At 37.7% G+C, this 88,104-nt stretch carries 96 protein-coding genes, 2 rRNA genes and 2 other annotated features; of the genes, 91 read left to right on the top strand and 7 right to left on the bottom strand.

Annotated elements, in window-relative coordinates:
- Positions 1–224 precede the first annotated feature (224 nt).
- From rrf to rpsI, 69 genes are all read left to right on the top strand, one after another.
- Positions 225–341, top strand: a 5S ribosomal RNA gene (gene rrf, locus BN3107_RS00875).
- Positions 342–468: 127 nt separating this feature from the next.
- Entirely contained in the window at positions 469–1,650 is a 1,182-nt protein-coding gene (locus tag BN3107_RS00870; RefSeq protein ID WP_058305761.1) for a GNAT family N-acetyltransferase, read from the top strand.
- Positions 1,651–2,511: 861 nt separating this feature from the next.
- The gene (locus BN3107_RS00865) at positions 2,512–3,156 is read left to right on the top strand and encodes an MgtC/SapB family protein (protein WP_058305766.1); all 645 of its coding nucleotides are present in this window, start codon (positions 2,512–2,514) and stop codon (positions 3,154–3,156) included.
- 122 nt (positions 3,157–3,278) lie between these two features.
- Positions 3,279–3,743, top strand: coding sequence for a CtsR family transcriptional regulator (locus tag BN3107_RS00860; RefSeq protein ID WP_058305760.1), 465 nt, complete (start codon positions 3,279–3,281; stop codon positions 3,741–3,743).
- Positions 3,744–3,755: 12 nt separating this feature from the next.
- The gene (locus BN3107_RS00855; protein ID WP_058305759.1) at positions 3,756–4,298 is read left to right on the top strand and encodes a UvrB/UvrC motif-containing protein; all 543 of its coding nucleotides are present in this window, start codon (positions 3,756–3,758) and stop codon (positions 4,296–4,298) included.
- The gene (locus BN3107_RS00850; RefSeq protein ID WP_058305758.1) at positions 4,299–5,375 is read left to right on the top strand and encodes a protein arginine kinase; all 1,077 of its coding nucleotides are present in this window, start codon (positions 4,299–4,301) and stop codon (positions 5,373–5,375) included.
- Positions 5,376–7,802, top strand: coding sequence for an ATP-dependent protease ATP-binding subunit ClpC (gene clpC, locus BN3107_RS00845; RefSeq protein ID WP_058305757.1), 2,427 nt, complete (start codon positions 5,376–5,378; stop codon positions 7,800–7,802).
- 649 nt (positions 7,803–8,451) lie between these two features.
- Positions 8,452–9,822 carry a DNA repair protein RadA gene (radA, locus tag BN3107_RS00840; RefSeq protein ID WP_058305756.1) on the top strand — a complete coding sequence of 457 codons (1,371 nt, stop codon included), beginning with the start codon at positions 8,452–8,454 and terminating at the stop codon, positions 9,820–9,822.
- Positions 9,823–9,895: 73 nt separating this feature from the next.
- Entirely contained in the window at positions 9,896–10,999 is a 1,104-nt protein-coding gene (locus BN3107_RS00835) for a PIN/TRAM domain-containing protein (protein WP_058305755.1), read from the top strand.
- 712 nt (positions 11,000–11,711) lie between these two features.
- The gene (gene ispD, locus BN3107_RS00830; RefSeq protein ID WP_058305754.1) at positions 11,712–12,407 is read left to right on the top strand and encodes a 2-C-methyl-D-erythritol 4-phosphate cytidylyltransferase; all 696 of its coding nucleotides are present in this window, start codon (positions 11,712–11,714) and stop codon (positions 12,405–12,407) included.
- On the top strand, positions 12,407–12,883 hold the full coding sequence (ispF, locus tag BN3107_RS00825; protein WP_058305753.1) for a 2-C-methyl-D-erythritol 2,4-cyclodiphosphate synthase: 477 nt from the start codon (positions 12,407–12,409) through the stop codon (positions 12,881–12,883). The genes ispD and ispF overlap by 1 nt, the downstream gene beginning before the upstream one ends.
- Before the next feature lie 87 nt (positions 12,884–12,970).
- Entirely contained in the window at positions 12,971–14,437 is a 1,467-nt protein-coding gene (gltX, locus tag BN3107_RS00820; protein WP_058305752.1) for a glutamate--tRNA ligase, read from the top strand.
- A gap of 38 nt (positions 14,438–14,475) precedes the next feature.
- Positions 14,476–14,691, top strand: a binding site (T-box leader).
- A 611-nt stretch (positions 14,692–15,302) separates the two neighbouring features.
- A complete protein-coding gene (gene epsC / locus BN3107_RS00815; RefSeq protein ID WP_058305751.1) occupies positions 15,303–15,962 on the top strand; it encodes a serine O-acetyltransferase EpsC in 660 nt (219 codons plus the stop codon).
- Entirely contained in the window at positions 15,952–17,352 is a 1,401-nt protein-coding gene (gene cysS, locus BN3107_RS00810) for a cysteine--tRNA ligase (protein ID WP_058305750.1), read from the top strand. Before epsC ends, cysS begins: the two co-directional genes overlap by 11 nt.
- The gene (locus BN3107_RS00805; protein WP_058305749.1) at positions 17,352–17,762 is read left to right on the top strand and encodes a Mini-ribonuclease 3; all 411 of its coding nucleotides are present in this window, start codon (positions 17,352–17,354) and stop codon (positions 17,760–17,762) included. Before cysS ends, BN3107_RS00805 begins: the two co-directional genes overlap by 1 nt.
- Entirely contained in the window at positions 17,759–18,505 is a 747-nt protein-coding gene (rlmB, locus tag BN3107_RS00800; protein ID WP_058305748.1) for a 23S rRNA (guanosine(2251)-2'-O)-methyltransferase RlmB, read from the top strand. Before BN3107_RS00805 ends, rlmB begins: the two co-directional genes overlap by 4 nt.
- Positions 18,505–19,014, top strand: a complete 510-nt coding sequence (locus BN3107_RS00795; protein ID WP_058305747.1) for an NYN domain-containing protein — start codon at positions 18,505–18,507, stop codon at positions 19,012–19,014. Before rlmB ends, BN3107_RS00795 begins: the two co-directional genes overlap by 1 nt.
- 106 nt (positions 19,015–19,120) lie before the next feature.
- Positions 19,121–19,765 (top strand): RNA polymerase sporulation sigma factor SigH, encoded by a 645-nt coding sequence (gene sigH / locus BN3107_RS00790; RefSeq protein WP_058305765.1) that lies wholly within the window; start codon positions 19,121–19,123, stop codon positions 19,763–19,765.
- 84 nt (positions 19,766–19,849) lie between these two features.
- On the top strand, positions 19,850–19,996 hold the full coding sequence (gene rpmG / locus BN3107_RS19240; RefSeq protein WP_077065017.1) for a 50S ribosomal protein L33: 147 nt from the start codon (positions 19,850–19,852) through the stop codon (positions 19,994–19,996).
- A 38-nt stretch (positions 19,997–20,034) separates the two neighbouring features.
- Positions 20,035–20,214 (top strand): preprotein translocase subunit SecE, encoded by a 180-nt coding sequence (gene secE, locus BN3107_RS00785; protein ID WP_058305746.1) that lies wholly within the window; start codon positions 20,035–20,037, stop codon positions 20,212–20,214.
- Positions 20,215–20,351: 137 nt separating this feature from the next.
- A complete protein-coding gene (gene nusG / locus BN3107_RS00780; RefSeq protein WP_058305745.1) occupies positions 20,352–20,888 on the top strand; it encodes a transcription termination/antitermination protein NusG in 537 nt (178 codons plus the stop codon).
- Positions 20,889–21,056: 168 nt separating this feature from the next.
- Positions 21,057–21,482 carry a 50S ribosomal protein L11 gene (gene rplK / locus BN3107_RS00775; RefSeq protein WP_058305744.1) on the top strand — a complete coding sequence of 142 codons (426 nt, stop codon included), beginning with the start codon at positions 21,057–21,059 and terminating at the stop codon, positions 21,480–21,482.
- 162 nt (positions 21,483–21,644) lie between these two features.
- A complete protein-coding gene (rplA, locus tag BN3107_RS00770; RefSeq protein ID WP_058305743.1) occupies positions 21,645–22,340 on the top strand; it encodes a 50S ribosomal protein L1 in 696 nt (231 codons plus the stop codon).
- A 65-nt stretch (positions 22,341–22,405) separates the two neighbouring features.
- Positions 22,406–22,569 (top strand) — a sequence feature (ribosomal protein L10 leader region).
- Between the two features lie 35 nt (positions 22,570–22,604).
- Positions 22,605–23,105, top strand: a complete 501-nt coding sequence (gene rplJ / locus BN3107_RS00765) for a 50S ribosomal protein L10 (RefSeq protein ID WP_058305742.1) — start codon at positions 22,605–22,607, stop codon at positions 23,103–23,105.
- A 62-nt stretch (positions 23,106–23,167) separates the two neighbouring features.
- Positions 23,168–23,530, top strand: coding sequence for a 50S ribosomal protein L7/L12 (gene rplL, locus BN3107_RS00760; protein ID WP_058305741.1), 363 nt, complete (start codon positions 23,168–23,170; stop codon positions 23,528–23,530).
- Positions 23,531–23,629: 99 nt separating this feature from the next.
- Positions 23,630–24,226, top strand: coding sequence for a class I SAM-dependent methyltransferase (locus BN3107_RS00755; protein WP_058305764.1), 597 nt, complete (start codon positions 23,630–23,632; stop codon positions 24,224–24,226).
- A gap of 468 nt (positions 24,227–24,694) precedes the next feature.
- On the top strand, positions 24,695–28,237 hold the full coding sequence (rpoB, locus tag BN3107_RS00750) for a DNA-directed RNA polymerase subunit beta (protein WP_058305740.1): 3,543 nt from the start codon (positions 24,695–24,697) through the stop codon (positions 28,235–28,237).
- A gap of 130 nt (positions 28,238–28,367) precedes the next feature.
- On the top strand, positions 28,368–31,982 hold the full coding sequence (gene rpoC, locus BN3107_RS00745; protein ID WP_058305739.1) for a DNA-directed RNA polymerase subunit beta': 3,615 nt from the start codon (positions 28,368–28,370) through the stop codon (positions 31,980–31,982).
- A 341-nt stretch (positions 31,983–32,323) separates the two neighbouring features.
- Positions 32,324–32,575 (top strand): 50S ribosomal protein L7ae-like protein, encoded by a 252-nt coding sequence (locus tag BN3107_RS00740; protein ID WP_058305738.1) that lies wholly within the window; start codon positions 32,324–32,326, stop codon positions 32,573–32,575.
- A gap of 99 nt (positions 32,576–32,674) precedes the next feature.
- Positions 32,675–33,088 carry a 30S ribosomal protein S12 gene (rpsL, locus tag BN3107_RS00735; protein ID WP_058305737.1) on the top strand — a complete coding sequence of 138 codons (414 nt, stop codon included), beginning with the start codon at positions 32,675–32,677 and terminating at the stop codon, positions 33,086–33,088.
- A gap of 38 nt (positions 33,089–33,126) precedes the next feature.
- The gene (gene rpsG, locus BN3107_RS00730) at positions 33,127–33,597 is read left to right on the top strand and encodes a 30S ribosomal protein S7 (protein ID WP_058305736.1); all 471 of its coding nucleotides are present in this window, start codon (positions 33,127–33,129) and stop codon (positions 33,595–33,597) included.
- 39 nt (positions 33,598–33,636) lie between these two features.
- Positions 33,637–35,715 (top strand): elongation factor G, encoded by a 2,079-nt coding sequence (gene fusA / locus BN3107_RS00725; RefSeq protein ID WP_058305735.1) that lies wholly within the window; start codon positions 33,637–33,639, stop codon positions 35,713–35,715.
- Between the two features lie 117 nt (positions 35,716–35,832).
- Complete coding sequence (gene tuf / locus BN3107_RS00720; protein ID WP_058305734.1) at positions 35,833–37,023, top strand: elongation factor Tu; 1,191 nt, start codon at positions 35,833–35,835, stop codon at positions 37,021–37,023.
- A gap of 880 nt (positions 37,024–37,903) precedes the next feature.
- Entirely contained in the window at positions 37,904–38,212 is a 309-nt protein-coding gene (rpsJ, locus tag BN3107_RS00715) for a 30S ribosomal protein S10 (RefSeq protein ID WP_058305733.1), read from the top strand.
- Positions 38,213–38,242: 30 nt separating this feature from the next.
- A complete protein-coding gene (gene rplC / locus BN3107_RS00710; RefSeq protein ID WP_058305732.1) occupies positions 38,243–38,875 on the top strand; it encodes a 50S ribosomal protein L3 in 633 nt (210 codons plus the stop codon).
- 25 nt (positions 38,876–38,900) lie between these two features.
- Positions 38,901–39,524, top strand: a complete 624-nt coding sequence (gene rplD, locus BN3107_RS00705; RefSeq protein ID WP_058305731.1) for a 50S ribosomal protein L4 — start codon at positions 38,901–38,903, stop codon at positions 39,522–39,524.
- Positions 39,524–39,814, top strand: a complete 291-nt coding sequence (rplW, locus tag BN3107_RS00700) for a 50S ribosomal protein L23 (RefSeq protein WP_058305730.1) — start codon at positions 39,524–39,526, stop codon at positions 39,812–39,814. Before rplD ends, rplW begins: the two co-directional genes overlap by 1 nt.
- A gap of 26 nt (positions 39,815–39,840) precedes the next feature.
- Complete coding sequence (gene rplB, locus BN3107_RS00695) at positions 39,841–40,671, top strand: 50S ribosomal protein L2 (protein ID WP_058305729.1); 831 nt, start codon at positions 39,841–39,843, stop codon at positions 40,669–40,671.
- A gap of 56 nt (positions 40,672–40,727) precedes the next feature.
- Entirely contained in the window at positions 40,728–41,006 is a 279-nt protein-coding gene (gene rpsS, locus BN3107_RS00690) for a 30S ribosomal protein S19 (protein WP_058305728.1), read from the top strand.
- 19 nt (positions 41,007–41,025) lie between these two features.
- The gene (gene rplV / locus BN3107_RS00685; RefSeq protein WP_058305727.1) at positions 41,026–41,367 is read left to right on the top strand and encodes a 50S ribosomal protein L22; all 342 of its coding nucleotides are present in this window, start codon (positions 41,026–41,028) and stop codon (positions 41,365–41,367) included.
- A gap of 3 nt (positions 41,368–41,370) precedes the next feature.
- On the top strand, positions 41,371–42,012 hold the full coding sequence (rpsC, locus tag BN3107_RS00680; protein WP_058305726.1) for a 30S ribosomal protein S3: 642 nt from the start codon (positions 41,371–41,373) through the stop codon (positions 42,010–42,012).
- A 17-nt stretch (positions 42,013–42,029) separates the two neighbouring features.
- Entirely contained in the window at positions 42,030–42,464 is a 435-nt protein-coding gene (rplP, locus tag BN3107_RS00675) for a 50S ribosomal protein L16 (RefSeq protein ID WP_058305725.1), read from the top strand.
- The gene (gene rpmC / locus BN3107_RS00670; protein WP_035724125.1) at positions 42,454–42,657 is read left to right on the top strand and encodes a 50S ribosomal protein L29; all 204 of its coding nucleotides are present in this window, start codon (positions 42,454–42,456) and stop codon (positions 42,655–42,657) included. The genes rplP and rpmC overlap by 11 nt, the downstream gene beginning before the upstream one ends.
- A 19-nt stretch (positions 42,658–42,676) precedes the next feature.
- Positions 42,677–42,940 (top strand): 30S ribosomal protein S17, encoded by a 264-nt coding sequence (gene rpsQ, locus BN3107_RS00665; protein WP_058305724.1) that lies wholly within the window; start codon positions 42,677–42,679, stop codon positions 42,938–42,940.
- A 43-nt stretch (positions 42,941–42,983) separates the two neighbouring features.
- The gene (gene rplN / locus BN3107_RS00660; protein ID WP_058305723.1) at positions 42,984–43,352 is read left to right on the top strand and encodes a 50S ribosomal protein L14; all 369 of its coding nucleotides are present in this window, start codon (positions 42,984–42,986) and stop codon (positions 43,350–43,352) included.
- Positions 43,353–43,391: 39 nt separating this feature from the next.
- On the top strand, positions 43,392–43,703 hold the full coding sequence (gene rplX, locus BN3107_RS00655; protein WP_058305722.1) for a 50S ribosomal protein L24: 312 nt from the start codon (positions 43,392–43,394) through the stop codon (positions 43,701–43,703).
- A gap of 27 nt (positions 43,704–43,730) precedes the next feature.
- Positions 43,731–44,270: a 50S ribosomal protein L5 gene (rplE, locus tag BN3107_RS00650; protein ID WP_058305721.1), complete on the top strand. Its 540-nt coding sequence runs from the start codon at positions 43,731–43,733 to the stop codon at positions 44,268–44,270.
- Between the two features lie 29 nt (positions 44,271–44,299).
- Positions 44,300–44,485, top strand: coding sequence for a 30S ribosomal protein S14 (gene rpsN / locus BN3107_RS00645; protein ID WP_058305720.1), 186 nt, complete (start codon positions 44,300–44,302; stop codon positions 44,483–44,485).
- Between the two features lie 29 nt (positions 44,486–44,514).
- Positions 44,515–44,913, top strand: coding sequence for a 30S ribosomal protein S8 (gene rpsH / locus BN3107_RS00640; protein WP_058305719.1), 399 nt, complete (start codon positions 44,515–44,517; stop codon positions 44,911–44,913).
- Positions 44,914–44,944: 31 nt separating this feature from the next.
- On the top strand, positions 44,945–45,481 hold the full coding sequence (gene rplF, locus BN3107_RS00635; protein ID WP_058305718.1) for a 50S ribosomal protein L6: 537 nt from the start codon (positions 44,945–44,947) through the stop codon (positions 45,479–45,481).
- A gap of 32 nt (positions 45,482–45,513) precedes the next feature.
- Complete coding sequence (gene rplR, locus BN3107_RS00630; RefSeq protein ID WP_058305717.1) at positions 45,514–45,876, top strand: 50S ribosomal protein L18; 363 nt, start codon at positions 45,514–45,516, stop codon at positions 45,874–45,876.
- Positions 45,877–45,894: 18 nt separating this feature from the next.
- Positions 45,895–46,401, top strand: coding sequence for a 30S ribosomal protein S5 (gene rpsE / locus BN3107_RS00625; RefSeq protein WP_058305716.1), 507 nt, complete (start codon positions 45,895–45,897; stop codon positions 46,399–46,401).
- 13 nt (positions 46,402–46,414) lie between these two features.
- A complete protein-coding gene (gene rpmD, locus BN3107_RS00620) occupies positions 46,415–46,597 on the top strand; it encodes a 50S ribosomal protein L30 (RefSeq protein WP_058305715.1) in 183 nt (60 codons plus the stop codon).
- A 29-nt stretch (positions 46,598–46,626) separates the two neighbouring features.
- A complete protein-coding gene (rplO, locus tag BN3107_RS00615) occupies positions 46,627–47,064 on the top strand; it encodes a 50S ribosomal protein L15 (protein WP_058305714.1) in 438 nt (145 codons plus the stop codon).
- Positions 47,064–48,359, top strand: a complete 1,296-nt coding sequence (gene secY / locus BN3107_RS00610; RefSeq protein ID WP_058305713.1) for a preprotein translocase subunit SecY — start codon at positions 47,064–47,066, stop codon at positions 48,357–48,359. Before rplO ends, secY begins: the two co-directional genes overlap by 1 nt.
- Before the next feature lie 45 nt (positions 48,360–48,404).
- Complete coding sequence (locus BN3107_RS00605; RefSeq protein WP_058305712.1) at positions 48,405–49,055, top strand: adenylate kinase; 651 nt, start codon at positions 48,405–48,407, stop codon at positions 49,053–49,055.
- Between the two features lie 76 nt (positions 49,056–49,131).
- The gene (locus BN3107_RS00600) at positions 49,132–49,467 is read left to right on the top strand and encodes a KOW domain-containing RNA-binding protein (protein WP_058305711.1); all 336 of its coding nucleotides are present in this window, start codon (positions 49,132–49,134) and stop codon (positions 49,465–49,467) included.
- Positions 49,445–49,663 (top strand): translation initiation factor IF-1, encoded by a 219-nt coding sequence (gene infA, locus BN3107_RS00595; protein ID WP_058305710.1) that lies wholly within the window; start codon positions 49,445–49,447, stop codon positions 49,661–49,663. The genes BN3107_RS00600 and infA overlap by 23 nt, the downstream gene beginning before the upstream one ends.
- A 30-nt stretch (positions 49,664–49,693) precedes the next feature.
- Entirely contained in the window at positions 49,694–49,807 is a 114-nt protein-coding gene (gene rpmJ, locus BN3107_RS00590; protein ID WP_003156543.1) for a 50S ribosomal protein L36, read from the top strand.
- Between the two features lie 17 nt (positions 49,808–49,824).
- A complete protein-coding gene (rpsM, locus tag BN3107_RS00585) occupies positions 49,825–50,190 on the top strand; it encodes a 30S ribosomal protein S13 (protein ID WP_058305709.1) in 366 nt (121 codons plus the stop codon).
- A gap of 23 nt (positions 50,191–50,213) precedes the next feature.
- Positions 50,214–50,603, top strand: a complete 390-nt coding sequence (rpsK, locus tag BN3107_RS00580) for a 30S ribosomal protein S11 (RefSeq protein ID WP_058305708.1) — start codon at positions 50,214–50,216, stop codon at positions 50,601–50,603.
- 198 nt (positions 50,604–50,801) lie between these two features.
- Complete coding sequence (locus BN3107_RS00575; RefSeq protein WP_058305707.1) at positions 50,802–51,746, top strand: DNA-directed RNA polymerase subunit alpha; 945 nt, start codon at positions 50,802–50,804, stop codon at positions 51,744–51,746.
- Between the two features lie 43 nt (positions 51,747–51,789).
- A complete protein-coding gene (gene rplQ / locus BN3107_RS00570) occupies positions 51,790–52,143 on the top strand; it encodes a 50S ribosomal protein L17 (RefSeq protein WP_058305706.1) in 354 nt (117 codons plus the stop codon).
- A gap of 479 nt (positions 52,144–52,622) precedes the next feature.
- Entirely contained in the window at positions 52,623–53,456 is an 834-nt protein-coding gene (locus BN3107_RS00565) for an energy-coupling factor transporter ATPase (RefSeq protein ID WP_058305705.1), read from the top strand.
- Complete coding sequence (locus BN3107_RS00560; RefSeq protein ID WP_058305704.1) at positions 53,432–54,301, top strand: energy-coupling factor ABC transporter ATP-binding protein; 870 nt, start codon at positions 53,432–53,434, stop codon at positions 54,299–54,301. The genes BN3107_RS00565 and BN3107_RS00560 overlap by 25 nt, the downstream gene beginning before the upstream one ends.
- Entirely contained in the window at positions 54,298–55,095 is a 798-nt protein-coding gene (locus tag BN3107_RS00555; protein WP_058305703.1) for an energy-coupling factor transporter transmembrane component T family protein, read from the top strand. Before BN3107_RS00560 ends, BN3107_RS00555 begins: the two co-directional genes overlap by 4 nt.
- A 12-nt stretch (positions 55,096–55,107) precedes the next feature.
- Complete coding sequence (gene truA, locus BN3107_RS00550; RefSeq protein WP_058305702.1) at positions 55,108–55,857, top strand: tRNA pseudouridine(38-40) synthase TruA; 750 nt, start codon at positions 55,108–55,110, stop codon at positions 55,855–55,857.
- 174 nt (positions 55,858–56,031) lie between these two features.
- On the top strand, positions 56,032–56,472 hold the full coding sequence (gene rplM / locus BN3107_RS00545; protein WP_058305701.1) for a 50S ribosomal protein L13: 441 nt from the start codon (positions 56,032–56,034) through the stop codon (positions 56,470–56,472).
- Positions 56,473–56,491: 19 nt separating this feature from the next.
- Positions 56,492–56,884, top strand: a complete 393-nt coding sequence (gene rpsI, locus BN3107_RS00540) for a 30S ribosomal protein S9 (protein ID WP_058305700.1) — start codon at positions 56,492–56,494, stop codon at positions 56,882–56,884.
- A 401-nt stretch (positions 56,885–57,285) separates the two neighbouring features.
- Here the strand turns inward: rpsI and BN3107_RS20310 are convergent, their stop codons facing one another.
- Positions 57,286–57,375, bottom strand: a complete 90-nt coding sequence (locus BN3107_RS20310; RefSeq protein WP_148434604.1) for a nucleotide-binding protein — start codon at positions 57,373–57,375, stop codon at positions 57,286–57,288.
- Positions 57,376–57,629: 254 nt separating this feature from the next.
- On the opposite strand from BN3107_RS20310, the gene BN3107_RS00535 reads away from it, so the two are divergent.
- A complete protein-coding gene (locus tag BN3107_RS00535) occupies positions 57,630–58,793 on the top strand; it encodes a response regulator (protein ID WP_058305699.1) in 1,164 nt (387 codons plus the stop codon).
- Positions 58,794–58,873: 80 nt separating this feature from the next.
- On the opposite strand, the gene BN3107_RS20305 is transcribed toward BN3107_RS00535, so the two are convergent.
- The gene (locus tag BN3107_RS20305) at positions 58,874–59,083 is read right to left on the bottom strand and encodes a polysaccharide deacetylase family protein (protein ID WP_148434602.1); all 210 of its coding nucleotides are present in this window, start codon (positions 59,081–59,083) and stop codon (positions 58,874–58,876) included.
- 1,464 nt (positions 59,084–60,547) lie between these two features.
- On the opposite strand from BN3107_RS20305, the gene BN3107_RS00530 reads away from it, so the two are divergent.
- The 9 genes from BN3107_RS00530 to copZ all read left to right on the top strand — a co-directional run bounded on the left by BN3107_RS00530 (position 60,548) and on the right by copZ (position 74,313).
- Positions 60,548–65,521, top strand: a complete 4,974-nt coding sequence (locus tag BN3107_RS00530; RefSeq protein ID WP_058305698.1) for an Ig-like domain-containing protein — start codon at positions 60,548–60,550, stop codon at positions 65,519–65,521.
- Between the two features lie 428 nt (positions 65,522–65,949).
- Entirely contained in the window at positions 65,950–68,997 is a 3,048-nt protein-coding gene (locus BN3107_RS00525) for a hybrid sensor histidine kinase/response regulator (protein WP_058305697.1), read from the top strand.
- A 571-nt stretch (positions 68,998–69,568) separates the two neighbouring features.
- Positions 69,569–69,727, top strand: coding sequence for a hypothetical protein (locus BN3107_RS19665; protein WP_156416101.1), 159 nt, complete (start codon positions 69,569–69,571; stop codon positions 69,725–69,727).
- 102 nt (positions 69,728–69,829) lie between these two features.
- Entirely contained in the window at positions 69,830–69,976 is a 147-nt protein-coding gene (locus BN3107_RS19660; protein WP_156416100.1) for a hypothetical protein, read from the top strand.
- 76 nt (positions 69,977–70,052) lie between these two features.
- Positions 70,053–70,334, top strand: a complete 282-nt coding sequence (locus tag BN3107_RS19550) for a hypothetical protein (protein ID WP_058305696.1) — start codon at positions 70,053–70,055, stop codon at positions 70,332–70,334.
- Positions 70,335–70,444: 110 nt separating this feature from the next.
- Positions 70,445–71,182, top strand: coding sequence for a Fic family protein (locus tag BN3107_RS00515; RefSeq protein ID WP_058305695.1), 738 nt, complete (start codon positions 70,445–70,447; stop codon positions 71,180–71,182).
- A 195-nt stretch (positions 71,183–71,377) separates the two neighbouring features.
- A complete protein-coding gene (locus BN3107_RS00510; protein ID WP_058305694.1) occupies positions 71,378–71,680 on the top strand; it encodes a metal-sensing transcriptional repressor in 303 nt (100 codons plus the stop codon).
- Between the two features lie 12 nt (positions 71,681–71,692).
- Positions 71,693–74,077, top strand: a complete 2,385-nt coding sequence (locus BN3107_RS00505) for a heavy metal translocating P-type ATPase (protein ID WP_058305693.1) — start codon at positions 71,693–71,695, stop codon at positions 74,075–74,077.
- A 29-nt stretch (positions 74,078–74,106) separates the two neighbouring features.
- Positions 74,107–74,313 (top strand): copper chaperone CopZ, encoded by a 207-nt coding sequence (gene copZ, locus BN3107_RS00500; protein ID WP_058305692.1) that lies wholly within the window; start codon positions 74,107–74,109, stop codon positions 74,311–74,313.
- Between the two features lie 66 nt (positions 74,314–74,379).
- Here the strand turns inward: copZ and BN3107_RS00495 are convergent, their stop codons facing one another.
- Both BN3107_RS00495 and BN3107_RS00490 read right to left on the bottom strand, forming a co-directional pair.
- On the bottom strand, positions 74,380–75,096 hold the full coding sequence (locus BN3107_RS00495; protein WP_058305691.1) for a hypothetical protein: 717 nt from the start codon (positions 75,094–75,096) through the stop codon (positions 74,380–74,382).
- A gap of 187 nt (positions 75,097–75,283) precedes the next feature.
- On the bottom strand, positions 75,284–76,177 hold the full coding sequence (locus BN3107_RS00490) for a DMT family transporter (RefSeq protein ID WP_082631191.1): 894 nt from the start codon (positions 76,175–76,177) through the stop codon (positions 75,284–75,286).
- Positions 76,178–76,341: 164 nt separating this feature from the next.
- Here BN3107_RS00490 and BN3107_RS00485 point away from each other — a divergent pair, with 164 nt between their 5' ends.
- The 3 genes from BN3107_RS00485 (at position 76,342) to BN3107_RS00475 (ending at position 78,157) form a co-directional block, all read left to right on the top strand.
- Complete coding sequence (locus tag BN3107_RS00485; protein WP_058305690.1) at positions 76,342–76,854, top strand: type 1 glutamine amidotransferase domain-containing protein; 513 nt, start codon at positions 76,342–76,344, stop codon at positions 76,852–76,854.
- 273 nt (positions 76,855–77,127) lie between these two features.
- On the top strand, positions 77,128–77,568 hold the full coding sequence (locus tag BN3107_RS00480; protein ID WP_058305689.1) for a hypothetical protein: 441 nt from the start codon (positions 77,128–77,130) through the stop codon (positions 77,566–77,568).
- Position 77,569: 1 nt separating this feature from the next.
- On the top strand, positions 77,570–78,157 hold the full coding sequence (locus BN3107_RS00475; RefSeq protein ID WP_058305688.1) for a hypothetical protein: 588 nt from the start codon (positions 77,570–77,572) through the stop codon (positions 78,155–78,157).
- 215 nt (positions 78,158–78,372) lie between these two features.
- Here BN3107_RS00475 and BN3107_RS00470 read toward each other — a convergent pair whose 3' ends face one another.
- Entirely contained in the window at positions 78,373–78,720 is a 348-nt protein-coding gene (locus BN3107_RS00470) for a winged helix-turn-helix transcriptional regulator (protein WP_058305687.1), read from the bottom strand.
- A 138-nt stretch (positions 78,721–78,858) separates the two neighbouring features.
- On the opposite strand from BN3107_RS00470, the gene BN3107_RS00465 reads away from it, so the two are divergent.
- The 6 genes from BN3107_RS00465 (at position 78,859) to BN3107_RS00440 (ending at position 84,884) form a co-directional block, all read left to right on the top strand.
- A complete protein-coding gene (locus BN3107_RS00465; RefSeq protein ID WP_058305686.1) occupies positions 78,859–79,914 on the top strand; it encodes an LLM class flavin-dependent oxidoreductase in 1,056 nt (351 codons plus the stop codon).
- A gap of 10 nt (positions 79,915–79,924) precedes the next feature.
- The gene (locus BN3107_RS00460; protein ID WP_058305685.1) at positions 79,925–80,491 is read left to right on the top strand and encodes an NADPH-dependent FMN reductase; all 567 of its coding nucleotides are present in this window, start codon (positions 79,925–79,927) and stop codon (positions 80,489–80,491) included.
- A 183-nt stretch (positions 80,492–80,674) separates the two neighbouring features.
- Complete coding sequence (locus BN3107_RS00455) at positions 80,675–82,153, top strand: RNA-guided endonuclease InsQ/TnpB family protein (RefSeq protein ID WP_058305762.1); 1,479 nt, start codon at positions 80,675–80,677, stop codon at positions 82,151–82,153.
- Positions 82,154–82,273: 120 nt separating this feature from the next.
- A complete protein-coding gene (locus tag BN3107_RS00450; protein WP_058305684.1) occupies positions 82,274–82,603 on the top strand; it encodes a DUF3394 domain-containing protein in 330 nt (109 codons plus the stop codon).
- A 101-nt stretch (positions 82,604–82,704) separates the two neighbouring features.
- Complete coding sequence (gene cwlD / locus BN3107_RS00445) at positions 82,705–83,421, top strand: N-acetylmuramoyl-L-alanine amidase CwlD (protein ID WP_058305683.1); 717 nt, start codon at positions 82,705–82,707, stop codon at positions 83,419–83,421.
- A 416-nt stretch (positions 83,422–83,837) separates the two neighbouring features.
- Positions 83,838–84,884 (top strand): Mrp/NBP35 family ATP-binding protein, encoded by a 1,047-nt coding sequence (locus tag BN3107_RS00440; RefSeq protein ID WP_058305682.1) that lies wholly within the window; start codon positions 83,838–83,840, stop codon positions 84,882–84,884.
- 44 nt (positions 84,885–84,928) lie between these two features.
- Here the strand turns inward: BN3107_RS00440 and gerD are convergent, their stop codons facing one another.
- Positions 84,929–85,591: a spore germination lipoprotein GerD gene (gene gerD / locus BN3107_RS00435; RefSeq protein ID WP_058305681.1), complete on the bottom strand. Its 663-nt coding sequence runs from the start codon at positions 85,589–85,591 to the stop codon at positions 84,929–84,931.
- Positions 85,592–85,753: 162 nt separating this feature from the next.
- Here gerD and BN3107_RS00430 point away from each other — a divergent pair, with 162 nt between their 5' ends.
- Entirely contained in the window at positions 85,754–86,341 is a 588-nt protein-coding gene (locus BN3107_RS00430; protein ID WP_058305680.1) for a KinB-signaling pathway activation protein, read from the top strand.
- A gap of 16 nt (positions 86,342–86,357) precedes the next feature.
- Here BN3107_RS00430 and BN3107_RS00425 read toward each other — a convergent pair whose 3' ends face one another.
- Positions 86,358–87,134: a polysaccharide deacetylase family protein gene (locus tag BN3107_RS00425; RefSeq protein WP_058305679.1), complete on the bottom strand. Its 777-nt coding sequence runs from the start codon at positions 87,132–87,134 to the stop codon at positions 86,358–86,360.
- 239 nt (positions 87,135–87,373) lie between these two features.
- Here BN3107_RS00425 and BN3107_RS00420 point away from each other — a divergent pair, with 239 nt between their 5' ends.
- Positions 87,374–87,595, top strand: coding sequence for a hypothetical protein (locus BN3107_RS00420; RefSeq protein ID WP_058305678.1), 222 nt, complete (start codon positions 87,374–87,376; stop codon positions 87,593–87,595).
- A gap of 313 nt (positions 87,596–87,908) precedes the next feature.
- Positions 87,909–88,104, top strand: a 16S ribosomal RNA gene (locus BN3107_RS00415); the annotation flags it as partial.

Below are 88,104 nucleotides of genomic sequence, written 5' to 3'. Positions count from 1 at the left end.
GGTTCGAGGTGGAAGCATGGTGACATGTGCAGCTGACGAATACTAATCGATCGAGGACTTATCTATACTAATAAAGTACGGTTTGTTTGAACCTTGTTTTACTTCTTATCTAGTTTTTAGGGTATATTTTTATATATACAGGGAAGCACTTCCTTTACATAAAGGAAGATCAACGAAAACCGTCACATCCATGTGACAACGTTGATCGACTTGCATCCTGCAAGCCTGGTGACGATAGCGGAGAGGTCACACCTGTTCCCATGCCGAACACAGTAGTTAAGCTCTCCAGCGCCCATGGTAGTTGGGGCTCGCGCCCCTGCAAGAGTAGGACGTTGCCAGGCATATCAAAGACTCCTTAGTCTTCAATAGACTAAGGAGTCTTTTTGTTGTTCATAGTAAAAATGTATTGACAATTATATTAGAAAGCTGAAAGAATATAGTTATATTTGAAGAAAAGGAGTATATACTATGTCTAAGATAAGAAAGTGCGATCACAATGATTACCAGGATATATTTTCACTATCAGAATTTGCTTTTCAGTATAGATTAACTGAAGAGGAACGGCAGAATAAGCAAGAAGAAATAGAAGCACATACTATATGGGGATGGTTTGAAAATAATAAGATGGCAGCAAAGGTGCACGTAATTCCTTTAGAAGTTCATTTGAATGGTAAGCGGTTAAATATGGGTGGTGTTGCTGCTGTTGCTTCGTGGCCAGAGCATCGAAGAGGTGGAAAGATAAAACAACTACTCAAGGTTGCGTTAAAAGAAATGAAAAATAAAGGTCAAACAATTTCCTACTTACATCCTTTTTCTGTCCCTTTTTATCGAAAGTATGGATGGGAAATTACTTTTGCAAAACAAAATTCACAAATTCCGATAGCTCATTTCTCAAAAGAATGGGATGGCAACGGGGATGTCAGAAGGACTGATCAAACAGATCAATCAATTGAACAATTGAAACAGATCTATACATCCTATATTAACGACTATTCCGGAGCATTATATCGAGAAAAACAATGGTGGCAACATCGAATTTTTGATAAAAAACAAACGATTGCAATTGCATATAATGAGAGCAATGAATTAGATGGATACATAATCTATAATGTTCAAGATAGGAAATTAACGATAAAGGATATGGCGTTTAGTTCTTTAAATGGACGGAGACTTATTTATCAATTTTTGAGTAATCATGATTCTATGGTAGATGGAGTATTTGTAAGTTTACCAGAGGGTGATCCAATTACTCTATTAGTGGACGAACCACGTTTTAAACAATCTACTTCACCCTACTTTATGAGTCGGATCGTAGATGTTGAAAAATTTCTAGCTCAATATCCGTATCGTGAAGAACAAAAAATTCAACCTTTTATGATAAAAGTGGAAGATGAATTTCTAGAAGAAAACAACGGTTATTATGAGTTTAATCCGGGCCATATGAGTATGAACGTTACAAAACTAGAAGAACCAAATCGATCTATACCTCTAGTTTCTGTTAGTATTCAACAACTTAATACTATCATGTTAAATTATCGACGTCCTTCCGAATTAAAAGATCTCGAATTGATTAAAGGTGAAGAAGAGGCTATTCAAGAATTAGAAAAGATACTTCCAACTCAAACACCATATTTTCCAGACTTCTTTTAAAAATAGTGAAGAGGTTGAAACAAAAGAATTTTAAAATTAGAAAAATCCAAACGATTGTGAAATTGTTTGGATTTTTATGCGTATTTGGAAGATACTGCGCAGTAACTGATGAGTAACTACTAGCCAAAGTAGTAATTTTGAAATGACTGATTTACTAGATACCCGCTCCGGCTGTCCACTTCCCTTTTACCACGGGCACAAGTGCAACATCTACTCAAGCAAGCTTTCGTAGTGTTTTCTATGCAGTGGTTTTTTCCCTTCAGCTAACTTTTTCAAGCAAAGGTCGTTCGAAAAAGTGGATCTTCAGATAAAAAGTTACCACAGGAGTGAAAGTGGACGGCCTGCGCTATAAAAATACTCTACAATTGTTGCAACAGCTAGCATTTTAGGCTCTTACTCTAATCAACGAATTTTTACATGAGAGAAATACCATAATGCTAATTCATACTAGCGTTGTAGAATTCTAATAAGCGCAGGCGTTCGCTTCTACTCCTACGGGATGTTTTTATCCGAAGATCCACTTTGGTATGCGGTTTTTGCTTACCAAAGTTAGCTGAGGAGAAAAACCCGTGGAAAGAGAAGCGGACAAGCCGCAGCGATTGCTAAGCAGGCACATCATGTCAAAATTACTACATCATTTATTGCGTAGTATCCTTATATTGCACAATAATAAATATTGCATCGGTCGTGTTTGAAGTTAAAAACATTTATTTCTCAGTCTCTTTTAGTACTAAATTGTAATTAAAACGGGTATAAGAAATAGAGATATAAACAAATATAAATAAGCTTGAGATAAAGGGGGAATATCTTTTGTGGCAGCAGATCTTTGATGCAGAATTTATAGAATCAATTTGGAAGCTAATGATTGCATTAGTATTAGCAGGATTAATTGGATTTGAACGAGAAGTAAATAAACATTCAGCAGGGTTTCGAACTCATATTTTGGTAGGAGTAAGCTCATGTCTAATGATGTTATTATCAGTAAATGGATTTGACTATTTTATCGAAAATTTTGATAATGTGCGTTTTGATCCTGCACGGATACCTTCCTATGTTATTAGTGGTATAGGTTTTTTAGGTGCTGGAACCATTATTGTCCATGGTGGTACAATTAAAGGTTTAACTACCGCAGCCTCCATTTGGGCAGTAGCAGGGTTAGGGTTAATCGTAGGAATTGGGATGTATAAAGAAGCAATCATTACAACATTGATTATATTAGTTAGCTTAGTTGTGTTAAATAAATTTGAAAAAAAATTACACAGTAAAAACCACCATATTATTTTTGAGGTGAAAATATCTAATAAACAGGAAACCTCCAAATTTTTAGAAAGGGTTCAGTCGTTCCCAGTTGAGATAAGAGAATTTGATATTTCAAAAGAAAATGAGAACACAACTAGAATAAAAATGTTTATTGATGCGATCCATAAAAAGAAGCAAGAAAATTTATATGAATGGTTACTTGAACAAGAAGAGGTGAAAAAAATCAAAATCCGTTTTCGTCCATAACCCGTTTGATCATTCAAAATATAGGCTATAATAGGAAAGACCAAATAGTTTTCATCTTAAGCTACTTAGAGTATAATGAGTGTATAGTCAAATATAGTCAAAGTCAGATTGGAGGAGGGAAAATGCGGAATATATCAGATATTATCGAGGAATATTTGAAAAAAATCATGCACAGTAATCAGCACAAAATCATTGAAATTAAGCGTAGTGAAATTGCCGATCGCTTTGAGTGTGTACCTTCTCAGATAAATTATGTAATTAATACAAGATTTACATTAGAAAAAGGATATCTAGTTGAAAGTAAGCGTGGTGGTGGAGGTTATATCCGCATTAGTCGCATTACAAATGAAGATAAAGCGCAACTAATCGATGAGATTATTGAAATGATCCAGCCTAAGATTTCTCAATTAAAAGCAGTAAATATATTAGAGCGATTATTAGAAGAAGAACTAATTACCAAAAGAGAAGCAAAATTAATGGTGAATGCGATAGATCGTAATACATTACCTTTTCAATTACCACTCCGTGATGAAATCCGAGCAAGGATCATGTCCGCAATGCTAAATGCCTTAAAATATGAGATTTAGGAGGTGTCCAGTATGGAATGTCAAGATTGCAAACAAAATCCTGCAACAGTTCATTTTGCGCAAGTGATTAATGGTGATAAAACCGAAATTCATGTCTGTCAGCAGTGTGCCAAGGAAAAAGGATACGTATCTCCCGATGAGGATGCATATTCGCTGCATCATCTCTTATCCGGCTTATTTAATCCAAATCCGAGTGCTTTGCATCAGCCATCTGAGCAAGAAAAAGAGGAAAAGAAAATACAATGTGACAAATGTGGTATGACCTATCATCAATTTGCAAAAATAGGTAAGTTTGGTTGTGCGATGTGTTATCAGACATTTGCTGAACATTTAAATCCTTTGTTTCGTAAGGTACACAGTGGCAATACGGTTCATGAAGGTAAAGTTCCAAAGCGTATTGGAACAGACATCTACCAGCGAAAAATGGTGAGAGATTTAAAACTTCAGTTACAACAAGCGATTGCAGATGAAGCTTTTGAGGATGCGGCGAAAATTCGTGATCAAATCAAATCTTTAGAAAACAACCTAAACCAAAATGGGGAAGGTGAGGCGTAAATGGGTTTAGAACAATTTATGAATGAAGCTATCAGTCCGTGGTTAAAAGAGGATGGTCCAGATAGTGATATCGTGATGAGTAGTCGCGTTCGATTAGCGCGCAACTTTGATCAATCACCCTTTCCGCTTATTTCAGAGGAAGAAAATTTGGAGAGTATACTTGCTTTTATGGAAAAGGAATTCAATCACCGTACATTTCAACAATATAAAGAATTAGAATTTGTCCAAATGTCTGAATTGAAATCTGTTGAAAAACAAGTGTTGGTAGAAAAGCATTTAATTAGCCCACACTTAGCAGATAAATCAAAACGTGGGGCAGCACTGATATCTAAAAATGAACAAGTTTCTATTATGGTGAATGAAGAAGATCATATTCGTGCGCAATTATATTTTCCAGGATTTCAATTGGAAAAAGCATTAGAAGAAGCATTTCAACTAGACGATTGGCTAGAGGAAAAGATAGACTATGCATTTGATGAAAATAGAGGATATTTAACAAGCTGTCCTACCAATGTCGGGACGGGTTTAAGAGCTTCTGTCATGATGCACTTACCAGCCCTATCGATCACCCGAAAAATCAATCGGATGATTCCTGCCATCAATCAACTAGGATTAGTTGTAAGAGGAATTTATGGGGAAGGTAGCGAGGCGTTAGGTAATATTTTTCAAATTTCAAATCAGATTACTCTCGGTAGATCAGAGACAGATATTATCGAAGACTTAAAGGGTGTTGTCGAGAAATTAATAGAGCACGAAAGACATGCGCGGACTCTGTTAATGGAACAATCAGAATTGGAACTGGAAGACCGGGTTTTCCGTTCCTATGGTGTCCTGCAACATAGCCGTATTATTGAGTCAAAGGAAACAGCTAAATGTTTATCTGATGTAAGATTGGGTATTGATTTAGGGTTTATAGAATATATATCAAAATCAATATTAAATGAACTGGTTGTATTAACACAGCCAGCATTTTTGCAACAATATGCTAAAAAAATGCTGACACCGAATGAACGAGATGTTTTTCGGGCATCCTTGATTCGGGAACGGTTCACGTTGGAGCAAAGGGAGGAATATTAAATGATGTTTGGACGTTTTACAGAAAGAGCACAAAAAGTTTTAGCATTATCTCAAGAAGAAGCAGTGCGATTAGGTCATAATAACATTGGAACAGAACATATTTTACTAGGCCTTGTAAGTGAAGGCGATGGTATTGCAGCAAAAGCACTTCAAGCAATCGGACTTGGAGCAGATAAGATCCGAGAAGAAGTAGAGTCCTTAATTGGCAAAGGGAATCAAGTATCTCAGACGATTCATTATACGCCAAGAGCAAAAAAGGTTATTGAGCTTTCCATGGATGAAGCAAGAAAACTAGGACATTCCTATGTAGGGACAGAACATATTTTATTAGGTCTAATTCGTGAAGGTGAAGGTGTAGCAGCTCGTGTATTGAATAATCTCGGTGTCAGCTTAAATAAAGCTCGTCAGCAGGTGTTACAGCTTTTGGGTAGCAATGAGTCTAGTGGTTCTCAGAATAGCCGCAATACGCAAAATAATAATGCCAGCACGCCAACCTTAGATTCACTTGCGCGTGATCTTACTGCGATAGCAAAAGAAGGCAACATAGATCCTGTTATCGGTCGCGGAAAAGAAATTGAGCGAGTTATTCAAGTGTTGAGTCGTCGTACCAAAAACAACCCGGTTTTAATTGGTGAGCCAGGTGTAGGTAAAACAGCGGTTGCTGAAGGATTAGCACAACAAATTGTGCAGAATGAAGTGCCAGAAATCCTTCGTGACAAACGGGTAATGACCCTCGATATGGGTACTGTTGTAGCAGGGACAAAATATCGTGGTGAATTCGAAGATCGACTAAAAAAAGTAATGGAAGAAATTCGCCAAGCAAATAATGTCATTCTATTTATCGACGAATTACACACATTAATTGGCGCTGGTGGTGCAGAGGGTGCCATCGATGCATCTAATATTCTAAAACCATCGCTAGCACGTGGTGAGTTGCAATGTATTGGAGCAACAACCTTGGACGAATACCGCAAATATATTGAAAAAGACGCAGCATTAGAGCGTCGTTTCCAACCGATTCAAGTTGATGAACCATCGGTAGAAGAGTCCATCCAAATTTTGCAAGGGTTAAGGGATCGTTATGAAGCACATCACCGCGTGACGATTACTGACGACGCAATTGAAGCAGCAGCGAAATTATCGGATCGTTATATTACCGATCGTTTCTTACCAGATAAAGCAATTGACTTAATTGACGAGGCTGGTTCTAAAGTTCGTCTTCGTTCTTATACTACTCCACCTAATTTAAAAGAATTAGAACAACAATTAGAAGAAGTTCGAAAAGAAAAAGATGCAGCAGTACAAAGTCAAGAGTTCGAAAAAGCAGCAGCCTTAAGAGATGATGAACAACAACTTCGAAAACAATTAGAAGAAACAGAAACTAAGTGGAAAGAAAAACAAGGTCAGGAAAATTCTGAAGTAGTAGTAGAAGATATCGCTAGTGTCGTATCCACATGGACAGGAGTGCCAGTTTCTGCACTTACCAAAGATGAAAGTGAACGATTACTAAACATGGAGGATATTTTGCATGACCGTTTAATTGGCCAGGAAGAAGCAGTCAAATCAGTCTCCAAAGCGATTCGTCGTGCAAGAGCAGGGTTAAAAGATCCTAAACGACCAATCGGTTCCTTTATTTTCTTAGGTCCAACAGGGGTTGGTAAAACCGAGTTAGCACGAGCATTAGCAGAGTCGATGTTTGGCGATGAAGAATCGATGATTCGGATTGACATGTCTGAGTATATGGAACGCCATGCAACATCCCGTCTTGTTGGTTCACCACCAGGCTATGTTGGATATGAAGAAGGTGGACAATTAACAGAAAAAGTGAGAAGAAAACCCTACTCTGTTGTTTTATTAGATGAGGTAGAAAAAGCCCACCCTGAAGTATTTAATATCCTTTTACAAGTATTGGAGGACGGCCGACTGACCGATTCCAAAGGGCGTACAGTTGATTTTCGCAATACCGTCTTAATCATGACTTCAAATGTGGGTGCCAGCGAATTAAAACGTAATAAATACGTTGGTTTCAGTTTTGGTGATGAAGAACAGGATTATCAGGATATGCGTTCAAAAGTAACAAAAGAATTGAAAAAGGCATTCCGTCCAGAATTTTTAAACCGGATTGATGAAACAATCGTATTCCATTCACTAGAGAAAAAACATATGAAATATATTGTGGAATTAATGGTGAAAGAATTACAAAAACGTTTAACGGAACAGGAAATTGACTTTGAATTGTCTGAAAAGGCAATTGAAAAGATTGCCAAAGAAGGATTTGATCCTGAGTATGGTGCAAGACCATTACGTCGATCTATTCAAAAAAATGTAGAAGACTTATTGTCTGAGGAATTATTAAAAGAAAAGATCCAAAAAGGCCAAAAAGTGGTCATTGACCTAGACGAATCAGACGAATTTAAAGTCATGTAAAGCCAGAAAATCGGAGGGGATCACCTTCCGATTTTTTGTACCTAAAGTTCAATATGTGTAGCTATTAATTAATAGTTAACCTAAACTCCAAGTTGCAGACATTGGATAATTGGTGAAAGCATTAAGATGAGTGCTAATCCAGCGCTACGGAAAAACATTCCCTTTCCGGGGGCACGGCTTCAGCTAACTTTGGAAAGAAGACCACTTCCCAAAGTGGATCTTCAGCTCGTGCTGTTCCCCCAGGAGTGTCGCATTTTTCCTCCGCTTTGTACAGCTTTCTGTTCAAGTAAGAAGTAATAAGCAGTCATGTCAATATTCTAGCAGTTACTTTATTTGTAGAACTTTACTAAAGCGTAGTCTATTTACGAAGACTCCAGCGGGAACAGCGCGAGCTGAAGATCCCGCAGGAAAAGCGTTCTTTGCTTTTCTGAGGAAGCTGAAGCCGTGCCCGCGGAAAGCGAAGTAAATAGATGGAGCTTTTGCTAGCACTCATCAATAAGTCAAAATTGTCACAACTTCGAGGTTTGTGTCTACTTTGAAAGAGTTTTTACCTTTTTTTACACTTTTTACATACTTCTTTAACTAAATTGATAGATCTTTGTAACTTACGAGCGGGTATTTTCGTATATAATGAAAAGGAGAGATATATTTGGCTAAGCGCAAATCAAAATTTATTTGTCAATCTTGTGGTTATGAATCTCCCAAGTGGATGGGGAAATGTCCAGGATGCAACCAATGGAACACATTAGTAGAGGAACTAGAAGCAACTAAGTCTACTAGAGGAAATTGGGCAACCGGCTCTAAGACATCTCAAAAGCCAGAAAAGATCACAAGTATTCAGTCGCAAGAGGAACCAAGAATTAAAACAAGTATGCAAGAATTAAATCGCGTGTTGGGTGGAGGCATTGTGCCCGGTTCGCTCGTGTTAATTGGTGGGGACCCCGGTATTGGGAAATCAACGTTACTTTTGCAAGTATCAAGTCAGTTAGCCCGACATGACCTAGATGTTCTCTATATTTCTGGTGAGGAGTCAGCAAGACAAACAAAATTAAGAGCAGATCGTCTCGCAATTAAAACAGATCGATTATATGTCTTATCTGAAACAAATCTAGTAGACATAGCCAATCAAATTGATCAGCTAAAACCAGGGTTCGTTGTAATTGACTCAATTCAGACTATTTTTAAAGAAGAAGTTACAAGTGCACCAGGAAGTGTTTCGCAAGTTCGAGAATGTACAAGCGAGTTAATGCGTATTGCTAAGCAAAATCACATCCCTATTTTTATCGTGGGACATGTAACGAAAGAAGGATCAATTGCAGGTCCTAGGTTACTCGAGCACATGGTAGATGCTGTATTATATTTTGAAGGAGAGAGGCATCATACCTTCCGAATTTTACGTGGTGTTAAAAATCGGTTTGGAAGTACAAATGAAATGGGTATATTTGAAATGAAAGAGGAAGGGCTAACAGAAGTGTTAAACCCATCTGAGATTTTCTTGGAAGAACGATCACAAGGGGTGGCTGGATCAACAATTGTAGCTTCCATGGAGGGAACCAGGCCTGTACTTGTCGAGATTCAATCCTTAATATCACCGACCAGCTTCGGTAACCCACGTAGAATGGCAACCGGAATTGATCATAACCGAGTACCTCTCTTGATGGCAGTCTTAGAAAAAAGAGTAGGATTAATGTTACAAAATCAAGATGCATATGTGAAAGTAGCTGGAGGAGTTAAGTTAGATGAACCAGCAATTGACTTAGCGGTAGCAATTAGTATTGCTTCTAGTTTTAGAGACAAAGCACCACACGCGGAAGATGTTCTGATTGGAGAAGTTGGTCTGACTGGAGAAATACGTCGGGTCTCACGAATTGACCAACGTGTCCAGGAAGCTGCGAAACTAGGCTTCAAGCGAGCGATCATCCCATCAAGAAATATCGATGGCTGGAAAGCCCCTTCTACCATTGACGTAGTAGGAGTTCAATCTGTTCAAGAGGCAATAAAAATCGCATTAGGAGATTAAGAAACATTTAATTGATTTTGTATGTTTAGAATCTCTGATAGTAGGAGACAATATTTTATAGGAGGTGACTGTGGTGCTAAGACGATTCGTGCAACTATTTTTTATTATTGCAGGTGGTACCGCTGGATATTTATATATTCCAAGATTATTGGAATTAGTAGGGTTTGCTGAAGGTACATGGTTAATGGATGATTATGTAGCGCCTTATTTGGGGTTAGTATTGGGAGCAATTATATTATTTATTCTTTCTTTATGGATTTCTGATTATATTGTGAGCTTTTTTACTTGGATTGAAGAAATGTTACTGAAAGCCCCAGTTGCAGATTTATTATTTGGTAGTTTAGGTATTATTATTGGTTTAATTATTGCTTATTTCTTAATTATTCCAATTCAGTCAATAGAAATTCGTATTGTATCACAAGTGGTTCCAATTTTTCTTAGTGTGTTATTTGCTTATTTCGGGTTCCAGGTTGGTTTTAAACGACGAGATGAATTTTTGAATTTGTTTACCTTGCCGAAAAAGGAAAAAAAGAAATCGATAACTGCAGACGAAGCCACACAAGAATTACCTAAGCCAAAAATTCTAGATACAAGTGTTATTATTGATGGTCGAATAGCGGATATTTGCCAAACAAGCTTTTTAGAAGGCACCATCATTATTCCGCAATTTGTATTGGAAGAGTTACAACATATAGCGGATTCATCAGATGCGTTAAAACGTAACCGTGGTCGAAGAGGCTTAGATATTCTTAATCGAATTCAAAAGGATTTGCCAATTAATGTCGAGATTTATGAAGGCGACTTTGAAGAAATACAAGAAGTTGATAGTAAGCTAGTCAAGCTTGCAAAAGTTATGAACGGTATTGTTGTAACCAATGACTTTAACCTTAATAAAGTATGTGAGTTTCAAAAGGTGGCAGTGTTAAACATCAATGATTTAGCAAATGCAGTTAAACCAATCGTTTTACCTGGGGAAGAACTAGGTGTTCAGGTAATAAAAGATGGTAAAGAGCAAAATCAAGGTGTTGCCTATTTAGATGATGGTACAATGATTGTCGTAGAAGAAGGAAAGAACTATATTGGTAAAAACATTGAAGTCGTTATTACCAGTGTTCTACAAACATCAGCAGGTCGAATGATCTTCGCAAAGCCAAAATTGCTTGAAAAAGCACTCTAAAAAAGGTATAACATTATAGAGAAGCTAAAAAGTGATAACTTCTAAGTTATCACTTTTTATTCATTAGGTAATAAAACAAAAAACTAAATTGTGATGTAACTGAAGTGGTAATTTTGAATGAAGATATCTGTGTAACAACCGCTCCGGCTTGCCCACTTCGCTTTTACCCATAGGGTATAAGTCAACATCTGCTCAAGCGAGCTTTCGCAGTGTATCCTATACCGGGGGGCATGCTCTTCAGCTAACTTTGAAAAGAAAAACACTTTTCAAAGTGGATCTTCAGATCATGCTAATCCCCCAGGAGTCGAAGTGAACGCCTGCGCTAGGTGAAGTTCTACAATGAGTAGTGTGAGAATTGAAATAACGACTTCTAACTCATTATTTTAATTAAATTCATATAGATAGCTCAGACTGATAACTGTCACAAACGTTGTAGAATAAATTTATAGCGTAGGCCGCCCGCTTTCACTCCTGTGGGAATGTTTTACCTGAAGATCCACTTTTTCGAGCGATCTGTGCTTGAAAAAGTTAGCTGAAGGAAAAACCCCACGGAAAGGAAAGTGGGCAGCCGGAGCGGATAACTAGTAAATAAATCATTTCAAAATTACTACTCAGTATATTGCGAAGTTCGTGTCTTATAAGCTATAGAAATCTTTGTTTTTGGAGTCAATAAATATATATAATCGTTTATTATAGAGATTGGGGTGGCCGCATGGTAGAGTATAATGTTATTGTGTTAGCGGCAGGGCAGGGTAAACGCATGAATGCAGGGAAAAACAAACAGTTCATCGAGTTACTGGACGAACCATTAATCATACATACGTTAAAGAAATTTATTCAAGACAGTTGGTGTCAGCATATTTATCTAGTTATCAATCCAACAGAACAACAACAAATGCAACAATTATTAGCTAAGTATACCTGGAATAACCACGTTACATTTGTCGATGGTGGTCAAGAACGACAAGAGAGTGGATACAAAGGATTGCTTGCAGTGAAACCGGAAGAACAAGAGCGCATCATCATGATTCATGACGGTGCAAGACCTTTTGTTAATGAGGAACACTTACATAAATTAGCACGAGCTGCCACTCAGAAAAAAGCCGCACTATTAGCAGTGCCAGTAACAGATACAATAAAAAGAAAAAACGGGGATAATGTCGAAACTGTAGACCGTTCGACACTATGGGCAGCCCAAACGCCACAAGCTTTTCAGTACGATTTAATTAAAAGGGCACACGAAAAAGCGATTTCCGCTAACTTTTTGGGCACAGATGATGTATCTTTAGTCGAAGCTTTAGAGGAGCCAGTTGAAATTGTTGAGGGTACCTATCAAAACGTTAAATTGACTACCCCGGAAGATATAATGCGAGCAGAGATGATTTTAAACCGACAGGAGGAAAACTAATGTTTCGAATTGGACAAGGATTTGATGTTCATCAATTAGTAGAAAACAGACCATGTATTATTGGTGGAGTGGATATCCCTCATGATTTGGGCCTTTTAGGACATTCAGATGCAGATGTCCTGCTTCATACAATTGCCGATGCTTGCTTAGGGGCGATTGGTGAAGGAGATATCGGCAAACACTTCCCAGATACGGATCCTGCATTTAAAGATGCAGATTCACAAAAATTATTACAGGAAGTGTGGAAACTAGTAGACCAAAAGGGTTACACGCTTGGTAATGTCGATTGTACGGTAATCGCTCAGGCTCCAAAGCTTGCACCATTCATAGAACCAATCAGAGAAAATATAGCTCGTTTATTAGAATGTAGTAACGATCAAGTAAATGTAAAAGCGACGACGACGGAAAAGTTAGGGTTTGCAGGTAGAAAAGAGGGTATCGCTGCTCAAGCAATTGTACTATTAATCAAAAAATAAAACATAACATTTTGTCCAAGATAATGATAAAATGGGTACAGTTGAAATCGATCGATATATAAATAAAAATTTGGAGGGACAATAATAATGACAAACGAAGTACGTGTGCGTTATGCACCAAGTCCAACCGGACATCTTCATATTGGAAATGCCAGAACAGCACTTTTTAATTATTTATACGCTAAACATTTAGGTGGAAAGTTTATTATTCGTACAGAGGATACAGATGACAAACGTAATGTCGAAGGTGGAGAGGAAAGTCAATTACGTTATTTGAAATGGCTTGGCTTAGAATGGGACGAAGGGGCAGATATCGGTGGTGATTATGGTCCATACCGTCAAACAGAACGTCTGGATATTTATCAGAAATATGTGGATGAATTATTAGATCGTGGTCTAGCTTATAAATGTTATATGACGGAAGAAGAACTAGATAAAGAGCGTGAAGAGCAACGCGCTAACGGACAAGTTCCTAAGTATTCAGGTGCTCATCGTGATCTAACAGAGGAACAAATCAAACAATTTGAAGCAGAAGGACGTCTACCAAGTATTCGATTCCGTGTCCCGGAAAGTAAAACATATGTGTTCCAGGATATTGTGCGTGATAAGATCACATTTGAATCAAGTGATTTTGGTGATTGGGTAATGGTGAAAAAGAATGGCATTCCAACTTACAACTTTGCGGTTGCGATTGATGATCACCAAATGAAAATAAGTCATGTATTACGTGGAGAAGAGCATATTTCAAATACACCAAAACAAATGATGATATTCGAAGCGTTTGGATGGCATGCACCACAATATGGTCATATGACATTGATTCTAAATGAAAATCGCAAAAAACTAAGCAAACGGGATGAGCATATCCTTCAATTTATTGAGCAATATAAAAATCTAGGATATATACCAGAAGCTTTATTTAACTTTATTACCTTATTAGGTTGGTCACCAGTTGGAGAAGAGGAATTATTTACTCAAGAAGAATTTATTAATATATTTGATCCAGAACGTTTATCTACCTCTCCAGCGATTTTTGATCCTGCGAAACTAAAATGGATGAACAACCAATATATTAAACAAGCGTCATTAGATGAAGTAGTAGAATTAAGCTTGCCGCACTTAATCGAGGCGGGTAAATTGCCACAAAATATGACGGCCGAGCAAAAAGAATGGGCAGTAAATCTAATCAGCCTATATCATGATCAATTATCGTATGGTGCAGAAATTGTTGAATTAACAGATTTATTCTTTAAGAAGGAAATTCAATATAATGAAGAGGCAATGGCAGTATTGAAAGAAGAGCAAGTGCCTGAAGTTTTAGAAGGATTTCTAGAACAATTCAGTGCGATTGAAGAGTTATCACCTGAAGAAATTAAGGCGAGAATTAAGGCTACCCAAAAGGCAACCAAACAAAAAGGTAAAAAATTGTTTATGCCGATCCGAGTGGCAACAACTGGTCAGGTTCATGGTCCGGAATTACCGAATGCTATCTATCTTTTAGGGGAAGAAATTGTGAAAGCAAGACTGCAAGATGTATTGTCACAAATCAAATAAGTAGCAAATATTATAAAAGTCACTATAATAATAAGTAATAAGGTACGTGGATGAGGAGAAGTAAATGACACTTTGCTTGCACAGAGAAGACCATCTAAGGCTGAGAATGGTTGAAGCGCGTGTCATTGAAATGCACCTCTGAGTTTTTTCCCGAACAAACAAGTACGGAAAAACGGTTAACCGCCGTTATCGGTTCAAGTGGAGGGCTTTTCATCGTCCTAAACAGAGTGGAACCGCGCAAAAGCGTCTCTGAGTTACAAAACTCAGAGACGCTTTTTATATATCTCTAATAAATTCGCACCAAATCTAAAATGTGAAACAAGAGACGTGATAATTTTGAAATAATTTATCTATTAGTTATCCGCTCCGGCTGCCCACTTCCCTTTCCGTGGGGTTTTCCCTTCACCTAACTTTTTCAAGCATAGACCGCTTGAAAAAGTGGATCTTCAGGTAAAACATTCCCACAGGAGTGAAAGTGGGCGGCCTACGCTATAAATAGGTTCTACAATGGTTTTAACAGTTATAAACTTGGCCTTTCTAGAAATGACGAGATAGTAGTCATTATTTTAACGCTTGCATCCATTGTAGAACTTAATCTAGCGCAGGCGTCCACTTCGACTCCTGGGGGATTAGCATGATCTGAAGATCCACTTTGAAAAGTGTTTTTCTTTTCAAAGTTAGCTGAAGAGCATGCCCCCCGAAAAGCGAAGTGGGCAAGCCGTAGCGACTGTTACGCACATACTTTCATTCAAAATTACCACTCTTTTTATTGCGCAGTTTGTGTCTAATGAGTGTGTTGTCTGTTAAGCGGGAGATTTAATTGTCTTTATTTATATATATTAGCTCAATACAGGGGGGTAAGTTTTTGGGTTTTTTTAAGTTACTCAAACAGGACATTGATGTTGTTTTTGATCAAGACCCGGCAGCACGAACATATATCGAAGTATGCTTAACCTATTCAGGATTGCATGCGATATGGTCCCATCGTATCGCACATGCCTTTTACCAAAAAAAATTCTTTTTTCTAGCTAGAGTTATTTCACAAATCAGCCGCTTCTTTACCGGCATTGAGATCCATCCAGGGGCTAAAATTGGCAAACGATTTTTTATCGATCATGGCATGGGAGTCGTGATTGGTGAGACATGTGAAATTGGCGATAATGTTACCATTTATCAAGGGGTAACATTAGGTGGTACCGGAAAAGAAAAAGGAAAAAGGCACCCAACCATTGAAGATAATGCTTTGATTGCAACGGGTGCAAAAGTATTAGGTTCAATCACGATCGGTGAAAGTTCGAAAATTGGAGCGGGCTCCGTTGTATTAGAAGATGTACCAGACCACTCCACTGTGGTTGGTATACCAGGAAGAGTAGTTATACAGAACGGTGAAAAAATACGAAAAGATTTAGATCATCATAAACTTCCAGACCCAATAAGTGAAGTTTTAAAGGAAATGGAAGATGAAATTAAGAAATTACAAAATGAGTTAAAGAACATAAAAGGAGCGAATAAACGTGACAATTAGTATATACAATACATTGACAAGAAAAAAAGAACCTTTCAAACCACTGGAGAAGGACCTTGTCAAAATGTATGTTTGTGGTCCAACGGTATATAATTACATTCATATCGGTAATGCCCGTCCTGCTATTGTTTTCGATACAGTGAGAAGATATTTTGAATATAAAGGCTATCAAGTAGACTATGTATTAAATTTCACGGATGTCGATGACAAATTAATTAAAGCAGCTAAAGAACTAGGAGAAGAAGTTCCGACGATTTCCGACAGATTTATAAAAGCATACAAAGAGGACGTAGGAGCACTCGGGGTAAAAGAAGCGGTTCACCATCCGAGAGTAACCGAAACAATGGATGACATTATCTCTTTTATTGCTACATTAATTGACAAAGGTCATGCCTATGAAGCGGATGGAGATGTCTATTTCAAAACAAGGTCGTTTGATCAATATGGGAAGCTGTCTCATCAGTCCATCGATGAATTAAGATCTGGAGCGCGTATCCAGGTAGGAGAGAAAAAGCAAGATCCTCTAGACTTCGCGTTATGGAAGCAGACAAAGGAAGGGGAAATTGCATGGGCCTCTCCTTGGGGAGAAGGTCGTCCAGGTTGGCATATTGAATGCTCCGCTATGGCAAAAAAATATTTAGGAGAGACCATCGATATACATGCGGGTGGGCAAGACTTAGCATTTCCTCATCATGAGAACGAAATAGCGCAATCAGAAGCAGGGAATGGCAAATCTTTTGCTAATTATTGGATGCATAACGGCTATATTAATATTGATAATGAGAAAATGTCGAAATCACTTGGCAATTTTGTATTAGCACATGATTTGATCAAAAAACACGACCCGAAAGTAGTACGGTTTTTCATGCTAAGTGTTCATTATCGTCACCCTATTAACTTTAGTGACACACTTTTAGAAAGTGCCAAAAATAGTTACGATCGAGTAGAAAATGCTTTAATCAACTTAGAGCACCGCAGAGAAGCGAGTGTTAACTTGGCGAATGATAATGAGAATTGGCTTGCTAAAATTGACGAATTAAAGCAACAATTTGAAAAAGAAATGGACGATGATTTTAATACAGCAAATGCGATTGCGGTCATTTTTGATCTTGTTAAGGAAGCAAACGTATATTTAAACGGCGATCAAACCCATACAGAAGTCATCGATGCCTTTATCCAAACGTTAACAAACTGGTTAGAGATATTAGGGATTCCAATGTCAGCAGAAAAAGAATTATTAGATGATGAGGTCGATGCACTAATCCAACAACGAATTGAAGCAAGAAAAAATAAGGATTTTGCTTTAGCAGACCAAATTCGCGATGACTTAAAGGCGCAAAATATTATATTAGAAGACACCCCACAAGGTACAAGATGGAAGCGAGGCTAATGATGACCATTGAAAATCCGAAAGAATTGAAAAGTTTAGCGCTTGCCTATATGGGGGACGTCATCCATGAAAAGTATGTAAGAGAATATCTGATCAATAAAGGCACGGTCAAAGTGCAGCAACTACATCAACATGCGGTGAGTTTTGTAAAAGCAACCGCCCAGGCGAATGTAATGCATCAGTGGATCGAGTGTGAGGTATTAACGGATGAGGAATTATCAGTGGTGAGAAGGGGACGGAATGCCAAATCAGGCTCTGTCCCTAAAAACACCAGTGTACAAGCTTATCGGTATAGCACAGCATTTGAGGCATTGATCGGTTATTTGTATTTAGATCATCAAGTAGAACGATTGGAAACACTAATAAATAGTGCAATTGAAATAACAGAGAAAGGAGAGAAACAATCATGAGTGGAGAGTGGATCATTGGAAAGAACACTGTAATTGAAGCACTTGAATCAGGAAGATCTGTTCAAAAATTGTATATCACCGAAAATTTAAATGCGCCATTAGCAAACAAATTACAAGGACTAGCAAAATCCAATAATGCTCCTGTTCAACGTGTACCCAAAAAGAAACTAGATCAATTAGTAGACGGCAATCATCAGGGAATCGCAGCTCTAGTAGCTGCTTATGACTATGCAAGTCTTGAGCAATTATTTCAAAAGGCAGAAGAAAAAGAAGAGGAAGCCTTCTTTTTAATCTTAGACGAAATAGAAGATCCGCATAATTTAGGATCGATCTTAAGAACGGCAGATGCAACAGGAGCACATGGTGTTATTATTCCAAAAAGAAGAGCGGTAGGTTTAACAGCCACAGTTGCAAAAACCTCGGTAGGTGCGATTGAACACATTCCTGTAGTACGGGTAACAAATATTGTTCAAACGATTGAAGAGTTAAAATCCCGAAATGTATGGGTGGTAGGTACGGAGGCGGAAGCGACAGAAGATTATCGGAAATTGGATGGTTCCTTACCTATTGCTTTAGTTATTGGCAATGAAGGAAAAGGAATCAGCCGCTTGGTGAGAAAAAATTGTGATTGGACGGTTTCATTACCAATGAAGGGGTCTGTCTCCTCATTGAATGCCTCAGTTGCTGCAAGTCTCTTAATGTATGAAGTCCTGCGAAAAAGAGATCGAATTGGTGATGCATAATGGACGTATTGTTAGTAGATGGTTACAACATGATAGGGGCATGGGAGGAATTACAAGCGTTAAAGGAAACGGATTTGGAGCAGGCGAGACTACTGCTTATTGATAAGATGGCAGAATATCAAGCATATAGAAAGAGAAAAGTTCTTGTTGTCTTTGATGCTTATGAAGTGAGAGGTTTAGAAAATAAACAACAGCAATACAAAGTAGAGGTCATTTTCACCAAAGAAAACGAAACGGCTGATCAATGTATTGAACGGTTAGTAAAAGAATTCAAAAATGTTCGAACGAAGGTTTTTGTAGCCACTTCCGATTATACGGAACAACGTACCATCTTTGCACAAGGGGCATTTCGGATTTCGGCAAGAGAATTAGATATTGAACTAAAAAATATTGAAAGAGAGATCGAAGTCGATATTAAAGAACATCAACAAAATAAAATAAAAAGCAAGATTCCGCTAGATGATACTGTCTTACAGGTATTTGAAAAATGGCGACGTGGTAATAAATAGCAAATGAACAGTTGACGTATTTAAAGCGCTTCCTGTATAATGTTGCTATTATAGTCTGCAATACCTAATTTTTGGCATTAAGCCGGGAGGAGTCCCAATGACCACCATGCGATTAGAAAATAGAGATATTGACTTTCAGCATTTTGATGATAATGAATTAGTATTGCTAGTACAGGACGGTAACACACAAGCGCTTGAATTTTTAATCTACAAATATAAATCATTTGTACGAGCGAAAGCCAAAACCTATTTCCTTGTAGGAGCCGATCACGAGGATATTGCTCAAGAAGGAATGATTGGGTTGTATAAGGCAATTCGGGATTTTCAAGCGGACAAGCTATCATCTTTTCGAGGTTTTGCGGAATTATGTATTACCAGACAAATTATTACTGCGATTAAAACAGCTACAAGACAGAAGCATATGCCATTGAATTCTTATATATCATTGGATAAACCTATTTATGATGAAGATTCAGAGCGAACTTTGTTAGATGTATTAGAAGCAACAATAGCTATGGATCCCCAAGAGCTTCTGGTAAACAGAGAACGGTACGGTGAGATGGAAAGTAAATTGGCAGAGTTATTAAGCAGTTTAGAGAGAAAGGTGCTACTCTTATATTTAGAGGGTAAAACCTATCAAGAAATTTCTTCTGATTTAAATCGACACGCTAAATCGATTGATAATGCCTTGCAACGCGTGAAAAGAAAATTAGAAAAATACTTAGAAGCAAGTGGTATTCATATCTCGTAATCAAATCATCAGATAGCGTTGACAGTCATCCTTAACCGTGCTACATTAGTATAGGTGTAAACCCCTAGTTACGAGGTGGGAAAATTGGGTAAAAAGATAGCGTTGGCATGCGAAATATGTCATAGTCGAAATTATAGCACGGAAAAGAATTCTTCGATTTCAGATCGAATTGAAATAAAGAAATTTTGCAAAAGATGCAATCGACATACCATACATCGCGAAACGAAATAGATGATCCGATAGTAGAAGAAAGTTTGGAGGTACCTTCTGTGAAACCAGTAGCTTTTTTGAAAAATGTTAATCGGGAAATGAAGAAAGTCTCATGGCCAAGAGGACGTGAACTAACGCGTTATACAATTACAGTTATTTTGACAGTAGTTTTCGTTACAGTGTTTTTCGCACTCATTGACACAGGCATCACACAACTTCTTAATTTGTTATTTGAATAATTTGAACTTATATATGTTATACTGTAACTAAATACGTGATCAAAGAACCCGTTTGGCGGGTTTTTTAAATGCAAAGAAATCGTGAATTTTGAAGATGTTCAATTAAGGGAGGGAAGGGCGACAAAGCCCTCAATATTATGGAAAAAAGATGGTATGTCGTGCATACATACTCAGGTTACGAAAATAAAGTAAAAGCCAACCTGGAAAAACGTTTAGAGTCGATGGGGATGGAAGATAAAATTTTCAGAGTTTTGGTTCCTGAGGATGAAGAAACAGAGATTAAAAACGGAAAAAAGAAAGTAGCAAAAAAGAAGGTATTTCCTGGTTATGTTTTAGCAGAAATGGTGATGACAGATGATTCCTGGTATGTGGTTCGTAATACACCGGGAGTTACTGGGTTTGTTGGATCTGCTGGATCTGGTTCTAAACCTACTCCTCTACTTGAAGAAGAAGTGGAGACGATCTTGAAAAGAATGGGTTATGATAAACCTGTTACAGAAGTGGATTTTGAACTGAAAGAGACTGTTGAAGTAATCGATGGACCTTTTGATGGATTCTCCGGTATGATCGAAAAAATAGATTTAGATAAACAAAAAGTCAAAGTACATGTCAACATGTTTGGTCGGGAAACACCGGTTGAACTGGACTTTTCACAAGTTAAAAAACTATCATAACGTATGTCCAGACAAAAAATAATAGAAACCCACTTGCATTTTTGTTCATAAAATGCTAAAATTCTTATGTTCTTTATGCCTCGAGTATAAGGTTATTTTATTCATATGTAATCGAGTGGGAGGGCAAAGTCCCTATTACCACATCACGGACTTAAGGAGGTGTGTCTCGTGGCTAAAAAAGTAGATTCAATTGTAAAACTTCAAATTCCAGCAGGAAAAGCGAATCCAGCACCACCAGTTGGGCCGGCATTAGGTCAAGCAGGTGTAAACATTATGGGATTCTGTAAAGAGTTTAATGCTCGTACGCAAGATCAAGCTGGCATGATTATTCCAGTAGAAATCACGGTTTTTGAAGACCGTTCATTTACATTTATTACAAAAACTCCACCAGCAGCAGTGTTGCTTAAAAAAGCAGCTGGTATTGAAACTGCGTCAGGTGAACCAAATCGTAACAAAGTGGCAACACTTAAACGCGATCAGGTAAAAGAAATCGCAGAAACAAAAATGCCAGACTTAAATGCTGCTGATGTTGAAGCTGCAATGCGTATGGTCGAAGGTACTGCGCGTAGCATGGGTATCGTTATCGAAGACTAATCTCACAGCGTTGTCGGGAAGCGGAAGGTTGCGGTAGTGGAGAATGCTTCATCACCCGCAACCTTTATCTTTGAAAAGTTATTTATTTAATAACAGGTAATGATTTTCCGCTTTTGGAAGTGGGAGGTATAACCGTTAAAACCACAGAAGGAGGAAATTGAAATGGCTAAGAAAACAAAAAAACAACAAGAAGCACTAAAACTTGTTGATCGTACAAAAGCATACGAAGCTAAAAATGCATTAGAATTAGTGCAAAAAGCTTCTACAGCTAACTTTGATGAAACAGTGGAAGCTGCTTTCCGTTTAGGGGTAGACCCTAAAAAAGCGGACCAACAAATTCGTGGAGCACTTGTTTTACCGCACGGAACTGGTAAAACACAAACTGTGCTAGTATTTGCAAAAGGGGACAAAGCGAAAGAAGCAGAAGCTGCTGGCGCTGACTATGTTGGGGATCAAGAATTAATCAATAAAATCAACCAAGGTTGGTTTGAATTTGATGTAGTGGTTGCTACTCCTGACATGATGGCTGAAGTAGGTAAGCTTGGACGTGTATTAGGACCAAAAGGTCTTATGCCAAACCCTAAAACAGGTACAGTAACATTTGAGGTAGAAAAGGCGATTCAAGAAATCAAAGCAGGTAAAGTAGAATACCGCGTTGATAAACAATCGAATATTCATGTACCAATTGGTAAAGTGTCATTCGATCTTGATAAGCTTGTAGACAACTTTAATGCATTAGCAGATACTGTTGTAAAGGCAAAACCACAAGCTGCAAAAGGTATTTATTTACGTAATGTAGCGGTTTCTTCAACAATGGGTCCTGGTGTGAAAGTTGACTCATCTACATTCGCAAAATAATTCCTCTTGACTTTTTCGTGAATTTTTAATATAATTCACAAGGGTCAAGGTAACTACCTTGAAAGATAAATTTATACATTATACCGTAGACAGTAGGTGCTTTAACGAGCTTAATTTCCTGCCGAGGTGTGTCTGGATATATAACAGAGTCTCTTTTTGAAAAAAGAAACCTGTGTGCAGTCATAAACCTCCATGTCTATTAAGATGTTGGAGGTTTTTGTTTTTATTCGGCGGTATAATGATCGCGTAATAGGAGGTGGAATCATGTCAAAGGTTATCGAACAAAAGAAACAGGTCGTATCAGATATTGCTGAAAAACTTCGCGAAAGCCAATCAACCATCCTTGTTGATTACAGAGGACTTGATGTTGCTGAAGTGACGGAATTGCGTTCTCAGTTACGTGAAGCAGGTGTTGAATTCAAAGTGTATAAAAACACTATGACTCGTCGTGCGGTTGAAGAAGCTGAACTTACAGACTTAAACGATATTTTAGTTGGACCTACAGCTATCGCTTTCAGTAAAGACGATATTGTGGCTCCTGCAAAAGTATTAAATAACTTTGCGAAAGATCACGAAGCATTAGAAATTAAAGGTGGCGTGGTTGAAGGGTCTGTTGCAACGTTGGATCAGATCAAAGAACTTGCAAACCTTCCAAACTACGAAGGAATGGTTTCTATGCTACTCAGCGTACTACAAGCGCCAGTACGAAACTTTGCTTACGCAACAAAAGCTGTTGCAGAGCAAAAAGAAGAACAAGGTGCGTAAGAACTTTTTACCTGAAAACACATTATGTTCGTAAAATAATATACTATTAGGAGGAAATGAACATGTCTAAAGAACAAATTATTGAAGCAATCAAAGAAATGTCCGTTCTTGATTTAAACGACTTAGTAAAAGCAATCGAAGAAGAATTTGGAGTAACTGCAGCAGCTCCTGTAGCAGCAGCTGGTGCCGCTGGTGGAGAAGCAGCAGAAGAACAAACTGAATTTGATGTAGTACTTGAAAGTGCTGGATCTTCTAAAATCAAAGTGGTTAAAGCTGTACGTGAAATCACTGGTCTTGGACTTAAAGACGCGAAAGATCTTGTAGATAACGCTCCTGGCGCTATCAAAGAAGGCGTTGAAAAAGAAGAAGCTGAAGAAATGAAATCTAAGCTAGAAGAAGCAGGCGCATCTGTAGAATTAAAATAAGTTCCATTTATAACGAAAAAGCTCGCTATGGCAAATGGCGAGCTTTTTTTAAACGTTAGGAAACTCTGTTGATGTGAGTTTCTAAGAAAGTGAGTGGTGATAATGGATCAGTATTTCTCTAATAATCCTAATGTGGTGAGTGATCCAAGGACGTTGGTTTCAACATTAAGAGGTCATCGCTTTACATTTACAACAGATAATGGCGTGTTCTCTAAAAATGATATTGACTTTGGATCACGTGTTCTAATTGAAACATTTCGTGAGCCGGAATTGGATGGGTTATTATTGGATGTAGGATGTGGCTATGGTCCGATTAGTTTGGCGTTGGCAGCTTCCTATACAAATCGCGAAATCTATGGTGTCGATATTAATCAGCGGGCTTTATCCTTGGCCGAAAAAAACGCAGAGCAAAATAAAATTGAAAATGTCATTTTTAGAGAGAGTGATATATTGTCGAGTGTTTCAGACGAAAAATTTGCAGCGATTGTTACCAATCCACCAATTAGAGCAGGTAAACAAGTAGTACATCAAATTTTCGAAGAATCGAAGCAAGCTTTACTGCCTCAAGGTGAGTTGTGGGTTGTAATTCAGAAGAAGCAAGGTGCCCCATCTGCCAAGAAAAAATTAGAGGGATTATTTAAAACAGTGGAGGTTGTCCTTAAAGAAAAAGGATACTTTATTCTTCACGCAAAATAATTTGACTCTGTTAGGCAATTGTGGTAGTATTGAAAAATGCCAATAGGACGGAAGGTTTGTCAAGTGAAAATGTTGAATTATGTATATTTTTTTAATAAATAGGCAAAACTATTCAACATGATGACTTTTAAGATGCTTGACATCTTTGGTGTCGCTATTAAACGGCTATTAGCTAATAGATATTTTCTACTTAACCTTTTAGAAATCCTTTTATTATTTTCCACAGTACTATTAGTAATTGAATAACATTTGCTTAATTGCAAATGTCTATATAAAAACTTGTGTCATGAGTATCACAGGTTTGTTCGGTATGTTAACCGAACGAGTGGTTAACACTTACTAAATTTATACGATCTATAGCAGAATGTCAATGCCCTATAGTAAGTAAAGTATAAATAGGTAAGTGTGGTTTCATTTGTGCTATTTTCATAGCAACTATCTTTTAATATTGATCGAGGGGTGAATCAGTTGACAGGTCAACTAGTTCAATACGGACGACACCGCCAACGCAGAAGCTATGCGCGTATCAGCGAGGTATTAGAATTACCAAATTTAATTGAGATTCAAACAGCATCCTATCAATGGTTCCTAGATGAGGGATTACGAGAAATGTTTCAAGATATTTCTCCAATCGAGGATTTTGCAGGAAATTTATCCTTAGAATTTGTCGATTATAGCCTGGGTGAACCAAAATATCCAGTCGATGAATCAAAGGAAAGAGATGTGACATACAACGCTCCTCTTCGAGTAAAGGTTCGTTTGTTGAATAACGAAACAGGTGAAGTGAAAGAGCAAGAAGTCTTCATGGGAGACTTCCCATTAATGACCGAAACAGGTACATTCATTATTAATGGTGCGGAACGTGTTATTGTATCTCAGCTTGTTCGTTCACCAAGCGTTTACTTCAATCAAAAAATTGATAAAAACGGAAAACGCGGGTTTGGTGCAACAGTTATCCCGAATAGAGGGGCATGGTTAGAATTCGAAACTGACGCAAAAGATGTCGTTCATGTTCGGATAGACCGTACTAGAAAGTTACCGATCACGGTTTTATTAAGAGCGCTAGGTTTTGGAGATGACCAAGAGATATTAGATCTTTTTGGTGAGAATGAGTATTTAAAAAATACGCTGGAAAAGGACAACACAGAAACAAGTGAAAAGGCGCTGTTAGAAATCTATGAACGCCTTCGTCCTGGAGAACCACCAACAGTAGAAAACGCTAAAAGTCTATTGGTGTCAAGATTTTTTGATCCGAAAAGATATGATCTGGCACATGTTGGTCGTTACAAGATTAATAAAAAATTACACATAAAGAACCGTTTGTTTAACCAAATCCTTGCAGAACCACTAGTAGATACTGAAACTGGTGAAGTGATCGCAAATAAAGGAGATAAGTTAGATAGACGTTTGTTAGATAAAATATTACCTATATTAGACTCTGATGAAGATCGTTTTGGCGAAAGAGTACTAGAACCGAATGAAGGTGTATTAGAGGAACCGATTCGTGTTCAATCGATAAAAATCATGGATCCAACTGACCCTGAAGGGGAAAGAACGTTAAACGTATTAGGTAATTGTAATGTCGATGATAGTATCAAAAACATTACACCTGGTGATATTCTGTCAGCTATTAGCTACTTCTTTAATATTTTGCATGAAGTAGGAGATACAGATGATATTGACCATCTAGGTAATCGTCGTCTTCGTTCTGTAGGGGAGTTACTGCAAAATCAATTTAGAATTGGTTTGTCTCGGATGGAACGTGTTGTGCGTGAAAGAATGTCGATTCAAGATACATCTTCCATTACGCCACAACAATTAATTAATATTCGACCTGTGATTGCCTCTATTAAAGAATTCTTTGGTAGCTCTCAGTTATCTCAGTTTATGGATCAGACAAACCCATTAGCAGAATTAACGCATAAGAGACGTTTATCTGCATTAGGACCAGGTGGTTTAACCCGTGAGCGTGCTGGTTTTGAAGTGCGTGACGTTCACTACTCACACTATGGTCGTATGTGTCCGATTGAAACTCCTGAGGGTCCGAATATTGGTTTGATTAACTCATTATCATCTTATGCGAAAGTAAATAAATTTGGTTTTATTGAAACGCCTTATCGTCGTGTCGATCCAGAAACAGGGCGAGTAACATCCCAAATGGATTACCTAACAGCAGATGAAGAAGATAATTACGTAGTAGCTCAGGCAAATGCAAAACTTAATGAAGATGGAACATTTACCGATGACGAAGTTATTGCAAGGTTCCGTGGTGAAAACACAATTGTAAAACGTGAAAAATTAGATTATATGGACGTTTCACCTAAGCAGGTTGTGTCAGCTGCGACAGCATGTATTCCTTTCTTAGAAAATGACGACTCTAACCGTGCGCTTATGGGTGCGAACATGCAACGTCAAGCTGTTCCATTAATGCAACCAAAATCACCAATCGTTGGTACAGGTATGGAGTACGTATCTGGTAAAGACTCAGGTGCAGCTGTTATCTGTAAGCATGAAGGTGTTGTAGAGCGAGTAGAAGCAAAAGAAGTGCTTGTGCGACGTATCTCAGAAGTGAACGGAAAAGAAGTAGAAGGTGACCTTGATCGTTATCGTTTGCAGAAATTCATCCGTTCGAATCAAGGTACTTGCTACAACCAACGTCCGATCGTATCAAAAGGCGATCGGGTAACAGTAGGTGAAATTTTAGCTGATGGTCCTTCTATGGAAAAAGGTGAACTTGCTCTTGGTCAAAACGTCTTGGTAGGGTTTATGACCTGGGAAGGTTATAACTATGAGGATGCTATCATCATGAGTGAGCGTCTAGTCAAAGATGATGTCTACACTTCCATTCATATTGAAGAGTATGAGTCAGAAGCACGCGATACCAAGTTAGGACCAGAGGAAATCACACGTGATATCCCGAACGTCGGAGAAGATGCGTTGCGTGACCTTGATGAACGTGGCATTATCCGTGTTGGTGCTGAAGTGGAAGATGGCGATCTTCTTGTAGGAAAAGTTACGCCAAAAGGTGTGACCGAATTATCAGCTGAAGAACGATTATTACATGCTATTTTCGGTGAAAAAGCTCGTGAAGTTCGTGATACATCGCTTCGTGTACCACATGGTGCAGGTGGTATTGTGTTGGATGTTAAGATTTTCAACCGTGCTGATGGCGATGAATTACCACCGGGTGTAAACCAATTGGTTCGTGCTTATATCGTACAGAAGCGTAAAATTCATGAAGGCGATAAGATGGCTGGTCGTCACGGTAATAAAGGGGTTATCTCTAAAATATTACCAGAAGAGGATATGCCATTCTTACCTGATGGAACACCAATTGATATTATGTTAAACCCATTAGGGGTGCCGTCTCGTATGAACATCGGCCAGGTGCTTGAGCTACACTTAGGTATGGCTGCAAGACAACTTGGAATTCATGTCGCTTCACCAGTCTTTGATGGTGCGCGTGAAGAAGATGTGTGGGATACCTTAGCGGAAGCAGGACTTCCAAGAGATGCGAAATCAATTCTTTACGACGGTCGTACAGGTGAACCATTTGATAACCGTGTGTCTGTTGGGGTTATGTATATGATTAAACTTGCTCACATGGTCGATGATAAATTGCATGCTCGTTCAACAGGTCCATATTCACTTGTTACGCAACAGCCGCTAGGTGGTAAAGCACAGTTCGGTGGTCAGCGTTTTGGTGAGATGGAGGTATGGGCATTAGAGGCGTACGGTGCTGCCTATACGTTACAAGAAATCTTAACCGTCAAATCGGATGATACAGTAGGTCGTGTGAAGACTTATGAAGCAATCGTTAAAGGTGATAACGTACCTGAACCTGGAATTCCTGAATCATTCAAAGTATTGATTAAAGAGTTACAAAGTTTAGGTATGGACGTTAAGATGTTATCTGGAGATGAGCAAGAAATCGAACTTCGAGATGACGAAGATGATGATACACAATCAGCCGATAATTTCAATCTAGAAATAGAAGAGACCACTAGCTGATTTGTGAAATGATGAGACTGTAAGCAATCTAACCCGATCAAACTTACCTAAGGGTGATCGGGTGTGAATTATCCCTAAGAATAAATAGCAAAACGAATGAAAACCCAAAGACAAAAGGGAGGTTGACCCCTTGTTAGATGTAAATAATTTTGAATTTATGAAGATAGGATTGGCGTCACCAAATAAGATTCGTTCGTGGTCATTTGGTGAAGTAAAAAAACCAGAAACAATTAATTATCGTACATTAAAGCCAGAGAAAGATGGCTTGTTTTGCGAGCGTATTTTTGGCCCGCAAAAAGATTGGGAATGTCATTGTGGAAAGTATAAGCGTGTCAGATATAAAGGCGTTGTCTGTGATCGATGCGGCGTTGAAGTGACAAAAGCTAAAGTTCGTCGTGAGCGTATGGGGCATATTGAATTAGCTGCACCTGTATCACATATTTGGTACTTTAAAGGAATTCCAAGTCGAATGGGATTAGTTTTGGATATGTCTCCTCGTGCATTAGAGGAAGTAATCTACTTTGCTGCATACATTGTAACGGACGCTGGTGACACAGCATTAGAAAAGAAACAATTACTTTCAGAAAAAGAATTCCGTGCCTATCGTGATAAGTATGGTAATTCTTTTAAAGCACAAATGGGTGCTGAAGCGATTAAAAAAATCTTACAAGATATCGATCTTGATAAAGAAGTAGACTTACTTCGTGAAGAATTAAAGTCTGCGCAAGGTCAACGTAGAACAAGAGCAATTAAGCGTTTGGAAGTTTTAGAGGCGTTCCGTAATTCAGGTAACGACCCTAGTTGGATGATATTGGATGTTTTACCGATTATTCCACCTGAATTAAGACCAATGGTTCAACTTGATGGTGGACGTTTTGCTACTTCTGATTTAAATGACTTATATCGTCGTGTAATTAACCGTAATAATCGTCTGAAAAGACTATTGGATCTTGGCGCACCAAGCATTATTGTGCAAAATGAAAAAAGAATGCTCCAAGAAGCAGTTGATGCGTTGATTGATAATGGTCGTCGTGGCCGTCCTGTTACAGGACCAGGTAACCGTCCATTAAAATCTTTATCACACATGTTAAAAGGGAAGCAAGGTCGTTTCCGTCAAAACTTGTTAGGTAAACGTGTGGACTATTCCGGACGTTCTGTTATTGTCGTAGGACCACATTTAAAGATGTATCAGTGTGGATTGCCGAAAGAAATGGCAGTAGAACTTTTCAAGCCATTTATTATGAAGGAGCTAGTCGATCGAGGTTTAGCTCATAATATCAAATCGGCAAAACGTAAAATTGAAAGATTACATGAAGAAGTATGGGATGTACTAGAAGATGTTATTAGAGAACATCCAGTACTATTAAACCGTGCTCCGACACTTCACCGTTTGGGTATCCAGGCATTTGAACCAACGTTGGTGGAAGGTCGTGCGATCCGTCTGCATCCACTTGTTTGTACAGCTTATAATGCTGACTTTGATGGAGACCAAATGGCGGTACACGTGCCATTATCTGCAGAAGCACAAGCGGAAGCGCGTATTTTAATGCTTGCAGCGCAAAACATCTTAAACCCTAAAGATGGAAAGCCAGTTGTTACACCTTCACAGGATATGGTGTTAGGGAACTATTATTTAACGCTGGAACGTGAGAATGCGATTGGTGAAGGTATGGTATTTAAAGACCTTAATGAGGCATTAATTGCTTATCATAACGGGTATGTACACTTACACACAAGAGTGGCTATTCACCCACGTTCTTTAAATAAAGAATCCTTCACAAAAGAACAAACAGAGAAATTGATGATTACAACTGTCGGAAAATTAATATTTAATGATATGTTGCCTGAATCATTCCCATATATGAATGAGCCGACACAGACGAACTTAGAAGTTGCAACACCAGATAAATATTTTGTTGAACCTGGTGTCAATATCAAAGAAGAAATTGCTAGCCGTGATATCCTGTTACCATTCAAAAAAGGTATTTTAGGAGATATCATTGCAGAAGTATTTAAGAAATTCAAAATTAGCGAAACTTCTAAAATGCTTGACCGAATGAAGGATTTAGGTTTTGCCTATTCAACAAAAGCTGGTATTACAGTTGGTGTGTCTGACATTGTGGTACTTTCTGAAAAAGAAGAAATCTTAGCGGAAGCTCAGGAAAAAGTCGATAAAGTACTTAAACAATTCCGTAGAGGTTTAATTACCGATGAAGAACGCTATGATCGTGTTATTTCGATTTGGTCCGGAGCGAAAGATACGATTCAAGATAAGTTAATGAAATCCTTGAATCCTCGTAACCCAATCTTTATGATGAGTGATTCAGGTGCTCGTGGTAATGCATCTAACTTTACACAGTTAGCAGGTATGCGTGGTCTAATGGCCAACCCGGCAGGTCGAATCATTGAGTTACCGATCAAATCAAGCTTCCGTGAAGGTCTAACGGTATTAGAATACTTTATTTCTACTCACGGTGCACGTAAAGGTCTTGCCGATACAGCACTTAAGACCGCAGACTCTGGTTATTTAACGAGACGTCTTGTAGATGTTGCGCAAGATGTGATTATCCGTGAAGAAGACTGTGGAACTGACCGTGGCTTAACGGTTTCGTCTATTAAAGAAGGTACAGAATTAATTGAACCATTAATAGATCGACTAATTGGAAGAACAGCATTCCAAAATGTTAGCCATCCAGAAACACAAGATCTAATTGTAGCCAAAAATGAAGTAATAACAGAAGATGCTGCTAAAGAAATTGTGGAATCGGGTATTGAAGAAGTGATCATCCGTACTGTCTTCACATGTAACACCAAACATGGTGCATGTAAAAAATGTTACGGTCGCAACTTAGCAACTGGTGAAGAAGTTGAAGTTGGTGAAGCAGTAGGTATTATTGCCGCACAATCAATCGGTGAACCTGGTACACAGTTAACAATGCGTACATTCCACACAGGTGGGGTTGCCGGTAGCGATATTACCCAAGGTTTACCGCGTATCCAGGAAATTTTCGAAGCGCGTAATCCGAAAGGGCAAGCTGTTATATCAGAAATCTTTGGTACTGTACAAGACGTTACTGAAGTGAAAGATAAACAAGAAATTGTGGTGCAAGGTGCCGTTGAAACGAAGACATATACTGCGCCATATGGGGCAAGACTAAAAGTTTCTATCGGGGAAGAAGTAGAAGCTGGTCAAGCTCTAACAGAAGGTTCGATCGATCCGAAAGAGTTGTTGAAAATTCAAGGTATTGACGGTGTACAATCGTATCTTCTTAAAGAAGTACAAAAAGTATATCGTATGCAAGGGGTAGAAATCGGCGATAAACACGTTGAAGTAATGGTAAGACAAATGCTTCGTAAAGTGCGCGTTGCTGACTCTGGTGATACAGAAGTACTACCTGGTTCTTTACTTGAAATTCACCAATTCAAGGATGCTAACAAACAATCACTATTAACAGGTGGTCAACCTGCAGTAGGTCGTCCGGTTCTATTAGGTATTACCAAAGCATCTCTTGAAACAGACTCATTCCTATCTGCTGCTTCCTTCCAAGAGACAACAAGAGTCTTAACAGATGCAGCCATTAAAGGAAAACGTGATGAATTATTAGGTCTAAAAGAGAATGTTATTATCGGTAAACTTGTTCCTGCTGGTACTGGAATGCAACGCTACCGTCGCATTCAAGAGAAATTAGCAGTAGATCCAACAAAGATTCCTGAAGTAGAATCGGAAGAAGAAATCACACAATAAAGTAAGGCTTCATAATAGGGAGTGTAAAACTCCCCATTATGATCAGCGAAATATATCAGAAAGTTAGCGTTCGTTTAGCCCCTACTTAGCTTCTTTGCTAACACTTGAAGCTTTTTGTTGAGGGTTTGACGATTCCACCGTGATAGACAAGGTGACAAGGGTTATCTACAAAACATGTTGTAGGTAATCCACCTATATCATTTACTTGATAGAAAACAAGGGATGAATGAGACACTTTAAATTATTATTGTTTTTTCAAAATATAAGTTGACATTAATTTTTTGTGATGATAGTATATTTAAGGTGCTTCCGTTATCCTTGTTACTTTGGAGGATATACACATGTCTTATGAAAAAGTGGCACAGATAAACACTGACAAGATAATCGGAACAAAACAAGTGTTAAAAGCCATCAAAAATGGTCAAGCAAAAGAAGTGATCATTGCTAATGATGCAGATTTGCACATAACTAGCAAAGTGTCACGGCTTGCATCCGATCATAATATTCCATTTTTCTATGTGGATTCTATGAAAAAACTAGGGAAAGCATGTGGGATAGATGTAGGTGCAGCAACTGTAGCGATCAAACAATAAAGTTTTGGCAATTTTTTGCGAAGACTTTGTTTTTTGCTCTATTATGAACCACCTGGATGTGTGGTATTACATCTTTAGAAAAGAGAGGAGGAAATAGAGATGCCAACTATTAATCAATTAGTACGTAAAGGTCGTGTGACAAAGACAAGAAAATCTGACTCACCAGCCTTGAATAAAGGATACAATAGTCGTAAAAAAGTAGCAACTGACCAGTCTGCACCGCAAAAGCGTGGTGTATGTACTCGTGTAGGTACGCTTACTCCGAAGAAACCAAACTCTGCACTTCGTAAATATGCGCGTGTACGTTTGTCAAACCAAATCGAGGTAACAGCATACATTCCTGGAATTGGTCACAATCTACAAGAACACAGTGTTGTGTTAATTCGTGGAGGTCGTGTAAAAGACTTACCAGGGGTTCGTTACCACATCGTTCGTGGTGCACTTGATACTTCAGGTGTTGAAGGACGTATGCAAGGCCGTTCTAAATACGGTGCGAAAAAACCGAAAAAATAAATTGATTAAAATAATAGATACAGGAAGGAGGGGAAGATATGCCACGTAAAGGACCAGTACCAAAGCGTGATGTCTTACCAGATCCGTTATACAACTCAAAACTTGTTACACGTTTAATCAATCAAATTATGGTTGATGGAAAAAGAGGTAAAGCGCAAAAGATTTTATATCGTGCGTTTGAATTAGTACAAGAACGTAGCGGACAAAATGCTATGGATGCTTTCGAACAAGCTATGAAAAATGTAATGCCAGTACTTGAAGTACGTGCTCGTCGTGTTGGTGGTTCAAACTACCAAGTACCAGTTGAGGTTAGACCTGAACGTCGTCAAGCACTTGGTTTACGTTATATTGTTAACTATTCACGCTTGCGCGGGGAAAAAACAATGGAAGAGCGTTTAGCTAATGAAATTCTAGATGCTTCTAACAACACTGGTGCATCAGTGAAAAAACGCGAAGATATGCACAAAATGGCAGAAGCAAACAAAGCATTTGCTCACTATCGCTGGTAAGAAAACAAACTATATTCGTTATAGGAAGGAGAAAGATTCATGCCAAGAGAGTTCTCCTTGGAGAAAACACGTAATATCGGTATCATGGCTCACATCGATGCTGGTAAAACTACTGCAACAGAGCGTATTTTATTCTATACGGGACGTATCCATAAAATTGGGGAAACACATGAAGGTGCTTCTCAAATGGACTGGATGGAGCAAGAGCAAGAACGTGGTATTACCATAACTTCTGCAGCAACAACTGCACAATGGAAAGGTCACCGCATCAACATTATTGATACACCTGGACACGTAGACTTCACAGTAGAAGTTGAACGTTCACTCCGTGTACTTGATGGTGCGGTAGCTGTACTAGATGCTCAATCTGGTGTGGAGCCTCAAACGGAAACAGTTTGGCGTCAAGCGACAACATACGGTGTACCTCGTGTTGTTTTTGTAAACAAAATGGATAAAATCGGTGCAGATTTCCTTTATTCAGTAGGAACTTTAGGAGATCGTCTGGGAGCAAATGCTCACCCAGTACAACTTCCTATTGGTGCTGAAGATGAATTCGACGGTATCATCGATTTAATTACAATGGAAGCTTACTTCTATGAAGATGATTTAGGAACTCGTACTGAAGCGAGAGAAATTCCTGAAGAATATAAAGAACAAGCTGAAGAATACCGTACGAGCTTAATAGAAGCTGTGGCTGAAGTTGATGAAGACCTTATGGAACGTTATTTAGAAGGTGAAGAATTTTCTAATGACGAAATAAGAGCTGCTGTACGTAAAGCAACTCTAAGTGTTGAATTCTACCCGGTATTCTGTGGTTCAGCATTCAAAAACAAAGGGGTACAATTACTAATTGATGGTGTTGTAGATTACTTACCATCACCATTAGATATCCCTCCAATTGAAGGACATGTACCACAAACAGAAGAAGAAGTTACTCGTAAGGCTGATGACAAAGAACCATTCTCTGCATTAGCGTTTAAAGTAGCAACAGATCCTTTTGTTGGTAAGCTTACATTCTTCCGCGTATACTCTGGTACATTAAAGTCAGGTTCCTACGTAAAAAACTCAACGAAAGATAAACGTGAACGTGTAGGACGTATCCTACAAATGCACGCAAACTCTCGTGAGGAAATTCCAGAAGTTTATGCAGGGGATATAGCAGGTGCAGTTGGTTTGAAAGATACTAGTACTGGTGATACTCTATGTGATGAGAAAAGCCTCGTAATTCTAGAATCTATGGACTTCCCTGATCCAGTTATCTCAGTTGCAATTGAACCAAAATCAAAAGCTGATCAGGATAAAATGTCAATTGCCTTAGGTAAACTTGCAGAAGAAGATCCAACATTTAAAACAGAAACAAACACAGAGACTGGTCAAACGATCATTTCTGGTATGGGTGAGCTTCACCTTGATATTATAGTGGATCGTATGAAGCGTGAGTTTAAAGTAGAAGCTAACGTGGGTGCACCACAAGTATCTTATCGTGAAACATTCCGTAGTTCAGCGGAAGTAGAAGGTAAGTTCGTTCGCCAATCTGGTGGTCGTGGTCAATTCGGTCACGTTTGGGTTAAATTTGAACCTAACGAAGAAGGCGCAGGATACGAATTCGTAAACAAAATTACTGGTGGTGTTGTGCCACGTGAGTACATTCCTTCTGTTGAACAAGGTATCAAAGAGTCACTGGAAAATGGTGTAGTTGCTGGTTACCCACTAATCGATGTAAAAGCTACATTATATGATGGTAGCTACCATGATGTTGACTCTAACGAAACAGCATTTAAAGTAGCAGCATCTATGGCACTTAAGGCAGCTAAAAACAAATGTAACCCTGTGCTACTTGAGCCAATGATGAAAGTAGAAGTCGTAATCCCAGAAGAATATATGGGTGATATTATGGGTGACGTGACCTCTCGTCGTGGACGAGTAGAAGGTATGGAAGCTCGTGGACCAGCACAAGTAGTTAAAGCATTTGTTCCACTTGCAGAAATGTTTGGTTACGCGACTGCTCTTCGTTCTAATACACAGGGTCGTGGTACTTATACAATGCACTTCGATCACTATGAAGAAGTACCAAAGAGTATTTCAGAAGAAATTGTTAAGAAAAATGCTGGTGAATAATTGATTTTTTTCACAATCTAACGTATAACTTGTATTGTAGGCTTAGAATTCTATTTTCTAAGCTGAGATACATGAAAATAAAAAATAATTTTTACTTATCTAAAGGAGGAAATATACATGGCTAAAGAAAAATTTGACCGTTCCAAGGACCACGTTAATATTGGTACAATTGGACACGTTGACCATGGTAAAACAACTTTAACAGCAGCAATCACTAACGTACTTTTCAACAAATATGGTAGCGGGGAAGCACGTGCATACGATCAAATCGATGGTGCTCCTGAAGAAAAAGAACGTGGAATCACTATCTCAACTGCACACGTTGAGTATGAAACTGATAACCGTCACTATGCACACGTTGACTGCCCAGGTCACGCTGACTATGTTAAAAACATGATCACTGGTGCTGCACAAATGGACGGAGCTATCCTTGTAGTATCTGCAGCGGATGGTCCAATGCCACAAACTCGTGAGCACATCTTACTTTCTCGTCAAGTAGGTGTACCTGCGATTGTAGTATTCTTAAACAAAGTTGATATGGTAGATGACGAAGAACTTCTAGAACTAGTTGAAATGGAAGTACGTGATCTATTAAGCGAATATGATTTCCCTGGTGATGATGTGCCAGTACTTAAAGGTTCTGCACTTAAAGCACTTGAAGGTGAAGAGCAATACGTTAATGCAATCCTTGAACTTATGGATGCAGTTGATGATTATATTCCTCGTCCAGACCGTGATACTGAAAAACCATTCATGATGCCAGTTGAGGATGTATTCTCAATCACTGGTCGTGGTACTGTTGCAACAGGACGTGTTGAGCGTGGTGTTGTAAAAGTTGGTGACGAAATCGAAATCATCGGTCTTGCTGAAGAAGCATCTAAGTCTACAATTACTGGTGTAGAAATGTTCCGTAAGCTTCTTGATTATGCAGAAGCTGGTGACAACATTGGTGCATTACTTCGTGGTGTTGCACGTGAAGACATTAACCGTGGGCAAGTACTTGCTAAGCCAGGTACTATTACTCCACATACTAAATTTCGCTCAGAAGTTTATGTACTATCAAAAGACGAAGGTGGACGTCACACTCCATTCTTCTCAAACTATCGCCCACAATTCTATTTCCGTACAACTGACGTAACTGGTGTAATCGAGTTACCTGAAGGTGTGGAAATGGTAATGCCTGGTGATAACATCGAAATGACAGTAAACCTTATTTCTCCTATCGCGATCGAGGATGGAACTAAATTCTCAATCCGTGAAGGTGGACGTACAGTAGGTGCAGGTGTCGTAGCACAAATCATTGAGTAATCAATGACATACAAAAAAGCAGGTAGCCAAACGCTACCTGCTTTTTTTGCTAATGTAATGACCATATTTTCAAAAAAATAAAAGAAGAAAAATGCGATACAACTCTGGTGGCAATTTTGAAATAGGATATGTACATGGTATCCGCTTCGGCTTGCCCACTTCCCTTTCCGTGGGGTTTTCCCTTCAGCTAACTTTTTCAAGCAAAAACCGCTTAAAAAAGTGGATCTTCAGGTAAAACGATCCCACAGGAGTGGAAGTGGCCGCCTACGCTGAATGATGCTCTACAAAAAGTGCAAATGCTAACATTTTGGATTGTTACATAAATGAGCTAATATTGCTAATAAAGATACGTTTTCTAAGAACAAACTCATAGTCTTCATTGAAATAAAGCCAACCTTTTTATTCTTACTTTAGTTGTAAAACGTAATAAAGCGCAGGCATCCGCTTCCACTCCTGCGGGAAGTTTTTATCTGAAGACCCACTTTTTAAGCGTACTTTGCTTAAAAAGTTAGCTGAGGAGAAAAACCCGCGGAAAGGAAGCGGATAAGCCGAAGTGGTGGTTATGCAGTTGTAATATCTCATAATTACCACTCCATATATGTCGCTTTAGTGTAAAATTTAAGGAGATGTTTTTGTTGGCTATTTGAATGTAGGATAATGGTATTTTGCTGATGGTTGTTTGTTGAGAAAAAATCTTAAAAAATATGCATAAAATGTTGCAATCGCCTTTAGAAACCTATATAATGAATAATGTTGGTCATAAAACAGGCGATGATGCGGAAGGTTGTTGGCACACCTGGCCCCTTTGCCATGGCAAGTGTACCAAGGAATTTTCGCGGAGAAAGTCTATTATCTAAATGGGCGAAAAGGAGGGAAAATAATGGCAAAAGAAAAAATTAGAATTCGTTTAAAAGCGTACGATCACCGTATTTTAGATCAGTCAGCAGATAAGATTGTGGATACTGCAAAAAGATCTGGTGCAGGAGTGTCTGGTCCGATTCCGTTACCAACGGAAAAATCGATCTACACAGTTTTGCGTGCGGTACACAAATATAAAGACTCTCGTGAGCAATTTGAAATGCGTACACACAAACGTCTAATTGACATCGTAAGTCCAACACCAAAAACGGTTGATGCTCTAATGCGTCTTGACTTACCGTCCGGTGTAGATATTGAAATTAAATTATAATATAAATGAACATTTTAGGAGGTGTAACGGATGACGAAAGGAATCTTAGGTCGCAAAATCGGCATGACTCAGCTATTCTCTGAAGAAGGCGAATTAATCCCTGTAACAGTAGTAGAAGCTGAACCAAATGTTGTGCTGCAAAAGCGTACACAAGAAAACGATGGTTACGAAGCAATCCAAATAGGTTTTGCTGATCAAAAGAAAAACCGTACAAACAAACCAGGACAGGGACATGCTGAAAAAGCAAATACCAATCCTAAGCGCTTCATTCGTGAATTCCGTAACGTGAATCTTGATGAATTTGAATTAGGTCAAGAGATAAACGTAGAGGTTTTTGAAGCAGGAGATGTAATTGATGTAACAGGTACTTCAAAAGGTAAAGGATTCCAGGGTTCGATCAAGCGTCACAATCAACAACGTGGACCGGAGTCACATGGTTCTCATTATCATAGATCTCCAGGTTCAATGGGTGCAGCTGCAGACCCTGCAAAAGTATTCAAAGGTAAAAAACTACCTGGCCAAATGGGTGGAGAACAAATTACAATCCAGAACTTAGAAGTCGTTAAAGTAGATGCAGAACGCAATCTTCTTTTAATAAAAGGAAATGTTCCAGGTGCAAAAAAATCATTCGTGAAAATTACGGGTGCATTAAAGGCTAACTAATTATTAACCGAAGGGAGGATATGTCATGCCTAAAGTAGCACTATTTAATCAAAGTGGATCACAAGTTGGTGATGTAGAAATCAACGATGCGGTATTCGGAATCGAACCAAATGAGCATGTACTACATGACGCAATCTTGATGCAACGCGCATCTTTACGTCAAGGTACTCACGCTGTTAAGAACCGTTCTGATGTACGTGGTGGTGGACGTAAACCATGGCGTCAAAAAGGTACAGGTCGTGCACGTCAAGGTTCAATCCGTTCACCACAATGGGTAGGCGGTGGAACAGTTTTCGGCCCTACTCCAAGAAGCTACAGCTACAAATTACCGAAAAAAGTACGTAGATTAGCGCTTAAATCTGCTCTTTCTTCAAAAGTAAAAGAAGATAGCTTAGTGGTATTAGAAGGAATCGCAATCGAAACACCAAAAACCAAAGAAGTAATTTCTATGCTTTCTTCATTGAATGTAGATGCAAAAGCATTAATCGTTACAGCAGACACAAATGAAGCATTAGCGAAATCTGCTAACAACTTAAAAAACGTAAAAGTTTTAACAGTAAGCGAAGTAAATGTATTAGACTTGCTTACGCATGACAAGCTGATCTTAACAAAAGAGGCAGCTGAAAAAGCAGGGGAGGTGCTTGCATAATGACAGATGCACGTGATATTATTAAGCGCCCTATCATTACAGAAAACACTGCAGATCTAATGGCAGAAAAGAAGTATACGTTCGAAGTAAGTAAAGAAGCTAACAAGTCACAAATCAAAGTTGCAGTTGAAGAAATCTTTGGAGTGAACGTTGTTAACGTAAATACTTTAAACAAAAAAGGCAAGTTCAAGCGTATGGGACGATACGGAGGATTCCGCCCAAATCGTAAAAGAGCTATTGTTCAGTTATCAGAAGATAGCAAAGAACTTGATTTCTTTGAAACACTATAATTTGAATTAAAAAGGAGGGAAAAGAGATGGCGATTAAGAAGTATAAACCAACCACTAATGGTCGTAGATTTATGACAACATCTGATTTTGCTGAAATCACAACCGATCAACCAGAAAAATCACTACTTGCACCTTTGAGCAAACGTGGTGGTCGTAACAACCAAGGTAAGTTAACAGTTCGTCATCAAGGCGGTGGACACAAGCGTAAGTATCGTATCATCGATTTCAAACGTGACAAAGATGGAATACCAGGCAAAGTTGCTACAATCGAATACGATCCAAACCGTTCTGCAAACATCGCTCTTATCCATTATGCGGATGGAGAGAAACGTTATATTATTGCACCAAAAGGAATCCAAGTAGGTCAACAGATTGAATCTGGTTCAGATGCAGACATCAAACTAGGTAATGCTTTACCACTTGGAGATATCCCTGTCGGTACAATCATTCATAACATTGAATTAAAACCAGGTCGTGGTGCGCAACTCGCAAGATCTGCAGGTGCACAAGCACAAATCTTAGGTCGTGAAGATAAATACGTTTTAGTACGTTTATCCTCAGGCGAAGTACGTTTGGTACTTGCGACTTGCCGTGCTACTATTGGTCAAGTAGGTAATATCGAACATGAATTAATTAATGTAGGTAAAGCCGGACGTTCTCGTTGGCAAGGTAAGCGTCCAACGGTTCGTGGTTCTGTTATGAACCCTAACGATCACCCACACGGTGGTGGTGAAGGACGTGCGCCTATCGGACGTAAATCACCAATGTCACCTTGGGGCAAACCAACACTTGGTTACAAAACACGTCAGCGTAATAAACAATCAGATAAATTTATTGTACGTAAACGTAAAAAATAACGGGGTTGAACGACGGGATTAATACCCGTCTGTCAATCGCGAAGGGAGGCTTATCCATGGGTCGTAGCTTAAAAAAAGGACCTTTCGCAGATGATCATTTATTGAAAAAGATTGACAAACTTAACGATGAGGACAAAAAGACAGTAGTAAAGACGTGGTCTCGTCGCTCTACTATCTTCCCAAGCTTTGTTGGTCATACGATTGCGGTATATGATGGACGTAAACACGTACCTGTATACGTAACGGAAGATATGGTTGGACATAAACTAGGCGAATTCGCTCCATCTCGCACATATAGAGGGCATGCTGGAGACGACAAGAAAACAAAACGTTAATTGAGAGGAGGTACTCCTAATGCAAGCAAAAGCTGTTGCAAAAACAATTCGCATTGCTCCTCGTAAAGTCCGCTTGGTGGTCGATCTTATCCGCGGCAAAGATGTAGGAGAAGCAATTGCAATTTTAAAACACACGCAACGAGGTGCTTCACCAGTTGTTGAAAAATTAATCAACTCTGCGATCGCAAATGCAGAGCATAACTATGAAATGAATCCTGATAATTTAGTAGTGTCTGAAGCGTATGTAAACGAAGGTGTTACATTGAAACGTTTCCGCCCACGTGCACAAGGTCGTGCAACACAAATCAATAAACGAACTAGCCACATTACAGTGGTTCTATCTGAGAAAAAGGAGGGATAATCTGTGGGTCAAAAAGTAAATCCAACTGGTCTTCGTGTCGGAGTTATCCGTGATTGGGAATCTAAGTGGTATGCAGGTAAAGATTATGCGGACCTTTTACATGAGGATATTAAGATTCGTGAATATATTGAACAACGTTTAAAAGATGGTGCTGTATCTAAAGTTGAAATCGAAAGAGCAGCAAATCGTGTGAATATTTCTATCTCTACAGCTAAGCCAGGTATGGTAATCGGTAAAGGTGGTTCTGAAGTTGAAGCACTGCGTAAATCACTGAACCAATTAACTGGTAAAAGAGTACACATTAACATCGTAGAAGTGAAAAAAGCAGACTTAGATGCTAAGTTAGTAGCAGAAAATATCGCTCGTCAATTAGAAAACCGAGTATCATTCCGTCGTGCACAGAAACAAACACTTCAACGTGCAATGCGCGCAGGGGCAAAAGGTATTCGTACTCAAGTATCTGGTCGTCTTGGCGGTGCAGATATGGCGAGATCAGAGAGCTACAGCGAAGGAACTGTTCCACTTCATACTTTACGTGCAGATATCGATTATGGAACTGCAGAAGCAGACACAACTTACGGTAAACTAGGTGTTAAAGTATGGATTTATCGTGGAGAAGTCCTTCCAACTAAAAACACTAAATAAGGAAGGGGGCAAGCATTATGTTAATGCCAAAACGTGTAAAACATCGTAAGCAACATCGTGGAAATATGAAAGGTAAAGCAAAAGGCGGTACAACCGTAGCTTTTGGTGAATATGGTTTACAAGCAGTTGATTCTTCTTGGATCACTAGCCGTCAGATTGAAGCAGCTCGTATAGCGATGACTCGTTATATGAAGCGTGGTGGTAAAGTTTGGATTAAAATTTTCCCTGATAAACCTTATACAGCTAAGCCTCTAGAGGTTCGTATGGGTTCAGGTAAAGGTGCTCCCGAAGGTTGGGTAGCAGTTGTAAAACCAGGAAAAATAATGTTTGAAATTGCAGGTGTATCAGAAGAGGTAGCTCGTGAAGCACTTCGTCTTGCATCACATAAATTACCGATCAAAACGAAATTCGTAAAACGAGAAGAAATTGGTGGTGAAATCAATGAAGGCTAATGAAATTAGAGAACTAACCACTGCCGAAATTGAACAAAAAATCAAGTCATTAAAAGAAGAGCTTTTCAATTTGCGTTTCCAACTAGCTACAGGTCAATTGGAAAACACAGCACGTCTACGTGAAGTGCGTAAGTCAATTGCACGTATGAAAACTGTTGTTCGCGAAAGAGAGCTAAGCGTAAATAACGGATAATAAAGGAGGTTAGCCTCAGATGAGTGAGCGTAATGATCGTAAAGTCTATACTGGACGTGTCGTATCTGACAAGATGGATAAGACTATCACTGTTGTCGTTGAAACATACAAATTCCATAATTTATATGGCAAACGTGTTAAATACTCAAAAAATTTCAAAACGCATGATGAAAACAATCAAGCTAAAATCGGCGATATTGTTCGTATCATGGAAACTAAACCACTATCTAAAACAAAACGTTTTCGTCTATTAGAAGTAGTGGAAGAAGCAGTAATTATTTAATTAAAGATCGCTCGGATAAGTTCCGAAGGGAGGGTACACGCATATGATCCAACAAGAATCTCGTTTGAAAGTAGCAGATAACTCTGGTGCTCGTGAGGTACTAGCGATTAAAGTCTTAGGCGGTTCCGGCCGTAAAACAGCGAACGTTGGTGATGTAATTGTTTGTTCTGTGAAACAAGCAACACCAGGAGGCGTTGTTAAAAAAGGTGAAGTAGTTAAAGCAGTAATCGTACGTTCTAAGAGCGGAGTGAGACGTAAAGACGGTTCATATATTCGATTTGATGAGAATGCAGCAGTTATCATTCGTGATGACCAAAGTCCAAGAGGTACTCGTATTTTTGGACCAGTTGCACGTGAATTGCGTGATGCGAAATTCATGAAAATCGTATCTCTAGCTCCAGAAGTATTATAAGCACGTTACGGAAAAACCGTGTAAGGAGGTGCGGATAGCATGCATGTCAAAAAAGGTGATAAAGTACAAATCATTTCAGGTAAAGATAAAGGAAAGCAGGGAGAAGTATTAGCTTCATTCCCGAAAAAAGATCGTGTGCTTGTGGAAGGTGTCAACATCGTGAAAAAACACGCAAAACCTTCACAAGAAAATCCACAAGGTGGTATCTTGAATCAAGAAGCAACAATTCATGTTTCAAATGTATTGCCAGTTGATCCTAAATCTGGCGAACCAACTCGTGTTGGATATGAAGTACGCGATGGAAAGAAAGTTCGTATCGCTAAAAAATCTGGTGAATCTTTAGATAAATAGTGCTGGCGATGAAAGGAGGTTTACGTAATGAACGCTTTAAAAGAAAAGTACAATAAAGAAATTGTAACTTCATTAGTAGATAAATTTAATTATGATTCTGTAATGGAAGTACCAAAAGTTGAAAAAATCGTTGTTAATATGGGTGTAGGTGACGCAGTTCAAAACTCTAAAGCGCTAGATGCTGCTGTTGAGGAACTATCACAAATCACTGGTCAAAAACCTGTAGTAACGAAAGCGAAAAAATCAATCGCAGGTTTCCGCTTACGTGAAGGAATGCCAATCGGTGCGAAAGTAACATTACGTGGTGAGCGTATGTATGATTTCCTTCAAAAGCTTATCGATGTATCACTACCACGTGTGCGTGACTTCCGTGGTATTTCTAAAAAAGCATTTGATGGCCGTGGTAACTACACTTTAGGTGTAAAAGAGCAATTAATTTTCCCGGAAATTAATTATGATCAAGTAAACAAGGTTAGAGGGATGGACGTTGTTATCGTGACAACAGCTAATTCTGACGAAGAAGCTTCTGAACTCTTAACACAACTTGGCATGCCTTTCCAAAAATAAGCGAAAAGCTCGTATAAGGAGGGAAAAGAGTGGCTAAAAAATCAATGATCGCTAAGCAACAACGCAAAGCGAAATTCCAAGTACAAGAGTACACAAGATGTGAACGTTGCGGAAGACCACATTCAGTAATCCGTAAATTCAAGCTTTGCCGAATTTGTTTCCGTGAACTTGCGTATAAAGGTCAAATTCCTGGTGTTAAAAAAGCAAGCTGGTAAATCCCCGAATAGGGAAGGAGGTAAAAAGAATGGTTATGACAGATCCAATTGCAGATATGCTTACTCGTATTCGTAACGCTAACGTGGTACGCCATGAAAAATTGGAGTTCCCAGCGTCGAATCTTAAGAAAGAAATTGCAGATATTCTAAAACGTGAAGGGTTTATCCGTGACTATGAGTACGTAGAAGATAGTAAACAAGGAATCCTTCGTATCTTTTTGAAGTATGGTACTAACGATGAGCGTGTTATCACAGGTTTAAAGAAAATTAGTAAACCGGGTCTACGCGTTTATGCAAAAGCAGATGAATTACCTAAAGTTTTAAATGGTTTAGGTATCGCGATCGTTTCTACTTCAAAAGGTGTATTATCTGATAAAGAAGCACGCTCGCAAGCTATCGGTGGCGAAGTGTTAGCATACATTTGGTAAGATATTTTCAAGAAGGCAGGAGGTGCAAGAGATGTCTCGTATAGGTTTAAAGTTATTAGATATTCCACAAGGTGTGGAAATTAAAATTGACGGTAATAATGTAACTGTAAAAGGACCTAAAGGCGAATTAAGCCGTTCTTTTAGCAGTGATATGAAAATTAATATCGATGATAATGTTTTGACTGTAGCCCGTCCTAGTGACAGCAAACAACACAAAGCATTACACGGAACAACAAGAAGCCTTATTGGAAACATGGTAGAAGGTGTCCATAAAGGATTCGAAAAAGCACTAGAAATTCAAGGTGTTGGGTACCGTGCTCAAAAACAAGGTAACAAACTTGTTGTAAATGCAGGTTATTCTCACCCTGTAGAAATAGATGCGATTGATGGAATTGAAATTGATGTTCCAGCCAATACAAGAGTTGTTGTAAAAGGTATCGACAAAGAATTAGTTGGTGCAGTTGCAGCAAACATTAGAGCGATTCGCCCACCTGAGCCATACAAAGGTAAAGGTATCCGTTATGAAGGTGAATATGTACGTCGTAAAGAAGGTAAAACTGCTAAGTAAGTTTAGGTAGCAAGCGGAAAGGAGTGACCTAGATGATCACAAAGCCTAATAAAAACAGTGTGCGTCAAAAAAGACATCAGCGTATCCGTAAGAATTTATTCGGTACGGAACAACGCCCACGTCTAAACGTATTTCGTTCAAATAATCATATCTACGCACAACTAATCGATGACGTGAACAACGTGACATTAGCAAGTGCGTCTACTGTAGATAAAGAGTTAAACTTAGAAGCAACAGGAAATGTTGAAGCAGCGAAACAAGTTGGTGAGTTAATCGCTAAACGTGCGCTTGACAAAGACTTAAAAAATGTTGTTTTTGATCGTGGTGGATATTTATATCATGGTCGAGTTAAATCTCTAGCAGATGCTGCTCGCGAAGCAGGTCTTGAATTTTAATTAAAAAAGGAGGGACATATGTTGCGTACTAACATCGACCCAAACAAATTGGATTTAGAAGAACGCGTTGTAACAATCAACCGTGTAGCAAAAGTAGTTAAAGGTGGACGTCGTTTTCGCTTTGCTTCATTGGTAGTAGTCGGAGATAAAAATGGTCATGTAGGATTTGGTACTGGTAAAGCACAAGAAGTACCAGAAGCTATTAAGAAAGCAATTGACGATGCAAAGAAAAACTTAATCAATGTACCAGTCGTTGGTACTTCCATTCCACACGAAATTCACGGACAATTCGGGGCTGGTAACATCTTGTTGAAACCAGCTGTAGAAGGTACGGGAGTTATCGCTGGTGGACCAGTACGTGCCGTATTAGAGCTTGCTGGTGTAGGTGATATCCTATCTAAATCATTAGGATCAAATACACCAATTAACATGGTTCGTGCAACAATTAATGGACTTAGCGAATTAAAGCGTGCTGAAGAAGTAGCAAAACTTCGTGGTAAGTCTGTAGAAGAATTGTTAGGATAGGGAGGGAAACAAAATGTCTAACAAGATAGAAATTACCCTCAAACGCAGTGTCATCGGTAGATCAGAAGTACAAAAAGCTACTGTACAAACGTTAGGTCTAAGAAAGATGCATCAATCAGTAGTCCGTGAAGATACTCCTGTCGTGCGAGGCATGATTAACAAAGTATCACATTTAGTAGATATTAAAGAAGTTTAATAAAATTAGTTTTAAGAGGAGGTGCTCGCATGAAACTTCATGAATTAAAACCATCACAAGCGAAGAAAGAGCGTAACCGCGTAGGTCGTGGTATGGCTTCAGGTAATGGTAAAACATCTGGACGTGGTCATAAAGGTCAAAAAGCACGTTCTGGTGGAGGTGTACGTCCAGGATTTGAAGGTGGTCAAATGCCACTTTTCCAACGTTTACCGAAACGTGGTTTTACCAATATTAACCGCAAAGATTTCGCAATTGTTAACTTAGAAACATTGAATAACTATGATGAGGGTACTGAAGTGACACCTGAGCTTTTACTTGAGACAGGTACCATAAGCAAGGTAAAGTCTGGCGTTAAGATTCTTGGAAATGGAAAATTAGAAAAGAAATTAACCGTAAAAGCTCATAAGTTTTCTGCTTCAGCAAAAGATGCAATCGAAGCAGCGGGCGGTAAAACTGAGGTGATTTAATGTTTCGTACAATCTCCAATTTTGTGCGTGTAGCAGATATTAGACAAAAGATCATTTTTACACTTCTCATGTTAATAGTATTTCGGATTGGAACGTTTATTCCTGTTCCATTCACAGATCGATCTGCTATTGACTTTATGAATGAACAAAATGTATTTGGCTTACTCAATACGTTTGGTGGTGGAGCCCTGCAAAACTTCTCCATCTTTGCGATGGGTATTATGCCTTACATTACAGCATCTATTATTATGCAACTTTTGCAAATGGATGTCGTTCAAAAATTCTCTGAGTGGAAAAAGCAAGGAGAAATGGGTCGTAAAAAGCTAGCACAGGTGACTCGATATGCAACGATAGGCTTAGCATTCATCCAAGCTTGTGCTATGTCCGTAGGGTTTAATGCTATGTCAGGCGGTCTATTAATTTCTGACCCTGGCGTAGGTAAGTTCCTAGTTATTGCTATTGTATTAACAAGTGGTACTGCATTCCTAATGTGGTTAGGGGAGCAAATTACTGCAAATGGTGTTGGTAATGGTATTTCAATCCTGATTTTTGCAGGTATCGTTGCAGCCATTCCAAATGGTGTTAATCAAATTTACGCACAATATTTTGGATCTGGTGCAGATGATGAATTGTTCCTAAATATTATTATTGTATTGTTGATCGTATTGCTAGTTATTGCGGTAACGGTTGGAGTTATTTTCATCCAACAAGCATTACGTAAAATTCCTGTACAATATGCAAAACGTTTAGTGAATCGTTCGCCAGTAGGAGGACACTCTACACATTTACCGTTAAAAGTAAATGCTGCAGGGGTAATTCCAGTTATCTTTGCTATTTCATTTATCATTGCACCGCGAACAATCGCAGGTTTCTTTGAGAATAATGAGATTGCATCGACAATTTCGAACATTTTTGATTATACAAACCCAACAGGTATGGTTATATACGTTGTGCTAATCATCGCATTTACGTATTTCTATACATTTGTTCAAGTTAACCCTGAACAAATGGCTGACAACCTGAAGAAACAAGGCGGTTATATTCCTGGAATTCGACCAGGAAAAACAACGGAGACTTATTTAACACGTGTTATGTATCGACTAACATTTGTTGGATCCATCTTTTTAGCTGCGGTATCTGTCTTACCACTAGTTTTAGGTGATTTGGCAGGCTTACCACAATCCGTTCAAATCGGTGGAACTGGTTTACTAATTGTAGTCGGTGTTGCATTACAGACGATGAAACAATTAGAAGGACAGCTAGTAAAACGTAACTATAAAGGCTTTATTAAATAAAGTTTTTATTTCAAGCGGACTAGACAGAGAGCGAGGGGAAAATCGTTGAATCTAATCCTTATGGGACTACCTGGTGCTGGTAAAGGTACACAGGCAGAGAGAATAGTAGAAAAATATGACATCCCTCATATTTCAACTGGAGATATGTTTCGGTTAGCTATTAAAGAAGGAACAGAGCTTGGACAGAAAGCTAAAAGCTATATGGATGAAGGTGCTCTTGTTCCAGATGAAGTAACGATTGGAATTGTGAAAGAAAGATTAAGTAAAGACGATTGTAATAAAGGGTTCTTATTGGATGGTTTTCCACGTACTTTAGCACAAGCTGAAGCACTTGATCAATTATTATCCGAGATGAACCGCTCGATTGATTATGTCTTACACGTAGAAGTAAACAAGGATGAATTAGTAGAGCGTCTGACAGGACGTCGTATTTGTCCAACTTGTGGAACTGCATATCATGTAATCTTTAATCCTCCTAAGGAAGAGGGAATATGTGATAAAGATGGTGAAACACTTATCCAACGTGAAGATGATCAGCCAAGCACCGTAAAGAATCGTTTAGAAGTTAATCTCGAACAAACACAACCAATGCTAGACTTCTACTCAAACAAAGGTGACTTAGTCACTATTAATGGCTCTCAAGAAATTAACAGTGTATTTAACGATATTAACGAAAAATTAAAGACAATTTCTTAATTATTTATCGTTAAAGTTGGTATAATGATACTAACTAAAAAAGTATAACGTAAAACCAAAATGAAGGTGATGATGGTTGAGCGAAACGGAGAGTTATCCGGAATTAGGTCAGGTTGTTCAAATCCTACAGGGACGCGAAGCAGGTCAGTTTGCAATTGTTATTGAAAAAGTAGACAGTCGTTTTGTGTTGTTGGCGGATGGAGACAGGCGTAAATATGATCGACCGAAGAAAAAAAACATCCAACATATTACGTTCACACGTTTTGTGTCTCCTGAAGTTCAAAGAAGCCTTCTCGAAACAGGGCGCGTAACCAATGGTAAATTGCGTTATGCTATTAATAAATTTGTCGAAGAATATGTGACAGATTTGAAGAAGGGAGATCAACTCGATGGCGAAAGACGATGCAATTGAAGTAGAAGGTACAGTAATTGATACTTTACCGAATGCACAGTTTAAAGTTGAACTAGAGAATGGCCACACCGTACTTGCACATGTTTCTGGGAAAATTAGAATGCACTTCATTCGTATTTTACCAGGAGATAAAGTAACGGTTGAACTTTCTCCATATGATTTAACAAGAGGTCGTATTACGTACCGTTATAAATAAAATGCTCCGATACAAGAGGAGGTATGGAAGATGAAGGTAAGACCATCTGTAAAACCAATTTGTGAAAAATGCAAGGTAATTCGTCGTAAAGGGAAAGTAATGGTAATTTGCGAAAACCCTAAGCATAAACAAAAACAAGGATAAGGAGGTGTAATCAATCTATGGCACGTATTTCTGGTGTAGATATTCCGCGTGATAAACGTGTAGTGATTGCTTTAACCTATATTTATGGTATTGGGAAAACAACTGCTAAGAAAGTATTAGAAGAAGCTGGTGTGAATGAAAGCACTCGTGTTCGTGATTTAACAGAAGAAGAATTAGGTCAAATTCGTCAAAAAATGGACAGCTATACAGTGGAAGGGGACCTTCGTCGTGAAGTATCTCTTAACATTAAGCGTCTAATTGAAATTGGATCCTATCGTGGTGTGCGTCATCGCCGTGGCTTACCAGTTCGCGGACAAAAAACGAAGAACAACTCTCGTACTCGTAAAGGTCCAAGAAAAACAATGGCTAACAAAAAGAAATAAGATAAAAGGAGGTTTGCTAACTTATGGCTCGTAAATCAAATACACGTAAACGTAAAGTGAAAAAGAATATAGACACGGGTATTGCACATATCCGTTCTACATTTAATAATACAATTGTTACGATTACTGATGTACAAGGTAATGCACTTAGCTGGAGTAGTGCAGGAGCGCTAGGCTTTAGAGGTTCTCGAAAATCTACACCTTTTGCAGCACAAATGGCTGCTGAGGCTGCAGCAAAAACAGCTCAGGATCATGGTGTGAAATCTTTAGAGGTTACAGTGAAAGGACCTGGTGCTGGACGTGAAGCAGCAATTCGTTCACTTCAAGCAGCAGGTATAGAAGTAACAGCTATTGTGGATGTAACGCCAGTTCCTCACAATGGTTGTCGCCCACCAAAACGTCGTCGAGTATAATAATCACAGTATATTATTTGTTAATCTGTCTATAATGGTTTATGATAGCTTAATAAAGTTTTTTAAGAATATGGATTCAATACACCATTTGCGTTCGACAGAATTGCATAGTGCAGAAACGGGAACTGCCTACCTGGGGAATTTCGGTTAGACGAAGGTCTAACCGGGGTTTCGACGTTTTAGAGGAGGGTTTAATAGATGATCGAAATTGAAAAACCGAAAATAGAAACAGTAGAGATCAGTAATGATGCTACCTATGGTAAATTCGTTGTAGAACCACTAGAACGTGGATATGGTACTACACTTGGTAACTCCTTGCGTCGTATCCTATTATCTTCACTTCCTGGCGCTGCTGTTACATCTGTTCAAATGGATGGAGCATTACATGAGTTTTCAACAGTTGAAGGAGTAGTCGAGGACGTCACAACTATTATCTTAAACTTAAAACAACTTGCTCTTAAAATCTATTCAGATGAAGAAAAAACGCTAGAAGTAGATGTACAGGGAGAAGGAAAAGTTACGGCTGCAGATATCATTTTTGATAGTGATGTCGAAATTTTAAATCCAGATCTTCACATTGCTACAGTAGGTAGTAATGGTCATTTAAAAATGAAAATTTCAGCACAAAGCGGTCGAGGATATCGTCCAGCTGACACAAACAACCATGAAGATCGTCCAATTGGTGTTATTCCAGTGGACTCTATTTTCACGCCCGTATCTAAAGTAACGTATCAAGTGGAAAACACTCGTATTGGTGAAGATGCCAATTATGATAAACTTACTTTTGATATTCAAACAGACGGAAGTATTCGCCCAGAAGAAGCAGTATCATTAGGTGCTAAAATCTTTACGGAGCATATGAATATTTTTGTTGGTTTAACGGACGAAGCAAAAAATGCTGAAATTATGATTGAAAAAGAAGAAGATCAGAAAGAAAAAGTTCTTGAAATGACAATCGAAGAACTTGATTTATCAGTAAGATCTTATAACTGCTTGAAACGTGCAGGTATTAACACGGTACAAGAGTTAGCTCATAAATCGGAAGAAGATATGATGAAAGTTCGTAACTTAGGTCGTAAATCACTTGAAGAAGTGAAACATAAATTAGAAGATTTAGGTTTAGGTCTACGTAACGAAGATTAATCATGACACCTTTTAGAGATCTCTAATGAAGGAGGGATAATCCATGGCTAGAAAACTAGGACGTACAACGGATCAGCGAAAAGCACTGTTACGTGGTTTAGCTACTGACCTTATTGTACATGAACGTTTAGAAACAACGGAAGCGAAAGCAAAAGAACTACGCTCGGTTGTAGATAAAATGATTACACTTGGTAAACGCGGTGATATTCATGCTCGTCGTCAAGCTGCTGCATTTTTATATAATGCAGAAGCAAATGAAAATGAAGTTGCTGTACAAAAACTGTTTAGCGACATCGCAGGTCGCTATGAAGATCGCCAAGGTGGATACACAAGAGTGCTTAAATTAGGACCTCGTCGCGGTGATGGGGCTGAAATGGCAGTCATTGAATTAGTATAATTGAATACCAAAAAGCAAGGGGCAGGAGCTACTCTCATTACGAGGTGCATCCAAGCCCTTTTTTTGTAATACAAACATCACTCTGGTTGAGATTTAAAAATGTAATAGGCGCTTTTGCCTTGTAAGCAAGGAAAGCTTATAATCAGCGGTATCAAGACATTTGTTATCAAAGTATTCATTTTGAAATGTAGTGTATATGAATCCACCGCTGCGGCTGCCCACTTCCCTTTTACCACGGGCACAAGTGCAACATCTACTCAAGCAAGCTTTCGTAGTGTTTTCTATGCAGTGGCGTTTTCCCTGGAAAGCGAAGTGGGCAAGCCTAGCAGATTTTAAATCTATTATCCATTTCAAAATTACTACTAAAAAGACCGAGTGGGCTTCCCCGGTTTTTCTTAGCACTTCTCTTTCCGTCGGAGTATGGTAAAATGAGAGAATAATATTACCCGGGAAATATAGCAATCAAGGGAGCTATTTCAATGTCAGCGATAGAGTTTCGAAATGTTTTTTTTCGATATAATGAAGAATCTCCATATGTATTAAAGAATCTTAATTTGACGATAGAGGAAGGCCAGACGGTGGCAATCTTAGGACATAACGGTTCAGGCAAATCTACTGTTTCTAAGCTAGTAAATGGATTGTTAACACCACAGAGTGGTGAAGTGCTAATAGATGAAAAAAAGATTCGAACATCTAATGTATGGGAGATCCGTAAGAAAGTTGGCATGGTTTTTCAAAATCCTGAAAATCAATTTGTAGGGACCACCGTAAAAGATGATGTTGCTTTTGGGTTAGAAAACCGAGGAATACCACGAGCTGAAATGGTGGATCGAATCCATCAAAGTTTGATGAATGTTGGCATGGATCAATATATCAACCATGAGCCACATCATCTTTCGGGAGGACAAAAGCAACGAGTGGCTATCGCAAGTGTTATGGCAATTAAACCGGAGATATTATTACTAGATGAAGCAACCTCCATGTTAGATCCTAAAGGTCGGAAAGAGATTTTATCGACCATACAGGAATTAAAGAAGCGAGAGAAAATGACAATGATGATGATTACGCATGATTTAAATGAAATCATTTTAGCAGACCGTGTCATTGTTATGAATAACGGCAATATATACTTGGATACCACCAAGGAACAATTATTCACACATCATGAGAGATTAGAATCAATCGGATTGACTTTACCGTTTACTGTTCAACTTGCATTAGAATTAGAAAGATACGATTATCAATTTGCCTTATATCCATTAAATCATGAGGAGTTTATTAAGCAATTATGGACATCCAATTTAGACAAGTAGGATATACCTACCAACCACATACGCCTTTTGCCTATCAAGCAATCCGTAATATCAATCTATCGATTTCATCTGGAGAATATATCGCAGTTGTCGGCCATACCGGATCAGGTAAATCCACACTGCTACAGCATATAAATGGCTTATTAGTACCAACAGAAGGTGAGGTGCATGTAGGAGACTTCCTATTATCAAATGATAATAAAAGACAGGATTTGAGAAAGTTAAGAGAAAAAGTAGGCATTGTTTTTCAGTATCCGGAGCATCAACTTTTTGAAGAAACAGTGGAAAGAGATATTAGCTTTGGTCCACATAATTTCCGAGTGCCTAAAGAAGAAATCGAACAACGTGTCATAAGATCCATGGAAAAAGTAGAATTACCAACCGATATTTTAAACAAATCCCCATTTGAATTAAGTGGCGGACAAATGCGCAGAGTAGCGATTGCGGGTGTACTAGCAATGGAGCCAGAGGTTTTAATTCTAGATGAACCTACAGCAGGATTAGATCCAAAAGGACAATACGATATAATGGATATGTTCTATCAGTTACATCAATCAAGACAGATGACAACGATTTTGGTAACACATCAAATGGATCAGGCGCTTAAATATGCCGATCGGATCATCGTATTAGCAAATGGAGAAGTACATATGGAAGGCAATCCAGAAGAAATATTCTCCAAAACAAAACAGCTACAAGAAGTAAATCTTGATGTGCCGGAAGTTCTTACATTAATTGATGATTTCAATCACCGATTTGATGGATCAATCCGTTATCACCGTCAATCAATTGCAGAATTAGCAAAGGAAATCGTCGATCATTTTAGGGAGAATAAACGGTTATGAAATCATTTATGATCATAGGACAATTTGTACCAGGCACTTCCTCGTTACACCGATTAGACCCTCGTACTAAAATGATAACAATATTTAGCTTCGTAATTATTGTTTTTTTTGCTAATAATGTACTAAGTTATGGTTGGTTGGCACTTTTTTCATTAATGCTTATTTTACTATCCAAAATCAGTATGCCTTACATTTTAAAAGGAATTACACCTGTTTGGTTTTTAATTATATTTACGTTTATTCTGCATTTATTTATTACAAAAGAAGGACCTGTTCTATTAGAAATCAGCAACTTTAAAGTGTATGAAGGTGGAGTTATCCAAGGATTAACTATTTCACTACGTTTTTTACTGCTTGTGTTAGTAACCTCCTTATTAACTTTAACCACATCTCCAATGGAAATTACCGATGCTATCGAGGAATTGTTTGCACCTCTCAAAAAGATCAAAGTACCTGTGCACGAATTAGCTTTAATGATGTCGATTTCTCTCCGATTTATTCCGACACTGTTAGAAGAAACCGAGAAAATTTCGAAAGCACAAGCATCTCGTGGTGTCGATTTTCGCACAGGAACTATGAAAGATCGAATGTATGCGATTGTTCCTTTATTAGTTCCTTTATTTATTAGTGCTTTTAAACGAGCGGAGGAATTAGCAATGGCCATGGAGGCTAGGGGTTACAACGGAAGTGAAGGTAGAACAAAACTGAGAGAACTAAAACTAACAAGAATTGATTATATCGCCATATTAGTATACGTCATAATCATTATTATCTTCTTTAATTTACGGTCGTAAGGAGCTTATAAGATGAGATTGAAAGCAACCATAAGTTATGATGGCACTCATTTTTCTGGTTATCAAATTCAACCAAATGGAAGAACAGTCCAAGGGAAAATAGAAAATGTTCTGACAAAAATGCATAAAGGAAAAGCAGTCAGAGTAATAGCTTCAGGTAGAACAGATCAAGGTGTGCATGCGGTAGGCCAGGTTATTCACTTTGATACTGATTTAGAGATTCCTTTAGTCAATTGGAAAAAAGCATTAAATACGATGTTGCCTGATGATATTGAGGTAGTAGACATCCAGTTAGCAACCGAGGATTTTCATGCGCGTTTTGACGTGAAAGAGAAAGAATATCGTTATTTTGTCTTGAATTCGGATAAAAGAGATATTTTTAAGCGAAATTTTTATTATTTTGTAAAAGATAAGCTTGATCTTAAAGCTATCCAGCTAGCGGCTAACCATTTCCTTGGTAGCCATGACTTTACCTCTTTTTGTGGAACGAATACGAATGTAAAAGGAGACAAGATTCGGACAGTTACTAATATCTCTGTTGAGCAATCGGGAGATAATATTATATTTAAGGTAAGAGGGACTGGCTTTTTGTATAATATGGTCCGGATTATCGTCGGTACTCTACTGGAAGTAGGATTAAATAAAAGAAATCCAGATGATATTCTACAAATCATCAGTCAAAAAGATCGTTCCCAAGCAGGAAATACCGCTCCAGCTCAAGGTCTTTATTTGTGGGAAGTAAGCTACCAGGAAAAAAGTTAATAAAAACAACGAATCCTTGCGTGCAATCTATTGACAAACCTTGTAGAATGTTATATTATGATCTATGGCATTTTATTTTCTAAACCACGGATAGCCCCGGAAAGTTACTCGTGTTAGAATATAAATTCGGACAAAATATAAGAGAGAATCAACAGATTTAGGAGGTAACCGATCATGCGAACAACTTTCATGGCAAATGAAGCTAATATTGAACGCAAATGGTTTGTTGTAGACGCAGAAGGTCAAACGTTAGGTCGTTTAGCAAGTGAAATTGCTTCTATCCTTCGCGGAAAGCATAAACCAACATATACACCGCATGTTGACACTGGTGATCATGTGATCATTATCAACGCAGAAAAAATCGAACTTACTGGTAAAAAACTTAGCGATAAGTTATACCATCGTCACGCTACGAATCGCCCAGGTGGTTTAAAATCACGTACTGCTGGTGAAATGCGCGAAAAATATCCTGAGCAAATGTTAGAATTAACAATTAAAGGGATGTTACCTAAAGGTAAATTAGGACGTAAAATGGGTAAAAAACTACATGTTTATCGTGGAGCAGATCATAAGCATGCAGCACAACAACCAGAAGTTTACGAACTTCGTGGATAATTAAAAGGAGGTTAACATAGTGGCACAAGTACAATACTACGGTACCGGACGCCGTAAAACTTCAACTGCACGTGTACGTTTAGTTCCAGGTACTGGACGTATCGTTGTAAATAATCGTGATGCGGAATCTTACTTCCCATACGAAACACTTCGTACAATTATTAAGCAACCATTAGCAGCTACAGAAACAGAAGGTAGCTATGATGTATTAGTAAACGTTGATGGTGGAGGATACACTGGTCAAGCTGGTGCAATTCGTCACGGCGTTGCTCGTGCATTATTAGAAGCTGATCCAGAATACCGCGCAACACTTAAGCGTGCTGGATACTTAACTCGTGACGCGCGTGCTAAAGAACGTAAAAAATACGGTCTTAAAAAAGCTCGTCGTGCACCACAGTTCTCAAAACGTTAAAAACCTTATATATCAAGGGTTTACCCTCTTTGCTCTTATGGAGCAGGGAGGGTTTTTTATGTTTAAATTTGGAATTCAATCTCTTTGTTAAAAATTTATCACTAGTATCGCATAAAAATATTCTTAATTTTCTGACTACTATTCTCTGCTTTTTTGATGTAAAAGAAAGACAACCAAGCATAGGTAGTAAACATCCATTTTCTCACTATAGATATTGTCCTAAGCAAACATGAAAAAATCAAAAGTAAATGAGAAAAAGTTTATCATTAATAAGGATTTGGCTAAATTGACATTTTTCTTCAAAGAAATTTGCTATATCGGAGATCACTCTATTACTTAGCTCTAAAGAATATCTAAGTTCTAAGTCCAAAATCACCGTCTATTAAACACATGTTTTTATTTTATATGACTTGTGCTGTTCCTAAATTTGCTGAAATGGTAGTTTTGCCAACACCACCTTTTCCAGAAGGGACAGTAATGATTTGCCCCACTAATATCTCTTTCCTTTACCATGTACACCAATGTCAAATACAACTCTATTATACTATGCAATAACGATACGTAAACTTTAATCGCTAGGTACATGGTCACTAAATTAAATGATGTATTATCACGATACTTAGGTGAAAATATAAATAAATTCAACTGATTTTTTACGTTTTATTGTTTATAATGTAATGAGGATATATTATTAAAAGTAACTATATTCTTCCATTTTCAAATCTTCGTTAAAGGAATGATTAGATTGATTGAAGCAATATTGATAGATGATGAAAAGCTTCCATTAGAGAAGTTAGCAAATTTACTAAAAAAAAATAGCAACATTGATGTAGTTGGTATGTTCCAGGATCCTTTGCACGCACTAAAAGAGATAACAGAAAATGTACCTGATGTTGTTTTTTTAGATATTCAAATGCCAGAGATTAGCGGATTAGAACTTGCCGATAGGATACAAGAATTCCATGAAGAGATTGAAATCGTGTTCGTCACCGGTTATGATCATTACGCAATTGATGCATTTGAATTGTTCGCACTCGATTATCTCATTAAACCTATTCAAACGAAACGATTAGAAAAAACGATTCGAAGGATAGATAAAAAGAATCTACTTAATAGAACCTCCAATAATCGAAATAAACAAATCCAACTTTCATGTTTTAATGAGATTAAATTTTCTACTTCAGAAAATGCCGAGATTCCGATCAAATGGCGCACTAGAAAAACGTTAGAGTTGTTTGCTTATTTACTACACAACCGAGAAAAATTCGTTTCGAAAGAGACATTAATTGATATGTTGTGGTCAGAATTACCTATTGATAAAGCTTATCAGCAACTTTATACCACGATTTACCACTGTAGGAATTCTTTAAAGAAAGCTAATATTTCAGATGTTTTGATTAGAAATGTTTCGAATATAGGTAGTGGATATATGCTACAGACTGGGGGATTAATTGTACATGAATGTTATGAATGGAGATTAGGTTCAGAGCAAATCTCCTTCATTGATAAAGGTCAATTAGGTACAATCGAAAAACTATTTTACCAATATGCAGGTGATTATCTGGGGTATTACGATTTCCACTGGGCAAGAACTCATGCTGAAAGGTTAAGACAACAGTGGTTAAAATTAGGCAGATTATTAGCAGCATACTATCAGAAAAAACGAGAATATTCACAAGCAATCACCATATATTCTACTGTGCAAAATATTTCGCCTGAATTAGAAGAAAGTTATTTTGAATTAATGAAATTATTTGCAATAAAGAAGGAATACAGAGAAGTACATATTCAGTACCAAGATCTAACCAATATGTTAGTAGAAGAATTAGATATAGAACCGAGTACCGAAATTACTAATTGGTATTTTTCTTGGAAGGAACGAAATTCTATTAACAATTTTTATGATTAGACAAGTACAATGGTGATAGAGAGAGATGCGAATTCATTTAACTTTCAAGCTTTTGTTCTTGAGGTGAAAGTTACGTAAACTCACGGTGGTTCCAAGAATGACTTCATATAGACATCTTTTTTTACAGTGAATACAGTACACTGTCCAAATAAGTAGATATTTTTTTCCATGAAGAAAAACGTTGTCTTAGTGTTATATTCTACCAATATAACAACGAATTCTTTAGTGTACCTCGATGGTCCATCAGAAAAAGTAATGGTTGTATATCCATATGGGAGACTATATAGCATGTTGGAATCTACGTTATAAACATCCTTCTCTATCTCCTGTTATTTTACATCTTTGCTGGTTTTAATTCTGAAAGGTGTGAGGCGGATGACGTCATTTTTTGACTATCTAAATGAAAATCTACAGATGATTTTTTGCTTTCAACAGCTGTTGTCACATCGATTGATATATTAAAATTGTTGGTTGTATGCAAAAATAAAGTAAAAAAAGAAGCGTGTCAGTTAAACGCTTTAAGTATTTCAATTTTTTCTAGAATTTATTTACAGGTAATCCCCATAATCTAATAAAGTTATTGTCAGTGATTGCTGATAAATTGCACAGAACTGAAATTAAGAAAGCGTTTTTGGAACAGTGATATAATGTTCTGATCAGATACGGCCTTCGAAATATGTAAAAGACAGAGACATGCGAATCGTAAAATCATTGACAGTCTTCAATAAATGTTTATTTCTTTGTGCATTCTCTCACTTTGTTCTTTTAGATTGCTATTTTCAGACTATAATTTTAAAATCCTTTCATCTCTATTTGTCGCTTTGTTAATCCTATCCTTTTCTTCATTTTGCTAATTAGCAGAATCATATTTCTTTCGTCCAACCTCAATTGTGTTGTTTAACTCTCACATTTGATTGGAAAGTTGAAATTTCAACATTATACTCTTCCATAAGTCTGTCTCTTCATTAAATTGTTCTTTCAATTGATTGGACACATAGTAAAATCTAATGTTCAAGTCTCATATCGGTGTTTTGTGACGTGATGGTAATGATCGATTTGTTCAATAACTTAGATTAAATTCATGATTTCTTTCGAGTTTTGATATGGTTATGGATTTGCGAACATTTGTTTGTTTCTGTTTATGAGTGGTTTTCTTCAACACCCTCATGTTATTTGAAGTTCTCTTCTAGTCCATCATTTCGAATCGGTTCTACTTCTACATTTTTCCATTCTTCCATTCTCTTTTTTAAAAATAACCCTCTGTTTATTAAACAATGTATATCCCCAGTTGAAATAAATCAGAAAAATAATGATATATGCAATTCAAAATATAACAACATAATAGAAAAATACACAATTTCTCTAAAAAGATAGACATCAATTAAAAATTCTATTTTTCATTGGTCACTTTTCAGAATACCACCATGGAAAAATACATATTAATATATAAAAATCGTTCGATAAATTTCGACATAAATTTATTCCAGTATATTAGGATTCCATAAAAATTAGTATTATAGTTACTTGTTAATAGTTTTAAAGTCACGTCAAAATGAAAATTCAATTAATATTTGTAAATTTTTTGTAGAGTTTCGTTTGATACAATTTTTAAAGATATTGTCGACTAAGTCATAGATGATGTCGACAAACATGACTTTATGATTGGTGGATGGGAGAGAAGGGCAGTAGGAAGTAATGACACAACATCCAAAAAGTCGAAAAAAAAGAGATAAAAGTAGAGGAGTGAAAAAGGATTGAAGAAATTTAGATCGAAAATAGCAGTGTTTTTAAGTGTCATCCTTATTTGGACGACACTCGTACCAGGAATTGGCGGATCAGCGGTTTTGGCTGCTGGTGAGGATAATGTTGATCGTGATTCTGACGGAGACTTCAATTATGATCCTGTACTGGGCGAAGTTACACAGGTTGACCCAGATTTTTCAGTTGAACCAGCTGCTGAAGAACAATTTGCGGAAGGAAATATTCGCTTTGAAATTGATGGTGGTCACGTGAATACCGATAATTTGTTTATTCCAGAAGGAGAAAGTGTCACATTAGGGGATGGCTCTATTTTGACGTTCAATAATGGACAATTTTTATTGGACGATGTTCCAATTGCATCAGTTAATGACACTGATGACGGTGAAGGAACGGCATTACAAATCGATTTGTCTGCTCCACTTCCCAATGGAAATTTTGAAGAAGGTAGCACTGGTGAAATGGTTCCAAGTTGGGAGTTGAATACTTCAAGTGAAGGACCAAATGGAGAAATAGTAGATCAAATCTGGTTAGGTGATTTAGCGACTAAAACACAAGGACGTTCATACAATGGTATCACTGAAACAGAAACCGGTGTATACACGGTCACAGGTCCAGGAAACGAGTACACATACGAAACTAACGTAGATTATAATAAATTAGCTTCAACAGACGATTCACAAATGACAGAAGGTTTTGAAGCCCTTTTTGGTAGTTTAAGTGGATTCGTTAAAAGTGTGTACAATGACACAGACAATTCAAGTCAAGCACTGGAAATTGGATTTCTAAATTCATTATTGTTAGATGGGGATTATGGTAAGAAAGATGGTGAAATTGCATCTTCATTTGGAATCGAAGCGATTAGTGAACCTTTTAAAGCTAATAAAGGGGATAAATTATTCTTCGATTGGAAAGCAAATGATGGTGGAGATGACTATGAGGTGTACGGATTTTTGATCAATGAGTCTAATGATAACCATACAGAAATACTTTATGGACGTGGTTCTTCACAAGGATGGACGACTAACTCAGGTGAAATTCCTGCAGACGGAACTTATAAATTCAGATTTGTCGCAGGTTCTTTCAATCGAACGGATGGAACGACTCACGGAGCTACCTTAAGTATTGATAATATTAAAGTAGTTAGTCAAGAAGTTGTTGTAGGTGTTGTTGATGCGATTGGTCGCATGGTTCACTATGAAAATTCTTTATATAGTGATGACCGTCCAATTAATATTACTGTAACAAATGGTGATGGAAATCCAAGTACAGTCACGGATTCAGATGTGGTCGTCAAAATGAGTACCCAAGAAGAAGCAGCGACCCAATTAGCAACAGAATTGACGATTGATTCTCCAACTGATAATAAACTTATCTACGATCCTAGCGAAAAAACGATTACTGGATCAACTCAATCAGGATCTACTGTAAATGTAACCGTAACTGATCCAGAAGGTAATGAAGTTTTAAATGAAGCTGCTACGGTAATTGATGATAATTGGTCGATAGAATTAACAGATAATCTAATTAAAGGTGAGTACACGATAAAGGCGCTTGCTTCAAAAGGGGGAGCAACTTCAGTTGAAGAAGAGTCAACTTTTACTTATGTTGACACCACAGATCTCGAGGCATATATTAATGATGACATTCCAGTCATCGTAACTGCGGAAGAAGACTATCAAGCGGGTTGGAGTGATTATCAAGCTGCACTAGGTGCTGCGAATGATTTACTCGATGGTATTAGTGATGGCGCAGAAACTCCAACTCAAGCAGCGGTTGATCAAGCATTAACCGATCTTCAAGACGCTGTAGTAGCACTTGAAAAAAATCCACCAATTGAAACAAAACCCGCCACCTATGAACACGGTGACAATAAAATCATCATTGATTTTAATAAAGATGTTAAGCTTACCAACAATGGTGATCCATCAGACGGCTTTACGGTAACAGTTGATGGTGTTGATTACCCCGTCACAGATGCTGAAGCTAATGGTGAAAAAATAACATTAACAATTGAAGGTGAGCTTGACAGTGACGCTGGAGAAGTCAAGGTAGATTACAATGGAGAAGCAGACAACTTATATGGCGATGAACCAAACGGATCTGCTGATGAGACGTTCACTATTGTAGCCAAAGACGAATTTGGTGCAGGGCTGCAAATCACTGATACAATAGGATATACAGACGACAGAACACCTGTATTTATCGGTAATGCGCATATAGATTCTGACAGTGTGACATTAACTTTTAAAGATAACATTGGTAATGTCGTTCCAGGATTAGAAAATGTCATCGCTGATTTAGATACAGAGGGAAATTGGACTTACAGAATCCCAAGTGATCTGGCTTACGGTGGTAATTACACTGTTGAAGTAACAGCAACTAATGATGAAGGTGGTCCTAGAACCGTTACTAAATCAGAAAAGTTCTTTGTTGTTAATAAAGAAGGTCTTCAAACAGAATTTAATGAAGTAGATGAATTTGTACAAAAAGATTATCGCGCTGGTTGGGAAGCTTTTGAAGATGCACGTGAACATGCTGGTAATGTGTTGGACACCCCAACAGCATCTCAAGATGAAGTAGATACAGCCCTTGAAGAACTTGAAGAAGCAAGAGATGCGCTTGAAAAACATCCTCCTGTAGAAACAAATCCAGCTACTTACGAACACGGGGACAATAAAATCACAATCGAATTTGATAAAAATATTACATTAACCAATACGGAAATTCCTGGAGAAGGCTTTAAAGTAACGGTTGATGGAGAAACATTATATGCGACAGACGCTGTAGCTGATGGAAATAAAGTGACGTTAACTGTTGATCAGCCATTAGACAGTGATGCAGGAGAAGTAAAAGTAGACTATACACCAAATGAAGATAAGCCAAATCTATTTGGCGATGAAGAAAATGGTACTGCTGATGAACCATTTGAAATTATAGCAACAGATGAATTTGGAAAAGGTCTTCAAATCATCGGCACAAAAGGTAACACGGATGATCGTACACCATCGTTTAATGGTGAAATTCACCCAGACGCAGACAATGTTACATTAACTATTGTTGATAGTGAAGACAATAAAGTTGTTACAGGCGTGGTTGCTACTATTGATGGTGAAGGTTGGACTTTCGAGGATTGGACTGACCTTAACGAACTTACACCAGGTGCATATACCGTTCAAGCAACAGCAAAAGACACCGATACAGGAAGAACCGTTACGAAATCAGCTGACTTCACTGTAGTTGACAAAACGACATTACAAGAAGCTGTTGATAGTGGAGAAGAATTAAAACAGGACGATCATCGTGCAGGTTGGGATACTTTTGCTGAAGAACTAGAAGATGCAAATAATGTTTTAAACAATCCAACAGCGTCTCAAGATGAAGTCCAATCAGCCTTAGGAGAACTAGAAGAAGCAAGAGATGCTTTAGAAAAGCACGAACCAGAAGCAATTAACGCAAGATTCGATCATGGTCATGATGAAATTACCATTTCATTTGACAAGAATGTCGAATTTGCCAATGGAGAAGTGGAACCAATTACAGGATTTACTGTAACGGTTGACGGAGAAGAAGTAGAAGTCACTGTTGCAGAATTAGTAAAGGTAGATCCAGAAAGTAAAACAAATAAAGTGAAACTAACATTAGCAGAAGGAACTGAATTATCAAGTGATGCGAATGTAAAAGTACACTACAACAAAGCAGAAGCAGATTCTAATCTCTTTGGTGATGAGGAAAATGGAACAGCTGTAGAAGATTTTGAATTCGAAGCAGGTGACCCATTTGGACATGCTCTACAAATTGATGAACCAAATGGTATCACGAACGACTTAACACCAATCATTGAAGGTACTGCGGATAAAGGTGCAGAAAGTGCAACCATCACGATCACAGGTCCAGATGGAGAAGAAATTATTGTCGACAAAGAGGGCTTACCGATTAATTCAGATGGTACATGGACATATGATATACCTGAAACACTTGCACCAGGAGAATACAAAGTAGAAGTAACGACTACACAAACTGGTCGTCCAGACGTAACCAAAGACCATTACTTCACAGTAGTAGATAAAACAGCGTTAATGGCAACAGATGACGTCATCACTGCTGAAGAATTAGTGGAAGATGCGTATACAGAAGACTCTTGGGCTAAGTTTGATCAGGCATTCAACCATGCGAATGATGTAATTGCTGATCAAGAGGCTACTCAAGATCAGGTAGACCAAGCGAATGAGGGGCTATTAAAAGCATATGAAGAGCTTGTTTACAAAGAGCAACTTGATAAAGAAGTAGTAGACTCTGAAAGTCTCATTCCATCTCATTATTCTCTAGCAAGCTGGGAAGATTACACAATGGCACTTACACATGCTCAAGAAGTGTTAAATAACCCAGCATCAACACAAGAGGAAGTGGATGAAGCATTAGAAGCTCTAAAAGTAGCTCGTGATGCCCTAGCGGTTGATAAAACAATGCTTGATGCTGAAGAGAATCAAGCAGAAGAGCTAGAAGAATCAGATTATTCTCAGGCAAGCTGGTCAAATTATTTAGAAGTGCTGGAAAAAGCACAAACTGTATTAAATGACCCGAATGCTACACAAGATGAGGTTGATGAAGCGGAAGCGGTATTAGCAGCAGCACGTGCAGCACTTTCCGTTGATAAACAACCACTTGACGAGGAAGAATCGAAGTCTGAGGAGTTACAAGCATCCAATTACACAGAAACAAGCTGGAATGCATACCAAGAAGCATTAGAGCATGCAGAAACAGTACTTGCTGATGAAAATGCAACACAAGCTGAAGTAGATGCTGCACTAGCGGAATTGGTAGATGCTCGTGAAGCGTTAGAAGGGGAAGAAGAATTACCTGATACAGCAACAGATGTATTTAATTGGTTAATGATCGGTCTAGTAATATTACTGGCAGGGTTCTTGCTACTTTTCTTACAAAAGCGTAGAAATAAAGCAAACTCATAATGAATAAAAAGCTGTTGGCACTTTGCTGACAGCTTTTTTCATTTGTATCATTATTCAAGTTAATGATTCACCAATAAATAAATGACTAATCAACTACACATAATGAAATAATAGACATCCCGAAAGGTAGCCGCTATCAATTCGGGGGAAAGATAACTTTAAATTGGAAAGAGTCGATGTAGGTGAAGTTATTTCTTCTGCAAATTTGATATGTGCTCAGATGAATCAGAAGGTAACCGAATATTATGTTCATTATCTGGTCCTATTAATAGAAACATTGAAAAAGGCGAAACTTTGAGCTTATATGAGTTTGATGCGTACTAGAGTTAATAAATTACTAAACGAGGTACAATTACTAGACAACTAACCATTTTCGATCATAATAGAAAGAGACAAGTTTTCTAAAATAAAGGATGATTAATGTCGATATGATTAAAAAAAACATTATTATTTTTATGGCATTTATTATAGTACTTACAAGTATTCGGTTGATATCACTGTCCTTCCATTCAATGAATATGCAAGATCATTTTCAAAATGGGAACATTGATTTAACAAATTGGGAGATGAAAGAAGAGAAACTAGTATCCTTGTCTGGAGAGTGGGATTTCTACCCAAATAGACTACTAGAGCAACAAGATATAGAAGCAAACATATTTTCCGCTGAAAAAAAAGCACGCAGCTTTCCAAATGATTGGTTTGATTATGTCGATAAAAAAAACTACTCCTATGGTACTTACCATTTAGAATTGACATTAAATCAAGAAGTCCTAGCTAAATCATTCTCTGTGTACATACCGAGAATTCCTTCTGCAAGTCGAGTGATAGTGAATGGAGATGTAATAGAAGAAGAAGGTAACGCTACAACAGATATCAGGCAATATAAGGCAAGCACTTATCCTTATATTGCCACGTTCCATACAGACACACAAAAAGTAGATATTCTCATTCAGGTTAGTCATAACGGTATACCCATCAATTTCTCCAATAAAACCACAATGCTTCTAGGGGAATACGACGCTATAACCGATCAAGTAAATCGTGCATCACTTAATAAAGTAATGGTGTTGATCGTTATATTAACGTTTATGGTATGTTCTGTTGTGCTCTTTTTCATTGCCAAAAGATCAAAAGCCTTATTTTACTTTTCACTATTGTTAGCAAGTGCGTGTACCATGATTTTATTGGACATGGATGCTGTCGCATTACTAAAACTTCCATTTGATTATCGTGTAATTTTAAAAATTGTTTATCTCGTCTATATTATGATTTCGGTTTTATTAGTCAAATTCACGGAGAATTTTCTACCTAAATATGCTACGGTCAAGGTAAATCGTTATTTTATTTATTTTTATTTGCTTTATGGGCTCTTCGTCATTTTTGTTCCAATAATGGTGTTGCTGGAAACCCGAGTAATTTTAGGTGTTGTATTAATAAGTGCAGGGATTACGGTATTTGTTCAGTTTTTAAGGGCTTTGAAAGCTAACGAACAAGATAGCTATTTACTCCTTTTAAGTGCACTTGCATTGACGAATAATATCGTTTGGGCGAATGTTAAACATAGATTTTCATTAGGAATTGAATTTTACCCGTTTGATTTGCTATTTACTCTTTTTCTCTTTGCTACCTTTTGGTTAAGGCAGTTTATGCGACATGTGGATGAGATAAAGGAAATATCGGATCAACTATACCGTGCGAATAAGAGTAAGGATGATTTCTTAGCAAATACTTCACACGAGCTTAGAAACCCTCTCCATAGCATGACCAATATCGCTCAATATGTTTTAGACAATAAAGATAACCATATCGAAGACAAAGATCGTCAGGATTTAAATTTGCTCGTGCAAGTAGGAAAGCGGATGTCTCTTTTAATTAACGATTTAATTGATTTATCCCTCATAAAGGAAAAAAGAATTAGATTAGATCGAAAAGCAGTGAACGTTCGATCTACCGTAATCGTTGTACTAGATATGCTGCAGTATATGTTGGACGGCAAGGATTTGAAATTTGTGAATAATGTGAAGCCGTCACTTCCTCCTATTTATGTAGATGAAAATAGACTAATCCAAATTTTGTTAAATTTAATACACAATTCGATAAAATTCACAGATAAGGGTACGATTACCGTTCAAGCAAAAGAGGTTCATCATAAAATGCGAATAGAAGTTATGGATACAGGTGCGGGTATAGAAGAAGATTACATAAAGAAAATTTTTATTCCTTATGAACAAAGGTTAAATGCAATGGAACAGGCTGATGCGGGGGTTGGACTCGGTTTAGCGGTCACAAAGGAGCTCGTTGACATCCATGGAGGGGAAATTTTGGTTGATTCAAAGTTAGGGGAGGGCACAACCATTCACTTTACACTTCCTCTTGCAACGGATTCAGAAGACCAAGAAGCTATTCAGCCGATCGTTAGCGATGTGACTAATATATTCTTAGAAGAATCTGCGAATGATTTTAATCATCCAAGTGAAAAATCCCGACTTCTTCTAGTAGATGATGAACGAATAAATCTATCTGTCGTTTCGAAAATATTAGATCCTAAAAGCTTCGACATTTCATTTGCAAGCAGTGGTGAAGAGGCATTAGAAAAGATTAATCAATACAAATTTGATCTGGTCATAAGTGATGTGATGATGCCGAATATGTCTGGCTATGAATTAACTCGGAGAATTAGGGAACACACTAGTTTAGCGGAATTACCGATTTTACTACTTACTGCCAGAGGACGTCCAGAGGATTTAGAAACAGGATTTCTTTCTGGCGCGAATGACTATGTCGTGAAGCCGATTGAACCATTAGAGTTAAGAGCTAGAGTTCGAATACTTACGGAATTGAATGTGGCTGTTACGGATAAAATGCGTATGGAGACAGCGTGGCTACGTGCACAAATTAAGCCGCATTTTCTTTTCAATACTATCAATTCCATTCTTATCTTAATGGAAAAGGATCAAGAAAAAATGGAGAATTTACTAGAAAAATTCATCTATTATTTGCAGACAAGTTTTGATTTCCAAAATGTAGACCATGTAGTTCCGTTAGAACAAGAATTAAATTTAGTAGATGCTTATCTTTCCATTGAGAAAGTTAGATTTGATGATAGAATTAATATTAATTGGGAAATACCAGATTTACCAAAATCTATTCATGTACCACCACTTTCCATTCAGACTCTAGTTGAAAATTCGGTCACACATGGTATATTAAACAAATCTGAAGGAGGAGATGTTACCATTGAAGTTATTGATCACAAGGACACTTACGAAGTTCAGATAAGGGATAATGGCATAGGAATGCCAAGTGAAGTGAGAGAAGGAATCCTTAAGCAAAACCATTCAAGCAAATATGGAATTGGGCTTTTGAATACAGACAAAAGATTGCGCCAATTCTATGGCGATGGCTTACACATTACCAGTAAGCTACATGAGGGAACAACAATTGCATTTCATGTACCAAAATCTAGTGGTATGTAAGCAGATTAGTATCAAATAGAGACACTAGCATAAACTTTCTAAGGTTTTAGTGAAATATTGATTGGAAAGAACCTAGCCTTCACTGAAAGGGGGCTAGGATTATTAAGTACCTGAGGGAAAATAGAGAAATGGAAGTACCAACATTTAGACCACGTCTGTGCTTGGTGCTCTATTTCCGTCCATTGGATGGTTTTTGGCCTATCAACACACTAACCACGGCTAGTAAGTACTTTAAAACTAATATTGAAGTTATCATGATTACTACTTCAAAGGTAATATAGGAATGATATATGGTTTGTACTAAGAGAAGAGCTTGTTAATTGGTCAAGAAAGGCAATTACACCGATGGATAATAATTGAATTATTACAAACCAATGATGTACGCTCATTTAATAATTATGAAGAGTAAATTAGATAGTTATATATTTGGCGTTAAACTTTGGTCATATACTTTTTGAATACTACACATCAAAGTCATATTTCTAGCCAATCAAAAAACTTTTCTTCAAAACACGAAACCAAATAATGGTTGTGTTTGTAAGTGTTAGCAAACAATAGACAGGGGCCTTTTATGTCTTATTCATTTCATATGGGGGATTCTCTCGGTAACTCTATGTTTGATATGGTTCCAATTTTTATGGTTATTATATTTATCATTGTGATTGGCGGATACGATAAGTGGTTTTATAATAAAATAACAGATATTTCAAAAAATGAATTTATTATCTAAAACATTTTGTCAGGGTAAAGGGGGGAGACTAATCCCTTTTATTTAGATTTACATAATTGAGTTGTCAACATATCACACTTAAAGCAGAGGGAGTGAAGCTCAATGGAAAATGAAGTTTTTATAGCTTATAACTTTTTCTCGGCTGGGAAGACGGAAATAATGAATGCGGATCAACAGGTAATAGGTCATCTTGATTTGAAGTCTGCTTTTTCATCTAGTGTTGCTATTTATAATGAGCAAGAAGTATAATGGGGAAGTTTAAATTTATTTCGAACCAATGGCAGATCTTTGACAATAATCAGGAATTTGGGATAGTAAAGGCAAAGTGGTTCTCGTTTTCAAAATCTTATTATTACGTACTTCCCGTCAGCAAAGCTTTCAGATCCAATCACCGGTCTTTTCCCGTGAATTCACGATACTGGATGATCAGGAGACAGAGGTAGCGGATTTTTATAGAATAAGTAACTTTTTTTCTTCTCCTGCGTATCAAATTGTTAATCAGACAAATGCGATGACAATGGAAGAATTAATTGCAGTTGTCATGGGTGTAAATGCTATTGAAAAACGCAAAAATTCTAGTGGTGCAGCTAATAGTGGAGGAAGTTAATGATATGGAAACTAATCGTTTACCAACCAATGTGTTAGCATGTTATTAATTACAGTGATAATCGTTATTTGGTATAATATAAGTACTAACTATTAAAGTGGGTGGTCCAGGTGGGAGCCTTTAATAAAATTAATGCTTTAAAAAGAACGTTAGATTCATACAGGCCATTACCTTCAGAAGCTGTTCAAAACCTCAAAGAAGTTTACAAAGTGGAGTGGACCTATCATTCCAATGCAATAGAAGGTAATACTTTATCATTAATGGAAACTAAATTAGTGTTAGAGGAAGGACTAACGATTGGTGGTAAACAATTACGAGAACACTTTGAAGCGATTAATCATGCAGAAGCAATAGATTATGTAGAAAGTAACCTCCAACATCCATTAAATGAAAAGCTACTTAAAAATATTCATGCGTTGGTATTAAAGAATATTGATGATAAAAATGCAGGTAAGTATCGTTCCATTAATGTTAGAATTTCAGGTAGTGAGCATACACCTACACATTTTTTGCAAGTAGAACATGATATGAGAGAACTATTTGAATGGTATAACAATGAGAAAGATCGGCTTCATCCAGTAGAACTAGCTGCAGTCTTTCACTTTAAATTTGTATTTATTCATCCTTTTTCAGACGGCAACGGGAGAACTGCACGACTATTAATGAATCTTATTTTAATGCAAGCAGGGTATCCACCAGCTGTTGTTAAAGCCAATTCAGAAAATCGACTGAATTATTATCGAGCGCTTGAACAAGCAAGTGTAGAAAAGGATATCAAACCATTTGTAGAACTGATAGCCGTTTGTGCCGAAGAGAGTTTAGAGAATTACCTCGATGCTATTCGTTAGGAATATTGAAATTAAGAAAAACGATGTATAAATGTTAAATTTGAAGAAAATAATATACTAAGAACGACCTTTGGCATTTTAGCTATAGGTCGTTTTCTTTATATAGCATAACAACACTTGATATAATCCTTTCATTTGACACAAATACCTTGCTGGGGTATAGTATATTTATAAAAGAAAAAGGAAGTGAACTTTTTGGATAAATTTCTACAGGATCACCCAAGTAAACCTAGAACTCAAAGTGAAAAGCAAAAAGAAGTGAACCGATTAAAACGTATAGAAGGCCAAGTACGCGGAATTCAGAAAATGGTAGAAGAAGACCGGTATTGTGTAGATATTTTAGTTCAAATTAGCGCTATCCAATCCGCGCTGAAAAATGTAGGTTTCTCCGTCACCGAACGACATCTTAACCATTGTGTCAGTGATGCGATCAAGCAAGGTGATGGTAAGGAAGCCATTGATGAATTAATGACGGTTATGAAGCAGTTTTCCAAGTAGGGAGGGAACGATATGGGAGAAACAAATCATTCTACATTAGGTATAACAGGAATGACCTGTGCTGCTTGTTCTACTCGTGTGGAAAAAGTGTTAAATAAAATGGATGGGGTCGAGGCTAAAGTCAATTTAACAACCGAAAAAGCCACCGTAGATTACGATTCAGACAAGGCTTCGATGGAAGATATTACGAACAAAATTGAAAAAGTCGGCTACGGGGTTTTAATGGAAAAAGCCGAATTAGATGTTTTTGGAATGACTTGTGCAGCTTGTTCGACCCGGATTGAGAAAGTACTCAATAAGCAAGAGGGTGTGAAGTCTGCATCAGTAAACTTAACAACAGAATCCGCATCAATCGAATATAATCCCGGATTGGTGGACACGAAGGCAATCATTGAGAAAGTTAAAAAACTTGGATATGATGCGAAACCAAAAGCGGAGGCGGAAGAAAAGAAAACACATAAAGAAAAAGAAATCAAGAATATGAAGACGAAATTGATTATTTCCGCCGTATTAGCCGCGCCATTATTAGTAACGATGATGGTCCATTTATTTAATATGACGATACCAGCTATATTTATGAATCCATGGTTCCAATTTGCTTTAGCAACACCCGTTCAATTTCTGATCGGATGGCAATTTTATGTTGGTGCGTATAAAAATCTTCGTAATGGTGGAGCCAACATGGATGTACTTGTCGCATTAGGTACAAGTGCAGCATATTTCTATAGCTTATACGAAGCATTTAAAACGATTGGCAATCCTAGCTATATGCCTCATTTATATTTTGAAACAAGTGCTGTGTTAATCACGTTAATTTTATTCGGGAAATATCTAGAGGTAAGAGCGAAAAGCCAAACAACGAATGCACTATCTTCTTTACTCAATTTACAGGCGAAAGAAGCACGCGTCATAAAGAATGGCGAGGAAGTTATGATTCCAGTTGAGGAAGTTGCTGTTGGAGATCGTTTAGTTGTAAAACCAGGTGAGAAGATACCTGTGGATGGTATCGTTGTAAAAGGAAGAACATCTGTCGATGAATCGATGATTACAGGAGAATCGATCCCGATTGAAAAGGAAGTAGAAGCAACTGTTATTGGGTCAACGATTAATAAAAATGGTTCCATTGAAATGGAAGCCACAAAAGTGGGGAAAGATACTGCGCTTGCATCGATTGTGAAAATAGTCGAGGATGCCCAAGGGTCAAAAGCACCGATCCAACGACTAGCAGATGTTATTTCTAGCTATTTTGTGCCAATTGTTGTAGGGATTGCGATTCTAACTTTTGCTATATGGATTTTATTTATCCAGCCTGGTCAAGTTGAACCTGCTTTAGTTGCCTCGATTGCTGTCCTGGTTATCGCATGTCCTTGTGCTTTAGGATTGGCGACACCAACTTCGATTATGGTTGGCACAGGAAAGGCTGCAGAGAGTGGCATCCTATTTAAAGGTGGAGAGCATCTCGAGCGTACCCATGAATTAAATGCCATTGTGTTAGATAAAACGGGTACCATTACCAAAGGAAAGCCCGAAGTCACAAACTTTACCGGTGATAAGGAAGCATTACAGCTACTCGCGAGTGCGGAGAAAGGCTCAGAACACCCGCTTGCAGAAGCTATTGTCGCTTATGCAACCGAAACTAATATTGAATTAGTTGATGTTGATCATTTCACTGCAATACCTGGACATGGTATCGAGGTAACCATCTCAAGCAGGCAAATTCTTGTTGGAAACCGAAAACTCATGAATGATTACCAAATCGATGTTGGTAGGGCAGAACAAGAGTTGGTGGATTACGAGATCGAAGGAAAAACAGCGATGTTAATTGCAATTGATGGAAAATACCGTGGTATTGTTTCGGTCGCTGACACAATTAAAGAAACTGCACCACAAGCAATAAGAGAGTTAAAAGAAGAAGGCTTAGAAGTGATCATGTTAACCGGAGATAACGAACGAACTGCGCAAGCGATCGCAAAACAGGTTGGTATCGACAAAGTAATTGCCCAGGTCTTACCTGAAGAAAAGGCAGATAAGGTGAAAGAAATTCAAGATAACGGTAAAAAAGTTGCCATGGTTGGAGATGGAGTGAATGATGCTCCAGCACTAGCGATTGCCGATATTGGCATTGCAATTGGTACAGGAACGGAAGTAGCAATTGAAGCGGCTGATGTAACGATTCTTGGTGGTGAATTATTGCTTATTCCAAAAGCAATCAAAATTAGCCATGCGACGATTAAAAATATTCGTCAAAACCTTTTCTGGGCTTTCGGCTATAATACAGCAGGAATTCCAATTGCAGCGATAGGATTACTTGCGCCATGGGTTGCAGGTGCAGCAATGGCATTAAGTTCGGTCAGCGTTGTTACTAATTCACTTCGTCTTAAACGAGTGAAATTATAAGAGCATACTTGTAAGGAGGTGAAAAAGTCATGGAAAAAACGATAAACGTACAAGGCATGACATGTGGTCATTGCAAGATGTCAGTTGAAGGTGCATTAAAAGAATTAGATGGTGTATCATCCGCTCAAGTGAATTTAGAAGCTGGTAGTGTAGATGTTACTTTTGAAGAGTCTAAAGTGAATGTTGATGCCATGAAAGAGGCTATTGAAGATCAAGGCTATGATGTTGAAGCCTAATTATAAGAATAAAAAGCTGGTTTTCCGTTTTGAAAACCAGCTTTTTAATTTTATTTTCTGTCTGACTTAAACTGAAAAATTAAGGGAAAAGAACTCTGGAAGTTGATTTTTATGCTTATCTAGTATGATCTGTTCTGGTATGATACCTTGTTCACGTAGTGCTTTAATGTTCTCTAAGAGGAATTCGTCGCTGCCGACAATATAGAATAGTCCTTCCTTATCAGTAGCAAGCCTTTTCAGTTCTTTATAGTAGATTTCACGGTTATCGACGAACTGTGATGTAAACTTCTTGTCAGGAGCAGTTTCAAAAATATCAGTGAATAAGTATTCTTTGGATGAATCAATGTTCAGGGAATGGATGTGATTGACATTGTCAGCACTTTCGAAATAATCGAGTACTAATGGTCTGAAAGTTGCCAGGCCCACTCCTGATGACAGCAGGTAAACATTTTTATCTTCCCTTTTTAGCGGGACATTCGAATGCGTCTTAAATATTGCTATTTCATTGCCGACCTCAAGGCTTCTTAAAATGGATTTAAATTCGGAGCACTGTTCTTTGATACGTGTTGTGATACCGATTGAATTTTCGTGAGGTAAAGTCGAGATTGACATGTGGCGAATCAAGCTGCGATTTGGTTTGTCTCCGGCATTAAATCCTTCCAGTGCGAAATGGGTATGGGAACCTTCTTCCCATGTGAAATCTTTCGGACAGTCAAGCATATATGTTTTAACATCAGGTGTTTCTTCAATAATCTTATTTATTTTCGTCCAGTAGATTTGCATGATCTAGTCTCCTTTTACCATTAAATGTATTGGTAGTATCACAGCGTACGTAATCCCTCCTACTCCAAGATTCAAGGAGCCAAATCGGAGAAGATAAACGGACACCAAATGATGGAAGTCTTACGTTATCTAATATACACTAAATGATAAAAATTCTCAATTGAACATATGTATTATTTCAGATAATTCATCTAACTCTTTTCGCCAAGGTAGAAATAACAATACCACTAATAATCAGACCTGTACCAATCAGAATGCTGACCCCTATATTCTCATCTATCAACAACCAACCTAAAAACAATCCAAACACAGGTACTAGCAATGTCGCGATCGTGGCAGTTGTCATTTCAATTGCATTTAAAACAAAAAACCATGCGGTAAAACAGAAAGCGGAAGCTAAAACTCCGGTAAATAAGATGATATAAATGCTATAGGGTGTGAAGTTAATGCTATCGCCACCTTCCATTATAACTGCGACAATAGCTAGTCCAACGGTACCAAACAACATCTGGTACGTGTTTACTTGTAATTGTGATAGTTTCGAAACGGTTTTGCGGTAATAAACGTTAGAAGCGCCCCACGAAATCGCGGCAATAATAATTAAAGTTTCGCCAATTAATAATTCAGGTGTTTGATTTTTCCAAATATCCCATCCTAAAATAGTAAAAAGGCCTACTAAGCCGAAGCTAAGCCCAATTATCTTACCTTTCGTTACTTTTTCCTTTAGGAGACACACGGAAAGCACGGTACTCCAAACAGGCATTGAATATAAAAGAACTGAGGATTTCCCTGCTTCTACAAATTGCAAACCATACATAACGAGTGTGAATACCACTGTTGTTTGTAAAAATCCTATAATAATTAGATGTTTCCAAGACCACATAGGAGGCCTTTTTACTTTTAAGAGTAATAAAACGATGATCATGGTGAGCGTGCCAGTAGCAAACCGAAAAGTCGAAAATGTAAAAGGCCCCATGAAATCAACCGCTTCTTTCATTAGTACCCAAGCATAACCCCAAATTAATGTGATTAGGAGTATAAGAACGGGAATCATGTTTCTATTTTGTAACATTTTTTGCATATTGATCTCCTTTTGCTTCTTATAAGTATTTCTCAATTGTATCGGATATTAGTGATCGTGTTAACAGAAGAGTTTTAATAATGATGTTTACCAATAACTTCCTCGTGGTAATAATGAAAATGTAGAGAATACTAACTCTATCATTTAAGGAGGAATATATTAAGATGGCTAAAATTGCAACAGTAATTACAGATATGTTTGAAGATGTAGAGTACACGGACCCGGCAAAGGATTTTAAAGGAGCGGGACATCAAGTCGTAACTATTGAGAAGGAAAAAGGAAAGACCGTCAAAGGTAAACAAGGGGATGCATCTATAACAATTGATCAAGCAATTGATGATGTGTCACCAAACGATTTTGATGCATTATTTATTCCAGGTGGATTTTCTCCTGATATATTAAGAGGGGATGATCGTTTCGTAGAATTTGCTAAACACTTTATGGACGAGAAGAAACCAGTATTTGCGATTTGTCATGGTCCGCAACTATTAATTACAGCGAAAACACTTGAAGGTCGAGACGTAACTGGCTTTAAATCGATTCAAGTTGACTTAGAGTATGCTGGTGGAAAAGTTCACGATAAAGAAGTAGTTGTTTGCCAAGATCAGTTAGTGACGAGTAGACAACCAGATGATATACCGGCGTTTGTGGAGGAATCAATCAAATTATTGCCATAAGGATAGAGATGGGAAGCATAAGACTTATTCTAATATGTTAAGTTACGAGTAATGAAATATAATAAAACCCTCTCATTAGGGATGCAAACCACAACTGGTTTTGCATCCCTTTCTAATTTCAGTCCGAAGTTTAACTGATTCTAACGTTACTTTGAAAGGGAAAAAGGAAAATATATGTTAAAATAATTACGGAGATTGTGAAAAAAATATATAACAGGCAAAAATATTACATAAAGTAACATAGTCCATTTTATTATGAATGGAGAGATAAATATGGGATCAACAAAAAGCTTTATCTTAAGAAAGTTAAGTTCAACTGTTGTTACCACAACTGTTTTTTCTTTTCTGTGGGTTATGTATTTTATTATTGTAGATGGTTATCAATCTGAATATAACTTAGGTAATCAATTAATGGAAGGGTTCTTCTTCTACTCTATCATGGTTGGTACGATTATCTTATTTTACGGTAATTTAGTATCGATAATAGTCGAGAAGCTGCTAGAAAAGAGGTTCCCACAACACAAAAGTTTATATGTATTAATTCTTGGTGTATTTGGATTAGTGAATGGACTAATAATTTTTCCGCCATTTGCTTATTTGGGAATGTTAGCTGCAATGCTATATGGGATTATAGATAGATGGATATTCAAGAGAATTACCAAGAATAAGATATTTTGCATTTTTAGTGACATACAACAGAAAGGGGTTAGATAGATTGCAATCAAATAAAAAAATCAGAAAACGTTATTTAATTACAATTGGTATATTGTTATTATTAGGGGTATATTTTGGTCCTTCAGTTCTTGCGGGATATGCGTTGACTGAACATTCTGCAATCCGTTATACGCTACCCAACGAAGATGGTGAAGTTGTATTTGAAAAAGATATAGCTAATAAAAAAATAGTTATTTGGAATACAGGTAAGCTTAATTATGTAAAGCTACTAGAAAGCCCCTTAGGTATTTTTAAACGGGCCACTAATATAAATCCAATTAGTGGACAAACAATTGATGAAAATATGAAAGTGACTTGGTCTGGGGAAGAAATAGAAGATGAATTTTATGATGTAGTATTCGCGGCAGAGGCATTGGATAAGCAGATTGAAAAGGTTATTGTTAGTAATGAACAAGATGATAGAAAAAGTACACCATTAAGTATTGTTAAAGAGCAATCCTCTATTTTTATTGAAATGGAAGTAAAAGATGGATTTGCAGCTTATTACAGTAAGTTACCCCAGGGAGATGTAGGTAGTTTTAGTTTTCGGGGGATAAATAGCGATGGAAAAGTTGTATCCTTTGATTAAATGATCAACTAGTTAATGTGATTGAAAAACCGTATACTTAAACAAAATTGAATTGTTTGAAGAAGAAAATTAAGTATCACGATAAAACACTCAGAAATTTCCTGAGTGTTTTAGTTTGAGGTTTATATTATAAAATAGTGTTTGCAAGGTGTGCTAATTATTGAGCAATTTCTAAAGTTATTAACACTTTTTTCCTATAACTGAACTCATTAGTCTTATCCGTGCTCCTCTTTTACTTTTTCTTGTTTATGAAGCGTATGCTTCACTCCCCATTCATGCATCGCTTCTAAGATTGGTTGTAGACTTTTCCCATACTCTGTAATTGAATATTCCACTTTCGGTGGGACTTCTGGATAAACGACACGCTCGACGATGTCCTCCGCTTCTAATTCTCGTAGCTGCTTGGTTAACATTTTTTGTGTAATTCCGGGCATACTTCTTCTTAATTCATTAAAGCGTTGTGTCCCGTGGTTGAGTAGATGCAGAAGAATAATCGGTTTCCATTTTCCGACTAAAATACTTAAGGCATCTTCTACTCGACATGCATTTGGTTGATATTTCATTAGTTTGTCTCCTTTTTCACTTTTACAGTATCTTATGAGATACTATATTACTTGAAAGTGCGTACTTACATTTTTGGTTGCTATCGTTCATAATAACATATGATACGTAAATTTCGTTGAAAGAAAGGTTGTTGTATAATGGAAAAATATCGAATTGATGCAAGTAAAGGTTTAGAATTTGGTTTATATACATTAGGGGATCATTTGCCCAATCCAGCTACAGGTGAAAGAATTCCTGCCGGGCAGAGGTTAGAGGAAATTATAGAATTAGCAAAACTAGCAGATGATGTTGGCATTGACTTCTTTAGTGTAGGAGAAAGTCATCAAGAGTACTTTACCACCCAAGCACATTCTGTTGTGTTATCTGCTATTGCGCAGGCCACAGAAAATATTAAAATAGCTAGCTCATCAACGATTATTAGTACCCTCGATCCTGTTCGGGTCTATGAGGATTTTGCTACCATCGACTTGATTTCAAAAGGACGCACGGAGATTATTGCCGGACGTGCTTCCAGGGTCGGAAATTTTGACTTGCTCGGTTATGATCTTCACGACTATGAAGAATTATATGAAGAGAAATTTGATCTCTTATTAAAAATAAATCAAGAAGAATACGTTAATTGGGAGGGGCAGTATCGTGCGCCACTTCGAGATGCACATATTCTACCTCGACCACTAAATGGCTCACTACCAATTTGGCGAGCGGTTGGTGGACATCCTTCAAGTGCGGTCAAAGCAGGTTATGCCGGAGTGCCAATTTTTCTAGCGACACTAGGCGGACCTGTATCTATATTCAAGCGGACAATTGATAGTTATCGGGATGCCTTAAGACAAGCGGGACATGATCCGGCACAATTTCCGGTCGCAACCGCTGGCTTTTTCTATCTAGCTGAGACGACACAGCAAGCACAACGAGAAATGTATCCTTCCGTTAATGAAGGGATGCAAAAGACAAATGGCAGAGGTTATCCGAAGCAACATTTTGCACAAGGTGCTGATAAGCGTGATGTCATGAATGTTGGAAGTCCACAAGAAGTTATTGAGAAAATTCTTTATCAACATGAAATGTATGGACACCAACGCTATATTGCACAAATGGACTTTGGCGGTGTACCCTTTGATAAATTACGCAAAAATATCGAGTTAATTGGTAAAGAAGTATTGCCAGCGATTCGAAAGTATACGAAGAAATAGGAGGCAAATGATGAAGGTAGTAGCAATTGCAGGATCTATCGTAGGGTCTAAAACAAAAACAGCGATCAGTTATGCAGTCAAAACACTTGAAAATAAGTACCCAGATCTAGAGGTTACGATGCTTGATTTAGCAGAGCATGACATCCAATTTAGTGATGGTCGCAATTATCTAGATTATCAAGGGGATACCAAGAAGGTTACAGAAACGATTATGGCTGCAGATGCGATTATTATTGGAAGCCCGATTTTTCAAGCATCGATCCCCGGCACTTTAAAAAACGTGTTTGATTTATTGCCTGTAGATGCTTTGCAACATAAAGTAGTGAGCATGATTATCACCGCTGGATCACAAAAGCATTATCTGATTCCAGAACAGCAATTAAAACCAATTTTAGGGTATATGAAGGCACAAATCGTGCAAAGCTATGTCTTTATCGAAGACATTGATTTCTATCGTAAGGAGATAACGAATGACGATGTCTTATTTCGAATCGAACGACTTGTTGAAGATACTGTGACTCTGACAGGAACCTATCAGGAGATTCGTGATAGAGAAGAAGCTAAATACGATTTTTAACAGTAGCAAGAAACAATTTACTACACCTTTTTCAGTCTAACAAATATCTTTCTTCCGATTGGGAGAGGGATATTTTTTTATAAATGCTCACCAGAAAACTCGTTACTTTAGTGATGAGTTTTCTGGTGAGCGGTTTTGACAGATCGTTTGTTCAGGTATATAATAATGGATGAGAACATATGTATGCGTTTGTCGGCTGATACTAAAAAAGGAGAGGTGAAGAATGTGTACCGTACGCAACAAATTCGCATTAAAAAAGGGCATCGGCTCTATCCTTATTGTGATCAACTCACGTTTTTAGCGAAAAATCTGTACAATGCCACCAACTTTCACATCCGTCAAATTTTTACCGCCTTTGATGAAGGAAAAAACCTTCAACCACTACAACAAGAAGTGTTCGACCTCATTGACAAATATCTTTCACAAATGAATGCCATCAAAAGAAAAACGGTAGAGAAGAAACGGCAAAAAGAATTAAAAAAACCCGTGGAACAACGCAAAGAGATCAAAGATGCAGTGGTTTTCGAGTATCCATCTGCTCAACACAAATGGCCCTCTTATGCCTTTTTAGACAGCTTATTTAAAGTGTCGGAGAATGTTGATTACTTAGCCTTACCTGGTCAAGTGAACCAACAAGTCATGAGACTAGTGTTTCAAAATTGGAAGGCTTATTTTGCCAGTCTGAAAGATTACCACGTCCATCCACACAAATATACCGGAAGACCTAAAGTCCCTAAATATGCCCCGAAGAATGGAAGGATCGCTTGTATCTTTTCCAATCAGGTATGTAAGGTGAAGGACGATAAATATCTACGGTTTCCTCAAACGAAAGAAAGATTGAATATCGGAAAGTTAGGTCTTAAGGGACCATTACAACAAGTAAGAATGATTCCGACCTATGGCGAATATACGATCGAATTGGTGATCAGGAAAGAGGAAGAGAAAGAGCTTGTAGAACTGGAAGAGCAACATGTCATGGGGATCGACCTCGGTGTTGATTGTTTGGCAACCATTGTCGATAATACAGGGTTTTCACCTGTCATTATCAAGGGCCAAGCAGTAAAAAGTATCAATCAATATTATAACAAACAACGTGCCCATTATTACTGTGTTTTACGACATGGAAAGGGATCAAAAGAGGGTTCCTTCCAAAGTAAACGACTGCAGCGACTCGACCAAAAACGTTTCTTTAAGTTAAAGGATGCCTTTCATAAAGCAAGTTTTCATATCGTTCAGTTAGCACTGGCCCGCAAAGTCAGCACGATTGTCATCGGGGTGAACAAGGGATGGAAGCAGAAAGTAAGCTTTCGTAAACAGGAAAAGCAACACTTTCAAACGCTCCCCCATGCGATGTTGATTCGTATGATTGCATACAAAGCGGAAGCGTATGGCATCCAGGTGCACCAACAAGAAGAAAGCTACACATCAAAAGCAAGTTTAGTGGACATGGATGAACTGCTCCATTATGAAAAGGGTGTCCCAGCCAAGGTTAGGTTTAGTGGCCGCAGGATAAAAAGAGGGTTATATCGGACCAAAGAGAACATGTGCATCCACGCTGATGTGAATGCAGCGGGAAATATCATAAGAAAAGTAGTCCCTAACGCTTTTGCCGAGGGGATAGAGGGCGTCGTGTCCCGCCCACTAATGTTAAACATCGGTTGAAGATGATACATTAGAAACTCGTCACTTTAGTGATGAGAGGTTCATGGGGTATTAGCAGACGATACACCGCCTATTAATTCGCCAGCTTACGCTACGGCGGGTATTGCCAAAGCTGGGCCGGTGCGAACAGGGATTCAAGGGTTTAAATATGACTCAGCAGCACTTTTATTGCCATTTGTTTTCACATTGAATCCAACCATTCTGCTGTTAACGGATGTAACATGGTACAACATGGTTTGGGCGATTTTCACCGCAACAATTGGAATGGTTGCTTTTGCTTCCTTCATACAAAATTGGCTAATTAGAAAATATCATTGGTATGAAAGAATACTTGCTTTGATTACTGCTTTATTATTTATTCAGCATAATTTGTTAACCGATATTATTGCAGTGGTAACCTTAACGATTATTTTTATCTTGCAATTTTTGTTATCACGGCGCAAAATTTAGAACCGATAGCGTAAGTTTGATAAGAGAAGGTTACTATTTTTGGCATACTTTTTTCGCTTGTCCCATATAGTGGTTACAGGAGAAGTATAGGGGGAAAGCGGATGCCGAAGATTCTCAAAGTAGTCGTATGGTTAATTGGCTTATTTTTATTAATTATTCTTATCCAATATCCAATGCAAAACTCGATGGACTCTTGGAAAACTTGGTCATTACCTTTAGCTGGAAAGACAATTGTGATTGATCCAGGACATGGAGGGGTAGATGGGGGGGCTGAAGCTTCTGATGACACACAAGAAAAAGAGATTACACTAACTGTCTCGAATATGTTGAGAGACTATTTGCAGCAAGCTGGAGCCGTTGTCTATTTAACCAGAGAAGGTGATTATGATTTGGCTCAAGATGATACGAAAGGTTTATCACGACGAAAGACGGAAGATATTCAAAATCGTGTCGCGTTTATTAAAGAGAAAGAGGCGGACCTTTTTCTTAGTATACATTTAAATGCTTTGCCAGATCGCAGGTGGAAGGGAGCGCAAACTTTTTTCCATCCAGGCAGAGAGCAAAATGAGCAACTGGCGAAAGCTATTCAACATGAGATACGTAGAAATTTGGAAAATACCAATCGCGAAGCATTAGCTATCCAGCAAGTGTTTCTTTTGAAATATGCGGAGGCAACAGGAGCTTTAGTTGAAATAGGTTTTCTCTCAAATGAAGAAGAGAAAGAATTATTAAAATCAGCTGGTTATCAACAAAAAATGGCGGCCAGTATTTATGAAGGAATTTTACAATATGAAACAAATCAAGCAGCAAATCAATAAGTAATGCCTGATAAGTTTCGCTAACCATCAGTGAGAGAAAAAACACTCTCACTGCTGGAAGTCTCACTTTACCACGGTGCTAACCATCCGTAATCCCCCTCATTAATGAGTAGGAAATAGAATGTCACGGTTAGGGTGAAACGGATGGTAACGGCCTGATAAGTTTCGCTAACCATCAGTGAGAGAAAAAACACTCTCACTGCTGGAAGTCTCACTTTACCACGGTGCTAACCATCCGTAATCCCCCTCATTAATGAGTAGGAAATAGAATGTCACGGTTAGGGTGAAACGGATGGTAACGGCCTGATAAGTTTCGCTAACCATCAGTGAGAGAAAAAACACTCTCACTGCTGGAAGTCTCACTTTATGTTATACTAGCTGATAGGATTAAATAGTATTAATTGAGGTGACCTATTTTGCTAAGTAAACAAAGTGTTATCGAACTTTTGCATAAAATGAAGGATCCCTTCCTACATAAAACGTTTGAAGAAACGGAAGGTATTGAAGAAGTTTTAATAAAGGAAGAAAAGAATCATGTTAGTGTCAAGCTGGCGATTGCCAAAACAAATACTGCCGAGCAAATGCAGTTACAACAAGAACTAGTTGGTGCGTTGAAGGAACTGGGTGCAGCAACCGTTGGGCTTCGTTTTAGTCAATTACCTGAGGAAGTAATTGCAAAATTTCAACCAACGAAAGAAGAAGACCCTTCCTTATTAAGCAAAGATTCCAATACAAATTTTCTAGCTATTGCAAGTGGTAAAGGTGGCGTTGGAAAATCAACTGTTACGGTTAATACCGCTGTTGCCTTAGCACGTTTAGGAAAAAAAGTAGGCGTGATTGATGCAGATATTTATGGGTTCAGTGTGCCAGATATGATGGGTGTAGAAGAGCGGCCAAAACTAAATGGCAATAAGATTATCCCTGTAGAACGTTTTGGCGTGAAAATCATGTCGATGGGCTTCTTTGTCGAAGATAATTCTCCTGTTATTTGGCGCGGCCCTAGACTGGGTAAAATGTTAACCAGTTTCTTTAAAGAAGTTGAGTGGGGAGAATTAGATTATCTATTGTTAGATTTACCACCAGGTACAGGTGATGTTGCATTAGATGTACACAACATGATCCCATCATCAAAAGAATTAATTGTGACTACACCTCATCCAACAGCTGCTTTTGTGGCAGCCAGAGCAGGACAAATGGCAATTAATACTGATCATGAAATATTAGGTGTAATTGAAAATATGTCCTACTTTGAGAGTAAAGTGACCGGTGAAAAGGAATATGTCTTTGGTAAAGGTGGAGGGGACAAGCTTGCAGATGTACTAGATACTACTGTAATTGGCCGTCTTTCACTTCAACAACCATTTGAAGAAGAAGGTGTTTTTGCACCATCTGTTTATCAAGAGGATCATCCCAATGGCCAAGAGTACTTAGCTGTAGCCAAACAAATTATAGAAAAGTTTTGATTTAAGAAAAGCGGAGCCGTGAGTATCGGCTCCGCTTTTCATTTTTAGTTACTTTGTTTCTCTTCTTCTTTGTTGCCACTTTCACTTTGCTGTTGTTGTTGACCGCCACTTTCTGAACTAGATCCTCCACCGGAAGAGCCACCTTCACCCTCACTAGCTGGCTTCATTTCCTTTGCTGCATTTAGAATCAGGTCAGATAGCTTTGCCTTAAACATAGGAGAGTCAAATGTTTCTTCCATAACTTTTTCTAAATGTGAACGAAATTGTTGGCTCGTGAGTAGCGTTAATGTTTGTTTTTCCATTTCTGGATTACTCAGCACTTCCATTAATTTCTTTTGATATTCAGAATCACTCATTAAGTTTTTAATGACATCTTCTTGCTGTTCTTGAAGGGCCAATGCAAAAGATTCAACAAATTTAGGATCTTGAAACATTTTTGTCCAATAGTCTTTTCCTTTATCAGAGGAAAGTGTCTCAGTCACTGCTTCCTTAATCACCTTTGAATCAATCACGTAAGTCTGTTGCATATCATCACTAGATAATACTTCTGTGATTGCTTTTTTTCCTTCATCTGTTTTTAATATATCTGCCACCATTTTTTTTGTTCCTTCATAGTCACCATTCTCTTTACTTTCACCATTGTTCCCTCCTCCACAACTGGTTAATAACAGTAGGAGGATCAACATTATATATAGAAATCGGTTCATGTATACCGCTACCTTTCATTACAAAAAAATATTCTGTATTTATAATATGGAGTCATTTATAATTAATATGTATGACAAGCGAAAAAAAATGAAGTTCGTGTTAAAATACATAAAGTGAGAATTACGGACGTTTTTACCGTGATAAATGTAGGGGGATTTGTTTTGAAAAGTCGTAATGTTGTAAGGCTGTTTTTTTCTACTTTATTAATAGGTGGCGTTTCCACCTTAATAGCAAGTTTTTTTGTGAAATCAGATGTATATGCTGAGTTCTTAAATCCTTTTGATTGGTTTGAAATATTAGGTCTAGTGATCTTCTTTTTGGCGTTAGGTTTTGTTTTTAGTTTACTTAGTCAGATGGGATATTTCGCATATTTAACCGTTAACCAATTTGCGTTAGGTGTTTTTCGCAGTTATTGGCCAATCATTCAAATTGCCTTAATTGCTTTTGCGTTATTCGACCTGGTCTATTTCAGATATAAAGGAGTCGAGAATGGCACCTTAACACCATTTCTTTTAACCGCCATTGCTTTATTTGTGTATAGTTGGATTGTAGCGACCATAAAAGCAAAAGAAACGAATAAAAAGACCTTTATTCCAGCATTATTTTTTATGGTTGTAATTACCTCAATAGAATGGGTTCCGGGCTTACGAACGAGTGGTGGCGATTATGCATGGTTAATGATCGTACCTCTGGTTTTATGCAACACCTATCAATTATTAATATTGCATCGTTTAACAGAAAAGAAATAGACCTCTAATAAGAGGCCTATTTCTTTTTGGATTGAAGTTCTTCATTTTTTGTTTCTGATAAAGTAATCAATTCAGAAACAGTAAGAAGCTCTTTTTTTTGCTTTTTAATCTGAGGAATCAATTGTTGCAGTGCCTTTTCTGTTTGTTTTACGGTATCAGAGGCATGTAGTAAAATAATGTCACCGTTACTTAGATTCTTTAAAATGTGATTGGTGATTTTTTTAGTTCCTGGATTTTTCCAATCATTCGGATTTATACTCCAATGAATTACTTTTAACCCTTGGTTTTCAGCTAAATTAATTATTTCTTCGTTAAGGTGGCCATTTGGAGCTCTTAATAAATAGACGTCTTCGTATCCGAGTTTAGTAAAAGTATCTTTCGCTTTGTTCAAATCTCTTCTCACTTGTTCTATCTCTTGTTCGACATATGATTTATATTGATAGCCAAGCATACCAATCTCATGATTTGCCTCTGCTATTTTTTCCAATACATCCGGATGCCGCTCCGCCCATTCACCGCTTACAAAGAAAGTGGCACTAACTTCTTCTGTACTTAATCTTTCAAGGATAGGAATAATTTTTTCTGTACCATGATTAATATTAAATGTTAAGGCAACAGAAGAACTGTCTGTATTTCCGGTGTTTAATGCTCTTGGGTTCTCTTGATCAGAAAATACAGTAGGCGTGTAATTTGATTCTAAAAATAAAAATATTGCCACAAATAAAGAAATAGGAATAATAATAAATGCTTTCTTTTGTTTTTTAATGTCCAAAATATATAAACGTCTCACCATAAATCCCTCCAATTGGTTGGGCTTGTCCCTATCATTTGTATAGGTGATGCAAGTCTCACTTCATTATATGATCGATACTTTATAAATATGTTGTCTAATTATGTTTAAAAATACACTTATTAAGGAATATAAGTAATGATAAATGGGGAAATTATGAACTATTACGCTGCTAATGACTGATGAATTCGTTATGAAAGTATAAGTTTAATTGAATAGAATAGATAATGGGAGTGGACAACATGTTAGGATTATTAATTAATGAACAGGAGCAACATGAATTACAATATGTTATTAAAAGAGAGTTAGAAGAATTGTTATTAGATATAGAAGACCACCGAATTGATAAAATGGTAAAAAAAGCAATGAGAGATCGGTATAAAATGCTATTTCAATTGTATACTCGTGTAGCTAGTGATGAAGAAATAAAAAAATACATCCCCAAGAAAGTACAAATAGAATAGTTATTAAAGATACTATATCTTAACAGAGAAGCAGATATAGTATTTTTTTATCGAATTTATTAATTAATTTGAAAAAGACTCTTGTCTAGCTTTTTAGAATATGGTATATTAGTTTCTGTTGTCGCGAAAGCATGTAACAATATCAATGATTTTACAAGGAATTAAAAAAAGATATTGACTTCTTTTTTAATGCATGCTATATTATATTTCGTCGCAAAAAACGACACGACATTGATCTTTGAAAACTGAACAAAACAACCAGTATGATAAAAACATGAAACAAGCCAGTTTGATAAACTGTGCGCAAGACAACTTTATTGAGAGTTTGATCTTGGCTCAGGACGAACGCTGGCGGCGTGCCTAATACATGCAAGTCGAGCGCGGGAAGCGAACGGAATCCTTCGGGAGGAAGTTCGTGGAACGAGCGGCGGACGGGTGAGTAACACGTGGGCAACCTACCTGTAAGACTGGGATAACCCCGGGAAACCGGGGCTAATACCGGATAATAC

The sequence above is a fragment of the Gracilibacillus massiliensis genome, assembly GCF_001458115.1.
Taxonomy (GTDB): domain Bacteria; phylum Bacillota; class Bacilli; order Bacillales; family Amphibacillaceae; genus Gracilibacillus; species Gracilibacillus massiliensis.
The sequence above is the reverse complement of the archived record's forward strand: the minus strand, read 5'-3'. Positions and strand labels throughout refer to the sequence as shown.

Coding starts and splice junctions, on each gene's coding strand:
- BN3107_RS00870 (WP_058305761.1), top strand. CDS start 469: ATGTCTAAGATAAGAAAGTGCGATCACAATGATTACCAGGATATATTT.
- BN3107_RS00865 (WP_058305766.1), top strand. CDS start 2,512: ATGATTGCATTAGTATTAGCAGGATTAATTGGATTTGAACGAGAAGTA.
- BN3107_RS00860 (WP_058305760.1), top strand. CDS start 3,279: ATGCGGAATATATCAGATATTATCGAGGAATATTTGAAAAAAATCATG.
- BN3107_RS00855 (WP_058305759.1), top strand. CDS start 3,756: ATGGAATGTCAAGATTGCAAACAAAATCCTGCAACAGTTCATTTTGCG.
- BN3107_RS00850 (WP_058305758.1), top strand. CDS start 4,299: ATGGGTTTAGAACAATTTATGAATGAAGCTATCAGTCCGTGGTTAAAA.
- clpC (WP_058305757.1), top strand. CDS start 5,376: ATGATGTTTGGACGTTTTACAGAAAGAGCACAAAAAGTTTTAGCATTA.
- ispD (WP_058305754.1), top strand. CDS start 11,712: ATGGTAGAGTATAATGTTATTGTGTTAGCGGCAGGGCAGGGTAAACGC.
- ispF (WP_058305753.1), top strand. CDS start 12,407: ATGTTTCGAATTGGACAAGGATTTGATGTTCATCAATTAGTAGAAAAC.
- gltX (WP_058305752.1), top strand. CDS start 12,971: ATGACAAACGAAGTACGTGTGCGTTATGCACCAAGTCCAACCGGACAT.
- BN3107_RS00805 (WP_058305749.1), top strand. CDS start 17,352: ATGATGACCATTGAAAATCCGAAAGAATTGAAAAGTTTAGCGCTTGCC.
- rlmB (WP_058305748.1), top strand. CDS start 17,759: ATGAGTGGAGAGTGGATCATTGGAAAGAACACTGTAATTGAAGCACTT.
- BN3107_RS00795 (WP_058305747.1), top strand. CDS start 18,505: ATGGACGTATTGTTAGTAGATGGTTACAACATGATAGGGGCATGGGAG.
- sigH (WP_058305765.1), top strand. CDS start 19,121: ATGCGATTAGAAAATAGAGATATTGACTTTCAGCATTTTGATGATAAT.
- nusG (WP_058305745.1), top strand. CDS start 20,352: ATGGAAAAAAGATGGTATGTCGTGCATACATACTCAGGTTACGAAAAT.
- rplA (WP_058305743.1), top strand. CDS start 21,645: ATGGCTAAGAAAACAAAAAAACAACAAGAAGCACTAAAACTTGTTGAT.
- rplJ (WP_058305742.1), top strand. CDS start 22,605: ATGTCAAAGGTTATCGAACAAAAGAAACAGGTCGTATCAGATATTGCT.
- rplL (WP_058305741.1), top strand. CDS start 23,168: ATGTCTAAAGAACAAATTATTGAAGCAATCAAAGAAATGTCCGTTCTT.
- BN3107_RS00740 (WP_058305738.1), top strand. CDS start 32,324: ATGTCTTATGAAAAAGTGGCACAGATAAACACTGACAAGATAATCGGA.
- rpsL (WP_058305737.1), top strand. CDS start 32,675: ATGCCAACTATTAATCAATTAGTACGTAAAGGTCGTGTGACAAAGACA.
- rpsG (WP_058305736.1), top strand. CDS start 33,127: ATGCCACGTAAAGGACCAGTACCAAAGCGTGATGTCTTACCAGATCCG.
- fusA (WP_058305735.1), top strand. CDS start 33,637: ATGCCAAGAGAGTTCTCCTTGGAGAAAACACGTAATATCGGTATCATG.
- tuf (WP_058305734.1), top strand. CDS start 35,833: ATGGCTAAAGAAAAATTTGACCGTTCCAAGGACCACGTTAATATTGGT.
- rpsJ (WP_058305733.1), top strand. CDS start 37,904: ATGGCAAAAGAAAAAATTAGAATTCGTTTAAAAGCGTACGATCACCGT.
- rplC (WP_058305732.1), top strand. CDS start 38,243: ATGACGAAAGGAATCTTAGGTCGCAAAATCGGCATGACTCAGCTATTC.
- rplD (WP_058305731.1), top strand. CDS start 38,901: ATGCCTAAAGTAGCACTATTTAATCAAAGTGGATCACAAGTTGGTGAT.
- rplW (WP_058305730.1), top strand. CDS start 39,524: ATGACAGATGCACGTGATATTATTAAGCGCCCTATCATTACAGAAAAC.
- rplB (WP_058305729.1), top strand. CDS start 39,841: ATGGCGATTAAGAAGTATAAACCAACCACTAATGGTCGTAGATTTATG.
- rpsS (WP_058305728.1), top strand. CDS start 40,728: ATGGGTCGTAGCTTAAAAAAAGGACCTTTCGCAGATGATCATTTATTG.
- rplV (WP_058305727.1), top strand. CDS start 41,026: ATGCAAGCAAAAGCTGTTGCAAAAACAATTCGCATTGCTCCTCGTAAA.
- rplP (WP_058305725.1), top strand. CDS start 42,030: ATGTTAATGCCAAAACGTGTAAAACATCGTAAGCAACATCGTGGAAAT.
- rpmC (WP_035724125.1), top strand. CDS start 42,454: ATGAAGGCTAATGAAATTAGAGAACTAACCACTGCCGAAATTGAACAA.
- rpsQ (WP_058305724.1), top strand. CDS start 42,677: ATGAGTGAGCGTAATGATCGTAAAGTCTATACTGGACGTGTCGTATCT.
- rplN (WP_058305723.1), top strand. CDS start 42,984: ATGATCCAACAAGAATCTCGTTTGAAAGTAGCAGATAACTCTGGTGCT.
- rplX (WP_058305722.1), top strand. CDS start 43,392: ATGCATGTCAAAAAAGGTGATAAAGTACAAATCATTTCAGGTAAAGAT.
- rplE (WP_058305721.1), top strand. CDS start 43,731: ATGAACGCTTTAAAAGAAAAGTACAATAAAGAAATTGTAACTTCATTA.
- rpsH (WP_058305719.1), top strand. CDS start 44,515: ATGGTTATGACAGATCCAATTGCAGATATGCTTACTCGTATTCGTAAC.
- rplF (WP_058305718.1), top strand. CDS start 44,945: ATGTCTCGTATAGGTTTAAAGTTATTAGATATTCCACAAGGTGTGGAA.
- rplR (WP_058305717.1), top strand. CDS start 45,514: ATGATCACAAAGCCTAATAAAAACAGTGTGCGTCAAAAAAGACATCAG.
- rpsE (WP_058305716.1), top strand. CDS start 45,895: ATGTTGCGTACTAACATCGACCCAAACAAATTGGATTTAGAAGAACGC.
- rpmD (WP_058305715.1), top strand. CDS start 46,415: ATGTCTAACAAGATAGAAATTACCCTCAAACGCAGTGTCATCGGTAGA.
- rplO (WP_058305714.1), top strand. CDS start 46,627: ATGAAACTTCATGAATTAAAACCATCACAAGCGAAGAAAGAGCGTAAC.
- secY (WP_058305713.1), top strand. CDS start 47,064: ATGTTTCGTACAATCTCCAATTTTGTGCGTGTAGCAGATATTAGACAA.
- infA (WP_058305710.1), top strand. CDS start 49,445: ATGGCGAAAGACGATGCAATTGAAGTAGAAGGTACAGTAATTGATACT.
- rpmJ (WP_003156543.1), top strand. CDS start 49,694: ATGAAGGTAAGACCATCTGTAAAACCAATTTGTGAAAAATGCAAGGTA.
- rpsM (WP_058305709.1), top strand. CDS start 49,825: ATGGCACGTATTTCTGGTGTAGATATTCCGCGTGATAAACGTGTAGTG.
- rpsK (WP_058305708.1), top strand. CDS start 50,214: ATGGCTCGTAAATCAAATACACGTAAACGTAAAGTGAAAAAGAATATA.
- BN3107_RS00575 (WP_058305707.1), top strand. CDS start 50,802: ATGATCGAAATTGAAAAACCGAAAATAGAAACAGTAGAGATCAGTAAT.
- rplQ (WP_058305706.1), top strand. CDS start 51,790: ATGGCTAGAAAACTAGGACGTACAACGGATCAGCGAAAAGCACTGTTA.
- BN3107_RS00565 (WP_058305705.1), top strand. CDS start 52,623: ATGTCAGCGATAGAGTTTCGAAATGTTTTTTTTCGATATAATGAAGAA.
- BN3107_RS00560 (WP_058305704.1), top strand. CDS start 53,432: ATGGACATCCAATTTAGACAAGTAGGATATACCTACCAACCACATACG.
- BN3107_RS00555 (WP_058305703.1), top strand. CDS start 54,298: ATGAAATCATTTATGATCATAGGACAATTTGTACCAGGCACTTCCTCG.
- truA (WP_058305702.1), top strand. CDS start 55,108: ATGAGATTGAAAGCAACCATAAGTTATGATGGCACTCATTTTTCTGGT.
- rplM (WP_058305701.1), top strand. CDS start 56,032: ATGCGAACAACTTTCATGGCAAATGAAGCTAATATTGAACGCAAATGG.
- BN3107_RS20305 (WP_148434602.1), bottom strand. CDS start 59,083: ATGCTATATAGTCTCCCATATGGATATACAACCATTACTTTTTCTGAT.
- BN3107_RS00525 (WP_058305697.1), top strand. CDS start 65,950: ATGATTAAAAAAAACATTATTATTTTTATGGCATTTATTATAGTACTT.
- BN3107_RS19665 (WP_156416101.1), top strand. CDS start 69,569: ATGTCTTATTCATTTCATATGGGGGATTCTCTCGGTAACTCTATGTTT.
- BN3107_RS19660 (WP_156416100.1), top strand. CDS start 69,830: ATGGAAAATGAAGTTTTTATAGCTTATAACTTTTTCTCGGCTGGGAAG.
- BN3107_RS00505 (WP_058305693.1), top strand. CDS start 71,693: ATGGGAGAAACAAATCATTCTACATTAGGTATAACAGGAATGACCTGT.
- copZ (WP_058305692.1), top strand. CDS start 74,107: ATGGAAAAAACGATAAACGTACAAGGCATGACATGTGGTCATTGCAAG.
- BN3107_RS00495 (WP_058305691.1), bottom strand. CDS start 75,096: ATGCAAATCTACTGGACGAAAATAAATAAGATTATTGAAGAAACACCT.
- BN3107_RS00490 (WP_082631191.1), bottom strand. CDS start 76,177: ATGCAAAAAATGTTACAAAATAGAAACATGATTCCCGTTCTTATACTC.
- BN3107_RS00485 (WP_058305690.1), top strand. CDS start 76,342: ATGGCTAAAATTGCAACAGTAATTACAGATATGTTTGAAGATGTAGAG.
- BN3107_RS00480 (WP_058305689.1), top strand. CDS start 77,128: ATGGGATCAACAAAAAGCTTTATCTTAAGAAAGTTAAGTTCAACTGTT.
- BN3107_RS00470 (WP_058305687.1), bottom strand. CDS start 78,720: ATGAAATATCAACCAAATGCATGTCGAGTAGAAGATGCCTTAAGTATT.
- BN3107_RS00465 (WP_058305686.1), top strand. CDS start 78,859: ATGGAAAAATATCGAATTGATGCAAGTAAAGGTTTAGAATTTGGTTTA.
- BN3107_RS00460 (WP_058305685.1), top strand. CDS start 79,925: ATGAAGGTAGTAGCAATTGCAGGATCTATCGTAGGGTCTAAAACAAAA.
- BN3107_RS00455 (WP_058305762.1), top strand. CDS start 80,675: ATGCGTTTGTCGGCTGATACTAAAAAAGGAGAGGTGAAGAATGTGTAC.
- cwlD (WP_058305683.1), top strand. CDS start 82,705: ATGCCGAAGATTCTCAAAGTAGTCGTATGGTTAATTGGCTTATTTTTA.
- gerD (WP_058305681.1), bottom strand. CDS start 85,591: ATGAACCGATTTCTATATATAATGTTGATCCTCCTACTGTTATTAACC.
- BN3107_RS00425 (WP_058305679.1), bottom strand. CDS start 87,134: ATGGTGAGACGTTTATATATTTTGGACATTAAAAAACAAAAGAAAGCA.
- BN3107_RS00420 (WP_058305678.1), top strand. CDS start 87,374: ATGTTAGGATTATTAATTAATGAACAGGAGCAACATGAATTACAATAT.